Genomic DNA, 112,195 nt, shown 5'->3' with positions numbered 1-112,195 from the left:
ACTCGGCGACGAGGCGGGCATTCGAGTTGGCCCGCTCCATCCGGATCGCCAGCGTCTCCAGGGAGCGGCCCAGCATCCAGCAGGAATGCGGATCGAGTTGGCTGCCGACGCTGCCGCGCAGCGCCTTGATCGGCCGCATGATTTCCTTGGTCCCCAGCGCCGCGCCGGCGATCAGGTCGGAATGGCCGCCGACATACTTGGTGAGCGAATAGAGCGAGACGTCGGCGCCGTGGTCCAGCGGATGCTGGAACACCGGCCCGAGCAGGGTGTTGTCGCAGGCGATGATCGGCCGGAAGCCCTGCGCCGTGCCGATCTCGTCCGCGATCCGCCGCAGCAGGGCGATGTCGACCAGCGTGTTGGTCGGGTTGGCGGGCGTCTCGACCAGGATCATCGAGACCCGGCCCTTGGCGCGTGCCGCGGTGGCGGCGTCCCGGATGGCGGTCTCGTCGACGCCATCGATGAAGCCCACGGCGCCGATTCCGAAGTTCACCAGGGTGTTGGACAGCAAGGTCTCGGTTCCGCCGTAAAGCGGCTGCGAATGCAGGATGACGTCACCCGGCCGCACAAAGGCGAGAATGGTCGTGGTGATCGCGGCCATGCCCGAGGCGAACACGCCACAGGACTCTGCGCCTTCGTAGACCGCGAGCCGGTCCTCGACGATCTCGCTGTTGGGATGATTGAAGCGGGAATAGACAAGCCCGGCGGTGCTCCCGGCCGGCGGCTGCCGTCGCCCCGACGTGTAGTCGAAGAAGTCGCGGCCTTCCTCGGCCGTGCGGAACACGAAGGTGGAGGTCAGGAAGACCGGCGGCTTGACTGCACCCTCCGACAAAGCCGGGTCGTAGCCGTAACCCAGCATCAGGGTCTCCGGCTTCAGGACGTGATTGCCGATGCGGGTCTTGGAAGGTCGGGGCGCGGGCATGGTGGTCTCCTGTCACTGGGATGAGGAGACAGGATAACGCCTGTCACGACCTCGCGATCATCTCCAGATGTTCGGCGAGTTCCTCGGGGGCGCTGTAGAACGGTGTGTGACCGCACTCCATCGTGATCACTTTGCACGGGACCGCCTTGACCATGGCGCGCTGGCGCGCGACGCGGAGCGCGTTGTCGTGCGTGCATTCGATGTACCAGCGCGGCACCGAGCCGTAGCGCTCTTCGGTGAGCGTCACCGGCGTGGTCGAGATCGAGATCGGTTGCGGGCGCAGCCGCTCCATGGCGCGGTAGAGGTCTTCCGGCGAGACGTCCTCGTAGAACAGGGCCGGCAGCTGGCTGCGCGCGAACGTGTAGGTGAGGCCGTCGGGGCTGACCTCGCGCGATCGGCGGAACAGCATGTCGGGGTCGCCCGCCGTCATCTCGCGGCTCGCCTTGCCCGAGGGCGGCATCAGCCCGCAGACATAGACGAGCGCCTTGATCTTGCGCCGCCGTGCCTCGGCGGTCTGGCTGATCGTAACGCCACCCAGCGCGTGGCCGACAAGCACGACCGGCTCCTCCATCCTGTCGAGCAGGCGCGAGATCTTTTCGACATTGTCGGCCAGGGTCACGTTGGCCGGCGGCATCGGATCCTTGCCGAGGCCCGGAAGGTCGGGCGCGCAGACCTTGTGACCGTGGCTCTCGAGGATCGGCTGCACCTTCTCCCAGCACCAGCCGCCGTGGCACGCGCCGTGGACCAGGATGAAAATCGCCATGAGACGGTCAGCCCCGGCCGACGACGGTGCGCGCGCCGGGGGAAGGCACGAAGAAGTCGGGCATCAACGGTGTTCCGGGCGAGACGGCGTACCGGTCGAGGTCGGTGACGCCCTCGGCCGCCAGCACCTCGTCGTCGATGAAAAAGTTGCCGGTGCAGTCCTTGGCCGGCCGGCTAAGGATGGCGTAAGCCGCGTCGGCCATGATCTCGGGCTTGCGGCAGCGCTTCATGCCTTCGTCCCCGCCCAGCACGTTGGCGATCGCCGCGGTCGCGATGCCGGTGCGCGGCCACAGGCAGTTGAAAGCGATCTGGCCCTTGAATTCCTCGGCCATTGCCCAGGCGTAAACCGACATCGAGTATTTCGCGAGCGTGTAGGCCGGATGGTTGGCGAACCACTTCACGTCGAAGTCGAGCGGCGGCGAAAGGTTCAGCACATGCGGGTTGCCCGCCTTCAGCAGGTGCGGGATGCATTTCTGCGACACCATGAAGGTGCCGCGCGCATTGATCTGGTTCATCAGGTCGAAGCGCTTCATCGGCGTCTGCAAGGTGCCGGTGAGGCTGATGGCGCTGGCGTTGTTGACCAGGACATCGATGCCGCCGAAACGGGCAACGGTCTCGGCCACCGACGTCTCGACGCTCTGCTCGTCGCGGATGTCGCAGGGTAGCGGCAACGCCTTGCCGCCGGCCTTCTCGATCTCCTCGGCGGCGCTGAAGATCGTGCCGGGCAGGCGCGGATCGGGCTTCACCGTCTTGGCGGCGATGGCGATGTTGGCGCCGTCGCGCGCGGCACGCAGCGCGATGGCAAGGCCGATCCCGCGGCTGGCGCCGGTCACGAACAGCGTCTTGCTTGCGAGGCTCATACGGTCCCCTGTTTCCCCACCTATCGGGTCTATAGCCGGGCGCCGCCGGGGCGGCTAGCCTCGGGATGCTGCAGGGGAGACATGCATCCCTGTTTTGAGCCCGTATCCGCGCGCTGCCTGCGCCATACGAAACGGAAAGCTCACGTCTCGTGAGGCAACCGGATCGCACGCCTGAACGGACCGATCAACGCCAGGCGCAGACGAATCGAAAGATTTCTATCGCCATCTCAACAGCCGGCGCTCGAGCGTCCCAAGGCTCCAAGCGATCAACAGGCCGAGTATCGAGAGCATCACCACGCCGGCGAGAAGCTGGTCGGTCTGCATCAGGTTGCCGGCGGTGAGCACGAAAGCGCCGATGCCATATTCGGCGCCGATCATCTCGGCCGCTACGACCAGCAGCAATGCCACCGATGCGGAGATCCGGAAGCCTGCCAGGATTCCCGGCATCGCGCCCGGCAGCAGGACCTTGAGCACGATGTCGACTGGCGGCAGGCCGAAGCTCTGCGCCATGCGGATCAGGTTGCGCGGTACCGAATCGCAGGCGCTGTAGGCGGAGATCGTCGTGGGAAAGAACACGCCGAGCGCGATGGTGGCGATCTTCGACGGCTCGCCGATGCCGAACCACAGGATCAGCAGCGGCAGCAGCGCGATCTTGGGGATCGGGAACAGCGCCGACACGATCGGGATGCCGGCCGCCCGCGCCGCCGAGAAGATTCCCATGGCGAGGCCGACCGCGAGGCCGGCGGCGGTGCCGATGATCCAGCCGGGCACGATCCGCTTCAGCGAGGCGGTCACGTGGACCATGAGCGTGCCGTCGGCCGCCAGGGCTTCCAGCGCTTTCACGACGGCGAGCGGGCTCGGCAGGAAGAGCGCCGGCAGAAGGCCGCTGCTCGAGGCCGCCTGCCAGAGCGCGATCAGCGCCGCGAACACGCCCCACGGTAGCGCGCGGCGCGGCACCGGATTGAAGCCGCCGCCGCGGAAGGGGACAGGGCGGCGCTCAGGCATTTCGCGTCTCGTGATCTGAACCCGAAGCTGGAATTCCGTCGTCCCGACCGGAGCGGAGCGCAGTGCAGCGCAGTGGAGGGACCTGTTCATGCAACGTCCGCCAGGATGAACAGGTCCCTCGACTACGCTTCGCTTCGCTCGGGACGACGGGAAAAATCGCGTCAGACACGCTGCATCTCGCGGTCGGCGGTGGCGGCTTCGTCGCGGATCAGGGACCAGAGCCGGCGATGCATGTTGGCCAGCAGGACGGCGTGCTCGGGACGGCCGCGGTCGGCGACGGGGACGTCGATGCGCAGGACCTCTCTGACCCTGCCAGGGCGGCGCGAGAGGACGACCACCCGGTCGGCGAGCCGTGCGGCCTCCTCGAGATTGTGGGTGACGTAGACGCGCGTGCTCTTTTCGCGCGCCCAGATTTTCAGCAGGTCTTCCATCAGCAGTTCGCGGGTCTGTGCGTCGAGCGCCGACAGCGGTTCATCGAGCAGCAGCACGGCGGGGCGCACGACCAGCGCGCGGGCGATGCCGACCCGTTGGCGCATGCCGCCGGAGAGCTGCTTGGGATAGGCGGTGGCGAAGTCGGTGAGGCCGGTGAGAGTAAGGGCGGCGGCCACACGCTCGCGCCGCTTGGCCGCCGGCAGAGCGCGATGCTCCAGCGCCAACGCGACGTTGGCCTCGACCGAGCGCCACGGCAGCAGGGCGAAATCCTGAAAGACGTAGGTGAACGGGTTGAGCGAATCGGCCGGCGGCGGACCCGACAGCGTCACCCGTCCCGCGGTCGGCTGCAGCAGCCCGCCCAGAATGGCGAGCAGCGTGCTCTTGCCGCAGCCCGACGGGCCGATCAGCGCGACCGTCTCGCCGTCGGCGATATCGAGGTCGATGGCTTCGAGCGCGGCGACGGTGCCGTAGCGATGCGAGACGCCCTCAACGTGCAGCGGCATCGGCCGCCATCGTGACCAGCACGGTGCGGTTGGCGACCTGCTGGCCTTCCTTCACGGCGATCGATTCCACCTCGGCGTCGAGCGCCGCCTTGAGCTGGTGCTGGATCTTCATCGCCTCGAGCACGACCAGCGTTTGGCCGCGCGCGACCTTGTCGCCGGCCGCGACCTTGATGGCCACGATGCGGCCGTCCATCGGGGCGCGCAGCTTGCCGTCGCTGCCGGCCGCCGCCGAGGCCGGCGGCATGTAGGTGCGGTCCTGGAAGCGTACGGTGAAGGCGTCGAGATCGACGACGATCTCGTTGCCGTCAATCACATGAGGCGCGGATGGGGCCGGGGCGTCAGCGACGTGCAGCGTGCGTTCCTTGTCGCCGACAGCGAGGCGGAACGGCGTCGGTTCGGGATTGGAGTTGCGCCAGCCGCGCAGGGTCGCGGGATAGCGCGCCGCCGACTGTTGCCACAGCAGAGAAGCGGCGAGTTTCCAGTGCTCGTCCGTCACCTCGGGACCGGGGAAGGTGTGCTTGCCCAGGAATGCCGTGGTCGCCCTGCCGGCGGCGAACTCGGGATGCTCCAGCAGCCGGATCAGGAAATGCCGGTTTGTGATGGGGCCAAGCACGATGGTGTCGCGCAGCGCCTCGGCCAGCCTCAGCCGGGCCTCTTCGCGCGTCGCGCCCGAGGCGATTACCTTGGCGATCATCGGATCGTAGAAGGGCGAAATCGCAAACCCGTCCTTCATGCCGTGGTCGATGCGCACGCCGGGGCCGGTTGCGGGCCGCCACACGGCGATCCGGCCGGTCTGCGGCAGGAAGCCGGCGTAGGCGTCTTCCGCATAGAGCCGGACCTCGATGGCGTGGCCGGTGAGCCGGACCTGCTCCTGGGTGAGCGGCAGGTTCTCGCCGCGTGCCACGCGGAGCTGCCACTCGACGAGGTCGAGTCCGGTGATCGCCTCCGTCACCGGATGCTCGACCTGCAGGCGCGTGTTCATTTCGAGGAAGTAGAATTCGCCGTCGGCGCCGAGCAGAAACTCGACCGTGCCGGCGCCGCGATAGCCGATCGCTTTGGCTGCGGCGACGGCGGCGGCGCCCATGCGCGCGCGCAGCCCGGTGTCGACCGCGGGCGAGGGTGCTTCCTCGATCACCTTCTGATGGCGGCGCTGGACCGAACAATCGCGCTCGCCGAGATGAATTACGTTGCCGTGGTTGTCGGCGAAGACCTGGATTTCGACATGGCGCGCGTCGATCACCGCCTTTTCGAGGATCAGCTCGCCCGATCCGAAGGCGCTTTCGGCCTCGGTGCGGGCGGTGCGGATCGCCTCCAGCAGGTCGACATCGTGCTCGACGAGGCGCATGCCGCGCCCGCCGCCGCCGGCTGCGGCCTTGACCATCACCGGCAAGCCGATCCTGCGCGCTTCCGTCGCCAAACTGGTGTCGCTCTGGTCGGCGCCCTGGTAGCCGGGCACGCACGGCACTCCGGAATCGATCATACGGCGCTTGGCGGCCGCCTTGTTGCCCATCGCGGCGATCGCGGCAGGCGGCGGCCCGATGAAGACCAGGCCCACCTTGCCGCAGGCCGCGGCGAAGGTCTCGTTCTCCGACAGGAAGCCGTAGCCCGGATGCACCGCGTCGGCGCCGGATTTGTGCGCGGCTTCGAGGATGCGATCGATGCTGAGGTAGCTCTCGCCGACCGGCGGCGGGCCGATGCGCACCGCCTCGTCGGCGAAGGCGACGTGCGGCGCGTCCTTGTCGACGTCGGAATAAACTGCGACGGTGCGATAGCCCATCGCCTTCGCGGTGCGCATCACCCTCCAGGCGATCTCGCCACGATTGGCGACCAGTATCTTGCTGAAGGCCATTATTCGACGGCCCATTTCGGCGGCCGCTTCTCGGCAAAGGCGCGCAGGCCCTCGGCGGCTTCCGGGCTGCGGCGCGCCTCGGCGAACTTGTCGGCGGCGAAGTCGAGCACGGACGAGAGCGGCTCGGTGCCGACCTTCATGACGACGGCTTTGGTCGCCGCGTTGGCGAAGGGCGCGCAGCGGTCGATCTGCTTCAGCACCTCTTCGAGCTTTGCATCGAGCGCCGCCGTATCCTTCACCAGATAGTGGGCGATGCCGAGTCGATAGGCCTCCGGTCCCTTGAAGCGCGCCGCGGTGAGCGCGAGATGCCGCGTCTGCGGCACGCCGATGCGCGCGGCGACGAAGGGCGCGATTTGGGCCGGCACGATGCCGATGGCGGTCTCGCTCATGGCGAAGCCCGCGCCTTCGGTAGAGATCGCCACGTCGGAAACGCAGAGGATGCCGAAGCCGCCGGCGATGGCGTAGCCCTCGACCGCTGCGACCACGACCTGCGGCGTGGTGTTCACCATCTCGAGGAAGGTGCCGTATTCGCGGTTGTTCAGCGCGATCGGGTCGCGTTCGCCGGGCTTGGGTGCCTCGCTGAAGCTTTGCTCCATGTTCTTGAGGTCGGCGCCGGCGCAGAACGTGCCGCCCGCACCGCGCAGGATCACGACCTTGATGTCGCGCCGGCTGCGCAGGATGCCGAACACCTGTTTCAGCTCGCCGATCAGGGTCGGGTTGAGCGCGTTCTTCACCTCGGGGCGGTTCAGCGTCACATGCAGCCGCGACCGCTCGCGGCGCAGGAGGAGGGTTTCGTACGTGTCGGCGAACTCAGTCATTTTCATCGCTCCGCTCAAACTTTCCTCCCCTCGATTTCCTCCCTGCGCGCAGCGCGGGGAGGTGCCCGAAGGGCGGAGGGGTCATGGGCCAGAGGATCGGTGCGGCCCATGACCCCTCCGCCCTCGTAAGACGAGGGCACCTCCCCTTCGCGGAGTCCGCGAAGGGGAGGAAAGTGAAAAACTATCGCTTCTCAACCCTCGGCAATGTCCCCATTCCCTTCGAGATGATCTGCAGCATGACCTCGTCGGCGCCGCCGCCGATCGAGGCGAGGCGCGAATCGCGGAACGCGCGGGCGGTCGGGCTCTCCCAGAGATAGCCCGCGCCGCCCCAGTATTGCAGGCAGCCGTCGGTCACCAGCCGCATCATGCGGCCTGCCTTCAGCTTCGCCATGGAGGCGAGCAGCACGACGTCCTTGCCGTCGAGATACTCCTCGCAGGCGCGATAGCAGAGCGACCGCACCAGCTCGATCTCGGTGCGCAACTCGGCGAGCTTGAAATGGATGATCTGGTTGTCGAGCAGGGGCCGGCCGAACACCTTGCGCTCGCGCGTGTATTCGGCTGTCTCGTCGATCAGCCGCTCCATGCCGACCACCGCGCTGATCGCGCCCCACAGCCGCTCCTCCTGGAACTGCTGCATCTGGTAGATGAAGCCCATGCCCTCCTGGCCGATCAGGTTGCGCACCGGAATCTTCACCTCGTCGAAGAAGATCTGCGCGGTGTCGGAGGAGCGCATGCCGAGCTTGTCGAGCTTCTTCACCACCTGCACGCCTTTGGTCTTCATCGGCAGGGCGATCAGCGACTTGTTCTTGTGCACCGGCCCCTCGCCGGTGTTGGCGAGCAGGCACATCCAGTCGGCCTGCGTGCCGTTCGTCGTCCACATCTTGCCGCCGTTGATGACGTAATCGCCGCCGACCCGGCGCGCGCTCGTCTTGAGCGAGGCGACATCGGAGCCGGCGCCGACCTCGGAGACGCCGAGGCAGGCGACGAAATCGCCGGCGATCGACGGCGCGAGGAATTCGCGGCGCAACTCGTCGCTGCCGTAGCGGGCGAGCGCGGGCGTCGCCATGTCTGTCTGCACGCCGATCGCCATCGGCACCGAGCCGCAATGAATGTGGCCGAGCTCTTCCGCCGCCACCATGGCGTACGAGTAATCGAGCCCCATGCCGCCGAACTCGACCGGTTTGTTGATGCCGAGCAGGCCGGCGTCGCCCAGCTTCTTGAAGACCTCGTGAGCGGGGAAGATGCCGTCTTCCTCCCACTGGTCGACGTGGGGATTGATGTCCTTGTCGATGATCGCGCGCAACGTGCGGCGGATCTCGTCGTGTTCCTGGGTGAATTGCATCTTAGCGGTTCCCCAATCGAGGCATGTTGCCCATCAGCTTGGCGATGATCTGCAGCATCACCTCGTCGGCACCGCCGCCGATCGAGCCCAGCCGTCCGTCGCGGTAGGCGCGGGCGACGGGGCTGTCCCAGAGATACCCGGCGCCGCCCCAATATTGCAGGCAGGCGTCGTTGACCTCGCGGCGCAGCCGGCCTGCCTTCAGCTTGGCCATCGACGCCAGCATCGTGACGTCCTTGCCGGCGAGATAGTCCTCGCAGGCGCGATAGACCAGCGAGCGCAGCGCCTCGACCTCGCTCTTGAGCTCGGCCAGGCGGAAATGGACGACCTGGTTATCGAGCAGCGGCTTGCCGAACACGATCCGCTCGCGTGTGTAGTCGATCGTGGCGTTGATGATGCGGTCGCAGCCCATCAAGGTCCCGGCGCCGGCCCACAGCCGCTCCTCCTGGAATTGCTGCATCTGGTAGATGAAGCCCTGACCTGGCTGGCCGATCGTGTAGCGCACCGGCACCTTCACCTCGTCGAAGAAGGTCTGCACCGTGTCCGAGGCGCGCATGCCGAGCTTGTTCAGCTTCTTCACGATCGAGATTCCCGGGGTCTTCATCGGCACCACGATCAGCGACTTGTTCTTGTGGACCTGGCCGTCGCCGGTGTTGGCGAGCACGCACATCCAGTCGGCCTGCGCGCCGTTGGTTGTCCACATCTTGCCGCCGTTGATCACCCAGTCGCCGCCTACCCGGCGGGCGTTTGTCTTGATCGACGCGACGTCGGAGCCGGCGCCGGTCTCCGACACGCCGAGGCACGCGACATAATCGCCGCTGATCGAGGGCGCGAGAAATTCCCGGCGCAGCTCGTCGCTGCCGTAGCGGGCGAGCGCCGGCGTCGCCATCGAGATCTGCACGCCGGTCGCCATCGGGATCGAGCCGCCGTTCACCAGGCCGAGCGATTCCGAGCACACCATGGCGTAGGAAAAGTCGAGGCCAGAGCCGCCGAACTCGACTGGCTTGTCGACGCCCAGCAGCCCGGCATCGCCCATCTTCTTGAACAGCGCGTGGGCAGGGAAGGCGCCCTCCTTCTCCCACTCGTCGACATGCGGATTGATCTCGCGGTCGATCAGGGTCTTCCACGTCTGGCGAAGCGCCTCGTGCTCGGGCGTGAACTTCATTGCAGGCATTCCTCGGAAGGCTGGGAGCGCGGCTCTCCAGAGCCGCTCATGGAATGAGGCGGGCCAAGATAAGAGCGGCTCTGGAGAGCCGCGCTCCCAGCGAAGCACGATCGGGGTTCCATCGCTCACATCCTCGCGACGCCGAAGGTGATGGGATTGAGCGGACGCACCAACGACTCGCGGGCGATCGAGAGGGTGAAGGCCAGCACGCGGCGCGTGTCGCGCGGGTCGATGATGCCGTCGTCCCATAGATGCGCGGTGCCGTAGAGCGCGGTCGATTCGCGGTCGAACTGGTCGACGATGCTCTTGAACATCTTGTCGATCTGCTCGCGCGGCGGCTCCTTGCCCTCGCGCAGGAACTTCTGCTCGGTCACGGTCTTCATCACCCCGGCCGCCTGCTCGCCGCCCATGACGGCGGTGCGGTTGTTGGGCCAGGCGAAGATGAAGCGCGGATCGTAGGCGCGGCCGCACATGCCGTAATTGCCGGCGCCGAAGCTGCCGCCGATAACAATAGTTATCTGCGGCACGGTCGCGTTGGCCACGGCCTGGATCATCTTCGAGCCGTGCTTGACGATGCCGCCGCGCTCCGCCTCCGTGCCGACCATGTAGCCGGTCGTGTTCTGCAGGTAGACGATCGGCGTGCCCTGCTGGCAGCAGAGCTGGATGAACTGCGCGGCTTTCACCGCGCCCTTGGTCGTGATCGGCCCGTTGTTGCCGATCAGCCCGACCGGTTCGCCCTCGATCTCGGCCCAGCCGCAGATCGTCTGCTGGTCGAACAGGCCCTTGAACTCGAGGAAGTCCGATCCGTCGACCAGCCGCGCGATCACCTCGCGCACGTCGTACGGGTCCTTGTGCGACGGCGGCACGACGCCGCACAGCTCGTCGATATCGTAGAGCGGGTCCTTGAATGGCCGGACGGTCTTGGGCGGCAGCCTGTCGTTCCAGTGCCACTTGGCGATGATCTCGCGCGCCATTCGGATGCCGTCGGCGTCGTTCTCGGCCATCCATTCGGCGACGCCCGAGACGGTGGCGTGCATCTCCGCGCCGCCCAGCTCCTCATCGGTCGCGATCTCGCCGGTCGCGGCCTTCAAAAGCGGCGGGCCGGCGAGGAACACCTTGGCCTGGTTGCGCACCATGATGACGTAGTCGCTGAGGCCCGGCAGATAGGCACCGCCCGCGGTCGACGAGCCGTGCACGACCGTGACCTGCGGGATGCCGCGCGCCGACATGCGCGCCTGGTTGGCGAAGCCGCGACCGCCGGGCACGAAGATCTCGGCCTGGTACAGGAGATTCGCGCCGCCGGACTCCACGAGGTTCACGACCGGCAGCTTGTTCTCCATCACGACCTGCTGGACGCGCTGTCCCTTGCGCTGGCCCGAGGGCGCCACGGTGCCGCCTTTGATCGCCGAGTTCGAGGCCGACACCATACAGCGCACGCCCTCGACATAGCCGATGCCGGCGACCGAGCCGCCACCCGCGCTCGAGCCGTCCCGGTCGTCGTGCATGCGATAGCCGGCGAGCGGCATCAGTTCGAGGAACGGCGCGCCGCGGTCGAGCAGCAGGGCGATGCGCTCGCGCGGCATGAGCTGCTTGCGCTTGGCGAAGCGCTCGCGCGATTTGTCGGACGTCGCCTGAACGCTGGCTTCGGCGTCGCGAAACTCCTGGATCGCGGCGAGCATCTTCTCTCGATTGCGCTTGAACTGGTCGCTGTTGCGATCGACCTGGCTTTCGAGGATCGGCATCGCTCAGCCGCCCAGCACTTTGGGCGTGACGGCGAGATGGAAGCCGTTGAACGCCTGCGACTTGTCCGTGGCGGGCAGGGGCATGGAGCGGTTGCCGAGCGGCACGCCGCCGTCGATCCGGATCTCGGTGCCGGTGATGTAGGCCGACGCGTCGCTCAGCAGGAAGCACACCGCGGCCGACACCTCGCTCTCGGTGCCGAGCCGTCCGAGCGGGCAGTGGTTCTTGAGCTTGGGAATGTTCTCCTTGAACTCGCCGGTGTAGGTGTCCATGCCCGACGACGCGATCCAGCCCGGCGCCACCGAGTTCACCCGCACACCGGACACGGCCCACTCGTAGGCGAGAGTCATGGTGAGGTTGGCCATGCCGGCGCGGGCGGCGCCGGTGTGCACCATGCTGGGGAAGCCGTTGCGATAGTCGGCGGTCATGTTGACGATCGAGCCGCCGTGGTTCTGCATCGATTGCGTGTAAACCTCGCGGCTGACGATGAAGCCGCCGGTGAGGTTGTTGCGCACGACGACGTCGAAGCCCTTGGCGCTGATCGCCGCGGCGGGGGCGGGGAACTGGCCGCCGGCATTGTTGAACAAGCCATGGATGCGGCCGTTCTTCGCCACGATCGCGGCGATCGCTTCCTTGACCTGCGCTTCCTCGCGGATGTCGAAGGCGTGAGTCTCGCAGGTGCCGCCGGCCGCCTCGATCTCGCCCTTAACGACGGTGAGCTTCTCCGGCTTGCGGCCGGTGATGACGACATGGGCGCCCAGCGCGGCGATCTCGTGCGCGGTGCACCGGCCGATGCCGCTGCCGCCGCCGGTCACGATCACGGTCTGCCCGCCAAACAATCCCGGCTTGAAGACCGAGCGATACGACATGTTTCCTCCGCCTGAACGGCCGTTCATCGGCCTGTATTTGACGTTTACGTAAAGGTCAAGTAAGCCCCCATTGCATCGACCGACTGGAGGAAGAACCCGCCATGACCTTGCAGGAAATTACCGAAAAAATGAAGGAAGGCGCGTCGAAGAAGTCGTCCTTCGGCAACACCGTGAAGTTCAGCACCGACCAGGGCGTCGTCTACATCGACGGCAACGCCAATCCGCCGGCCGTCAGCAACGACGATGGCGCCGCCGACTGCACGGTCAAGATGGCGTTCAGCGATTTCACCGACCTGATCGGCGGCAAGCTCGACGGCATGACCGCGTTCATGACCGGCAAGCTCAAGATCGAAGGCGACATGGGCGTCGCGATGAAGCTTCAGAGCATCTTGCGTTAGCAAGTTCCCGCGCGCTGGCGGGCGGCAGCGCATTCACGTGCGGGAGAGAGAGCGGCCGCGGACGGTTGCCACCCGCACAGTTCAGAATAGACAAGAACTCGCCCACGCTGCGCGGTGTCGATCGACACCGCGTTTCTCGGGACATTGCCGGCGACCATCCCCACCGCATCCTTCGGGGTGAGGTCACGCTGTCGTGAAACGGACCCCTCGTTCGCTCCCATTTTGGACACTCACAGGCCTCGGGATGAGGTGGCTCGGTAGCGATTCACACGTCGCCCGAGCCTCCAGGCCGCTCATGGCTCCTTGCTCTTGTGATAGTGCCGGCGCGCCTTGGCGCGGTTGCCGCAGGAAGACATAGAGCACCAGCGCCGCTTGCCGGCACGGCTGTCGTCGAGGAACAGCCAACCGCACTCGGGATTGGCGCAGCGCCGCACCTTGTCGAGCCGCGGACCGGCCAGCAGATCGCCGGCCGACCAGAGGACCGGCGCCAGCAGCGTGAGCGCCGTGCCGGACGTCATGTCCACATTCCACTCATAGCCGTCACGACCGCGCTTCAGGGTCGTGCGGGCAGGGGCCTGCGCCAGCGCGTGGTTCAGCGTCTCAAGGTCGCGCGAGGGCGCCGCCTTGCCCTGGGCCTGCGCGTCCAACAGCCGGTAAACCGCCTCGCGGAGCGCGATCGCCCGATCGAACTCCGTCCCGGGGAGAGGCTTGGTTGCCCTTGCCCAGGCGGCAAGATCGGCAGGCGCCTTCAACGTCTCCGTCGGCACCTCCTGGCCCCGCCAATAGCGGGTATTGGCGAAATCCAGGCACAGGTCGGGACGCGTCATCAACCGCAGATACTAACCGGTTGGCCGGTTGACAAGCGACATGCCCGTGATAACCATATAACCAGTTATATAGTTAAACTGGAGGATGACATGCTCGACCACATTTCGATCGGCGTCGCCGACATCCCGCGCTCGGGACGATTCTATGATGCCGTGCTGAAGCCGCTCGGCTACACGCGGCTGTCGGACGGCGATACGTCGCTGGGCTATGGCGCCAATTCGGTGCAGCTCTGGCTCGGCGCCACTGCGCAGCCCGTGAAACCCGACGGGGAGTCGGGCCTGCATTTCTGCTTCGTGGCGCCCGACCGCAAATCCGTCGACGCCTTCCATGCCGCCGCGCTCGCGGCCGGCGGCACCGACAACGGCAAGCCCGGCGTGCGCACGGACTATGGTCCGAATTACTATGCGGCGTTCGTGGTGGACCCCGACGGTTACCGGCTCGAGTCCTACTGCGGGAAATAGGCGACGCCTGGCTCACGGTGCCGACGATGGCGCTCTCGGGCACTATCGTCACCGGTCTCGCCGGTCAGCGCGAACGCGGCCTCCGGGAGCGACTCGCGACCGGGCTCTTGTTCAAATCGGCGGTGACGTCGAGTTCCGGCGCCGCCAGGCTACGGGCGGCGATCCGACCCAAGTGGTGAACGCGCGCGTGAAGGTCGTCCCGTCGCCGTAGCCGAGGGCGCCGGCAATTTCTTCGGGCGGGAGCTCCGTCGCCGCGAGCAACTGCTGGGCGATCTGCGATTTCACCCTGTCGAGTTCTTTCCGCGCCGTCGTGGCTTCGCCGCGCAGCTTGCGATTCAGGGTGCGGCGCTGAAGCCCTGCCAGCTGCGCGATGCGATCCACCGTGGGAACGCCCTGAATCAAGGCCATGACGCAGGCGCGCCGCACCGCCGAGGCGAGATCGAGCCGGCGCAGGCGGGCGACCTCATCGAGCGAGAGCATCGGCGTCAGCGCCGCTTGCGGCGCCGCGTCGTGGACTTCTCGCTCCAGCCATGACGCGGAGAATGCCAGCGCGGTTCTTTCCGCATCGAACACGACGGGAGCGGAGAACCTGCGCCGGTAGGGCCGCTTGTCGGCCGGAGAGCGGCGCGCCAGCCTGACTTCGACCGGCTTCCATGCCGGGCCGCAAAGGTCGCGCACGATGTTGCTCACGATCGACGCTACGAACTCAGTCACCTCGGGCAAGCCATTGGCGACGGGCCCGAAGTGGGTAACGTAGAGGGTCGCGATGTCACCGTGCCTCACCAGGGCGGGCACCGTCGTGCGATCGTGAAGATGCAGGGCCAGGATCAGTCCCCGCAGGGCGGCGCCGACACTGGCCGCGCCGCGCGCAAGGATGCCGATCGGGCCGAGTGATTCCAAGGAAACCGACTGCGAGGCGACCAGCGGGAAGTGAGCGCAGCCCGTCTTTCGGGCACAGGCGGCAAGCAGGGCCGCGCCGTCCCCGACGGCGATGACTCGCTCGGGATCGCTGATCAGGTCGGGAGGCCGGCCGATCTCGCCGAGAACCGTGTCCAACGACACACCGAAACCCGCAAGTGCGGCAGGCAGTCCGGCGAACGGGTGAGCGCGCACCATGCCTTCCGGAATGACCGGCAGCCCCGTCAATCGGTTCGCGGCGCCTGTCATGGCGGTCATGAATGTCCTCCGCGCCAGCGGATTTGTCGCAAACTGCAAGGACACATTTTCCAAGTCATCTTAAAATACTTCATCGCAGATGAGAAAATTGGGGACAAGATGAAACGCAGATGGACGGCTGCCTTGAGGGCAACGAGTGCATTGGTGGCGTGCCTTGCCCTTTCTCCAACGGCAGGCCAGGCCCAGCAAATGCGCGGAGCGCCGGGCGCGCCGGGGACCGTCGAGTTCCCCGACAGCCGCGTGCTCCCGATCCCCACGCCGCCCTTCACCGGCGCGATCATGCCCAATGCGAAAGACAGCACGAGCGGATGGCCGGCCGCGGTGGCGGCGCCTGCGAACGCGCCGAACGTGTTGTTGATCCTGACCGACGATGTCGGCTTCGGCGCACCGTCGACCTTCGGCGGCGTCATCCCGACACCGGCGCTCGATCAGATTGCCGAGGCAGGCCTGCGCTACACGCAGTTCCATACCACTGCCCTGTGCTCGCCCAGCCGCGCTGCGCTGCTGACCGGCCGCAATCATCACTCCGTCGGCTTCGGTAACATCTCCGAACTGTCGACCGCCTACCCGGGCTACAACGCGATCATCCCGCCGGAAAAGGCGCCGGTCTCGCAGACGCTGAAGCACAATGGCTTCTCGACCGCCTGGTTCGGCAAGAACCATAACGTGCCGCCGTGGGAGGCCAACCCGGTCGGGCCGTTCGGCAACTGGCCGATCGGCATGGGCTTCGACTATTTCTACGGCTTCGTCGGCGGCGACACGAGCCAGTGGCAGCCGGGCAATCTCTTCCGCAACACCACGCCGATTCATCCTTATGTCGGCAAGAAGGACTGGAACCTCGGCACCGCGATGGCGGACGACGCCATCTCCCATATCAGGACTCAGGCCGCGGTCTCGCCCGAACGCCCGTGGTTCATCCATTACGCGCCGGGCGGCACGCACGCGCCGCACCAGCCGCCGAAGGAATGGATCGAGAAATTCAAGGGCAAGTTCGACGCCGGCTGGGAAGTGCTGCGCCAGCAGATCTTCGAGAACCAGCGTAAGCTGGGCGTCATCCCGGCCAACGCCCAGCTGCCGCCGTGGCCCGACGACATGAAGAAGTGGGACAGCCTCACGGCCGACGAGAAGCGCCTGTTCACGCGCCAGGTCGAGGTCTACGCGGCCTTCCTTGCCTACACCGATCACGAGATCGGGCGCGTCATCCAGACGGTCAAGGATCTCGGCCAGTTCGACAACACGCTGATCGTCTATATCAGCGGTGACAACGGCGGCAGCGCCGAAGGCTCGATGAACGGCACGCCGAACGAGGTCGCCTACTTCAACGGCGTGGCCTTCACCGTCGAGCAGCAGCTGCCGCTGATCGACGTTTGGGGCAGCGACCTGACCTACAATCATATGGCCGTGCCGTGGACGATCGCGTTCAACACGCCCTATCGCTGGACCAAGCAGGTCGCCTCGCATCTCGGCGGCACGCGCAACGGCATGGCGATTTCCTGGCCGAAGCGGATCGCCGATCGCGGCGGCATGCGCACGCAGTTCCATCATCTGATCGACATCGTCCCGACGATCCTCGAGGCGGTCGGCGTTCCGCAGGCGAACACGATCAACGGCATCGCGCAGCATCCGATCGAAGGCACCAGCATGGGCTATACGTGGGACAAGGCCGCCGCCGGCCTGCCGTCCCGCCGCCGGACGCAGTATTTCGAGATCATGGGCAATCGTGCCCTCTATCACGACGGCTGGATGGCGAGCACGACGCCGATCGCGACGCCGTGGAACACCGCCGCTGCGGTGCCCGCCGACGTGCTCAACGGTTACAAGTGGGAACTCTACAACCTCGTGCAGGATCCCACCCAGGTGAACGACCTCGCGCAACGCGAGCCGCAGCGCCTGCGCGCCATGCAGGAGGTGTTCCTGATGGAAGCCACGCGCTACCAGGTGCTGCCGCTCGACAACTCGCTGCTCACCCGCATGATCGAGCCGCGGCCCGGGCCGGCCGCCGGCCGCAAGCAGTTCGTCTATACGGCGCCGGTCTCGGCGATTCAGGCGAACGCGGCGCCGGGCATCCTCAACCGCTCCTATCGCATCACCGCCGAGATCGAGGTGCCGCAGGGCGGGGCGAACGGAATGCTGATCACGCAGGGCGGCCGCTTCTCGGGCTGGGGCCTGTATCTGCGCGAGGGCAAGCCGGTCTTCACGATGAACCTGCTGGGCGTCGAGCACGTGAAGTGGGAAGCCCCGGCCGCCTTGCCGCCGGGCCGCCATACGGTCGTCTTCGACTGGCAGATGGACGCCAAGGGTCCTCCGGTCGCGCGCGGCGGCAACGGCACGCTGTCGGTCGATGGCGTCCAGGTCGCGCAGCGCGCGCTGCCCCGGACGCTGCCCTTCACCTGGGCATGGGACGAAACCCTCGACGTCGGCCTCGACACCGGCACGCCGGTCGACGACCGTGACTACCAGGTGCCGTTCGAGTTCACCGGCAAGCTGGGCCGCGTGACTGTCGATCTCGGAGAGTCGAGCGTCACGCCAGAAGCCATGCGTGAGTTCCAGGAGAAGGCAGCGAAGCGCGACTAGGGTGCGGCCCCATGTCCGCTCCGCCGGGAGCCGGCCAGCTGCGAGCCACGGCTCGCGGCGCAACTCGGGCAACAATCGAGAAACGAGATCTGCTTGAAAAGACAAGTACTGCTCGCGGCGACGGCGGGCTTGCTCGGGCTGATGGCGACCATCGCCCGGGCGCAAGAGAATCCTGCGGCGACGGATAGCGTCCACGCCGCGGCGCCCGTCCCGGACAAATCGCCGCCCGGTGACGGGAAGTCCGCCGACGACTGGCGTTTCGGCTTCACGAGTTACGCCTGGTTGAACGGTCTCGCCGGCAACGCCACGGCGCACGGCAACACCGTCGACTTCAATGCCAGTCTCATCGACCTCATCCAGAAGAGCAGTTCGCTGGTCGCCTTCGACGGCTACGCCGAGGCCAGGAAGGGACGCTTGGGCTTCTACGGCGACCTGGTGTGGGCGAAGCTGGGCATTCCGACCTCCGCGGTGTCCTATGCCAATCCGATCCGTGGGGTGACGCTCAGCACGAAGTCGAATGCCGCCGTCACCACGTCGCTCACCATCATCGAGGCAGGCGCCCTGTACGAGGTTGCGCATTGGCCTGGAAGCGAACGGTCCTTCACCGCGCTCGATGCCTATGCAGGCATCCGCTACTGGAACCTCTCGACCCAGATAAACCTCGATCTCACCTGGACGCTCGATTTCTCCGATCCGCGCCTCAGCCGGTTCGACCGCTCGAAGACCGTCGGCGTTGCCGACAGCGGGACGTTGCAATGGGTCGATCCGCTGATCGGCCTGCGGCTGCGCCACCAGTTCACGCCCAGCCAGGAGGCCATGCTCAAGGCCGATATCGGCGGCTTCGGCATTTCCGGCAGCTCGGCATTCTCGTGGCAGGTCGCCGCGCTCTACAGCTACACATGGCAGTTCGACGGGCATGCGATTGCCGCTCTCGGCGGCTACCGCGCGCTGTCGACGAGCATCAGCTTCGGCAGCTGGCCCGACAACTCGGGCGTCAACCTGATCCTGCACGGTCCGCTCATCGGCTTAACCGTCAAGTTCTGATCCAATCCAGGGAGCGAACAATGAAAAGGCTTACCTCGGCGGCGGCGCTGGCGTTGTCCGCCATGGCAATCCTGGCCGGCGGTGCGTAGGCACAAGACCTGTCCGGGCCGCTCATCAAGACCAAGACCTGTCTCGGGTCCCTGAACTGCGGCGTGAGCGGCAGCGTCGGCCTGATCTTGGAAGCGTCTGACGGGTAGAAGGCGCCAGGAAGCTGTGCCCGTCCCTATGCGGCAAGCGCTGTTTGCGCTTTTGATGGTCGTTGCCACCGCGATGCTTCAACTTGCGGCGCAATTGATTCTTGACCGAATTGTCGGGATGCTGCCGAAGCCGCGGGCCGGCGAGCGTCACCACGGTGGGTGCAACGGAGCTTGAGCTTTCGCCTGCTCATCGCCTCTCGGGCGCCATCGAACCCGCGCTCGGCATGCTGATGTTCGGATGGACCGCGCTGCTTTTAGACCTTTTTCCAGCGGGCCGGCCGAGAGGGCGGGGCCTGTGGCCGCGCGAGAGCAGGCCGATCTTCACGATGAACCTGCTCGGCATCGAGCATATGAAGGGGCAAGCCCTGGCTGCCTAGTCGTCGGGGTGCGACAAGGCACTTGACCTGTTCGCGGTCGGTGATGTCTGTCTGGAGCACGGCATTCTTGTAACGCCGGACGAACGGCGTGGGCTGACCGTCCGGCAGACATACGGGGGAGATCGATGAAACTGTTCATGCCACTGCTTGCGGTTCCAGTGCTGGCGCTCGGCCTGCTCGCTTGCGAGCCGGTCACTCCCGCCGCTTACGGGCCGCAGGCCAAGGAGAACCGGCTCACAGCGGCCGGCTTCAAGAAGCGGTCGATCAAGACTGAGGCCCAGTTGACCGACTTCCGCCAATATCCCGCTCACATGATCCGGCCGACCACCTACAAAGGCAGGCCCGTCTACGTGTATGCCGATCCCACGATCTGCGGATGCCTCTACATGGGCGGTCCGACCGCCTACAACAGGTACATCAGCGGCGCCATGACCCTGCAATCGCGCCAGGAGTACAAGTCCGAGAACACGGACACCGGCTACAATCCCTCCTCGCCGGCGATGCTCGACGGCGGCGTGTGGGACGACGCCGACATGTATGGGATGTACGTCGACTGATCCGCGCTCGACAGGAGCGGATCAGCTCCCGGTGATCTCCTTGAGCAACCCGAAGAACGCGCGCTTGCGGCTGGACGAAATCGTCCAGTCGACCGGCAGGGACTGGAAGCCGTCCTCGAAGCGCTCGCGGCTCATGCGATAGTCGAAGAAGCCCCAGCTCGCGCCGCCTTCGACGGCGGCAACGAAATGATTGTCGGGCTTGTCGAACTCGAAATGGTCGTCCTCGTTGTAGACGATCGGCTGCCCCCGATAGGCCGGCGAAGCGCGCCAGCGGGCGAGCTGCAGGCGGATGCCGTGCGGGCTCGGCTGGTAATGGCTATCCGGCCCATGGATGCGATTGCCGTGCGGCAGCAGGAAGTCGGCGGCCGCCACGGTGGCGGCTGGCGGTGCGTCGATCCCGATCAGGCTGGTGCTCACCAGCAGCTTTCCGTTGCCACGCTTCTGCGCCAGCTCGATCAACTCGTGGCAGCGCGGCGCGGCGATGATCGGATGCGCCCAGACATTCTCGAGATCCACCTCGTTGCCGATCTCGACCAGCACGTTGGTCGCATTCGCCGCGAGCAGCCAGTCGACCGTGTTGGTGACGGCGGCTTTCACGGCCGTCTCGTCCACCAGCGTGCCGCTCTGCTTGCCGTAGAACAGGCCGAGGATCACGACCATGCCGAGCCGGTCGCAGGCCTTGATCACGCCGTCGAGGCGCGCGGCCCAGTCGGGCTTGATCGTGCCCTCCGGCCTGAAGCCGCAGATCTTCCACGGCTGGTGCCACGAATAGCCCTGCGGGCTGCCGCCCGAGAGGTTGATGCAGACGGCAAGCAGCCCATGTGCGCGATAGGCGGGCAGGGCGGCGATGAACTCGCGCGTGCTGCGTTCGGCGTCCCAGTCGCCGTCGGCATAGGCCCAGGCGCCACGAGTCGCCGGGTTCTCGTCGTCGGCGACGGCGTTGGCCATGCGGCTGTTGAACAGCCGGCCCTCGATGCGATGGCCTTTCCAGCTGCGGCCGGGATAGGTTGGCCGGCCGTCTATGCGGAAGCCGCCGTCGGCGATCGTGACGGCGGTCATCGGATCAGAATCCGACCGCCGCGCCGTCGCGCCGGCTCTCCGACGCGCCGAGGTAGGGGCCGCCGTCGGGGAACTTCCAGATGATCTGGCTCGAGCCGAAGGCGAAGCTCGGCCACTGGGTGCGGGTGAGCTTGTGGCCGCGCGATTCGAGTCCGGTCGCGGTGTCGGCCGGGAAGTGGTTCTCCGTCCACACCGTGCCGTCGCTCTCGTGCACCCGCCAGCGCGGCGCATCGATGGCCGCCTGCGGGTTCTGGCCGTAGTCGACGATGCGCGAGAAGACCTGCATGTGGCCCTGCGGCTGCATGGCGCCGCCCATCAGGCCGAACGTGGCCACCGGCTGGCCATCCTTGGTGATGAAGGCGGGGATGATGGTGTGGAACGGGCGCTTCTTCGGCCCGACCTGATTGGGATGACCCTTCGTGGTCACGAAGCCGCTCGCCCGGTTGTGCAGGGCGATGCCGGTGCCGGGCACCACGATGCCCGAGCCGAAGCCAGTGTAGTTCGATTGGATCAGCGAGACCATCATGCCGGACTCGTCGGCGGTGCCGAGGTAGATCGTGCCGCCGTCCTTCGGCACGCCCGGGCCGAAATCCTGTGCCTTCTTCGGATCGATCAGCTTGGCGCGGCTCTTGAGATAGCCCTTGTCGAGCATTTGCTTCGGCGTCACCTCCATGAAGCGCGGATCGGCGACGTAGCGATAGATGTCGGCGAAGGCGAGCTTCATCGCCTCGATCCTGAGATGCGCCATCTCGGGGCTGTCGGGTTCGTGTCCGGCGACATCGAAATTCTCGAGGATGCCGAGCGCCATGCAGGCGGCGATGCCCTGGCCGTTCGGCGGGATCTCGTGCAGGGTCGTGCCGCGATAGGTGAGCCCGATCGGATCGACCCAGTCCGGCGCGTGGCTCTCGAGGTCGTTGCGGCGCAGCGCGCCCCCCGTTTCCTTGGCGTACTTGTCGATCGCCTCGGCAAGCTCGCCGCGATAGAACGCCTCGCCCTTGCTCTCGGCGATCATCCGCAGCGTCTTGGCCTGGTCGGGGAATTTCCAGACCTCGCCCGGAAGCGGCGCACGGCCGTTGGGCAGGAAGGCTTTCACCCAGGCCTCCTGGCCCTTGAGCCGGGCGATCGCGGCGTCCCACTGGCGCGCCACCATGTAGGAGACTCGGAAGCCGTCATGGGCGTACTTGATCGCCGGCTCGAACAGGTCGGCGAAGGGCAGCTTGCCGTAGCGCGCGTGCAGGGTCATCCAGAGCGACACCGCGCCCGGCGTGCTGACGGCGCCCCAGCCGGTGTCGGCGATTTTCGCCTGGCCCTCGTACTTGTCCGGCGTCATCAGCGCGGGCGAGTGGCCCGAGGCGTTGAGGCCAACCAGCTTGGTGCCGTCCCACAGGATGCAGAAGGCGTCCGAGCCGATGCCGTTCATGGTTGGCTCGACCACGGTGATGGCGGCCGCGCTGGCGATCGCGGCATCGACCGCGTTGCCGCCTTTGGCGAGCATGCGCAGGCCCGCCGTCGCCGCCAGATGCTGCGAGGACGCCACCACGTTGGCGGCGAAGACCGGCAGCTTCTTCGAGCCGTACGGGAAATCGTAGTTGAAGGACGGCACCCAAATTCCTTTCTATTTCTTCTTCGTCGCCGCCAGCGTCTCGATGCGCGCCACGAAGCGCGGCACCTGCAGGAACTGGCGGTTGTCGGCATCGCTCTTGCCGAGCAGGTTCGTGAGATCGAACAGGCCCGAGCCGGCGATTTCGCCCAGGCGGCCCGACAGGGTCACCCTTTCGTTGAGCCGGAAGGTTTTTAGCGCCGCAATGGCCGGATCGGAAAGCCCCGGCGGCGGGCTTTCGCGGGATCGTGTGGAGAACAGGTCGGCGACGGCGCCCGCCATGCCCAGCGCCCAGTCGTTGAATGCGTAGAGCGAAACTTGCGGCCCGATCTCGATGGTAATGGCGACCTTCTGGGCGTTGCCCTCGACGGTGCGCAGGATGCCCTGCCAGTCGGTGAAGGCGCCGGTCCTGGCCGCCAGCTCGAGGCTCTTCTTGGTTGCTTCCTCGAGGCGCAACGGATTGTTCGACGCGAGCGCCGGCTTGGCGAGCACCTGCAGCCCGTCGAGGAACGCCTTCTGCTGCGCGTTCTCCTCGTACCACGGCCGGTCGAAGCAGCCGGCGAGGACGAAAGCCGATCCGCCAAGAACAATATTGCGACGAGAAATGATCATGGTCTTCCGGACCGCGAGCCTCTGGCTCGCTCAAGATCATGAGCGAGCCAGAGGCTCGCGGTCCAGAAGAGAATGATCATGCCGCCTTCGCCGTCGCCTTGGCGCGCTCTTCTTCCTTCAGCTCCTTCTTCGACAGTTTGCCGACCGGGGTCTTGGGCAGCTCGGGTCGGATCTCGAGCGCGACCGGCATCTCGTGCTTGCCGATCTTGCCGTCGAGATGCTTCTTCAGCTCCTCGAACGTGAGGTGGGCGCCGGGCTTCAGCTTGACGAAGACCTTGGGCGCTTCCTGGCGGTAGGGATCGGGGATGCCGATGACGATGCATTCGTCGACCGCCGGGTGCTCGTAGACCGCTTCCTCGATCATGCGCGGGTAGACGTTGTAGCCTGACGAGATGATGAGGTCCTTGGAGCGGTCGACGAGATAGAGCCAGCCGGCCTCGTCCATGTAGCCCATGTCGCCGGTGCGCAGGCCCTTCCAGTTGCTTGCCGGATGGCTGAACAAGACCTGCTCCGTCTCGGCCGGCTTCTTCCAGTAGCCCTTCATGACCTGCGGGCCGATGATGCAGACCTCGCCGACATGCTCCTTGCCGGCCGGCAGAACCCGATCGGGATTCTCCATGTCGCGGATCTCGATCACGGTGCCCGGCATGGGCAGGCCGCACGAGCCCGTGCGGCGCACCGACTTGTCGACCGGGCAGATCGCACCGGTGGGCGAGGTCTCGGTCAGGCCGTAGCCCTCGATCAGCGTCGCGCCGGTCAGCTTCTCGAAGCTCTGCTGCACCTCGACCGGCAGGGGCGCGCCGCCCGACATGCAGATCTTGAGCGAGCTGAGGTCGAGGCCCTGCGCCTTGGGATGCTTGTTGATCGCTGTGTAGAGCGTCGGCACGCCGGGCAGGAAGGTCGGCTTCTTCTTCGCGAGGTCGGTGACAATCATGTCGATGTCGGGCCGCGGGTAGAGGATCAGCTGGTTGCCGTTGCGCACCGCGCCCAGCATGATTCCCGACAGCGCATAGATGTGGAACAGCGGCAGCACGCAGACGACCTTTTCGGCGCCGGGCGTAGTATAGGGCGTCGTCCAGGCTTGGCCCTGCGCCATCGCCGACACGACGCAGCCGTGGGTCAGCATCGCCGCCTTGGGCAAGCCAGTGGTGCCGCCGGTGTATTGCAGCAGCGCCACCTCATCCCACAGGTTCTCCGGCGCCGGATGGCTCTTGTACTTGCCGTCGTTGCTCAGCAGATCCTTGAACGACATGTGCCAGTCGTCGCGCGGCCACGGCGAGATATCCTTCTTCTTGGCGATCGGATAGAGCCAGTTCTTGGGCCACGGGAGGTAATCGGCGATCGAGCCGACGATCAGTTTCTTCAGTCGCGTCTTGCCGCGCATCGCCGCCATCTTCGGATAGAGCGCGGTGACGTCGAGCGTGACCAGAATGTCGGTCTCGGAATCGCCGATCTTGAACTCGAGCTCGCGCGCGGCATCGAGCGGGCTGTAGTTCACCACCCGGCCGCCGGCCTTCAGGATGCCGAAGAAGGCGATGATGTAGTGGGGCGTGTTGGGCAGGTAGAGCCCGACATTGACGCCCGGCCCGACGCCCAGCTTCTGGAAGCCGGCGGCGGCATGGTCCGACGCTTCCTTGTAGTCACGGAAGGTCATGACCTTGTCGAGGAAGTCCGTGAACGGCCGGTCGCCGTATTGCGCGCAGCTGTCCTCGAAGATCTGCTGGAGTGTCTTCTTCGGGACATCGAGTTCCCATTTCACGCCCGGCGGATAGCTCTTCTCCCACACATAAGCCGACATTTTTTCCTCCCTTTGCACACACTATGGCACGCGATAGCCGTAGCTGTAGACAGTCTCGAAGCCGAGGGCGGCGTAGAGCGGCAAGGCGGCCCGGTTGGTCGCCACCACCTGCAGGTAGGCGAAGCGCGCGCCATGCGCCTGGCCCCAGGCGCAGACGCTCTCGGTGAGGCGCCGCGCCAACCCTCGGCGGCGCGCCCGCGGCGCGACCAGCACGTCGAACAGGCCGACGTGGCCGCCGTCCACGACACCGAGCGCGAAGGCGACCGGCTCGCCGTCGTCCTCGACCCGGGCGAAGCCGACCGGTGCTTTGATCGACCGGAGCATGCGCTCCATGGTCTCGCGATGGGCAGGGGCGACCGGGCTCAGTTCGGCAAATCCCGCCAGCCAGGCCGCTGACGGGGTCGGGTCGATCCGGACCTCGGGGTCCTGGACGAACCGTCCCTCCAGGGCGCTGCGCTGGACGAGGCTCTCGTCGATCCGGCGGTACCCGGCATCGGCCAGGGCCGCATCGACTTCCGGCGGGGCGAGGGGCGTCAGGCGCCAGATCGGCTGCAGGCCGCGCGCTCGATAAGGGGATTCCAGCGCTATCCTTAAAGATTGGTTGAACTCGATATCTGCTTCCAAGGCATTGATCGAATTGGCTCTTTTCGTATAGCCGCCGGAAAATCGCCGGACCCAGCCGGCGGTCGTATCGGTTTCGAGCGCCGGCCAGGCCCGGAAGGCGCGCCGCTCGAGCGCCCGGATATCTGATTCGCGTGACATGCCTAAAGTTTTGTGTTAAGAAATGAATCAAGCAAGAACAGACAGTTATCATGTTAACTGTAAGTGATGTATGAGCTCCATCGACAGCCCCTTCGTCGATGATCGTGTTTGCTGGCAGCCGCGCTTTCCTCGTTCCTGCCGTTCGACCGGACAGCGGCTGCCAGCACTTCTTTTCCTGACTTTTCTCCTGGTCGGTCTCGCGGGGTGCGGCAGCACGGATGGTAGCCATGGCTACGCCGATCAGCCACCCACCAACCGCACCGCGCTGGTCGCCTGGCAGGAATGGACCCGTTTCGGGCGCTCCACGGTCGTCTACGGCGGGGCGGCCAACGGCTACACCAACCGCCCCGGCATGAACGAGCACAGCGAGCCGCTGAACAGCCGGGTCGGCGACTATTGGGGGAGCTGCGGCCATCCCGAATGGAACGGCCGGACCTCGGGCCGTCCGTGGTCCGGGGCGTTCGTGTCGTGGGTGATGACCAGGTCCGGTGTCAGCCAGAGTGCGTTCCCGCCCGCCGGCCGGCACGGCCAATACCTCATGTCGCTCTATGACCGCGATCACGGCGGCCGCGGCGCGAGCTTCGCGCTGCATGCGCCGAACGAATATGCTCCCAAGGAAGGCGACCTGGTCTGCACAGGCACGGCCGGCCCGACCTGGCGCTACGCCGATTCGCGCACAGCGCGGCGACGGATCGACAACACGGTGAGCCATTGCGACGTCGTCACCGGCGTGCGCGGAGGTTTCGTGCATGCCGTCGGCGGTAACGTGAAGAACAGCGTCACCATGAGCCTCTATCCGGTCGACTCACGGGGCCGCCTTGCCAACACGCCAGGCAAGCTATGGATGATGGTCGTCGAGAACCGGGCGACATAGCGAGCGCTGACGCAGGCGTCAGTTTGCACTCGCGCGGTCGGTTCCCGCTCTCCATAGTGCGAGAAAACGTGGAGAGGGAGGAAACGATGATCTGGCGAGGGATGCTGACGGCCGTTGCCGTCGCGGGGTTGGTCGGCAGTGCGGCTGCGCAGCCACGCGCCAACGGCGAGACCCTGAACATCCAGAACTATGCCGGCACGACGGGCAACATGCATGCCGTCGTCGCGCAGAAAAAGGGCTTCTGCGAGAAGTACAACTTCAAGTGCGAGATAAAGACGCTCAACTCCGGCACGCTCGGCCTGCAGGCACTCGTCGGAAAGTCGATCGACATCGCCCAGACCGGCACGGAGCTTACCGCGGCGACCGGCGAGAGTGGCCTGGTTCTGGTCGGGCTCAGCCTGCCCGCCGTCGTTCTATCGGTGAGCGTGCGCGCCGATGTGCCTTTGCCCAACAAGGACAAGGGCTATCCAGCGATGATGAAGGACTTCAAGGGCCTGAAGATAGGCACCACGGCGCGTGGGTCGGGCGGCGAGGTGATCTTCAATGCGATGCTGCGCGATGCAGGCATGCAGCCCTCGGACGTGACGTACGTCGCCGTCGGCGGCCCCGCGACGGCCTACACCTCGATGGTGGTCGGCAAGCAGGTCGACGCGGCGGTGCTGTTCCAGCCGCTCACCCAGCTCTGCGCCTTCAACAAGACCTGCGCTACCGTGATCGACATGACGGTTGGCGAGGGCCCGGCGGCGGTGAAGGAGATGACCGGCGCGTCGGTCGTGTTCGTCGCCCGGCGCGAGATGGCCGACGGCAATCCCAAGCTGATGGAAGCGTGGTACGCCGCGTTCCGCGATGCCGCCGAGTGGTTCAACGACCCGGCAAACTTCGAGGAGCTGGTCAAGATCTACACGCCGTTGATCAGCTTCGGCGATCTGCCCGGCGCCGATCAACTGCGCCGCGACTGGATCAAGACCGTGATTCCGGCCTACAGCCCCGACCTCAAGGTCGACCGGCGCGCGGTCAAGGCGATCCTCGACTTCTATCGCGAGGCCAAGGTGCTCGACAAACCGGTCGATCCCGCCAAGATCGTCTGGGACAAGGCGCCTTGAGCGGCAACGGAGCCATCGTCCTCGACCACGTCTCCGTCCGGTTCAGCCCCGATATCGTCGCGGTCGCGGACGTTTCCTTAAACGTTCGCGCCGGCGAGTTCGTGTCGATCGTGGGCCCGAGCGGCTGCGGCAAGACGACGTTGCTGAACTTCGCCGCCGGCCTGCTGCCGGGCGGCGTCGGCTCGGGGATCTTCACGGTCGGTGGCAAGCCGCCGGTCGAGGGCAATCGTGACATCGCCTACATGCTGGCGCGCGACGCGCTGGCGCCGTGGCGCACCGCGCTCGGCAACGCCGAGCTGGGCGGCGAGATCCGCGGCGTCCCGGCAGCCGAGCGCCGTGCCCGCGCGATCGACCTGCTGGAGAAGGTTGGGCTGAAGGGCTTCGAGCATGCTTACCCCAAGCAGCTCTCGCAGGGCATGCGGCAGAGGGTGGCGCTCGCGCGCACCTTCGCGCTGGCCTCGCCGGTGCTGCTGATGGACGAGCCGTTCGGAGCGCTCGACGCGCAGACCAAGCTACAGCTCGAGGACGTGCTGCTGTCGCTGTGGCAGCGCGACGGTCGCACCGTGCTGTTCATCACGCATGATCTCAGCGAGGCGGTGACCATGTCCGACCGGGTCATCGTCATGAGCGCGCGGCCCGGCCGGATCGTGGCCGACGTGCCGATCACCCTGCCGCGGCCGCGCTCGGTGCGCGCCTTGCAGAAGGACCCGGCCTTCCACGAGCTTTACGCCCATGTCTGGTCCAAGCTCGAGGAGGGGCTGGGCACATGAACGACGGAACCCTGCCGCGCGGCCCGCTGATCTGGCTCGGCCGCATCGTGATCCTCGCGGCGTTCTTCGCGCTGTGGGAATACGCCGCCACCCATCGATGGATCGATCCGATCCTGATCGGCGCGCCGACCGGCATCGCGAGGTTCCTGTGGGAGGGCATTTTCGTCAATGGCACGCTGATCGACGATCTCGGCTGGACGATGCTGGGCACCTTGCTCGCCTTCGGCCTGGGCAGTGTGGTCGGCATCGCGTTCGGCATGCTGTTCGTCGTCAGCCCGACCGTCGAATCGCTGCTCAACCCGATCCTGATGGCGCTGAACGCCATGCCACGCATCGCGCTGGCGCCGCTGTTCCTGATCTGGTTCGGGCTGGGGCTCGGCTCCAAGGTCGCGGTCGGCTTCAGCCTGACCTTCTTCATCGTGCTGTCGAGCACCGTGGCCGGCGGCCGCGGCGTCAATCCCGACCACATCACGCTCGCGCGCACCCTGGGCGCCAGCGGCGCGCAGATCTTCCGCACCTTCGTGCTGCCCTCGGCCGTGCCCGTGATCTTCAACGGCCTTCGGCTCGGCCTCGTCTACGCGCTGCTCGGCGTGGTCGGCGGCGAGATCATCGCTTCCGAGCACGGGCTTGGCCAGGCGCTGCAGCTGCTCGCCGCCAGCTTCAAGACCAACGGCGTGTTCGCCATCATCATCCTGCTGTCGCTGGTCTCGGTCTGCATCATGTCGGCGATGAACCTGATTGAGAACCGCCTGCTGCGCTGGCGCTGACGCGCTTTGAATTCCTCCCCGCCCGGGCGCGCAGGGAGGAGGGGGATGAGGAGCTAAGCCGCTCCCTGCATCCAGGCCGCGACCCGCTCGGCGATCATGATCGTCGGCGCATTGGTGTTGCCGCCGACCACGGTCGGCATCACCGAGGCGTCGACCACCCGGAGCCCATCGATGCCGCGGACGCGGCATTGGTTGTCGACCACCGCCATCGCATCGTTATCCGGACCCATCTTGCAGGTGCCGACGGGGTGATAGATCGTCTCGCACCGAGCGCGGATCCACTTCTCGAGCTCGGCATCCGTCTTCGCGGCCGGCCCGGGCTCGAGCTCCTCGGCCCGGTAGGGATCGAAGCCGGACTGGGCGAGAATGTCGCGGCCCATCTTCACGCCGGCGATCAGCGTGTCGAGATCGCGGCGCTCGGCGAGGTAGTTGGCGTCGATCAGCGGATGATCGCCGGGTTTCTTGCTCTTCAGCCGGATCGTGCCGGTGCTCTCGGGTCGGAGCGCACAGACATGCAGCGTGTAGCCGTTCTTCTTGAGCCGGGTACGGCCGTGATCGACGACGAGGGCGGGGAGGAAATGGAGCTGCACGTCGGGCGCCGACAGGCCGCTGCGCGTGCTGAGGAACCCGCCTGATTCCGCGATCGGCGATGTTCCGGGGCCTTTCCGGTTCATCTTGTACTGCCACAGCGACCACAGCTTGTTGGCCGCGTCGTAGGTGTCGCGCGTCTTGCAGGCCTGCAGCAGGCCAGCGTCGAGATGGTCCTGCAGATTGCCGCCGACACCGGGGAGGTCGAACAGCGGCCGGATCCCGAGCGAGTTCAGGTGGTCGGCCGGGCCGATGCCCGACAGCATTAGCAGCTGCGGCGAGTTCACCGCGCCGCCGCACAGGATGATCTCGCGCTCGGCGCGCGCCACCTCGTCCCGCCCATTAACGGAGTAGCGCACGCCCATGGCGAGGTTCTTGTCGAGGATGATGCGCTCGACCAGCGCATTGGACACGACATGGACGTTGTTCTTGTTGCGCTCGACCGCGGGCCGCAGGTAGGCGCTGGCGGTGCTCCAGCGTTCCTGGTTCTTCTGCGTGACCTGGTAGAAGCCGACGCCCTCCTGGACGGAGCCGTTGAAGTCGGTGATCCGCTTGTGGCCGGCCTGCTCCGCAGCCTTGACGAAGGCTTCGCTGATCTTCGCCGGATCGGTTTGGTCGGCGACGTTCAGCGGCCCGCCGGTCCCGTGGAAATCGTCGCCGCCGCGCTCGTTGTTCTCGGCCTTCTTGAAGAACGGCAACACGTCGTTGTAGCTCCAGCCCTCGTTGCCGAGTTGGCGCCAGTGGTCGTAGTCCCAGGCGTTGCCGCGGACGTAGAGCATGGCGTTGATCGCCGACGAGCCGCCCAGCGTCTTGCCGCGCGGCCAGTACATGCGCCGGTCGTTGCAATGCTTCTGCGGCGTCGTCTCGTAGCGCCAGTTGTAGGGCGACTTCTCGCCGAGGCTGGCGAACCCCGCCGGCATCTTCAGCATGAAGGACGTATCGGGCGGCCCGGCCTCGATGATCAGGATGCGCAGCCGGTAGTCCTCGCCCAGCCGGTTCGCGATGACGCTGCCGGCCGAGCCGGCGCCGATGATGACGTAGTCGTACGAATCGTAAAGCCGCATCTCTCTTCCTAGGGCAGTCGGTTCTCGATCACGGTGAAGAATCGCCGGGCCGATATGGGCGACAAAAAGCCTGATTCGTCCAGCGGAAAGACGCTGCGGCTGACCGAGTCGGCCACGTTGCCGCCGATGGCGTGCACTTCGCCTGGGCGGACCTCGACGACGATGTCGCAATGTCCGGGCCCGCGATCGAGGTTTTGCAGGGTCGTGCCGCCGCCGTCGCGCGACGCGCACAACAGGTCGCCGACCTGCGGCGCCCGCGCGTTCAGGGGGAGCGGCACGAACGCGGCGCCCGGCCGGCGGGCGCGCTCGACCATGCGCTCGACATAGATCGTGTGGCGCGCGTCGGGGCAGAACAGGTCGCGCGAGACCCCGGCGCTCTCGATGTCCCACGAGATGAAGGCGGCCGACCATGGCACGTCGTTCAGCCCGCTGAGATCGGGCTTGCCGACACTCTGCCAGTAGTCGCGGATGCGCTCCGGTGCGTCACGCTCCTGGACGCCTTGTTGCTCGATGCGTGAAGGACCGCTCGCCGGATAGGTGATCGTCTGGCGCCCGTAGCGCGCCCATTCCCCAACCGCGAGCAGCACCATCGAGGTCCTGGCGCTGGCGGTCGGCGGCGGTGCTTCCGGCGTCCACGCCGAAGCAGGGCAGGGGCCGAGCGGCTTCAGCGGGACAGCGGGCTTCGGTGGCGGTGCGGGTGGCGGGGTCGGGGCGCAGGCGGCAACCAAAAGCAGCATCAACAGCGGCAGGGGTGAGGCAGCCGCGCGGCTCATTTGAAGTGCCAGCGAATTCCCTGAGAAGGAATGACGAAGCGCACGCCGAGATCGTTCTCGGCGGCCAGCTCCTGCGCCATGCGAGCCTGCGGCTGCTCGCGTGTCAGCGCGTACTTGATGTGCGTGATCACTACCGGGAGCTCATTGAGCGCCTTGCCGCCCGCCATCTCATCGAGCTCGTGCAGTGACTTCATGATCCACTTCGGCGTGAGATGGCCGAACAGCTGCGCGTCCGGACGGTCGCTGGTGTAGGACGATTCGATCAGGATCGCCTTCAGCCTGCGCTGCCTGGTCCTCTCGGCCACGGCCGACCAGACCTCGCGCATTTTCGTGCCCTTCTCGACGGCGTCGGGGCCGGTGTCGCCGAAATAGACCACGATGTCGCCGTCGCACTCGACCACGAACGCCGTCGATTCGACGCCACCATGGCTGAGCGGAAAGGCGGTCACGGTCATCCTCGTGCCCTGCAGCGGGACCGTCCCGCCGGGCGTCAGGTCGACGAGCGGGAACTTCTTGAGCTGCGGTGCCTTGCCGCGATCGGTGAAGTTCGGCCAGGCCTGCCAGTTGAAGTAGGTGTCGGTCAGGGCCGCGTTGACCGACGGCAGGGCATAAATCGGCTTACGGCCGTCGTCCGGTGAGGCAATGATCAGACCGGCCACATGGTCGAGATGCGCATGGCTTATCAGGTAGCCCTTGATCCGGTCGGTCAGCACGTAGCCCACGCGGCTGAGAGGGGACTCCGGCGGCAGCGCGACGGCCTCGAATGCGCCCTTTTCGTCGGCCACCCGCAGGCCGTTGACCAGTGTGCCGGCGTCGAACGTTACACCGCGGTCGTCGTCATGCGGATGGACGAGCCAGGCGCTGAGATTGCCGTCCTCGATGCCGCCCAGCGCGCCGAGGCTCACGATGTCGAAGCCGTCGGCCGCATGCCCTGCGCGCACGACGGGAAGATTGCTCGCTACCAGGACAGCGACAAGCAGGACGAGGCGTCTCATCGTTCGCTCCTTGGCAATCACCAGCGGCCGATGCCGCCGATCACGATCGTCGGGACGTTGGCGGTGTGACTCTGCACCGAGAAGACCTGCGAGCCCGAACGGCGCCCGTTGCGCGGCTCGGACACCTCGACGCCCGCCTTCTTCAGCCGCTCGTTACACCGCGCAATGTCGGGCGTGCGCCACGACAGCCCCCAGAGCTGGTCGGGGCCGTCGGACACGCCCTTCTTCAAATCGTGTGCGACCTCGACCACGAGGTCGCCGCAGCGGAAAAACAGCAGCCGCGAGCCCCAGTCCGGATTGCTGCGATCGAGCCGCAGGTCGAGCCCAAGTCGCCCGCCATAGAGCGCGACCGCTCGCTCGGGGTTCGGCGTGCGCACAACGACATGGTCGAGGGCGGTGATCGACGCCGCCTCGCTGCTCTTCAGCAGCGACGAGGGCTCGGGCGCCGCCGCTCGCTCGACCAATGCGATCGGCACCTGATGCGTGGCCTCGGTCGACAGCACCAGCCGGTCGCCATCGCGCTCCGCCGGTACTGCTCGCCGCTCGAGCAGTTGCGCCGCCTTGTCGAGCGACGCCGTGGCGAAGGCCATCGATGCGAGCTGGGCGGTCGATGCGTGGTCCTCGATCGTCAAACCGACGTTGCCGACTCGCAGCCGGCCACTTTCGGCCCGCCGCCCGAGCAGCGTCTCATAGGCTTCGATCGCGCTGTCCCGGAACGAAGCGCGTAACGTCAGATGGTCGAGCGCGTCGATCATTATCGCCGTGCCACGTTCGCGCCGGCTTCCTCAGTCAACGGGGCGACGATGTCGGCAGTATCCTGATCAGCCTCGGGCGAGATCATGATCTTCGCCATCAGCGATCGAGCTTGCCGAACCGCTCCGTCATCCGAACTCGGTGCTCCTCGAGCGTCATGCCTTCGCCCCTGGCAATCGATGCGCGAGCCTCTTCGACCAGTGGCTTGGCCCAGTCGAGGTCGTCGAGGTCAACGTCCATGTGCTCCGCGACGAAGCGCGCTAGCGCATCGTCACCACTTTGATAGACGCCGGCCTTTACCTGCGCCTCGAGCCATTCCTGCTGCTCGCGGGGGAGGGTGATGTTCATGGCGACAGTCTATCCCTTTTCCGAAGCCTACCCAATCCGCTTCAGCTGCTCCTTGAAGAGGCGGCCGCGCTGGACGTAGTTGTCGGCGCTGTAACGCATGCGTGCGATGTTGTCCTCGGTCACCTCGCGGACCGCCTTTGCCGGCGAGCCGAAGATCACCGAGCGGTCGGGGAAGCTCTTGTTTTCGATCACGACGGCACCGGCACCGACCAGGCAGTCCGCGCCGATCACCGCGTTGTTCAGCAGCACGGCGGCGATGCCGATCAGCGAGCCGTCGCCGATGACGCAGCTGTGCAGCATCGCCTGATGGCCGACCGTCACGCCCTTGCCGACCCGGATCGGCATGCCGGGATCGCCGTGCACCACTACGTTCTCCTGGATGTTGCTGTCGTCGCCAATGGTGATCGGTTCGTTGTCGCCGCGCAGCACGGCGCCGGACAGGACGCTGACCCGCTCGCCGAGGGTCACGTCGCCGATGATGACGGCACTCTCGGCAATGTAGCAGGAGGCCGGAATCACGGGTTTCTTGTCGCCGAGCTGGTAGATCGCCATCGATAGTCCTTCTGTTTGTAGACCACGTGACTAACCCAACCCCGGTTGCGCCACCATCGGCAAATCCGACGAACCGGCCGCATCGCACGTCGGAAGGAGGGCCCTTCCGCAACCTTGCCATCGATGCCTAAACTCGCAGCCAACAAAAGATCAATCGGTAAGAGGGGAAACATGAGCGAAATCGACGGCGCTACTCTGATTGCGCGCAGCCTCAAGCAGCAGGGCATCGATCACATGTTCGGGATCGTCGGATTCCCGGTCGGCCCGATCGCGACGGCCGCGCAGAAGGAAGGCATCAACTACATCGGCATGCGCAACGAGCAGTCTGCGGCCTACGCGGCCCAAGCGTACGGCTACATGACCGGTCGCCCCGGCGTCTGCCTCACCGTGACCGGCCCCGGCGTGGTGCACGGCCTCGCGGGTCTCGCCAATGCCCAGCAGAACTGCTGGCCCATGATCCTGATCGGCGGCGCCTCGGAAACCTTTCGCGGCGGGATGGGCGCCTTCCAGGAAGAGCGCCAGGTGCTGATCGCCACGCCGTTCTGCAAGTTCGCGCACGGCATCGAAAGCGTGGCGCGCATTCCCTACTATGTCGAGATGGCGACCCGTCACGCGATTTACGGTCGCCCCGGTGCGACTTACCTGGACATGCCGGATGACATCATCCAAGGCAAATGCGAACTCGACAAGGCCACCCAGGTCCAGCGCGTGCCCGAGCCGCCGCGCAGCGTGGCGCCTGCCGAGAATGTCGAGGCGGCGCTCGACGTGCTCGAAAAGGCCCAGCGGCCGCTGGTCATCGTCGGCAAGGGCATGGCGTGGTCCCGCGCCGAGGACGAGGTGCGTGCCTTTGTCGAGCGCACCCAGATCCCGTTCGTGCGTTCGCCGATGGGCAAGGGCGTGATGCCGGACGACCATCCGCTGGCGGTCTCGGCTGCGCGCACGCTGGCGCTGCAGCAGGCCGACGTCGTCTTCCTGATGGGCGCGCGCTTCAACTGGATCTTCCACTTCGGGTTGGCGCCGCGCTTCGCCAAGGATGTCAAGGTCATCCAGCTCGACATCGCGCCGGAGGAGATCGGGCACAACAAGCCGACGGAAGTGGCGCTGCTCGGGGACGGCAAGGCAATCGTCGGACAGCTCAACAAGGCGCTCGGCGCCCGCCAGTGGTTCCATCCGACTGATTCGGCTTGGCGCAAGGCGCTCTCCAAGAAGGTTTCGGAGAACGCCGCAACGATCAAGCCGCAGATCGACGACGACGCGGCGCCGGCCAACTACTATCGCGCGTTGCGCGATGTCGCGGCCTGGATGCCGAAGAACGCGATCCTCAGCGCCGAGGGCGCCGGCACGATGGATATCGGCCTGACCCAGCTGCCGAGCTTCGATGCCCGGTCGTGCCTCAATGCCGGGACCTATGGGACGATGGGCGTCGGCCTCGGCCAGGCGATCGCCGCCTGCGTGGCCCAGCCCGGCCGGCCCGTCGTTCACCTCTCGGGCGACTCGGCGATCGGCTTCTCCGGCATGGAGATGGAGACGCTGGTCCGCTATGGCTTCCCGGTCAAGATCGTCGTCCTGAACAACGGCGGTATCGGCCCCGGCATGCCGGCGATCCCGGAAAACCCGATGATGAACCTGAAGCCCAACGCGCTGATCTACGGCGCCCGCTACGACCGGATGATGGAGGCGTTCGGCGGCAAGGGCTTCTTCGTCGAGGAGCCGAAGGACATCCGCGGCGCGCTCGACAAGGCGATGGCCCACGACGGTCCTGCCCTGGTCAACGTCGTGCTGTCGCAGAGTTCTGCCCGCAAGGCGCAGCAGTTCGCCTGGCACAGCTGATCAAATAACAATCGAGGGGCTGGGCCAATCCCGGCGCGGCCCCCTTTCCGGGAGGGATCGCCATGCAGGATCAGGTAATGCAGCCGGAGATCGCGACCGCGACCCAGCCGGCGCTCAAGGGCATCAAGGTGCTCGACCTCACGCAGTTCGAGGCGGGACCGTCGTGCACCGAAGCGCTGGCCTGGCTCGGGGCCGACGTCGTCAAGGTCGAGGAACCCAATCGCGGCGAGCCCGGACGCTGGGGCTCCAGCGATCGGCCCGACGCCGATTCGCACTATTTCATCTACTACAACCTCAACAAGCGCAGCGTCACCTGCAACCTCAAGAGCGAGGAGGGCAAGGCGCTGCTCCGGCGCATGATCGCCCAGGCCGACGTGCTGATCGAGAACATGGCGCCGGGCACCTTCGCGCGCCTGGGCTTCGACTACGAGCGGCTGAGCGAGATCAATCCGCGATTGATCTTCGCCCAGGTGAAGGGCTTCGCGCCGGAGAGCCCGCACGCGAATTATCTGGCGTTCGACATGATCGCGCAGGCGATGGGCGGCACCATGAGCGTGAATGGCCATCCGGGACAGCCGCCGGTCCGGCCGGGCCCGACCATCGGCGACACCGGCACCGGGATGCTGTGCTGCATCGGCATCCTGGGCGCGCTCTACCAGCGGATGGCGACCGGCCGCGGCCAGCACATCCAGATCGCCATGCGCGATGCGATGCTGAACTACTGCCGCACGCCGATGAGCCGGCAGGCCGGCATGACCGACCAGCTTCCGCGCGGCGGCAACACGGTCCCCGGCACCGCGCCGGGCGGCCTCTACAAGTGCGCGCCGGGAGGGCTCGACGACCTGTGCTACATCTTTGCCTCGCGCGGCAACGAGGAGCATTGGCGCCGCCTGGTCAAGGCGATCGGCCGCGAGGACCTGCTCGATGATCCCCGCATGACCGACCCGAACACCCGAGGCCAGAACCGCGAGGCCGTGGATGCGGCGATCAACGAATGGACGTCGCAGCGTACCAAGCAGGAGGTGACCCGGGTCATCGCGGGTGCCGGCGTTCCCTGCGGTGCCGTCATGACCACGCTCGAGCTGCTGCACGACCCGGACCTGCATGCGCGCGGGATGATGCAGAAGATCGAGCATCCGATTCGCGGGACCGTCACCGTGCCAGGTTGGCCGCTGCGGATGTCGGATACCAAGGTCGAGTTGAAATGCGCGCCGGCTCTCGGCGCGGATTGCGAGGCGATCTATGGCGAGTGGCTCGGCTGCTCGCCCGACGAGGTGAGGGACATGCGGCAGGGCAAGGTCATTTGAGGGCGGAGCGATCGCGCGGCGGCGATTATGTCAGGAGTGAGGTTGCGGATGAAACACGGGTCCGCGTAGCATAGGGTTGGACTGGCTATCAGCCGACTGCCAGAACCTCAGGAGGAGTATCATGAAGGCTTTGACTGCAATGGTGGTGTGTGCATCCGTAGCCATGCCCCTTTTCGCCTACGCGCAATCACCGGCCGATGTGGCCTATTGCAACAAGTTGAGCCAGACGTATCGGTCCACCGCCCAGTTGAACTCGACGCCGGACGCCACTGTCCCTACGGCGATGTCCAAGTGTGCGACGGCTCCGGGTGAGGCCATCCCGACCTTGGAAAAGGCGCTGACCGACGGGAAGGTGGCCCTGCCGAAGCGCGACTAGCCTTCAGGCAGTTTGCGTGTTTCGCGCCCGCTGCCCCCTGGGTGGCGGGCGCTTTCTTTTCAGCACTGCAATCCCGAGGGCGCCCGCCGGGATTGACGTTTACGTAAACGTCAACTATGACGCTGGCATGTCAGCCGCCGCCCCCTCGGCCGTCCCGGCCAAAAGCTCAGCGCCGCGCGACACAGCGCGCATCTACAGCATTGCCGAGCTCGCCCGGGAGTTCGCGATCACCGCGCGCACCATTCGCTTCTACGAGGACGAGGGGCTGATCAAGCCGCGCCGCCAGGGCCTGACCCGGCTCTACAGCGTCGGCGACCGCACCCGGCTCGGCTGGATCCTGCGCGGCAAGCGGCTCGGTTTCTCGCTCGCCGAGATCAAGGAGCTGCTCGACCTCTATCATGTCGACCGTACCGGCAATCAGCAGCTGCGCGAATTACTACGCCGCAGCCGCCTGCACATCGATGACCTGGAGCGCAAGAAGCGCGATCTCGATGCCCATATCGGCGAGTTCCGGGAAGTGGAAACCCAGGTCGCCGCCGAGCTGAAGGCGCGCGGAGTCGACCCGGAAGGCGACGACTGAGACTACCGAGACTTCAAGACCGAGGAGGAAACAATGGCCGTCTACAAGGCGCCGGTTAAAGACATTCAATTCGTCCTGAACGAGGTTCTCGACGTCTCCAGCCTGGCCAAGCTGCCGGGCTACGAAGATGCCACGCCCGACACGATCCAGGCGATCGTCGAGGAGGCGGGAAAGCTTTGCGAGAACGTGTTGTTCCCGCTCAATCGCACCGGCGACGAGGAGGGCTGTCATTACGAGAACGGCGTGGTGCGCACGCCCAAGGGCTTCAAGGAAGCCTATGACCAGTTCCGCGAGGGCGGCTGGACGGCCGTGACCTGCGATCCCGAGTACGGCGGGCAGGGTTTGCCGGCGACGGTCGGCTTCGCGCTGCAGGAGATGTTCACCGCCTCCAACCAGGCCTTCTCGATGTATCCGGGCCTGAGCCACGGCGCCTACGAGGCGCTGGCACGGCACGGCTCGGACGAGCTCAAGAAGCGCTACCTGCCGAAGCTGACCGATGGCACCTGGTCGGGCACGATGTGCCTCACCGAGCCCCATTGCGGCACCGACCTCGGCATGCTGCGCACCAAGGCCGAGCAGCAGGCCGACGGCAGCTGGTCGATCACCGGCACCAAGATCTTCATCTCGGCCGGCGAGCACGATCTCACCGAGAACATCCTCCATCTCGTGCTGGCCCGTCCGGAAGGGGCGCCCGGCGGCACCCGCGGCATCTCTCTCTTCCTGGTGCCGAAGTTTCTGCCCAAGGCCGACGGTTCCGTCGGGGAGCGTAACGGCATTCGCTGCGGTGCGATCGAGCACAAGATGGGAATCAAGGCCAACGCGACCTGCGTCATGAACCTCGACAGTGCGACCGGCTGGCTGGTCGGCGAGCTGAACAAGGGCATGAACGCCATGTTCGTGATGATGAACGCCGCCCGCCTCGGCGTCGGAATGCAGGGCCTCGGCATCGCCGAGGTCGCGCGCCAGAGCGCCGTGGCCTACGCCCAGGACCGCATCCAGGGCCGCTCGCTCACCGGGCCTAAGAACGCCTCCGGTCCGGCCGATCCGATCATCGTGCATCCTGACGTGCGCCGCATGCTGCTGACCCAGAAGTCGTTCACCGAGGCCGCCCGTGCCCTGGCACTGTGGGTCGGCATGCTGATCGACGAGGCCCATCGTCACCCCGACAAGGAGAAGCGCGAGGCGGCCGACGATCTGATCCAGATGCTGACGCCGATCATCAAGGCCTACTTCACGGACATGGGCAGCGAGTGCGCCAACCTCGCGGTGCAGACCTATGGCGGCCACGGCTTCATCCGCGAGCACGGCGTGGAGCAGCTCGTGCGCGACGCGCGCATCACCCAGCTCTACGAGGGCACCAACGGCATCCAGGCACTCGACCTGGTCGGCCGCAAGCTGCCGATGAAGGGCGGCGCGGCCGCGCAGCGCCTGCTCGGCCTGATGAGCAGCTTCGTCGCGGCGAACAAGGCCGACGAGAAGCTGAAGGAATTTGTCGAGCCGCTGGAGAAGGCGCTGGGCCGCGTGCAGGACGCTGCGCTGTTCCTGATGCAGAACGCGATGAAGAACCCGGACGAGGCAGGCGCCGCCGCGACCGACCTGCTGCGGCTGATGGCGCTCACGGCCATGGCTTACATGTGGGCGCGCATCGCCATTGCCGCCCACAAGGGTCTCGCCACCGGCAACGACAACGCCTTCTACGAGGCCAAGCTGACGACCGCGCGGTTCTTCGTGACGCGGGTTCTGCCGCAGACCACGTCGCTCAACCACCAGATCAAGGCAGGAGCTGCGACCCTGATGGCAATGCCGGCGGAGGCGTTCTAGTTTCCTCCTGACTGGAGGAAACAATGTCCGCACCGCACGTATTGGCCGAAGTCGAGGACGGCATCGGCTGGATCACGCTCAACCGACCGGAGCAGCTGAACGCGCTCTCGATGGAGATGCGCGATCTGCTGATCGAGCACAGCGCGAAGTTCGAGAAGGATCCGGCCGTGCGCTGCGTGGTGATCCGGGGCGCCGGCACGCATTTCATGGCGGGCGGCGACATCCGCGGCTTCCACAAGTTGCTCACGGAAGAGAAGGAGGCGCATCTCGCGGGCTTCGAGATGCGCGTGGTCAAGGCGCACCAGGCGATCTACCAGATCCGCCGCATGAACAAGCCGGTGCTCGCCTCGGTGCAGGGCGCTGCCGCGGGCTTCGGCCTGTCGCTGATCCTGAATTGCGACCTCGCGATCGCGAGCGACGATGCGTTCTTCACCCTGGCCTATCGTCACATCGGCCTCTCGGCCGACGGCGGCGCGACCTACTTCCTGCCAAGGGTCGTGGGCGAGCGGAAGGCGCTGGAGATCGCGCTGCTCGGCGAGCGCTTCACCGCGCAGGAGGCCAAGGATCAGAACATCCTCAATTGGGTCGTGCCTAAAGAAAAGCTCGTGGAAGAGACCGGGAAGATGGCGCGCAAGCTCGCCGACGGTCCGACCTTCGCGCTCGGCGTCGCCAAGCGGCTGATCCGCACGTCTTTCGACAATTCGTGGGACGAGCATTCGCATCGCGAGGCCGAGGGGCTTGCGGCGTGCGCGGCGACCGAGGACCATTTCGAAGGACTGAGCGCCTTCCTCGAGAAGCGGAAGGCCTCGTTCAAAGGGAGGTGACCATGTCGACCGACCGGCCGGAGTCCAGCTCGCCCGCCTGCCTCGCGCACGAGGTCGACGACGGCTACATGGGCTACGCGACGACGGACGAGATTGCGGCGTTCCTGAACGAGCTGCTCGAAGCCGAGCGCGCAGGCACAGGCGTGGCGCTGAAGAGTGCCGATGCTGCTGCCGGGACGCCGTTCGCCGACCTCCTGCGCGACGTGCATCGCGACGAGGCGCGCTGGTGCGCGATGCTGCTGAAGCAGCTCAAGGCACTCGGCGCACCCGCCTCCACGCGGATCGGCGCCTTCCAGGAGAAGGCGATGGCGATCGAGGGATTGCCCGAGCGCATCGCCTTTCTCAACCGCGGCCAGGGCTGGGTCGTGCGCAAGCTGCGCGAGATGATGCCCAAGGTGCGCGACGACGCCCTGCATCGCAATCTCGCCGACATGCTGCAGAGCCACGAGGTCAACATCGCGCGCGCCAGCGACGCACTGGATGCTTGCGGCCGATGATCAGCAATCGCCGTTCAGGCTGGGCCGGGCGTATCCCGTGCCGAAAATCGCCATGCCGAGATCGTGCGGGCCAGTAAATAGGGGGGAAGGAATGCAAGATCGTCACATCGGAGACATTCGCGTCACGCGCATCGAGGAGCAGATGGGGCCGGGCTTTCCGGCCAAGGACTTTTTTCCGGAGTTCGAGGCCGAGACCTTCGCGGCCGAGCAGCATTGGCTCGCGCCGAATTACTACCAGCCGGAGAGCGGGCGGGTGATCGCGTCGATCCATTCCTGGCTGGTGCGCACCGGCAAGTACACCGTGCTCATCGACTCCTGCAGCGGCAATCACAAGTCGCGGCCGGGCATGCCGCGCTTCGACATGCTCGACACGAAGTATCTCGACCGGTTGCGCGAGGCGGGCGTGCAGCCGGAGGAGATCGACTTCGTGATGTGCACGCACCTCCACGTCGATCACGTCGGCTGGAACACGCAGCGCGAGAACGGCACGTGGGTGCCGACCTTTCCCAACGCCAGGTACGTGATGTCGCGCACCGACCACGACCATTGGGCGGCGCTCTCGAAGAAGCCCGATACGGAGGCCTACCAGGTCAACACCTACAACGACTCCGTCCTGCCGATCGTCGAGGCCAAGAAAGCCGAGTTCGTGTCGGGCGATCATGTATGTGCGGCTGCTTTACGCTCAGGCCCTCGCCCGGCCATTCGCCGGGCCACATGCGAGTCGACCTCGAGTCCCGCGGCAAGCGCGCGATCTTCGCGGGCGACGCCTTGCACAATCCGGTGCAGGTGCCGCTGTGGAAGTGGAACAGCCGCTTCTGTGAGGACCGTGACCTCGCGCGCCAGAGCCGCAATACGCTGCTCGGCGATTGCGCAGAGCAGGGCGCGCTGCTGATGCCGGCCCACTTCGCGCCGCCGCATGCGGCCTACGTAAAGGCCAAGGGCGACCGCTTCGAGCTCGACTGGGATTACGACAATAGCCGCGGACGCTGATGGCCGTCGACTTTCGTCTCGCCCCATCCGCGGAGGACGGGCGGCAGATCCTGCACATGGATCGGATCTGCTTCCCGGTCGACGAGCCGCCCTCGATCGCGGGTGCGGAGTGGGTCATCGGCTGGGACGGTGAGATGCCGGCAGCTTATTGCGCCTGGAAGACAGTCGAGCATGATGGTGTTCCGGTCGGCTTCCATTATCGGGGCGGCGTTCTCCCCGAGTATCGCGGCCATGGACTTCAAAGACAGATGCTGCGACTGCGGGAGGCCAGGATGCGCGAGCAGGGCCTCACGGTCGCTGTAACCTATACCGACGCCGACGGCGCTGCGTCGATGCGCAGCCTGATCGCCGAGGGCTATCGGCCCTACGTGCCGACAGCGACGACAACCCTGTCCGGCCTGGGACGACTCGGCCGGGTAGGGTTCGTTCATTGGAGGAAGTCCCTCCAGATGCCTCCTGCGAAGCCTTGAGTCTTATCGCCCCTTCCAGTTGGGCTTGCGCTTCTCGGCGAAGGCGCGCGGTCCTTCGACCGTGTCCTCGCTCTTGCCCATCGCCACGAAGGCCGGATAATGCTGGTTGTGCATCGCCACTTCGAGCGCGGGCACGTCGAGCGAGCGCATCACGACCTGCTTGGTCGCGCGCACCGACATCGGCGAGCAGGCCAGGATGTCGGCGGCCCATTTCTTCGCGGCGGTCATCAGCTCGGCGTGCGGCACGACCTCGGTGACGAATCCCAGCTCGTAGCCTTCCTTGGCCGGCACATGGCGGCCGGTCAGCATCATGCCCATCGCCTTCTTGAGCGGGATCATGCGCGACAGCCGCTGCATGCCGCCGGCGCCGGCAGCGAGGCCGACCTTCGGCTCGGGCAGGGCAAAGGTCGCCTTGTCCGATGCCACGATGATGTCGCAGGCGAGCGCGATCTCGAAGCCGCCGCCCATGGCGACACCGTTCACGGCGGCGATCACCGGCTTCTCCATGTCGAAGCGGTTGGCGAGGCCGCCGAAGCCTTTCGCCGGGTGGTTCGGGCGCTTGCCGGTCTTGGCCTGGATCTCGGCGTGGTATTTGAGGTCGTTGCCGGCGCAGAACGCCTTGTCGCCGGCTCCGGTGATGATGGCGACCCATAGCTCCGGATTGGCGCTGAACTCGTCGAATGCCTCGACCAGCTCCTGGTTGGCCATCGGGTGACACGCGTTGTAGACCTCGGGGCGGTTGATCGTGACGATCATCAGGCGGCCGTCGGTTTCGACCTTGCTGTACTGACCCATGCGTTCCTCGGTTTCCTTGGTTGGCGAGCGGCGGTTTATCGCAGGTACCGCCACACAAAGGAACCAAATGCGGGGTAGTCGGACAACTGCTCGCGGGGAGAACGGTCAACAGGAATTGTCTCCTCGCATGTCTTTCGTCAGCTTTCCTCGCCTTGTCGCTCTCTTCGCTGCCGCAGCGTCCCTGGCCTGTGCTGGCGGATCGGGTCACGCCGCCGATTCGAATCGGGTGCTGACCGGCGCGGTGCTCCCTTCCCCGGAAGCGATGGCCGGCACCCCGTCGGGTGCTGAGCGTGTGGGCAAGCTGCTGGCCGAGCGGTCCACGTCATCCGACCCCGACGTCCCCCTTCCGCAACGCAATCTGACCGTCCCGGAGCCGGCCTTCGTGCCGCTGACGGGACCAAGGATCTATGGTCGGGGAGAAGAGGGTTCCGTCGTGCTGGGACTGAAGATCCCCATTCCCGCCGATCATCGCGTGTCCCAGAAAAACACAAGATATAGTGGGGCCGATGGCGGGGCTGCGGCCGGAAGCGCTCGCTGAATCCGCGTTGTTGCCTCTCGGCCACAGGGCGGTCGCGAATCGGCCGCGCTCCTTGCACCTCACCAACTGTGGTGTGTATAGTCATCGAGGAGTTGGCGCTCACCCAGCCCCGCGCCGTCAAGGCCCGTCAGGAATCGCGCCGTAAAGCTTGTTGGGAATAGCGAGGGGAAGTTCTTATGAAGAAGGCTTTACTGGCTGCGGTCGCGTTCGTGGCGCTGCCTGTCATGGCCCAGGCGCAGACTGTCGCGCCGGGGTTCTATATCGGTGCTGAAGGCGGTGTGAACTGGCTGCTCAATACGACGATCCTCAATCAGAGTGTTACCCCGCAGACCGGTTTCGCTGCTGGCGGCGTGGTTGGCTATGATTTCGTCGGCCCCAGGGTCGAGCTCGAAGGGGTCTATCGCTACAACCAGACCAACACGGGCTTCCCGGGTCAGGCGCTCAGCAACCAGGTCGGCCAGCTCGGCATTCTTGCCAACCTGCTGTACGACTTCTCCCCGGCATCGACGATCACCCCCTACATCGGCGCTGGCGCGGGCGTAGCCTTCGTGGATAGCACCAGCTCGCTGGGCAGCACGCAGTTCGCCTATCAGGGCATCGTCGGCCTCGGCTGGAATGTCGATACGAATTTCCGCGTCAACCTCGATGGCCGCTACTACGGCACGTCGAACCCCAGCGTGCAGGGCTCGACCTGGAGCAACAACAATTTCAGCATTATGCTCGGCCTGCAGATCAAGTTCGGTTCGGCACCGCCGCCGCCGCCGCCGGTCGCTGCTCCTGCCGCCGCCCCGTCGTACATGGTGTTCTTCGACTGGGATCGCTCGAACCTGTCGGATCAGGCCCTGAACACGATTCGCCAGGCTGCGGGCGCCTACAAGACCAAGGGCAGCGCGCGGATCACGGCGACCGGTCATACCGACACATCGGGTCCGGAAGCATACAACATGGCGCTGTCGCTGCGCCGCGCGAACACGGTCAAGGACGCGCTGGTCCGTGAAGGCGTGCCGGCGACGGCGATCGCCGTGATCGGCCGCGGCGAGCAGGGTCTCTTGGTGCAGACCGCGGACGGTGTGCGCGAGCCGCAGAACCGCCGCGTCGAGATCGTGATCCAGTAAGCCGGATCCGAGAACAGGATTTCGCGGAACGGCCGGGGTGACCCGGCCGTTTCCTTTTTGCATCAGGCGCCTTTTCGGTTGGCGGGGCCGGGACCCGCCTCTATATCCGGGCGCAGGAGAATCAAGTGATGTCGACAGTACTGATGCCCAAGGCGACCGCCGTTTGGTTGGTCGAGAACACGACCCTGACGTTCGATCAGATTTCGGCCTTCACCGGCCTTCATCCGCTCGAAATCCAGGCGATCGCCGATGGCGAAGTCGCGGGCGGGATGACCGGTCTCGATCCGACGACCAACGGCCAGCTCACCAAGGAAGAGATCAAGCGCGCCGAGGCCGATCAGGCGGCTCGCCTGCGGCTCAGCCCTCGCGACATTCCCATGCCGGTCGCCCGTTCCAAGGGCCCGCGCTACACGCCGGTCGCCAAGCGCCAGGACCGGCCGGACGCCATTGCCTGGTTGCTCAAGGTCCATCCGGAACTGAACGACAGCCAGGTCGCCAAGCTGGTCGGCTCGACCAAGAGCACGGTGCAATCGGTACGCGATCGATCCCACTGGAATATGCAGAACGTGCGTCCGCGCGATCCGGTGACGCTCGGCCTGTGTAGCCTGAAAGATCTCAACGACGCGGTCGACAAGGCACGCCGCAAGGCCGCCCGCGACGACGCGGCTCTCAAGAAGGCGAAGGTTGGCGCGGGCGAGCCGGACGAGGCGGATCTGGAGGCCGTCGATCCGGCCGAGGCCGAGCAGCCGGACGCCGATCTCTCGGACGATCATCCCGACGCCGAAAGGCACTGAAAGCGGGATTTGTGGTTCCTCCCTGCGATGCGCGCAGAGAGGAATACTGGCGTCAGACAGTCAGCATTACCTTGCCGACATGGTCGGCCCGTTCCAGCTCGGCATGGGCGCCCGCGGCGTCACGGAGCGGGAAGGTTTTATAGATAATCGGCCGGATCGTGCCGGCTTCGAGCAGCGGCCAGACCTTGTCCTTGAGGCCCTGCGCCATGCGGCCCTTGCTGGCGATGCTCTGCGGCCGCAGCGTCGAGCCTGTCAGGGTGAGGCGGTTCACCATCAGGATGCCGGCGCTGATCGTGGCGGTGGCGCCGCCTTGCAGGGCGATGACCACGCAGCGGCCGTCCTGCTTCAGCAGCTGCAGATTCTTCGGCAGATAGTCGCCCGCCACCATGTCGAGCACGACATCGACACCGCCCGACAGCTTCTTCACTTCGGCCGCCCAGTCGTTGTCCTTGTAGATCACCGCGTGGTCGGCGCCGAGCTTCGTGACCGCCTCGGCCTTCTGCGTGGTGCGCACGGTCGTGAACACCTTGGCGCCGAACACCTTGGCGAGCTGGATCGCGGTCGTGCCGATGCCGCTTGCGCCGCCATGGATCAGGACGCTCTCGCCGGCGGCGAGCTGGCCGCGCTCGAAAAGGTTGTGCCAGACGGTGAAGTAGTTCTCGGGCAGGGCCGCCGCGTGCAGCATGTCGAAGCCCTTGGGCATCGGCAGGCATTGCGGTGCCGGCACGGCGCAGTATTCGGCGTAGGAGCCGCCGGGTGTGAGTGCGCACACTTCATCGCCGACCGTCCAGCCGGTCACGCCTTCTGCGATCGCGGCGACCGTGCCCGCCGCCTCGAGGCCGGGCAGATCCGATGCCCCTTTCGGTGGCGGATAGGAGCCTGAACGCTGTGCGATGTCGGGGCGGTTGACGCCGGTCGCGGCGACCTTGATCAGCAGCTCGCCCGGCTTGAGCGTGGGCAGCGGCCGCGTCGCCGGGACCAGCGCTTCGGGCCCGCCCGGGGTCTTGATTTCGACGCACATCATGGTGGCGGGAAGCGCGCTCATGGTCGGCCTTTCGAAGTGGTGGGAGCGATGGTAGGTCTCAATTAGCCGCTTCCGTGGAGACGCGCCATGGCCTTTGAACTCGACGACCTCGATCCCCGCAACGCGAAGAAGAAGCCCTTGAATCTCGACGACATGAACATCGACGACCTCAAGGAATATGTCGCCGCGATGAAGGCGGAGATCGAACGGGTCGAGGCCAAGATCAAGGCCAAGCAGAGCCACGCGTCGGCGGCCGCGTTGTTCTTCAAGAGGTAGCGTCGATGTCGCTGAAAGGTAAATCCGCCCTCGTCACTGGATCGACGAGCGGCATCGGCCAGGCCATCGCCGAAGCCTTCGCCGGGGCGGGCTGCAACGTCATGCTGAACGGCTTCGGCGACGCTGCCGCGATCGAGACGCAGCGCGCGGACATGGCGAAGAAGTGCGGCGTGAAGGTCGAGTACGACGGCGCCGACATGAGCAAGCCGGCCGAGATCGCCGCTCTCGTGGCCAGGACCAAGGCCACCTTCGGCGGCGTCGACATCCTGGTCAACAACGCCGGCATCCAGTACGTCGCGCCGATCGAATTGTTCCCGACCGAGAGGTGGGACGCGATCATCGCGATCAACCTCAGCGCGACGTTCCATGCGATCCACGAAGCGTTGCCGCTGATGAAGGCCGCCAAGTGGGGCCGCATCATCAACATCGCCAGCACGCACGGGCTGGTCGCGTCCGTGCAGAAGGTCGCCTACGTCGCGGCCAAGCACGGCATCGTCGGCCTGACCAAGGTGGTCGGCATGGAATGCGCCGACACCGGCGTGACCTGCAACGCGATCTGCCCCGGCTGGGTGATGACGCCGCTGGCCCAGAAGCAGGTCGAGGCGCACGCGGCGAAGCAGGGCATCCCCGTCGAGCAGGCGCTCCGCACCCTGATGGCGGAGAAGCAGCCGCAGCTCCAGGCCACGACGACCGGGCAGATCGCGGGGCTGGCCCTGTTCCTCGCCTCGGATACCGCGTCCAACATGCAGGGCACGCAGCTCGTGTCCGACGGCGGCTGGACGGCTCAGTAGCGGACCCTAATGAAATAATGCTTCAATTTGCGAAGTGCGCTTATTCGACAGAGTTGTCATTGCGGGCGCAGCGAGGGATCTATGCTGTGGCCCATGGATCCCTCGCTGCGCTCGGGATGACACAGTCTTTGTCGCGGGCACGATGACAGGGTCTTTGTCGCAGGCGTAACCTGCCAATGACGGCTTAGACGCGCTTCTTTCGTTGCAGGCCCCAAGGAGACCTCGTGGTCGACGCCAAATTCCTCAAGCCCGACACGCTGGCGCTGCATGCGGGCCAGCATCCCGATCCCGTCACCGGGGCCCGGGCGGTGCCGATCTACCAGACGACGTCGTTCGTGTTCCGCGACGTCGACCATGCCGCGAGCCTGTTCAACCTCGAGGTCGGCGGCCATATCTACAGCCGGATCTCGAACCCAACCGTCGCGGTGTTCGAGGAGCGGGTCGCCGCGCTGGAGGAGGGCACCGGCGCGCTCGGCGTGTCGAGCGGGCAGGCGGCGCTGCACATCGCGATCGCCACCCTGATGGGCGCGGGTGGGCACATCGTCGCCTCGACCTCGCTCTACGGCGGCACGCGCAACATGCTGGCGCTCACCCTGCCGCGCTTCGGGATCGAGACGACCTTCGTCGATCCGCGCGACCATGACGGCTTCGCTCGCGCGATCACGCCGGCGACGCGGCTGGTGCTGGGCGAGACGATCGGCAATCCCGGCGGCGAGGTGCTCGACATCCCGACGATCGCGGCGATCGCGCATGACGCGAAGGTGCCACTGATGATCGACAATACCTTTGCTTCGCCCGTGCTGTGCCGGCCGCTGACGCTCGGCGCCGACATCGTCTTCCATTCGGCAACCAAGTTCATCGGCGGCCATGGTGTAGCGATCGGCGGCGTGATCGTCGATGGCGGCCGCTTCGACTGGGAGGCCTCTGGCAAGTTCCCGACCCTGACCGAGCCCTATGCCGGCTATCACGGCATCGACTTCGCCGAGGAGTTCGGCGTCCAGGCCTTCATCATGCGTGCCCGTGCGGAAGGCGTGCGCGATTTCGGCTGCTGCCTCGCGCCGCAGAACGCCTTCTACCTGCTGCAGGGCCTCGAGACGCTGCCGTTGCGCGTCGCGCGGCACGGCGAGAACGCGCGCAAGGTGATCGATTTTCTGAAGGCCAATGCCGCCGTCGAGCGTATCGCCTCACCGGAATTGCCCGATCATCCGGATCATGAGCTCGCCAAGCGCCTGCTGCCAAAGGGCACGGGCTCGATCTTCTCGTTCGACATCAAGGGCGGTCGCGAGGCCGGCCGGCGCTTCATCGAGCGGCTGAAGCTGTTCTCGCACCTCGCCAATGTCGGCGATGCCAAGTCGCTGGTGATCCATCCCGCATCGACGACGCATGCCCAGCTCGGCGCCGCGGCGCTGAAGGCTGCCGGCATCGGCGAAGGCATGATCCGGCTGTCGGTCGGGCTGGAGGATCCGGACGACATTCTGGACGATCTGGGGCAGGCGCTGCGCGCGTCGCAGAGGGGCTGACCATGAAATTGAGCGTGGACGGCCGCGCCGTTTTCGCCACGACCGGTGGTGCCCATTTCGACCCGGCCAAGCCGACAGTGATCTTCCTCCATGGCGCGGGCTTCGACCGCACCGCCTGGCGCCTGCAAACGCGCTGGTTCGCGAATCACGGGCGCAGCGTGCTCGCCGTTGATTTTCCCGGTCACGGCTGGTCGGAAGGTCCGGCGCTCACGAGCATCGGAGCGCTGGCCGACTGGACGGCGGCCCTGATCGACGAAGCCGGCGTGAAGCAGGCTGGCCTGGTCGGCCATTCGATGGGCGCGCTCGTGGCGCTCGATTGCGCTGCGCGTCACGGCGACAAGGTGCGCGCTCTCGGTCTGTGCGGCGTGGCGTCCGAGATGCCGGTGCATCCCGAGATGCTCGAATCGGCCAAGGCGAACACGCTCAAGGTCCAGGAGCTGATGACTTTCTGGGGCCTCGGCAACGCGCTGCACAAGGGCGGCATGGTCTCGCCCGGCCTGTGGTTGCGGCGCGAATCGCTGGCCGTGCTGGCCGGCAACGCACCCGACGTGATCCACACCGATCTCGCCGCCTGCAATGCCTATAAGGATGCTCCGGTGCGCGCCGCCGCCGTGAAGTGCCCGACCGTCCTCGTGCTGGGCGACGGCGACCTCATGACGCCAGCCGCCAAGGCCAGGCCGCTCGCGGCCACCATCGCCGGATCGAAGACCGTCGTCATCTCCAACAGCGGCCACTTCCTGATGATCGAACGTCCGGACGAGGTTCTCGACGCGTTGAAGTCGCATGTTTGAAGAACTACCGCTGCGGGTCGACCTGCCCTCCCACGCAAGCGGGGGAGGGAAAGGACTCTGATGTCTGACAAGGTTGCCCTCATCACTGGATCGACTTCCGGCATCGGCGCCGCCACGGCACGCCGGTTCGCGAAGGATGGCTACACGGTCGCGCTGCATTCCAGCCGCTCGGTGGAGGCGGGCCGGCAGATGGCGGCCGAGCTGGGCGGCCGTGCGAGCTACCACCAGGCCGACCTCGCAGACGACGCATCGGCCCGCACGCTGGTCGCGTCGGTGCTCGACCGGCACGGCCAGCTCGATGTGCTGGTCAACAATGCCGGCCTGTCGATCCGTATCCCCCATGCCGACCTGAAGGCGGCGACGCCGGCGCTCTGGCGCCAGATGCTCGACGTGAACCTGATCTCGCCGTTCGTTCTGGTCACGGAGGCCGAGGCCGCGTTGCGCGAAGCCAAGGGCTGCGTGGTCAACATCGGCACCCATGCCGGTGCCCGGCCCAAGGGATCGTCGATCCCCTATGCCGCTTCCAAGGCGGCGCTCCATCATGTGACCAAGCTGCTGGCCCTGGCCCTTGCGCCCGATATCCGGGTCAATGCCGTGGCGCCGGGCCTGGTCCTGACGCCGATGACGGCCAGCTGGCCGGACATGCTGGAGACCTGGAACACCCGGGCGCCGATGAAGCGGCCGGCGAAGCCGGAGGACATTGCCGACCTTGTGGCCGCGCTCTGCGCCAACGACTACGTTACGGGAGAGATCGTCATCGCCGATGGTGGGTTGAACCTCACCTAGCCAGACTGGAGGAAACAATGAACGTGCAGACCTTGCCGCCGGGCTACAAGACCGCGCCGTGGACGCCGCCCGAGAAGATCGACAGCGCGATGCTGGCCGACGCCTCGGCCAAGCTGATCGACCTGCTGCGCATCCGCACCCAGCCGATCGGCATGCGGCTGTTCGAGGATCCGGCCGACATGGAGAAGATCAAGGGCGTGCGCAAACCGACCGAGGGCTTCAAGTTCACCATGTGCCAAATGGTGACCCAGTCGCGCTGGTACGGTTTCACGCTCGGCATCACCGTCGACAACACGCGCGGCGGCAATTGCGGCGGCGTCGTCGGCCTCAATCACCCGGGCGAGGGCTTCCTCTCGGGCGACCACATGAACGGCGTGTGGTTCGGCAACAAGGAGGCGTCAGCCGCCCACCAGGCGCAGATGCCGCGTGTGCCCGACGGCAAGTACAACGGGCTGGTCGTCTCGCCGCTACGCTCGGCGCGGCTCGATCCGCCGGACATCTGCCTGTTCTACGGCACGCCCGGCCAGATGATCTATTTCATCAACGGCCTGCAGTTCCATCGCTATCGCCGCTACGACTTCACCGTCACCGGTGAGAGTGCCTGTGCCGATTCGTGGGGCAGGGCGCTCGCCACGCGCCAGACCTCGCTGTCGCTGCCCTGCTATGCTGAGCGGCGCTACGGCGGCGTGGCCGACGACGAGCTCCTGATGGCCTGCCCGCCGGACGAGTTCCTGCGCGCCATCGAGGGCATGGGCCATCTCGGCAAGAACGGGCTGCGCTATCCGTTTCCGCCCTATGGCGCGGCGATGGATCCGGCGTTCGGCATGGCCAAGAGCTACAGCTGACGTGCTCTATGTCGTCGCCTGGCCGTTGCTGAGCGAGGCCGACGACACAGCCCTGCGCCGCCTGAGGGCGCAATACCATCCGCGCGAGGCCGAGCTGATCGGCCCGCATTTCACGCTGGTGTTCGGGGTGGCCGTCGATCGCGAGGCCGCGCTACGGGACACGCTGGCCGCCATCGACCGGCGGCCGTTCTGGTTCCTGATCGACCGCATCGCGCGCGTCGATCTCCATCTCTACGCAGAGCCGTCAGACGGCGCGGCCGAGCTGACCGTACTGTATGACGCGTTGAATTCTGTGAAGTGGCACGAGCCGTTCCAGCCGCACATCACGCTCGGTCTCTTCTCGCATGCGAGCGAAGCCGAGCAGGTTGCGCGCATCGTCGGGCGCCAGCATCTTCCGATTCACGGAAGGGTCGAGGAACTTGCGCTGCTGAAGCGTGACGGCGACCGGCTCGACACCCTGGCGACGGTCCGCCTCGGCACATGAGGGTCTTGCGCCGGCTCGCGCTGGTGCTTCTGGGAATTGCCGCGCTTGTCCTTGCCTTCGGCCGCCCGGTGCTCTGGACCGAGGCCGCTCTGATCGTTTGGGACGTCGCGGCCGGCGGAGAGCAGACCCTCTGGCAACATCTCACCGATCGCCCGAGCGATCGGGCGGTGCGCTGGTTCGACGGCGAGGGCGACCTCTACACGCCGGCAACGACGGCACGGGCAGCCATGGTGCTGGTGCCCGGCGCGGCCGTGCTCGGCCGCGATGAGCCGCGCCTTCAGGCGCTCGCGCGGACCCTCGCGCGTGCGGGCTTCGTCGTGCTGGTGCCGGAGCTGCCCGAGGTGCGCCGGCTGGCGCTGTCGTGCGCCGATGCCGACCGGGTCTCCGCGGCCCTGCAGGACGACCTGGCCTTTGTCGTCGGGATCGGCGGATACCATGATTCGGAAGCAGCGATCCGCTTTGTGACCACCGGTGCGTTCCGCCCGCTCGGCGACGCGCGCGAGTTCCGCGTGACACCGAACAACTACGGCCGCTGGGCGTTTCTGCGGGCCAATGCCGACCGCCTCGACGATGCTGGCGACGCATTCATCCTGCAGACGATTGCACACACCCGGTTTCAGCAGCCGGATGCCGACGTTCTTCCCCTGGCGGCGAAGCTCGGCCCCGACGGGCGCGCGGTGCTGGCGCTGGTCGAGAACCGCGATCCCGACACGGTCACGCGCCTTGTCGCGGCCCTGCCCGAGAAGGTGCGGCGCGAGATCGACGGACTGAACCTCGCGCTCCATGACCTTTCCCGACTGCACGGCCACCTGATCCTGGTGCATGGCCGCGGCGATCGCCTGGTGCCCTACAGCGAGAGCCAGGTGCTGGCCGCCGCCGCGTCCAATGCGCGCGTCTCGCTGTTCCTGGTCGACGACATCGGCCATGTCGACTTCAACGCCGTCACCGCCGCCAACGGCTGGAAGCTGTGGAGCGCCGTCGCCACCCTGCTCGGCGAGCGGCGGTAGGGCGGAATGAGTTGGCTCTGCCGGTGAATGCGATAGCCCTCCGTAGGACGGGGGAGGGTTCTATTGCTACTTCCAGAGCGGCGGCAGGGGCGGGAGGCGGACGTTGCCGGGGTGGCCGGCGACGCCGAAGCGGGCGAGGGTTTCGCGGATCTCGCGCGGTGCGCGGATCGTCGGGCCCCGCGCGTCGACGCCGACGAGGCGCATCACGCGGTCGACGATCTTGTGAAAGCGGTCTTCTTCGGCGGGAAAGCGGCGGACCCGGATCGGCCGGGCGTCGTCGAGGCCGGCCTTGGTCTTGGCGATGCTGAGCGCGAGCTGCAGCCCGCCGAGCTCGTCGACCAGGCCGGCATTGCGCGCGTCGACGCCGGTGAAGACACGGCCGCGGGCCGCGGCGTCGAGGCGGCCTGCATCGAGCTTGCGCGCCTCGCCGACCTGGCGCGTGAAATCGGCATAGACGGCGTCGAGCTCGCGGCTGATTGCAAGCCGCTGCGGCGCGCTGGGCGGCTGGAAGGTGGAATACATGCCGGCGTTGGCGCCGGTCCCCAGGCGCTGCATGCGGACGCCGAGCTTGTCGAGCAGCTCCGACGCCACCGGCCAGACGCCGAACACGCCGATCGAGCCGGTGATGGTCGCGGGCTGTGCCACGATCACGTCGGCCCGTACCGCTGCCAGGTAGCCGCCGGACGCCGCGACGTCGCCCATCGACACAATCACCGGCTTGCCGGCGGCGCGCGCGCGGGCGACGCCGTCGGCCATGGCGTCGGCGGCAGGATACGTCCCGCCCGGCGAATCGATGCGCAGCACGATCGCCTTCACGTCCTTGCTTTGCGCCGCCGATTCCAGGGCGTCGACCACGTCCTCCGCGGTGGCCTGGGAGTCGTCGCCCAGCAGGCCGCCATCGCCCGAGCCCGAGGTGATCGTGCCCGTGGCGCGCACCAGGGCGATGACGTCGCCGCTCGAGCGCGGGCGCTTGTCGTCGTTGGCATAGTCCTCAAGGTCGATCAGGTCGTGTGTCGCGCCGGCACGCTGCCAGACGTCGTCCATCGCGTCGGCGCGATAGCCGAGCTTGTCGACGAGTCCCTCCTTGAGGGCGCGGTCGGCTTCGAAGGGCGCGGCGTCGATCAGCTGGCGCAGCCTGGCGGGCGCGATCTTGCGCTCGCGCGCCACATCCTCGATGAACTGGCCATACAGGCCGTCGATGAGCTGCTGAAGGTTCTCGCGGGCGGCCGGCGTGTAGCCGTTCTCGGTAAAGCTGTCGGGCGCGCTCTTGTACTCCCAGCGCTTGCCGCCCTCGATCCTGACGCCGAGCTTGTCGAGCCCGTTGCGCAGGAAGGGCGTTTCCACCGCAAGGCCCAGCACCGTGAAGCCGCCGCTTGGCTGCAGCCAGATCCGGTCGAGCGCCGAGGCGAGGTAGTAATCGGCAAAATGGTCTCCATTGCCGCCCAGCCCTTCGGCGAAGCCGATCGCGAACTTGCCCTTGCCACGGAAGCGCGTGATCGCCTGGCGCAGCTCCTGGACGCGTGCGAGACCGGCGGCGTCGTCGCCGATCTCGACATAGAGTCCGACGACGCGCGGATCCTCCGCGGCCTGCCATAAAAGCTGCAGGGTGTCCGTGAGGTCGCGCTGGTCGCGCCACAGACCGCCGCTCAGCAGGTTGCCCGACGGGTTCTCGGTCGGCAGCTGACGCAGGTCGAGCGAGAGCACCATTGAGGCAGGCAGTTGCCGGGGCGCGAGCGGCCCGGTGACGAGGAAGACGACGACGCCTGTGATCGCCAGCAGTGTCACCGTGCCGACGGTGGCCAGCAGGCCAACGATGAACCGCCGCATGGGCGCTCTACTCCACTCTACGATTTCACGAGATTGGGCCGAAACGACCGAACAGCATCAAGCATGGCCGACGCGCGCGCATCGAGCCCGTTGTCGCGCACCGCGACGGCCGCCGGCGCGCCACGGATCGGCCGCAGCCCGTCGTCCAGGTTCCACATCGAAAGCCGGAGGTCAGTGCGCATGAAGGTTTCGGGGACGAGGCCGATCTGCAGCTGGGGACGGAAGCCGAGCCGGCGCAGTCGGACCCACAGGATTTCATTCCACGCGAAGCGCCGGTTGCGGCCGAAGCCGACCGCGATGCCGTCGTGGTCAATCACCAGCTGGGGCTCGGGGTTCCTCGACCGCGTGAACCCTGCCCAAGCGTAATAGCCCATGGCGGCGACGAGCACGGCATAGAGCACGAAGCGTGGATCGTTGGCGGTCAATGACGGCGCCTGCCCCGCGCCGGTGACGAAGTGCAGGATGGAAATGCCGATCATGCCGGCCGCCAGCACCGTCATGCTGATGTTGTGAAGGCGGCTGTAACGGACTTGCAACGGCCTCACGGGCTCAGCCGCACTGGGCGCGATGGCGCAGCAGATGATCGGCCAGCACGCAGGCGACCATCGCTTCCGCCACCGGCGTGGCGCGGATGCCGACGCAGGGATCGTGCCTGCCCTTGGTGCGGAGCTCGACCTCGTTGCCGAACTTGTCGACGCTGCGCACGGTCGAGAGGATGGAGCTGGTCGGCTTCACCGCCAGTCGGCAGACGATCTCCTGGCCGGTCGAGATGCCGCCCAGGATGCCGCCGGCATGGTTGCTGAGAAAGGCCGCCTCGCCGTCGTGCATGTGCATCTCGTCGGCGTTCTCCTCGCCGCTCATCGCCGCAGTCGCGAAGCCGTCGCCGATTTCGACGCCCTTCACCGCATTGATGCTCATCAGCGCGCGGGCGAGATCGGCATCCAGCTTATCGTAGACCGGCTCGCCCAGTCCGACCGGCACGCCCGAGGCTACGACCTCGATCACCGCGCCGCACGAGCTGCCGCGCTTGCGCACGTCGTCGAGATAGCCCTCCCAGCCCTGGGCCGCCTGGCGGTCGGGACACCAGAACGGGTTGTCGCCCGTGGCATCCCAGTCCCAGCTGGCACGGTCAATCTTCTGGCTGCCGATCTGGACTACCGCGCCGCGGACGGTGACGGTATCACCCAGGATCTTGCGGGCGATCGCCCCGGCGGCGACCCGGACCGCGGTCTCGCGCGCCGACTGGCGGCCGCCGCCGCGATAGTCGCGCACGCCGTATTTCTTGAAATAGGTGTAGTCGGCGTGGCTCGGCCGGAAGCGGTCCTTGATCTCGCCGTAGTCGCGGCTGCGCTGGTCGACGTTGTCGATATGCAGCGCGATCGGCGTGCCGGTCGTGACGCCCTCGAACACGCCCGACAGGATTTTCACCGTGTCGGGCTCCTGGCGCTGAGTGACGAAGCGCGATTGGCCCGGACGGCGCTTTTCCATCCAGACCTGGATGTCGGCCTCGGCCAGGGGGATGCGCGGCGGCGTGCCGTCGACCACGCAGCCGATCGCGGGGCCGTGGCTTTCGCCCCAGCTGGTGAACCGGAAGAGGGACCCGAAGCTATTGCCGGCCATGGTCTGCCGGCCTCCCGTATCTACTCGCCTTCGAAGTTGCCGAGCAGCTCGGCGATTTGCTTCGCAGACGAGGTCTTGACCATGCCGACGACGTGGTAGCCGGCGTCGACGTGCATCACTTCACCGGTCACGCCGGTGCCGAGGTCGGACAGAAGGAAGAGGCCGGCATTGCCGACTTCCTTCGGCTCGACATTGCGCTTCAGCGGCGAATTGAGCTCGTTCCACTTCAGGATATAGCGGCTGTCGCCGATTCCGGCGAAGGCCAGCGTCTTGATCGGGCCGGCCGAGATGGCGTTGACCCGGATGCCCTGCTCGCCCAAGTCCATCGCCAAGTAGCGCACGCTCGCCTCGAGCGCCGCCTTGGCAACGCCCATGACGTTGTAATGCGGGATCACCCGTTCGGCGCCGTAGTAGGTGAGGGTGAGCAGGCTGCCGCCGTTCTTCATCAACGGCACGGCGCGCTGCGCCACCGACGTGAAGGAATAGCAGCTCACGTTCATCGTGAGCGCGAAGTTCTCTGCCGTGGTGTCGAGGTAGCGGCCTTTGAGCTGGTTCTTGTCGGAGAAGGCGATGGCGTGGACCAGGAAATCGAGCCCGCCCCATTCCTTCTCTACCGCGGCGAAGGTGGCGTCGATGCTGGCGGCGTCCGTGACGTCGCATGGGTAGACCATGTTCTCGCGGCCGATCGACTTGGCCAGCGGCCGCACGCGCTTTTCAAGCGCCTCGCCCTGGAAGGTGAAGGCGAGCTCGGCGCCGGCGTCGTGGCAGGCCTTGGAGATGGCCCAGGCGATCGAACGCTCATTGGCGACGCCCATGATCAGGCCTTTTTTACCGGCCATGAGTTGTGCGGCAGATGTCATGGCGTGTTCTTAGCGGGGCCGAGCCACCGGGACAAGATGCCGGTGGTGGAAGGCGTTCCGCCCCTGCATATTGTGGTCATGATCCGCGAGTTAGCCAATCCGCTGGCCCTCTTCGCCGAATGGTTCGCCGAGGCCGAGAAGAGCGAGCCGAACGACCCTTCGGCCCTGACTTTGGCCACCGTCGGGCCGGACGGCACGCCGTCGGCCCGCATGGTGCTACTGAAAGGCTACGACCCGGCCGGCTTCGTCTTCTACACCAACTATGAAAGCCGGAAGGGGCGGCAGCTGATCGCCCACCCCAAGGCAGCGATGCTTTTCCACTGGAAGTCGTTGCGCCGGCAGGTAAGGCTCGAGGGACCGGTCTCCCAAACCGGCGCCGAGGAGGCCGACGCCTATTTCGCCACCCGCGCTCGCGGCAGCCAGATCGGCGCCTGGGCCTCGGACCAGTCGCGGCCGCTGGAGAGCCGGTTTGCGCTGGAGAAGCGCGTCGCGGAGTTCGGCGCCAGGTATCTCATAGGGACGGTTCCGCGGCCGCAGCACTGGTCCGGCTTCCGGCTGCAGCCGCTGCTGATCGAATTTTGGCAGGACCAGGCGTTCCGGCTACATGACCGGCTGGAATACCGCCGTGCCGACGCTGCATCGCCATGGTCGACGCAAACCCTGTACCCCTGACCGCCACGCCCGAGGCGGCGTCGCGCCTGATGCGATGGGCCAGCATCGCGTCGATGACGGTTGCGACCGTGCTGATCGCCGCCAAGACCGTCGCCTGGCTCATCACCGACTCGGTGAGCATGCTGTCGTCGCTGATCGACTCGGCGCTCGACCTGGTGAGCTCCCTCATCACCTTCGTGGCCATCCGCCAGGCGCTTGTCCCGCCGGACGAGGATCATCGCTTCGGCCACGGCAAGGCGGAGGCGCTCGCGGGCGTGGCCCAGGCGGGCTTCATCGCCGCCTCGTCGGGCGGGCTGGTGCTCACCGTGATCGACCGCTTCCTGCATCCCCGGCCTGTCCAGGAGGAACTCGTCGGCGCGGCGGTGAGCGCGCTCGCCATCGTGCTCACCCTGGTCCTGATGCTGTTCCAGAACCACGTGGTGCGGCAGACCGGATCGCTCGCCATCAGCGCGGACCGTGCGCACTACACGACGGACTTCGTCAACAACATCGCCGTCGGGATCGGGATCTATCTGTCCAGCCGGCTTGGCGAGCCGATGATCGACCTCGCGGTCGCGCTCGGCGTGGCGGGCTATCTGGCGGCTGGCGCCTGGTCGATCGGCCGGGTGTCGATCGACGTGCTGATGGACCGCGAATTGCCGGCGCAGGATCGCCAGAAGATCATCGATATCGTCAGTCGCCATCCCGGCGTGCGCAACGTGCACGACCTGCGCACGCGTTCGGCCGGCCTGACGCAGTTCATCCAGCTCCACGTCGTGCTCCATCCCAACATGTCGCTCGGCCGCGCCCATGTCATGGGCGACTCCGTGGAGGCGGCGATTCGCGAAGCCTTCCCGCGCGCCGAGGTCATCCTGCATGTCGACCCCTATGTCGACGACGATCCGTCCGCCGAATGACGACCCGTCCTTCCTTCGTCATCGAAGACCAGTCGGAGGTCATCGCCTTCCTCGAAAAGCGGCTCGCGCCGGCCAAGCGCATCGACACGCATGGTGCCGTGGTCTTCCTGTCGGGGGAGCGCGGCTACAAGCTCAAGCGGGCCGTGAAGTTCCCCTACATGGATTTCTCGACCGTCGAGCGTCGCGCCGCAATGTGCGGGGCCGAGATCGACATCAACCGGCGGCTGGCGCCCGAGATCTATCTCGGCACGGCGCCCGTGCGGCGGACGCCCGAGCTGGTGTTGGGCGAGGTCGGCGAGCATGCCACCGACGCGATCGACTGGCTGGTCGTCATGCGCCGCTTCGACGAGGACGGCTTGCTCGACCGCATGGCCGAGCGCGGCCAGCTCACGCCGGGGCTGATGGCGGCGCTCGGGGAGCGCATCGCTCACTACCACGATGGCCTCGCGCCGATTCGGGACGGGTTCGGCCGGCCCGACGACTATCGCCACTCGGTCGCGGCCGACATCCGCCAGATGCTGGAGCAGGGGGCGCGGCTCGATCCGCCGACCAGCGAGGCCCTTGCCGAGAAGATGCCGGCGGCGCTCGAGCCGTATATCGATCTCGTGGCGCGCCGGGTCGAGGCCGGCGCGATCCGCCGCTGTCACGGCGACCTTCATCTGCGCAACATCGTTCTGCTCGACGGCAATCCGGTCCCGTTCGACGCCATCGAGTTCTCCGAGCGCATTGCCAATATCGACGTCCTCTACGACCTGTCGTTTGCGCTGATGGACCTGTGTGAGCGCACGCTGCGACCGCTGGCCAACCGGCTGCTGAACGAATGGCTGTGGCGCATCGCCGAGATGCCCGATGCCCCGCACGAGGAGGCGCTGGCGCTGCTGCCGATGTTCCTGTCGCGCCGCGCCGCGATCCGCGCCTTCGTCGATGCCCAAGCCGCGTCTCTCGGCGATGGGGACACCGCCCGGGCTCGCGACTACCAGCGAGTTGCGCTGTCGTTTCTGCAGCCCGCGCCGCCGCGTGTGATGGCGGTCGGCGGACTGTCGGGCAGCGGCAAGACGACGACGGCGTTGCGCCTCGCGCCCGAGATCGGCCGCACGCCGGGCGCCGTCGTTGTGCGCAGCGACGTCGAGCGCAAGCGACTCGCCGGGGTTGCGCTCGAAGATCGCATGCCGGCTGGCAGCTATACCCCCGATGCTTCCGCGAAGACCTACACCGCCATGTTCGAGCGAGCCGAGCGCATAATCCGAGCCGGCCAAAGCGTCGTGCTCGACGCGGTCTTCGCCAAGCCCGTAGAGCGCGAAGCCGCCGAAGGGCTGGCCCGAAAGGTCGGCGTGCCGTTCGAGGGCCTGTGGCTCGATGTGCCGAAGGAAGTTGCCCAGTCCCGCGTCGCCGCGCGCAAGGGCGACGCCTCAGACGCCACGCCCTCCGTTGTAGAGCGCCAGTTCAGCTACGAGCTGGGCGAGATCAGGTGGAGACGCCAGAAGTCATAGCTGGGAGCGCGTCTCTGTCGTTTACGTCTACGCCCGCTTCTTCGCCGAGGCGCTGCGCGGCAGCAGGCGGGCGAGGTATTGGCCGGTGTAGCTCTCTGGGACCTTCACGATCTCCTCGGGCGGGCCTTCGGCGACCAGCCGACCGCCGCCGGTGCCGCCGTCAGGGCCCATGTCGAGCACCCAGTCCGCGGTCTTGATGACCTCGAGATTATGCTCGATCACCAGCACCGTGTTGCCGCCCTCGACCAGGCGATGCAGCACCTCGAGCAGCTTGCGCACGTCCTCGAAATGCAGGCCGGTGGTCGGCTCGTCGAGGATGTAGAGCGTGCGCCCGGTGGCGCGGCGCGACAGTTCCTTGGCGAGCTTCACCCGCTGCGCCTCGCCGCCCGACAAAGTCGTCGCCTGCTGGCCGATATGGATGTAGCCCAGCCCGACCTGCTGCAGGGTCACGAGCTTGTCGCGGATCACCGGCACGGCCTTGAAGAACTCGCAGCCTTCGTCGACCGTCATGTCGAGCACGTCGGCGATCGACTTGCCGCGGAAGACGATGTCGAGCGTCTCGCGATTGTAGCGCTTGCCCTTGCAGACGTCGCACTGGACGTAGACGTCCGGCAGGAAGTGCATCTCGATCTTCATCACGCCGTCGCCCTGGCAGGCCTCGCAGCGGCCGCCCTTGACGTTGAACGAGAAGCGGCCGGGCTTGTAGCCGCGCTCGGTCGATTCGGGCAGCTGCGAGAACCAGTCGCGGATCGGCGAGAAGGCGCCGGTATAGGTCGCCGGATTTGAGCGCGGCGTGCGGCCGATCGGCGACTGGTCGATGTCGACGATCTTGTCGAGCTGGCCGACGCCCTCGAGGCTGGCGTGCTCGCCAGGGTATTCGCGCGCATTGTTCAGCTTCTTGGCCAGCGCCTTGTACAGCGTCTCGACGATCAGGGTGCTCTTGCCGCTGCCCGACACGCCGCTGACGCAGGTGAAGGTGCCGAGCGGGATGCTGGCCGTGACGTTCTGCAGGTTGTTGGCCTTGGCGCCCTTGAGCGTCAGCCAGCGGTTGCCGGTGTTCTTCGGCTCGCGGCGCAGCTTGGGGATCGGGATCTGGCGGAAGCCCGACAGGTACTGGCCGGTCAGGCTGGCGCTGTTCTGCATCACCTCGTCGGGCGTGCCCTCGGCGATCACCGTGCCGCCATGCGCGCCGGCGCCAGGGCCCATGTCGACCAGATGGTCGGCCGAGCGGATCGCATCCTCGTCATGCTCCACCACCAGCACCGTGTTGCCGAGGTCGCGCAAGCGCGTCAGCGTCTTCAGCAGCCGGTCGTTGTCGCGCTGATGCAGCCCGATCGACGGTTCGTCCAGCACATAGAGCACGCCGGTCAGTCCCGAGCCGATCTGCGACGCCAGGCGGATGCGCTGGCTCTCGCCGCCCGACAGCGTGCCCGAGGTGCGATTCAGCGTGAGGTAGGAGAGGCCGACATTGTCGAGGAAGCCCAGCCGCTCGTTGATCTCCTTCAGGATGCGGGCGGCGATCTCGCGCTGCTTGGCCGTCAGCTTGGGATCGAGCGCGAGGAACCACTTCACCGCGTCGCCGATCGAGAATTCGGTGGTCTGGCTGATGTTCAGCCCGGCGATCTTCACCGCCAGCGCTTCCGGCCGCAGTCGCGCGCCGTCGCAGGTCTCGCACTTGGCCTCGTGCTGGAAACGCTCCAGTTCCTCGCGCACCCACGAGGAGTCGGTCTCCTTCCAGCGGCGGTCGAGATTGGGGATCACGCCTTCGAACGGCTTGGTGGTCTGGTACTGGCGGATGCCGTCGTCGTAGCGCATGGCGATCGCCTCGCCGCTGCTGCCGTTCAGGATCGTGTCCCGCACCTTCTTCGGAAGCTCCTTCCAGGGCGTCGACATCTTGACCTTGTAGTGCTTGGCGATGCTCTCGAGCGTCTGCAGGTAATATTGGCCCGACGAATCGGCCCACGGCGCGACCGCGCCTTCGGCCAGCGACAAGCGATCGTCCGGCACGACCATGCCCGGATCGAAGAACATCTTCACGCCGAGGCCGTCGCACGCGGGGCAGGCGCCCTGCGGGGCATTGAAGGAGAACAGCCGCGGCTCGATCTCCTCGATGGTGAAACCCGAGACCGGACAGGCGAAGCGCGAGGAGAAGACGGTGCGCTCGCCGGTATCGGCGTTCTCCGCGACCGCCAGGCCTTCGGACAGCGTGAGCGCCGTCTCGATCGAATCGGCAAGCCGGTTGCCGAGGTCGGGCTTCACGACAATGCGGTCCACGACGACGTCGATGTCGTGCTTGTACTTCTTGTCGAGCGCCGGGGCCTCGTTGATCTCGTACAGCTTGCCGTCGATCTTGACCCGCTGGAAACCCTTGCGCTGCAGCTCCTGCAGCTCCTTGCGGTACTCGCCCTTCCGGCCGCGCACGATCGGCGCCATCAGGTAGAGGCGTGTGCCGTCGGGCATCGCCTTCACGCGATCGACCATCTGCGACACGGTCTGGCTCTCGATCGGCAGGCCGGTGGCGGGCGAGTAGGGCACGCCGACCCGCGCGAACAGCAGGCGCAGATAATCGTAGATCTCGGTGACCGTGCCGACCGTCGAGCGCGGATTGCGCGACGTCGTCTTCTGCTCGATCGAGATGGCAGGCGACAGGCCCTCGATCGAATCGACATCGGGCTTCTGCATCAGCTCGAGGAACTGACGGGCGTACGCCGACAGGCTCTCGACGTAGCGGCGCTGACCCTCGGCGTAGATCGTGTCGAAGGCGAGCGACGATTTGCCCGAGCCGGACACGCCGGTGATGACGACCAGCTTGTCGCGCGGCAGGTCGATGTCGACGTTCTTGAGATTGTGCTCGCGCGCTCCGCGGACGGAGATATAGCGATGCGGCTCGGCGGTAGCGGCGGGTAAGCGTGACTTGGCCATGTGGTCCCGACAATAGCGCGCGTTGGGGGAGGCGCGCATATGGCTATCCACATGAGAAATAACCATTTGCCGCGTCAGAAATTGTCTGGCGGCCCCGGCAGGCCCGGATTCCTCCGTTCAGCTGTGGACCCGCGCCAGCATGTCGGCCGCCCGGTTCCTCTGGGCGGCGCACTCGCGGGTCAGGAAGTCCAGCACGGCGCGGACCGACGGCAGCAGGCCGCGGCGCGACGGGAAAACGGCGTGGATGATGCCGGGCCGCGGGCGCCAGCCGGCCAGAAGGTCGACCAGCCGGCCGGCTTCGATGTCCTGCCATGCCGTCATGGTCGGCAGTTGCACGACGCCCAGCCCGGCGATCGCCGCCTCCCGCAGCGCCGACATGTCGTCGGTGACGAGGCGAGGGCGATGGGGAACGGCGGCGGTCGCTCCGTCCTTTCCCTCCAGCCGCCACTGGTGGTCGCGGCGCGGCGGGCCGAGATCGAGGCTCGGCAGGCCATGCAGGTCGGCGGGCGACCCCAGCGCGGCCGGCACCAGGCTCGGGGCCGCCACGAGGCACTGTGTGCTGTCGTCGAGCCTCCGCATCACGAGATCGGTCGGCTCCAGGGGCGCGAAGCGCACCCGGATCGCCACGTCGAACCCCTCGGCGATCACGTCGACGCGGCGGTTGGTGCTCTCCAGATGGACCTCGACGGCCGGGTTCTCGACCATGAACCGGGCGATCAGCGCGCCGATCGGGGACAGGACGAGCGCGGTCGGGCAACTGATCCGGACGATGCCGCGCGGCTCGGCCTGCATCTGGGCGACTACCTGCTCGGCCGCCTCGGCTTCGACCAGCATGGCCACGCAGCGGTCGTGGAACTCCCGGCCTACGTCGGTCACCGAGAAACGGCGCGACGACCGGCTGAGCAGCCGCACGCCCAGCCGCTCCTCGAGCCCCAGGATGCGGCGGCTGAGCCTCGACTTCGGCATGCCCAGGGCCCGGCCGGCGGCGGCGAAGCCCCCATGGTCGACGACCTGGACGAAATAGTAGAGATCGTTGAGGTCCTGCATCGTCCTGTTGGTAGGACGCTGCGTCGAGGATCGCAAACTTCCGGAAGCGGCGCGGGCGCGCCATCTGGGGACGATCACGGAGGACCACATGAACAAGAAGATCCTGGGCCGCTACGGCAACGATCGCGGCCATTGGGTGGGCGACGGCTTTCCGGTGCGCTCGCTGTTTTCCTACAACACGCTCGGTGCTCATATCAGCCCGTTCCTGCTGCTCGACTACGCCGGCCCGCACAACTTCGAGCCGACCAAGACGCGGCGCGGGGTCGGCCAGCACCCCCATCGCGGCTTCGAGACCGTCACCATCGTCTATGACGGCGAGGTCGAGCATCGCGACTCGGCGGGCAACGGCGGCGTTATCGGGCCGGGCGACGTGCAGTGGATGACCGCCGCGGGCGGCATCCTGCATGAGGAGTATCACTCGCCCGGTTTCGCCCGGACGGGCGGTCCGTTCCGTATGGTCCAGCTCTGGGTCAACCTGCCGGCGAAGGACAAGATGGCGCCCGGCGGCTACCAGGCCATCGTGGCGGCGGACATACCGGTGGTGGCGCTGCCGGACGGCGCCGGCAGGGCGCGCGTGATCGCAGGCACCCTGCAGGGCGCGACCGGCCCGGCGCGGACCTTCACGCCGGTCAACGTGTGGGACGTGCGGCTGAACCGCGACGCTGACCTAACGCTCGACCTGCCGGAAGGGCACAACGCCATGCTGGTGGTTCTCGGCGGGCATGTCACCGTGAACGGATCGCAGGAAGCGGGTGAAGCGGAGATGGTGCTGCTCGGCCGCGAGGGCCGGGACGTGTCGATCCACGCAGACGGCGATGCCACGCTGCTCATGCTGACGGGCGAGCCGATTGAGGAGCCGATCGTGGGCTACGGTCCGTTCGTCATGAACAGCGAGGCCGAGATCCGGCAGGCCGTCGACGACTTCAATGCCGGCCGGTTCGCGAATGCCGCCGCCTGACGAGGGGACCCGGCCGCCAGGGACGGCCGGGTCCGACGACCGTCAGGCTGCGGCAGCTTGCTCGGCCATCCGCTCGGTCGGCCTGTCGTTCATCAGAAGCTGCGCGGTGCCCGCGATCAAGCCGATCAGGACCGCTGCCTTCCAGGCGAGGTCGTAGTTGCCCATCAGATCGAAGAGATAGCCGCCGCCCCAGGCGCCGAGGAACGAGCCGGCCTGGTGGCTGAGGAAGGAAATCCCGGTCAGCGTCGACAGGAAGCGCAGGCCGAAGAGCTGCACGACCAACCCGTTGACCAGCGGGATGACGCCCAGCCAGAGGGTGCCCATGGCGGCGCCGAACAACACGATGCTGAGTGGCGTAGGTGGATGGAGGAAGAAGGCGGCGATCGCCGCCGAGCGCAGCAGGTAGATTCCGCCCAGCAGGAAGCGCTTGGGATAGCGGTCGCCCAGCCAGCCGAACAGCCACGAGCTGAGGATGTTGAAGCCGCCGACCAGCATCAGCATCAGCGCGCTGTAGCTCGGGTCGACGCCGCACTGGGCGAGATAGGTCGGCAGATGCGTTGTGATGAAGACGAGCTGCAGGCCGCAGACGAAGAAGGCCAGCGACATCACCACGTAGCCGCTGTGACGGCGCGCCTCGTCCAGGGCGCTCATCAACGTAAGGTTACGATCGGCGACGCGGCTGTTGGGCAACCGGTCGGCCCGGCTGCCGATAAAGGCGGCCGGCAGCATGGCCAGGGCGAGGATTGCGAAGGCCCACATGCCGGCACGCCAGCCGTCGTGATTGAGGAAGTACGCGGCAATCGGTGCGGTGAACATGGTCCCGACCGAACCTGCTGCCGAAACCAGCCCGAACGCCAGGGTCCGGCGATGCGGTGCCACGACACGCGCGGCGATGTTCGCCGTGATGCCCGAACTCGTGCAGGCGAGAGCCACGCCGATCATCACGCCCGAGCCCAGCACGATCGGCCATTGGCTCGTCGCCGTGGCCGTCAGCACGACGCCCGCGATGTAGATCAGCGCCCCGATCAGCGATACCCATCGCGTGCCGTACTTGTCGGCCAGGATGCCGGCGAAAGGCTGGCTCACACCCCACGCGACCTGCTGCACCGAGATGGCGAGCGCGAAGTCGGAGATGGCGATGCCGAGCTCGCGTGCGGCCGGCGCCTGGAAGAGGCCGAGATTCTGCCGGATGCCCATCCCGATGGTCATCATCAGCGCCGCCCCGCCCAGCATGGCGTAGGCCGCGCCCCGCGAGACCTGGGGAACGTGGAAGGAATTGCTCATGGCGGACGAGGTTAAGGAACGTCCTTCCGGGCGACCAATGAATTGTCGGAGGGCGTGCATGAGCTAGTCTCTGCTCCCGACAGGAGGCAAGACCCATGGCAACGACGACGGCCGGTAGCGTTTCGCGGATCTGGTACCAGAGCTTCGTGCACCCGATCGAGCAAGCGCCCTACATCGATCGCCTGCAGGGCATGCTCGACGCGATTGCAAGTCCGGGCATCCGCTTCGAGGTCCGCGGCCTCGATCCGCCGGACTTCGCGTTCCATGCGCTGAGCGAGTTCCGCTGCGCCGGTCAGGTCATCCGCAATGCCCTCCGGGCCGAGGAGGAAGGATACGACGCTTTTGTGCTCGGCCACTTCCAGGAACCGGCCCTGATCGAGCTGCGTGGCGCCGTCGATATCCCGGTGATCAGCTTGGGCGAGGCCAACATGCTCGCCGCCCTGAGCATGGCCCATCGCTTTGGGCTGGTGACCGTCAATCCCGTCTTCCTGCCCTGGCACGACCGACAAGTGCGGCTTCACGGCCTGGCCGAGCGCTGTGCCGGGACGCAATCGCTCGAGATGGACGTCCCGGCATTCATGAAGGCATTTACTGACGAGCAGGCCTATGAGGCGGTCCGCGCGCAGTTCGTGCAGCAAGTGAAGCCGCTGATCGCGGCCGGCGCCGAGATCATCATCCCCGCAGGGGGGCTGCCGATGATGCTGTTCGCCCGCGAAGCGCCTTTCGTGATCGATGGCGCGCCGATCATGAACGGTATCGCCGTAGTGGCCAAGGCTGCCGAAATGGCGCTGGCGCTGCGCGACATCACCAGGGTCGTGGTGAGCCGCCGCGGCACTTACGCCAAGGCGCCACCGGCGGCGATTGCCCAGTTCCTCGCGCACTGACAGCCACAACCCAAAATCGGTGGCTGTTCACAGGCGAGCGGCAGTAGGTTGGCCGCCTGTGAGGTAGGTGCCCGCGTCCCGCGGGCACCGGGAAGGCGAAGGAGGCCCCCATGGCGGGCAGCGTCAACAAAGTCATCCTGGTCGGCAATCTCGGCCGCGATCCCGAAGTGAGGTCGATGCAGGATGGCAGGTCCATGGTGAACATGTCGGTGGCCACGTCGGATACCTGGCGCGATCGCCAGAGCGGCGAGCGGAAAGAGCGCACCGAGTGGCACCGCGTGGTCATTTTCAACGAAAAGCTGGCGGAAGTGGCGCAGAAGTACATCCGCAAGGGCTCGAAAATCTATGTCGAGGGGCAGCTCTCGACCCGCAAATGGACCGACCAGAGCGGCCAGGAACGCTACACGACCGAGGTCGTGATCCCACGCTTCGGCGGCGCCCTCACCATGCTCGACGGCCGTAGCGGAGAAGGCGGCGGCGCCTCGATGGGCGGCGGGGGCATGGATGACGACTACGGCGCGCCGATGGCCGGCAGCGGTGGTGGGGGCGGTGGCCGTCCCGCGACGGCGGCGGCGCGCAGCAAGGCCGAACTCGACGACGACATTCCGTTCTAGGTCGGGCTTGAAACCTGCACTGGCTAGGCGGGTAGCCCCAGCGCCCGCAGTGTTTCGACCGTCTCGGCTGCCGACTGGTGGTGGACCGCGGCCATGCCGGCTGCCCGTGCGCCTTCGACGTTCGTCAGCACGTCGTCGATGAACACAGCCTCATCCGGCTGGAACCCGCCGGTACGGCAGGCGAGGTCATAGATCGCCCGGTCGGGCTTGGAATGGCCGACCAGGCCCGAGACCACGTAGTCGCGGAACAGCCCGAGAAACGGGTGGCGCTGGCGGGCCGGCCCGCGCAGCCACGGGTCAAGCAGGTTCGGGGCGTTGGACAGCAGGTAAAGCGGCGTGCCTGCTGCATGCAGTCTCTCGACCAGCGCTGCCATCTCGGGGAAGGGGTGAGCGCACATCTCGTCGAACCGGCCATAGAAGGCGCCGATCAACGCGTGCTTGTCGGGATGGAGGGCCTGCAGGCGGCGCGTCGCCTCGCCGGGATCGCCGCCACCATCCTGCACCATGTGCCACTCGCGCGTCGTCACCTCGGCAAGGAAACGCTCCATTTCGACCGGGTCGGGAATCAGCTGGCGATAAAGATGGCGCGGGTTCCAGTCGATCAGCACGCCGCCAAGATCGAAGACCGCCACCGAAGGCTTGGATAAGGGCAAAACACGGCCTTTCAGGGGGTGAATCACGGGGCGAATTTAGTCAATAAAATCAGTCGCTTAAAGTGTGTTGCCGGAACCGTTTTTTGTTGGTCTTTCCACGCCCGTTTGCTAGGGTGCAAAATGCCTCGGCGCGCCCGAGAGAACAAACAAAAATCCAGGTTTCCGTGAGCGACGATACGACCCTTCCGCCGGCGCCGCCGCCTCCGGGCGCGCCTGAAACGCCCCCGCCGTCGCCGCACGCGCTGATCACCATCGAAGAGGAGATGAAACGCTCCTACCTCGATTACGCCATGAGCGTGATCGTGGCGCGCGCCCTGCCCGATGCGCGCGATGGATTGAAGCCGGTCCAGCGCCGCATCCTCTACGCGATGAAGGAAGGCGGATACGATTCCTCCCGGCCGTTCCGCAAGTCCGCACGCATCGTCGGCGACGTGATGGGTAAGTATCACCCACACGGCGACTCGGCGATCTACGACGCCATGGTGCGCATGGCGCAAGATTTCTCCATGCGCCTGCCGCTGATCTCGGGACAGGGCAACTTCGGCTCGATGGATGGCGATCCGCCGGCAGCGATGCGTTACACCGAAGCGCGGCTTGCCGTCGTCGCCGAGACGATGCTGGAGGATATCGACAAGGACACCGTCGAGTTCCAGCCCAACTACGATGAGCGCGAGCAGGAGCCGACGGTCCTGCCGGCGGCGTATCCCAATCTGCTGGCCAACGGTGCAGGCGGCATCGCCGTCGGCATGGCGACCAACATCCCGCCGCACAATCTCGGCGAGCTGATCGATGCCTGCTGCGCGCTGATCGACAATCCCGAGCTCACCACCCAGCAGGTGATGGAATACGTTCCCGGGCCGGACTTCCCGACCGGCGCCAGCATCCTTGGCCGCAACGGTATCCGCGCCGCCTACGAGCTCGGCCGGGGCTCGCTGATCATGCGCGCCAGGACGCGAGTCGAGGAGATCCGCGGTGGGCGCGAGGCGATCATCATCTCCGAGGTGCCTTACCAAGAGAACAAGGCGCGCCTGCACGAACGCATCGCCGAGGTGGTGCGCGACAAGAAGGTCGAGGGCGTCTCCGAGGTGCGCGACGAGAGCGACCGCGACGGCGTGCGCCTGGTGGTCGAGCTGAAGCGTGACGCCATGGCTGACGTGGTGCTGAACCAGCTCTATCGCTTCACACCGCTGCAGACGACCTTCAGCGTCAATTCGCTGGCACTCGATGGCGGCCGCCCGCGGCTGATGACGCTCAAGGAGCTGCTCGAGGCGTTCATCCGCTTCCGCGCCGAAGTCCTGACGCGCCGCACGAGGTTCGAGCTCAACCATGCGCGCGATCGCGCCCATGTGCTGGTCGGTCTTGCCATTGCCGTCGCCAATATCGACGAAGTGATCGCCATGATCCGCAGCGCACCGGATCCGGTCGTGGCGCGTGAGCGGTTGATGGCCAAGGCCTGGCCGGCATCGGACGTGGCGCCGCTGATCGCCCTGATCGCCGAGCCCGGCCGCGCCGTGGCCGAGGACGGAACTTACCGGCTGTCCGAGGTGCAGGCCCGCGCCATCCTCGACCTTCGCCTGCAGCGCCTCACCGGGCTGGAGCGCGACAAGATCGCCGAGGAGCTGACCGAGGTCGCCAAGATGATCGAGGGCTATCTCGAGCTGCTGGGCGATCGCGACAAGCTGTTCTTCCTGATGCGGACGGAGCTCCTCGAGATCAAGGGCAAGTTCGCGACGCCGCGCCGCACCGAGATCCTCGACAACGAGTTCGAGCAGGACGTCGAGGACCTGATCCAGCGCGAGGACATGGTCGTGACCGTGACGCACGGCGGCTACGTCAAGCGCGTGCCGGTGTCGGCCTATCGCGCCCAGCGCCGCGGCGGCAAGGGCCGCTCGGGCATGGCCACGCGCGAGGACGATTTCGTGTCTTCGCTGTTCGTCGCCAACACCCATACGCCGGTGCTGTTCTTCTCGAGCCGTGGCATCGTCTACAAGCTCAAGGTCTGGCGTCTTCCGCTCGGCGCGCCGCAGGCGCGCGGCAAGGCGTTCGTGAACCTGCTGCCGCTCTCCGAAGGCGAGACCATCACCAACTTCATGCCGATGCCGGAGGACGAGGCAAGTTGGGCGACGCTCAACGTGATGTTCGCCACGGCGCGCGGCGCCGTGCGTCGCAACGAGCTGAGCGATTTCGTGACCGTCAATCAGAACGGCAAGATCGCCATGAAGTTCGAGGGCGAGGACGCCGGCGACCGGCTGATCGGCGTGGGCGTGTGCAGCGAGGAGCAGGATGTCCTGCTCGCCACCAAGCTCGGCCGCGCCATGCGTTTCCCGGTGTCGACCGTGCGCGTCTTCGCCAGCCGCGCCTCGACCGGCGTGCGCGGCATAGCTCTCGCCGACGGCGACGAGGTGATCTCGATGTCGCTGGTCGACGGCGGCAAGGGCATCACGACGGAAGAGCGCGACGCCTATCTCCGCCAGTCGCGCGCGCTGCGCCAGGCGGAGAATGCCGTGGACAACGGCGAAGAGGAAGCCGTGGCGGCGACCGAGGAGCCTGCGGCACCTGCGACGACCCTGTCGTCGGAGCGGTTCGAGGAGTTGCGGGAGAAGGAGGAGTTCGTCCTCACTGTGGCCTCGTCGGGCTTCGGCAAGCGGACCTCGGCCTACGAGTATCGGGTGACCGGCCGCGGCGGCAAGGGCGTCGAGCTGATGAACCTGGCCAAGGGCGGGCACGTGGTCGCCGCATTTCCGGTGCTACAGAGCGATCAGATCATGCTGGTCACCGACGCCGGCACGCTGATCCGTTGCCCTGTGGATGGAGTCCGCATTGCGGGACGCGGCACGCGCGGCGTGCGTATCGTCAATGTCAGCGAGGGCGAGCGCGTCGTTTCCGCCATTCGGATCGGCGAGGACGACGAGACGAACGGCAACGGAAATGGCGACGACCATTCCGAAACAAACGGTGGATAAGGGTCGTCCGTGTGGCTAAGACTTCGCCGCGCTGCACAATGCGCGAGTCGGGGAACGAGGGGGACACATGGCTGTAGAGCGCACCGGGGTCTATCCGGGCACGTTCGATCCCATCACGAGCGGACACATGGAAGTCATCCGCCGTTCGCTGCGTCTGGTCGACAAACTGGTGATCGGCCCTGCGATCAGCATTGGCAAGGGCCCATTGTTTTCGCTCGAGGAGCGGATCGAGATCATCAAGGACGACATTGCCGATTTCCCCGCGACAGAGCGCACACGCATCGAAATCGTGCCGTTCGAGGGCCTGTTGATACATTTCGCACGCGAGGTGAACGCCTCGGTGATCATCCGCGGCCTGCGTGCGGTGTCGGATTTCGAGTACGAGATCCAGATGGCCAACATGAACGCGCGCATGGAGCCCAACGTCGAGACGATCTTCCTGATGGCCTCCGATCGGCACCAGTTCATCGCCTCGTCGTTGGTCAAGGACATCGCACGGCTGGGGGGCGACACCTCCCAGTTCGTGTCCAAGAAGGTCTACGAACGCCTCAAACGGAAGTTCGGCAAGAGCTGACGGCCGGCTCGGCCGCGTTGACCCCGGCGCTCCCGCATCTTATATGGGCGCCGCGCGGGGTTTCGGCCTGTGACGCGACCCGGGAGCGAGCCCGTAGCTCAACGGTAGAGCATCTGACTTTTAATCAGAGGGTCGTCGGTTCGACACCGACCGGGCTCACCACGGGGTTCAAAGAGGAGAAGCACGGCTCATGCCGTCGGTGAACGTCGTCAACGGCAAGCAGATCGTGGTCGAGGATCTCGGCGCCGCCGAGCGTGCGGTCCGCTTTCTGGCCAAGCCGTTCGCGCAGATGTGGCACCATCAGGACCTCATCCAGGCGATCCTGCGCCGCGAGGTCAGCGAGCGCTTCAAGGGGTCGGCAGCCGGCTGGATCTGGGCCGTGGTGGCGCCCCTGCTGTCGATCGCGGTCTTTACGTTCGCCTTCAGCACCAGCCTGCAGCTTCCGAACGTCTACAGCGCGGCAGGGCCGCGGGTCGGGTATGCGCTGTTCATCTTCAGCGGCATCATCGTCTTCAACTTCTGGTCGGAGATGGCGTTTCGCGCGCCGATGCTGCTGCACGAGTACACCCACTTCATCAAGCAGACGATCTTCCCCAGCGACATGCTGGCGGTGATCTCGACCCTGCGGGCGGCGCTCTACACCCTGATCTCGATCGGTGTGATGCTGCTCTTCCAGTTCGCCATGGTCGGCAGCCTGCCGTGGACGGTGCTGCTGATTCCCTTCACCTTCATTCCGTTCATGGCGTTCCTGGTCGGCATGTCGTGGTTCCTGAGCGCGATCGGCGCGTTCACGCGCGATGCCGGCTACCTGATGATCAATATCGTGCCGCTCTTCATGTTCCTGACACCGGTGTTCTATCCGCACACTGCGCTGCCGCCGCCGGCCGACTTCTGGATCTATGCCAACGCGCTCACCGGCTACGTCGAGGTGATGCGCGACATCGTGCTGCTCGGCAAGCTGCCGAGCCTGCCGGTCTATCTCTGGACGCTGTTCACCTCGGTCTTCACCTTCTACTTCGGTTACTGGTTCTTCGACAGGTATCGGAATGTCATTGTCGACGTCATCTGATATCGTCGTCGAGACGAAGCACCTGGGCAAAGCGTATCAGCTTTACGCGCGGCGCAACGACTGGCTGAAACAGGTGATGCTGGGCTGGTGGAAGTCCTACTTCAAGCCATTCTGGGTGCTGCGCGACATCGACCTGCAGGTGAGGCGCGGCGAGAGCATCGGCATCCTGGGCCGCAACGGCTGCGGCAAGTCCACTCTCCTGCAGGTGATCTGCGGCATGACCCTGCCGAGTCACGGCGAACTGCGAGTCACCGGCCGCATCGCGCCGGTCCTTGCGCTGGGCTCGACCTTCGATCTCGAGCTGTCGGGCCGGGAGAACGTGATGATTGGCGGCGCCGTGCTAGGCTTGAAGCGGTCCGAGGTGCTGCGGAAGTTCAGCTCGATCGCCGAGTTCGCCGGAATCGGCGACTACATGGATCAGCCGGTGAAGCATTATTCGATGGGCATGCGTACGCGGCTCGCCTTCTCGATATGTGCCCATGTCGAAGCCGAGATCCTGGTGGTCGACGAGGCTCTGGCGGTCGGCGACGCCGCCTTCCAGCGCAAATGCCTCGACTGGATCGACAACTTCCGCAAATCCGGCACGCTGCTGTTCGTCTCGCATTCGATGGCGGAGGTCCGGCGCCTCTGCACGCGCGCCATCTGGATCGAGGAAGGCCGGATCCGCGAGGAGGGCGATCCGAGCGAGGTCATCCGCAACTATCACCGCGCGCTGATGGTGGAGAAGGACGACGTCCACCGCTTCTCGGCGAGCGGGTGATGGGTGATGGAATCGGGCCTCCTGTCGTGCATCGGCCTGGGCTGGTGGGCAACCGCCTCGATGGTGCAATGGGCAAGCGCCGCGCTGGCGCGCGCTCCCAGGCCTGAGGGTACGGTGCAACATCGGCCGGCCGACTTCAGCATCGTGGCGCCGATGAAAGGTACTGCGGACGCGTCGGCGGCTTACGTCGGGGCCCTGCGGGAACTGGCCCGGCAAGGCGCCGAGGTCCTGATCTGCGTGAGCCACGCCGACGACGGTGCCGTCGCAGCAACGCGGGCACTCTGGCACGATGCGCCGATCCTGGTCGGCAGCGACACCACCTTCAATCCAAAGATGAACAACGTGCGCAAGGGGCTCGAGGCGGCGTGCCGTCCGGTCGTAGCCCTCTGCGACGCCGGCATCATCCTCGATGCCGGGACACTGTGCCGCGCCGCGGCGCCGCTGTCTGATACGGTGGGCCTCGTGCTGGCACTCAAGGCCGGCGAGGCGCCCGGGAATTTCGCGGCCGACCTCGAGGGCGCCTACATCAACGGCCACCAGGCGCGCTTCCTCATCGCGGCCGATCGGCTCGGCATCGCGGTCGCGTCCGGCGGCGTCACCTTGATGGCGCACGAAACCCTGCAGCGGATCGGCAACTGGCGCGGCTTCAATCGCTGGATCGCGGACGATTACTCCGTCACGCGCTCGGTGCGTGAACTGGGCCTGCAGACCCGGCTGGGCGGCGTCATGCTGCGGCTGCCGCTCGGCCGGCGTGACTGGCCAGTGGTGTGGTCGCGGCAGGTCCGCTGGGCGCGGACTCGGCTGCGTCTGCCGGTATGGCCGCTGGTCGTATGGGAACCGGCGATCGGCTGGGCCGCCTCGGCGGTGGCTGGCTCGGTTGGCCTCGCGGCGGCCGGTTTCGGCAGCGAAGTGCTTCTCGCCGGTCTCATCCTGCATACTGTGGCGTGGCTCGCTGCCGAGGCGTGGTTCCTGACTGGGCAGGGCCTGGCGTTCGGTCCACGCGCTGCGTCGGCGGCCATCGTGCGCGAGGCGCTTGCCCCTGTGCTCATGCTGCGTGCGCTGAGCGGACGCCGCATCGACTGGCGCGGCACCGATCTCGGCGGGCAATGGCGCGGAGATTCGCGAGGGGATAGCTCGCAGGGGACGTCCGTATGACCGTGGTGCCGAAAGACATCACGACAATCACACTCCCCGAGCGTATGGACTCGGTGACGGCCTCTTCCGTCGAACAAACGTTGCAGGCGGCCTTGACGCGTGGCGCGAAGATCATCGTCGACGGCAGCGCGGTCGTTTACATGAGTGCCGCGGGAGTCCGTGCGCTCGCCAGTGTCCTGCATGGCGCCGAGGAGGCAGGTGCGCGCGTGGTGTTCTGCCGGTTCAGCGGACCGGCGGCCGATTGCCTGGACGTCAGCGGTTTCTCGCAACTTCTCGACGTCGCCGAGAACTTAGAGGATGCCACGGCGCGGTTGGAACCGCGGTTCGGGACAAGTGCCTCCCGGCGCTTGCACCCGCGCGGCGCAGCAGGGTAATTAAACGTCAGGCTGAGACTGACCAAGGACTCGGAGCGGGGGAAGATGCTGGCCGTTCCGGACGGAGATCGGATTTGACAATCTGGACCTGGCTACGCGCCGCAGCGCGACCTCCTGCCATTGTCCTCGGCTTGGGCATTTGGCTCGCAGGCTGTCAGGTGGTGCCGGGCGACGGTCCCTGGATGGGGGGAGCACAGGCGAGCAGCACCGAGGCTCTGCCTTTCGACGTCATCGACCTGACGCCGACCAGCGTTGTCGCCTTCAAGCCGGCGGCGAGCGTGGATCGGTCATCGGTCACCAGCAGGCTGTCTGCTGGCGGTCGTGTTTCCGTCGCTCCCGGCGATGTCCTCAAGGTGCGGATATTCGAGCCCTATGAGGGCAGCATCTTTCCGACCATCCAGCGACCCGGAGCGGATCTCGGCACGCAAAGGGTCACGGACGAGGGCACGATCAACATTCCTTATGTGGGCTCGGTGGCCGTCGCCGGCCTCGACCTCAGCCAGATCGAGCAGCGTATCGCCGGCCAGTTGAAGGGCAAGGCGCAGGATCCGCAGGTGATCGTCGAACTCGTTGCCGACCGCACCCACACGGTGATGGTGTCCGGCGACGTGAAGAATCCCGGCCGTGTCTCCATCCTGGATGGGACGCGGTCGGTCGTCGATGCCATCAATCGCGCCGGTGGACCGTTCAATGCAGCCAACGCAGCGGCAGCCCAGGTCGAGGTCGTGGTGCGGCGCCAGGGGCAGGTCATCCTGACGGCGCAGTATTCCGATCTGCTTGCCGGTAGCGATATCTCCATCCAGAAGAACGACGAGATCGTCGTGCGGCCCAACTCGCGCACCTTCACGGTGCTCGGCGCGGTGCAGAAATCGGGCAATGTCGACCTCACCAAGCCCAACCTAACCCTGCTCGAGGCCCTGGGGCAGGTCGGCGGGCTGTCGGACGAGCGGGCCAACAAGACCGGCGTCTTCGTGTTCCGGCTTGGGGATATCCAGAACATTCCGGGCGCACGGGCCCGTGTTTTTCGGTTGGACCTTGGCCAGCCGGTGTCTATCTTTGTTGCCCAGCAATTCGGGATGCAGGCCCGAGACGTGGTGTATGTCACGAATGCGCCACTTTACGAGTACAATAAGATTCTGTCGGCCGTCTATCGGACGTTCTCGGTGGTGGGTGTCGGAACAGGCTCCGTGATACCGGCGACGTCGTTCTGACCGCGGAGGTACGGGACTGACGGCCCGCTCAACGGCCAATTGGAAATGAGTTCGGATGGCGCGACAGCAAAGATTCAGGTGGGGTGCAACAGGGATTGCGATTCTCTTTGTCATCGCGGCCCTCATGTTGTGGATCGCTCCGAGCCGCCAGACCAGCAGCGCGCAGGACGGGATCAGGCCGACCGGGCCACTGATCTCGCGCGGCTACACCGATGCGCCGGCCGGCACTGCCGTGATCGCCGGCGATCCCACTGGTGGCGGCGTTCTGCAGGAGTTGCGCATCATCGATGGCCAGAAGGTCAAGCGGGACGAGGTAATTGCCGTCCTGTCGAATTACTCGCGAGCCGATGTCACCGTCCGTACGACCGAGGCGGAACTGGAGAAGGCCAAGCGGCAGCGCGAGGCGATGGTCTCGGGTTACCGGACGGCCGAAATCGCCATGCAGGAGGTCGTGGTCCGCTCGGCGGCGGAGGAACTGAAGCTCAAGAACCTGGAAGTGGCGCGTTCCGGCAAGCCGCCGGATATGAAGCAGCTCGAGCTCAACATCTCCCAGCAGAGCCTCGAACGCGAGCAGGCCAAGCTGCGCGTCATGAAGGAAACCCTGGCAACCGACCTCGCCCAGATCGATACCGACATCAGCATCACGGGCGCAAGGCTCGACAATGCGCGCACCAGCCGGGAGCAGGCGCTGGTCCGCTCGCCGCTTGACGGCGTGGTGGTGCAGATCTACACGCGCCAAGCCGAGCGCATATCCGGCAGCGGCATCGCCAAGATCGTCGACATGAGCCAGCTGCGCGTCTTGGCCGACGTCGACGAATTGCACCTCGGCCGCGTCGTGACCGGCGGCAAGGTCGAGGTCACGTTCCGCGGTAGCCCGACCGTCTACAAGGGCAAGATCTCCCGTATCGCGCCGACCGTGAAGCGCATGCAGCGTATCGAGCCCGACGGCGGCTCCTCGACGGATGCCCGTGTCGTCCAGGTTGAGATCGAGCTCGCTGACCCGTCCAGCATGCCGCAGGTGCTCGGCCGCGAGACTCGCGTCACTTTCCTCTGATGGCCCTCGCGTTGCCCGCCGCTCCGTCGCCGCAGCCGCGCCGGTGGTGGAAGCGCATTTCGTTCGCGCACTTGCGCGCGGCCGCGAAGACGGCTGCGGCGATGCCGCTGGGCTCGCAGCAGCTCCGCCGCCAACGCACCAGCACGCTGCTGTCGCTCGCCGGTGTGACTGCGAGCCTGTTGGTCGTCTTCGCCCAGCTCGGCATCGAGCGTGCGGTCTACGATTCGGCGATCCGTTTGCATCGTGCGGTCGTGGCCGACCTCGTGCTGGTGCCGCCCGGTTTCAAATCGCTGCAGCTCCATGCAGAAGTGCCGGTCGCCATGACCGACATCGTGGCGAGCAATGCCTCGGTTGCCAATACGGCCCCCCTCTGGTTCGGCATCATGCCGATCAGCCATTCCGGCATGCCGGCCGCCCGGCGGCTGGCGTGGTACGCCATCGACGTCGAACGCCCGGCGATCGACGTGCCGGGCTTGAGGGACAACCTCTACAAGCTCCGCGTCACGCGCCGCATCCTGTTCGACCGCGACTCGCGGCCGTATTTCGGCGATCTGGCCGAGGTCGTCGAGCGCGGGGAGGAAGTGCCGGTCTTGGGGCCGCCCGACATGCGTCAGCTCTTGCGCGAGATGTTCGTGGTCGGGACGGTCGCGATCGGGCCGAACGTCGTGAACGACGGCGCGGTCGTGATGTCCGAAGGGACCATGGCCGAGGTGTTCGGCTCCTGGTATGCGGACCGTCCGGCCTTCATCGGCATCCAGCTCACGCCGGGGGCCGACCCGATCGCCACGCGCGACGAGCTGAACAAGGCGCTGGCCGGACGCGGCGAGGTGATCACCCGCGACGACTTCGAGGCGCGTGAGAAGACTTATTGGTCGCGCGAGACTCCGGTTGGCTACATCACCGACCTGGGCTTCGTCATGGGCCTGATGATCGGCATGGTGTTCATCTATTACGCTCAATACCAGATCATTCGCTTCTACCTGCCCGAATATGCGATCCTGAAGAGCCTGGGCTACGACTGGTGGTTCTTCCTGTGCATGATCGGCCAGATCGGCGCCGCCATCATCACGCCGGCCTTCCTGGTGGCCTTCACCCTGGCCCGGATCGTCTACGGCGTCGCCGAGGCGACGATCCATCTCGGCATGATCATGGGCCTGCGCGAGATGGTCGTGGCGCTGCTCGCCTCGATCATCATGACGGCGGTGTCGAGCATGTTCGCGATCCGGCGCCTGTGGAAGGTCGACCCGATCATGCTGTTCGAGTGACCATGGTGGATCTCCAGATCTTTGGCCCGCCGGTCGTCGAGGCCGTCGACATCCATCACCACTACGGCGAGGGCGCTCAGCGGGTCGACGTGTTGTTCGACATCAACATGCAGGTCCGCGAGGGTGAGCTGGTGATCGTCACCGGACCCTCAGGCTCGGGCAAGACGACCCTGCTCACCATCCTCGGCACGATGCGACGGCCGTCGGAAGGCAAGCTCCGCCTGCTCGGGACCGATATCGTCGGCCTGTCGGGCGGTCCCGAGCTCGATGCCCTGCGCAACCGCGTGCGGTTCCTGTTCCAGAAGCGCAACCTCCTGTCGTCGCTCACGGCGCTGCAGAACGTCATCGCCGGGGTGTCGACCACGCCGCTCGCCGACCCGGCGTGGGACGAGAAGCGGGCGCGCCATCTGCTCGGCCTGCTCGGTCTGGCCGACAAGGGAGACGCCTGGCCCGACGAGCTGTCCGGCGGCCAGCAGCAGCGCGTTGCTATCGCGCGCGTCATGATCGGCCTGCCTGACCTGATCATTGCCGACGAGCCGACCTCCGCGCTCGACCGCGTATCGGGCCGCGTTGTCGTCGATCAGCTCAAGGACCTCGCCCTGCGCGCCAAGTGCGCGGTGGTCCTGTCGACGCACGACGAGCGCATCTTCGACGTGGCCTCGCGCCGCCTCCATATCGAGGACGGCCGCTGCTTCGAAGTCCCGATCCACTACCACTGAGCGGCGGCGGACGTGCTGCTCTCGGCCATCGACCTCGTCGTGGCGCTGTGCTTCGCCGTGCAATTCGCGCTCGCCGGCTATTTTTTCTATCTGCTGTACTGGCTCGCCGGGCTGCCTGCCGCGGCCGACGTTCCGGCATCGCTTCCGCCGGATGGGCAACTGCCGCGCGTGCTGGTCCAGATCCCGGTCTACAACGAGGCGATGGTCGTGGACCGGGCGGTCGCGATGGCCGGCCGGCTCGACTGGCCGCGCGATCGCCTGAAGATCCAGCTGCTCGACGACAGCACCGATCTCACCTCCGACATCGCCGCTCATGCCATCGCCCGCCTGCGCAAGGAGGGCATCGACGCCGAGCACGTCCGGCGGGCCGACCGCGGCGGCTTCAAGGCCGGCGCCCTGGCGGCCGGCATGGCGCTGTGCGACGCGCCCTACGTCGCGGTGTTCGACGCCGACTTCGTGGCGCCGCCCGACTGGCTTCGACGGACGATGGCCGCGATGCTGGCCAGCCCACGCGCGGCCTTCGTCCAGACCCGCATCGAATGGGGCAACGGCGAGAAGAACTGGCTGACGCGTGCGCAGCGGCTGATGCAGGACGCCCACTTCGCCGTCGAGCAGGACGTCCGGGCGCGGCGCGGCGTGCCGTTCCAGTTCAACGGCACCGGCGGGATCTGGCGCCGCGCCGCGGTGGAAGAGGCGGGCGGCTGGTCGCACGACACGCTGTCGGAGGATCTCGACCTCGTGCTGCGCACGCACCTCGAGGGCTGGGGTGGGGTGTTTCTGATGGAGCCCCATGTGATCGGCGAGCTGCCGCAGCGGCTGGAGGATTTCAGCGCCCAGCAGAGCCGCTGGTCGAAGGGCTTCGTGCAGGTCGCGCGCAAGCTGATGCCGAAGGTCTGGAACGCCGGCTGGCCGGGAGAGGCCAAGTTCACGACGATGGTGGCGCTCGGCCAGCAGCTCGTCTTTCCGGCGCTTGCTGTCGGCGTCGTTGCGCTGGTCGTGTCGATCGTCGGCCACGGCCACCTGGTCGGCTTCTTCCGCTTCCTTCTGTGGGTCTGGCTGCTGGGCATGCTGGCAGTGCTGTTCGGCATGACCTGGGGGGCCTATCGCCGGCTGAATCGCGGCGGGCTGGCCCGCTATCTCGTCATCGCCGCGAGCGTGCCGGCGCTCATCGTGTATCTTGCGGCGGCCAACGCTGGCGCCATCCTGGGCGCGGGCTTCGGCAAGAAGTCCGAATTCAATCGCACGCCCAAGACTGGAACATGACACCGGAACAGAGGACCGGCCCCAGATCGTGATCGCATCCGTCGCCTGCTTCCTTGCCGTCGTGTTCGGTGCCTGCTGCGTGCTGCTTGCCGCCTTCATCGGCAGCCTGCTCTATATGGTGGTGTTGCATCATCGGCTGAAGCAGCAGGGCCTCGCCCGCGAGCGCGCCCTGCTGGCAACGCCGTTGCCGCCCGACGCGGAGCTGCCGCACGTCGTGGTGCAGATCCCGTCGTTTAACGAAGGGCCGGTCGTGCGCCGTGGCGTCGAGGCCGCGGCACGGCTCGACTGGCCGCGCGAGAAGCTGCACATCCAGATCCTCGACGATAGCACCGACGCGACGGCCGAGATCGCGCGCACCGTCGCTGCCGAGCTGCGTGCGCAGGACTTCGATATCGTAGCGCTGCAGCGGACCGACCGGTCGGGTTACAAGGGCGGCGCCCTGCACGAGGCGATGCAGCAGACGCCATACGATTTCTTCGCGATCTTCGACGTCGACTACGTGCCGCCGGCCGACTTCCTGCGCCGCTGCATGCGCGTGTTCGTGGCAGAGCCGAAGGCCGCCTTCGTGCAGGCGCGCTTCGACTTCCTCAATCCGCACGAGAACGCCCTCACCGAGATGCAGATGGTGACGCTCGACGCCCATCTCGGCATCGAGCAGGCGACGCGCTGGTGGGCGGGGCACCCGTTGCCGTTCAACGGCACCTGCGGCATCTGGCAGCGTGCCGCTGTCGAGGCCGGCGGCGGCTGGAAGGGTGACACGGTCACCGAGGACCTCGACCTCACCTATCGCGGCTGGGTCAAGGGCTGGCGCTCGGTGTTCCTGACCAGCGTTGCCGTGCCCGGCGAGCTGCCGGCCGACACCCAGACCTGGCTGCGCCAGCAGCAGCGATGGCAGGACGGCTTCCGCCATGTCTCGTTGCGCATGTTCCCGGTCATCCTGAGGAGCCGCGACATCGGCCCGGCGGCCAAGGGCGCCGCGCTCCTGCATCTTTGCATGTCGCTCAATCAGCCGGTGCTGCTGGTCGGCGTCGTCTCCGGCATGCTCGCCGGGCTGCTTGCTCCGTCGCTGGTGCCGGCCTTGCTGACGGCGTTCGCGGTGACTGTGGCCTGGGTGATCTTCTGCGCCACGACGTTCCTGCGCGCCGGGCACAATTTCATCCGCAACGGCGAGATGCCGCCCGGCCGCTTCGCCGTCGTGCTCTTGCGCTTCGTCGGCGGACAGGTGGCGATGGTGGTCCGCAGCCTGTTCGTGCACCTGAAGAAAGCCGCCGCGCCGCCCAAGCCGGTCGTCTTCGACCGCACGCCGAAGAAGGGCGGGTAGGATTTCTCCTTGAGGCTTCCTCCGCCAAACACGGAGGGAGGGAGGTCAATGGGCGAGAGGGGCATTCATCGTGCTTCACGCCGGCATGCTATGGCGCAGCAGCGGATGGTGGGCGGAGCGCAGGCCGCCGCCGAGGCTGATCGGGCCGTCGAACGGCACCGGGATCACGTCGATTCCGCGTCGCTTCAGCTCGCCGATCACGCGCTCGTTGCCGGCATCGATGACGACGTGTCCCTCCTCGAGGACCAGGCCGTTGGTCGCGAACAGGCTGGCCTCCTCGACTGCGACCTCGATCTTGTCCCAGTCGCGCAGCGCGGTGGGCAGGCCGTCGATCAGACTGGGCGGGCACCAGACCAACAGGCCGGGCTTGATCAGGGCCAACGCGCGATCGAGGTGCCGCACGTTCGACCGCAACGCCACCGGAATCACGCGATAATCGCCGCCCAGCAGCGCCGACAACCAGTCGATGCCCGCCATGTCCGAGGCGCAGCCCGACATGCCGACATAGATCTGACGACCGTTCAGCAATACGTCGCCGCCCTCGAGGAACGGGCCGTCGACCGCCGCCGGTGAGCCGAACGGCACGCTCGACCAGCGCGCGCCGCGTTGGGCGACCATGCGCTGGATGACCGGCCGCAGGCCGAAGCGCTCGCGCTGGCGGCAGCGCAGCCGCAGCGAGGCGTCGATGGCGCGGTCGTCGACGACGATCATGCCGTCGCGGGGGAAGAGCTGGCCGCCTTCGCCGTTGGGCGCCATGAAGCGACGTTCCTCGCCCTTCAACCGTTCGGGGCGGTGAACCGTCACGCCTTCCCGGGCGATCAGCTCGGCGAGAGCGTCGACCTGCCGCTCGATACGCTTCGCCAACTCGGCGTCGATGTCGATCAAGCGGCGGCCCGAATGTCTGCGTGCGAACTCGGCGCCTTCTGGTGTGAGCCAGCGTTGTGATTCCTCGTGGAAGACGACGAAATCCTCTGCGGGCGCGATGCCGATCACGACCTCGCGCAGCTTGCCCCACTCGTGATGCGCGCCGAACGCCGCCATCAGACGCGGGCGTAGATGTCTTCGTAGCGCACGATGTCGTCTTCCTCGACGTAGTCGCCGGTCTGGACCTCGACGACTTCCAGCAACTCGGTGCCCGGATTGGCGAGCCGGTGGACGCCGCCGATCGGGATGTACGTCGATTCGTTCTCACGCAGGGTCACCACCGTGCCGTCGAGCGTGACCTCGGCGACGCCCCTGACGACGACCCAATGCTCGGCGCGGCGGCTGTGGCTCTGAAGGCTGAGCTTGGCGCCCGGCTTGACGGTCAGGCGCTTGGCGCGGAAGCGCTCGCCCCGGTCGATGTCCTGGTAGCTGCCCCATGGCCGGTGCATCACCGCGTGCTCGGTGGCGGCGCGATGCTTGCCGTCCGACATGCGCTGCACCACGTCCTTCAGGCGCGGGAGGTTGTCGCGATGACCGACCAGAACGGCATCGTTCATCGCCACGACCACCACCTCGTCGACGCCGATCACGGCGGTCAGCGGTCCGTCCGAGCGGACGTAGGAATTGCGCACGTGGTCGATCTCGACCGGCCCCTCGACGACATTGCCCTCCGAGTCGGCATTGCCGACATCGAGCAGTGCGTCCCAGGTGCCGAGGTCGGACCAGCGGAACCGCGCCGGCACGACCCAGCACTTGTCGGTGCGCTCCATGACGGCGTAGTCGATCGACTTGGCCGGCGCCTTGCCGAAGGCTTCGGCGTCGAGGAACACCGCGGCACCTGACCTCTTTGCCTTCGCCACGGCTTCCTCGGCGGCGGCGGCCATGGCGGGCTCGAAGCGCGCCATCTCCGCCAGCAGCAGGGCAGGCGGGAAGAGGAAGTTGCCGCTGTTCCACAGCAGGCCCTCGGAGATGTAGCGCAGCGCGGTCTTGGCATCCGGCTTCTCGACGAAGGCGGCGACTTTCTGCACGGCGCCGATATGCTCGCTGCCGGGACGGATGTAACCGTAGTCCGTCTTGGGTTCCGTGGGCGGAATGCCGAAGGTCACGATGCCGCCCTGCTCGACGGCGACCAGCCCTTCGCGGCAGGCCGACCGGAACGCCTCGTCGCCGATCACCAGATGGTCGGAGGCCAGTGCCAGCACGGCCTCCGCGCCGAGGCTCCTGCAGTATGCTGCCGCGGCGGCCATTGCCGGACCGGAATCGCGGCGCGCCGGCTCGATCAGGATGTCGATCTCGATCCCGATCTCCCTGGCCTGCTGCTCGGCCATGAAGCGGTAGGCGTCGTTGGTCGCGATCACCGGCTTGCCGAACAGGCTGCGGTCGCCGACGCGCAGCAGCGTCTGCTGGAAGGTCGACTGCTTGCCGAGAAGCGGCACGAACTGCTTGGGCATGCTCTCGCGCGACAACGGCCACAGGCGCTTGCCGGAACCTCCGACCAGGATCACGGGGATGATGAGTGACATCTTCAAAGCCTTTCAGCGGCCCGGTACGGCCGCCTGACAAGCCGCGATATAGCCGACGCTGGGGATCGGGCCAATGGCGATCCCCGATGCCCTTCAGCCCCTTCGGGGTACCTTCGCCCGCATATGGGGGAAGACATGGCTCTCTTTTTCTTCCCTCGTCTGCGGGGAAGGTGCCCGCAGGGCGGAAGGGGGGTGGATTCCCCTCAGGTCGCTTCAGCCTTTGCCGCGTCGCCCTGGTTCTCCGCGCGCCGCCGTCGCGCCTCGCGTTCCACGGCCTCGACCAGCGCGGGGATGTGCGAGGCGATTTCGTAGAAGTCGCTGGCATAGAGGACCAGCAGGGTGGCCGGCCCGGTGGTGACGACCGTCGCGCTGCGCGGCAACCGGTCGAGCAGCGCCATCTCGCCGAAGAAGGCGCCCTGGCCGAGCGCGATCCCACCGCGCGGCAGCCGTACCTCGACCTCGCCTTCGGAGATGAAGAACATCGAATCGCCGGGCTCGCCGCGGCGCACCACGACGATACGCGGCGGATAGTGGCGCACGCGCAGCTTGCCGACGATCTCCGACAGCGTGACCGTGCCCAGGTCGGCGAACAGCGGCACCCTGGTCACCTGATCCCAGACGCGCAGATATTCGCGGCGCCGCTCTTCCTCGGCAAAACCGGTGGCGAGGATACCGGTCATCAGCGCCAGCACCAGGATGCCGCTCACCATGACCACCGAACCGATCATCCTGCCGCCGACCGTGAGGGGAACGACATCACCGTAGCCCGTCGTAGTGAGCGTCACCACCGCCCACCACAGCGCGTCCGGAAGAGTGCCGAACAGCTTGGGCTGTCCGTTGCGCTCCATGAGGTGCACCGCGGTCGCCGCGACGATCAGGACCATGACGAAAATGACGGCCACGCTGGTGAGCGTCGCACGCTCGTTGGAGATTACACGGGCCAGCGTTCCCATTGCCGGCGCATGCCTCGTCAGGCCGAGCACCCAAAGGATGCAGATAACCGGTGCGTGCTCGTTGTCGGCATGCATCGATCCCAGTGTGATGACGAAGAGGGGCAGCGCGGCGAGCAGGCACGTCACGCCGTTTGCCGAGACTGCCCAGCGTAGCCGCGCCATGCCATCGGAGAGGCCGCCGAAGCGGGGGGACTCCGGGGCCGACCACAGGCGCATGCCATATTCGGCCGTGAAGACCATCGCGACGCCGATGACGGCGATCGTCAGCAGATCCGTGAGCCAGTTTGGCAGCCCGTCGGTCGACGAGATCGCGATCGCCAGAAGCCCCACGCCGACTACGAACAGATGGACGCTGCGCCACCGCCTGCTGGCATGGCTGGTGTCCGAATAGCGCAGAAGCGCATGCACCCGGGCGCGGGTTGAAGGGGCCGTTGACGCCACGCCGAACCATAGGCGGCTTGGCCTGCGAATTGCAACGCGGCGGGGGGCGCTCTACGGTCGACGGAACGACATAGCGTAATGGAGGCTTCCATGAAAATGGGACGCAGGACAGCATTGAAGGCGGGTGCGGGCGCCCTGGCGATGGCGCCGGCGGTCGTACGCGCACAGGCGACGATGAAGCTGCCGCTCGCAACGGTCTGGCCGGATGCCAATTTTCATGTGGTCAACTGCCGGCGCTTCGCTGACGAGGTGAAGAAGGCGACCGGCGGCGCGATCGAGATCGACGTCAAGTCCGGCGGCCAGCTCGGCTTCAAGGGGCCGGAGTGCCTGCGCGCGGTGCGCGACGGTCTGGTGCCGATGGCCGATTACCTCGACACCCAGCAGATCGGCGACGAGCCCTTCCTGGGCCTGGAAGGCATTCCGTTCCTCGCCGGCTCGGCCGATGAGCTGAAGCTCCTGTACAAGCACCTTCGGCCGGAGTGGGAGAAGATCACGGCCAAGAATAATCAAACGCTCCTTTATGCCGTGCCGTGGCCCAACCAGTATCTCCATCTCAAGGTGAAGGTGGAGACGGTCGACGCGCTGAAGGGCATTAAGATTCGTGTCGCCGACAAGGGCACTCAGGAGCTCTGGGCCTCCGCCGGCGTGGCGCCGGTCGTGATCCCGTGGGGCGAGCTGCTTCCCGCCCTGTCGTCGGGCGCCGTGTCCGGCGTGTCGACCTCGGCCGTGTCGGGCGTCGACGGCAAGTTCTGGGAGTTCCTCAAGTTCTTCCATGAGACCAACCAGACCTGGGCGTCGGACTTCGTGACGATCAACAACGACGTCTGGAAGAAAATCAAGCCGGAGCACCAGAAGGCGATCACCGACCTCGCCAAGAAGCTCGAGCCGGAATTCTGGGACAGCTCCTTTGCCGCCGACAAGGACTGCGCCAAAAAGATGATCGATGGCGGCATGCAGCTCGTTAAGCCGTCGACGGCGATGATGGCGGAGCTCCGAAAGCGCTCCGCACATCTGATGGATGAGTTCCTGAAGAAGGTCCCGTCCTCCCAGGCGCCGGTCAAGGCCTTCCTCGCCGAGGTCAAGCGCGGCTGATGCACGGCGGGCCGAACGCCAACGCCGGCGCGCCGGCGGGTCTACGGCAGTTGCTCGATGGCATCGACATGCTGAGCCGGATCGACGGCTGGCTCGGTGTGATCTGTCTCGTGTCGCTGACCGCACTGATGATCGCTGAGGTCGTCGTCCGCGCTTTATCGAACGTCATCCCTTGGGTGCCGGCGGACATCCCGGTCGCCTGGGAATACAGCTCCTATCTGATGGCGGCGTGCTTCACGTTTGGCGCGGCGATGACCCTGCGGGCCGGTGGGCACATCCGGGTGACGCTGGTGCTGGCGCGGGTCTCGCCGGCCGTTCGGCGCTGGATGGAGACTGTGCTCGCGGCGCTCGGAACCTTCTTTTGCGGCTTTCTCACGTGGGCAATGGCCTATTTCACCTGGCGCAGTTTCGATGCCGGGCAAACCTCCGTCTCCTCGGGGACGCTCGTCTGGATTCCGCAAGTCTTCATCACCTTCGGGATTCTTCTGCTGACAATCCAGTTCGCTGCCCGGTTCCTGCAGGCGATGTTTGGCCTGCCTCTCGAGGATGTCAGCATGCGTGCCGGCGCCGTCGCCGAATAGAGCGCGAGAAAGCCCAGCACACCATGCTGCCTGGTCCGTCATGCTGATCGTTGTCGTTACCATGTTCGTGGTGCTGTTCGCCTTCCTGGCGGGTGGCATGTGGATCGGCTGGACTTTGGCGGTCACGGGCACGATCCTGCTGGCGCTGTTCCGCGACATTCCGCTCGACAAGCTGGTCGCGCAATATGCCTGGAACATCCTGACCACGCAGGAGCTGCTGGCCCTTCCGCTGTTCATCCTGATGGGCGAGATCCTGTTCCGCACGCGCCTGTCGCAATCATTGTTCAACGGGCTGGCGCCGTGGGCCGCGCTGCTCCCGGGCCGGCTGCTGCACGTCAACGTCATCGGCTGCTCGATCTTCGCCGCGATCTCCGGATCGTCGGCGGCGACCACACAGGTGGTCGGCCGCATCTCGATCGCCGAGCTGACAAAGCGTGGCTACTCCAAGGATGTCGCGGTCGGGTCGCTCGCCGGCTCGGGAACGCTCGGGTTCTTGATCCCGCCGTCGAACATCATGATCATCTATGGCGTGCTGGGCGACGTATCGGTCGCCAAGCTGTTTACCGCCGGCTTCATTCCGGGCTTCCTGCTGGCCGCCTGCTTCATGGCCTGGATCATGATCCACACCGCGCTCGAGCCGTCACTCGTTCCGGAAAGTGAGCGACGGATGAGGATCGCCAGCGCAGCGGAATACCTGCAGTCGATCAAGGAGCTCGGGCCTGCGGTCTTCCTGATCCTTTGCGTCCTCGGCTCGATGTACGGCGGCCTCGCAACGCCTTCGGAAGCGGCGGGCGTCGGCGTGCTCGGCGCGCTGATCGTGGCTCGCCTGCAGGGCGAGATGACATGGCCGGCCCTCAAGGCGATCGGCATCGGCGCGGTGCAGACCTGTGCGATGATCGCCCTGATCGTGCTCGGCGCCTCGATCCTGGGCAGCGCGGCGGCCTTCCTCAGCATTCCGTCGGCGGTGGCCGAGTTCGTCACCAGCCTGCAGCTGTCGCCAGTGATGCTGATCGTGGCGCTGATCGTCTTCTACCTGATCCTGGGCTGCTTCCTCGACGGCTTCAGCATGATCGTCATGACCCTGCCGGTGGTCATGCCGATCATCAAGACCGCAGGCTTCGACGTGATCTGGTTCGGCATCTTCCTGGTGCTGGTCGTCGAGATGGCCCAGATCACGCCGCCGGTCGGCTTCAACCTGTTCGTGATCCAGGGCCTCACCGACGACGGGCTGGGCTACGTCGCCCGGGTCACGCTGCCCTACCTCATCATCATGATCCTGTTCACCATCGTGATCGCGCTCGTGCCGGACATTGCCCTCTGGCTTCCGAGGTACCTCGCCAGCTAGTCTCCCCTCCGCCAGCAGGGGAGAGCGATGGAACCGCGTCAGGTCAAGACCGCCGCCGATGCCTTGAAGATCGTGGAGGAGCGCGGCCTGACACACGTCAAGGTTGGCGTGCACGACATCGACGGCGTGCTGCGCGGCAAGTACATCCATCTCGACAAGCTCAAGTCGGTGCTCGAGGGCGGCATGGGCTTCTGCGACGTCGTGCTGGGCTGGGACGTGAACGACCAGATCTACGACAACGTCGCCTATACCGGCTGGCACACCGCCTATCCCGACGCCAACGTCCGCATCCTGCCGGACACCTGCCGCGAGATCGCGACCGAGCCCGGCAACCTGCTGTTCCTGTGCGAGTTCGTCGACAAGGCCGAGGAGATCTGCCCGCGCGGCACGCTGCGGCGGGTGCTCGACCGGGCGAAGGCGATGGGTTTCGAGGTCAAGGTCGGCTTCGAGTACGAGTTCTTCGTCTTCGCCGAAACGGCTTTCTCGATTCGCGAGAAGGGCTACAGGAACCTGAAGCCGATCTCACCCGGCTTCTTCGGCTATTCGGTGCTGCGCAACTCCGTCCTGTCCGACTTCTACAAGGACCTGCTCGCGATGTGCGAGGCGATGGACATGGGCATCGAGGGCCTGCACACCGAGACCGGCGCCGGCGTCCTCGAAGCGGCGCTGCGTGTTTCCGACGGGCTCGACGCTGCCGACAAGGCGGTGCTTTTCAAGCTCTTCACCAAGGTGCTGGCGCAGAAGCGCGACTGGCTCGCGACCTTCATGGCCAAGTGGTCGAAGGACTGGCCGGGCTGCGGTGGCCACATGCACATGTCATTGTGGAAGGACGGCAAGCCGGTCTTCTACGATGAGAACGCACAGCATCGCATGAGCGCCACGATGCGCCAGTTCGTGGGCGGCCAGCAGGCGCTGATGCCGGAGCTGCTCGGTATGGTCGCCCCGACGATCAATTCCTACCGCCGGCTGATCCCGGGCTTCTGGGCGCCGACCGTTTCCGCCTGGGGCGTCGAGAACCGGACCTGCGCGCTGCGCGTGATTCCAGGCTCGGCAAAATCGACGCGGGTCGAATATCGCGTCGCCGCTGCCGATGCGAATCCGTACCTTGCGCTCGCGGCGGCCGTCGGCTCCGGTCTGTGGGGCATCGAGAACGGGATCGATCCGGGCGAGCCGATCAAGGGCAACAGCTACGAGAAGAAGCACCCCGCGAAATCTCAGCTGCCGCGCACGCTGATGGAGGCAGCCGGCCGCCTCAAGGCCTCGAAGCCGGCGCGCGATCTGTTCGGCGACGCGTTCATCGAGCACTATTCCGCAACGCGCGAATGGGAAGAGCGGGAGTTCCGCAAGGCCATCACGGACTGGGAACTCGATCGCTACATGGAGATCATCTGAGAGCTTGAGAGTCCTTTAGACTGCTGGGAGCGCGGCTCTCCAGAGCCGCTCATGGAGTTTTGCACCGACATGGATGAGCGGCTTTGGAGAGCTACGCTCCCGGCAGGGCATGACCCTGAAATGGCTTGCGCGAACAAGTATCCGGAAATTCTGATGCGTGGCCCCCCGGCTCACGCCGGAGCATTCAGCAACACCCAAAGCCGTGCAATCCGGCCGTCTACGATCTCGGCCGCGTCGGCGCCGGTCACTGCCGCAGGGCCGCTCTCCGGGCCTGCCTTCCAGGGCAAGTGCGCCAGACCATGGTGGCCGACGGCCTTGCCGGTCGGGACGAACGCGAAGTCCGAACCGAACTGCTCGAGAAGCTGGCCGGCAACCCGCGAGATTTCTGCTCGTCCGCGGACGATGTTGGTGGATTCGAACATCACCGGTTCGGCCACGAAGAGCTCGGCAATGGCTGCCATCCTCTCGGCTTCGTTGCGCTCGTTGAAGACCCGCTCGAGGTTTGAGCGGAGCAAGTGATCGTAATCTGGTTCGAGGTTCGGCATGGCCCTTCCTTGAGAGGTCGCGCAGCGTGTTGTGATGCTGGACGTGCCTACCATACAGCCTGTCCCCGGCAGGTATCATGGAGTATCCACACGCAGCAGAGCGGCACGAATGTTCGTACAGCTTCCGAAGCATTAGGATGCGAGGCTGCAGGCAATCAGCATGGCGGACGACTATGAACGAACGTAGGAATAGGGTGGCGATCTGATGGCTCTGACGGGCAATTGGAATTACCCGACGTCGATCCGCTTCGGCGCCGGGCGCATCAAGGAGCTGGCCGATGCCTGCAAGGCGGTGGGCTTCCAGCGCCCGCTGCTGGTCACCGATCCCGGGCTCGCCCGGCTGCCGATGATCGCCGATGCAGTGAATACCCTGCGTCGCGCCGGGATCGATGTCGGCCTGTTCAGCGAGGTGCGGCCAAATCCGGTGGCGAGTAATGTCGAGGCCGGGCTGAGGACGCTGCGTGCCGGAAAGTGCGATGGCGTGATCGCTTGGGGCGGCGGCTCAGGCATCGACACCGCCAAGGCGATCGCCTTCATGGCGGGCCAGACGCGGCCGCTGTGGGACTTCGAGGATATCGGCGACTGGTGGACGCGCGCCAATGCTGCCGGGATCCTGCCGTCGATCGCGGTGCCGACGACCGCGGGCACCGGATCGGAGACCGGCCGCGCGTCGGTCATCACCGACGAGACGACGCACACCAAGAAGGTGATCTTCCATCCCAAGATGATGCCCTCGATCGTGATCGCCGATCCCGAGCTGACGGTCGGCCTGCCGGCAAAGCTCACGGCAGGCACCGGCCTGGATGCGTTCATCCACTGCTTCGAGGCGTATTGCGCGCCGGGTTACCATCCTTATGCCGAGGGCATTGCCGTCGAGGGCATGCGGCTGGTGAAGGAAAACCTGGTGCGCGCGGTGAGGAATGGCCACGACCTCGAGGCGCGTGGCCACATGCTGGCGGCCTCGCAGATGGGCTCGACCGCCTTCCAGAAGGGACTGGGCGCGATCCATTCGCTGTCGCATCCGGTCGGCGCGGTGTTCGACACTCATCATGGCCTGACCAACGCCGTGGCAATGCCCTACGTCGTGAAGTTCAATCGCGAGGCGATCGAGGACAAGGTGGTGCGGCTGGCGCGCTGGCTCGACCTGCGCACCTCGACCTTCGACGGCTTCATGCAGTGGACGCTCGACCTGCGCCGCGAAGTCGGCATCCCGCATAGCCTGGCCGAGCTCGGCGTGAAGATCGAGCATCTCGACAAGCTGTCGGAAATGGCCGCTGTCGATCCGACGGCCGGCGGCAACCCGATCAAGGTGGGCGTGGCCGAGATGCGCACGATGTACGAAGCCGCCGTGAGCGGGAGGTTGTGATGCATAGTCCGTCGTCCCGAGCGGAGCGAAGCGAAGTCGAGGGAGCCCCCCATATGGTCGCTGCCGGCAAGAGGAGGTCCCTCCACTACGCCTTGCTACGCTCGGCTCTGGTCTGGACGACGTGGTCATGACCGTCCCCACCCACGCCCGCGTCGTCATCATCGGCGGCGGCATCATGGGCTGCTCGACGGCCTATCATCTCGCGAAGAACGGCTGGACCGACGTCGTGTTGCTGGAGCAGGGGAGGCTGAGCGGCGGCACGACCTGGCACGCGGCGGGGCTGGTCGGCCAGCTGCGCGGCTTCCAGAATCTGACGCGGCTCATCCAGTACAGCACCAGGCTCTACGCTGGGCTCGAGGCCGAAACCGGGCTGGCGACGGGCTGGAAGCAGTGCGGCTCGCTGTCCGTCGCGCGCACGCCCGAGCGCATGACCTACCTGCGCCGCTCGGCGGCGACGGCCAACAAGCAGGGCGTCGTCTGCGAGGAGCTGACGCCCGCCCAGGCCGGCGAGAAATATCCGATCATGCGGACCGACGACCTGGTCGGCGCCGTCTGGCTGCCAGGCGACGGCAAGGCCAACCCGGCCGACATCACCCAGGCATTGGCCAAGGGCGCCCGCAACAACGGCGTGCGCATCTTCGAAAAGACGCGGGTCACCGCGATCGACACGAAGGATGGCCCCAAGGGACCGATAGTCACCGGCGTGCAGACGACGGACGGGCCGATCGCGGCCGAGATCGTCGTCAACTGCGGTGGGCAATGGGCGCGCCAGGTCGGCCGCATGGTCGGCGTGACGGTGCCGCTCTATTCCTGCGAGCACATGTACATCGTCACCGAGAAGATGGAGGGCGTACCGCGCGACCTGCCGGTGATGCGCGATCCCGACGGCTACATCTACTTCAAGGAGGAGGTCGGCGGCCTGCTGATGGGCGGCTTCGAGCCCGACGCCAAGCCATGGAACAAGGACGTCATTCCCGACGACTTCGAGTTCGGCATGTTGCCGGACGACTGGGACCAGTTCCAGATCCTGATGGACAACGCGCTGATCCGCGTCCCGGCGCTCGAGAAGACCGGCATCAAGACCTTCATGAACGGCCCGGAAAGCTTCACGCCCGACCTGAGCTACATTCTCGGCGAGGCGCCACAGGTGAAAGGCTTCTTTGTCGGCGCCGGCTTCAACTCGATGGGCATCGCGAGCTCGGGCGGCGCGGGCATGGCGCTGGCCGAATGGATCATCGCCGGCGAGCCGACGCTCGATCTCTGGCCGGTCGACATCCGCCGCTTCGCGAACTTCCACGGCAACGATGCCTGGCTGCGCGACCGGGTCGCCGAGACCCTGGGCCTGCACTACAAGATGCCCTGGCCGCAACGCGAGAACGAGAGCGGCCGACCGTTCCGCCGCTCGCCGCTCTACGATCGCCTGAAGGCGCGCGGTGCGTGGTTCGGCAACAAGATGGGCTGGGACCGGCCGAACTGGTTCGCCGGACCCGGCAAGACGCCCGACATGCAGTACGGCTGGGGGCGCGGCGCCTGGTTCGACGCGGTTGCGGCCGAGCACACGGCGACGCGCGAGACGGTGACGGTCGTCGACGAGACGTCGTTCGGAAAATTCCTCGTGCAGGGGCGCGATGCGGAGCAGGTCCTGCAGCGTCTTTGCACCAACGACATTGCCGTGCCGATCGGGCGGACCGTCTATACCGGCCTGCTCAACGCGCGCGGCACTTACGAGAGCGATCTGACGATCGCCCGGCTGGCGCGCGACAAGTTCATGATCGTCACCGGCTCGGCGCAGGTGACACGCGACGCCGACTGGATCGGCCGCAACGTCGCCGGGGACGCGCATGTCACGCTGACCGACGTGACGGGCGCCTGGACCGTGCTGTCGGTCATGGGGCCGAACAGCCGTGCGTTGCTCCAGAAGGTCAGCAAGGCCGATTTCTCCAACGAAGCGTTTCCGTTCGCGTCGATCCGCGAGATCGGCGTCGGCTACGCGACGGTGCTGGCCTCGCGCCGCACCTACATGGGCGAGCTGGGCTGGGAACTGTACGTGCCGGTCGAGTTCGCGGTCACGGTGTTCGAGACGCTGCATGCCGCCGGTGACGATGTCGGCCTGCGCGACGCCGGCTACTACGCCGTCGAATCGCTGCGGTTGGAGAAGGCCTATCGCGCCTGGGGCCGCGAGCTGACCCCCGACGACACGCCGTGGCAGGCCGGGCTCGGCTGGGCGGTCAAGCTCGATAAGCCGGGCGGATTCATCGGCCGCGAGGCTCTTGTCGAAGCAAAGGCGAAGCCGTTGGCGCGCCGCCTCGTCTCCGTCGTGCTCGCTGATCGCGAGCCCCTGCTGTGGGGCGGCGAGGCGCTGCTGCGCGACGGCCGGCCGGTTGGCGATCTCACTTCCGCCGGTTACGGCCATACGGTCGGCGCGTCGGTCGGCTTGGGATACGTTAAGCGCGACGACGGCGAGGCGATCGACGCCGCTTGGCTCGAGTCGGCCAGGTTCGAAATCGACCTCGCCGGCGTGCGGCTCACGGCGAAGGTCGGGCTGAACGCCCCCTACGATCCGGCCGGCGCGCGCATCAAAGGCTAGCAACCCTTGTGCTCGCTTTCATTTCCCTCCCCGGCGCACGCTATCGTATTCACACATCGTAGTTGCGCGGGAGGCAGAACGTCGATTCCCTGAAGCCGTTTTGGCGATGGGAGAAGTCGATGTCTGTTGTGGAGTACGGACTGGGGCGGTTTGGCGACCGCCGCCTGGAAAAAGGGGGGCCTGCCTGCACGCGGCTCTGGTTGGCGATCCTGGGTCTTGCATCCGTCGGCTTGGCGGCACGCGGGCCCGTGAGATTCAGTTCACCCGCTTTCTGCGCAACCGGTCGGTGACGGCCGGGGCGATGTCGCGGCACGCCGGTGCGCTGACGGCGCAGCGCGTCGCAGGGCGCGATGTTGTCGCGATCCAGGATACCAGCGAACTGGTGCTGGGCGGCCGTCGGGCCCGGCAGGCGGGCTATGGCGCGGTCGGCAAGGGCGGTGTGCTGAGCGGTTTGCTGCTTCATCCGGTGCTGGCAGTGGAAGCGGGGAGCGGCGGACTGCTCGGCCTGGTGTCGATGCAGGTGTGGAACCGCGGCCGGGCCGAGTTGGCGCCGCGGCGCCGACGGACGACGGCGGCCAAGGAGTCGCGTCGCTGGATCGAGGGAGCGCAGCAGGCCGGCGAGGTTCTGGCCGAGGCGCGCTGCATCACGGTGGTATCGGACCGCGAGAGCGACTTTTACGAGCTGTTCGCGCGCCGGCCGGCGAACGTGCATCTGATCGTGCGCGCCTGCCAGAACCGGCGGATCGAACGGCTGACCGAAGAGCCGGCGGACGGCTTGCTGTTCGGGATGATTGACGGCCAACCCGAGCAGGGCCGCTTCGCCACGACCATCCCGGCCGCCCCCGGACGAGCAAAGCGTCACGCTGAACTGGCCCTGCGCTTTGCGCCGGTGGCTCTGCGCCGGCCATTGCATGGCGCCGATCCGGCATTGCCTGCGACAGTCGGCCTGACGCTGGTCGATGTCCGCGAGATCTCGACACCGCCCGACGGCAAGCCGATACATTGGCGACTGCTGACGACCCATCCGGTCGCAGAGTGCGGCCAGGTACGGCGCGTCATTGACCTGTATCGCCAGCGCTGGACCATCGAGGAGTTCTTCCGCACCCTCAAGACCGCTGGCTTCGACATCGAAGACGCCGACATCGGCGAGCCGCAGGCCATGATCAACTTCGTCGCCGCCGCCACGATTGCCTCCGTAACAATCAAGCAACTCGTGCAGGCCCGCGACGGCAACACCGATCGACAGCTTGGCGATGCCTTCGATCCCGACGACCGGCCCATCCTCGAGGCCGTCTCGGCAAGGCTCGAAGGCAAGACTGCGCGCCAACGCAATCCCCATCCCACAGGCAGCTTGGCCTTCGCTGCTTGGGTCATCGCCCGCCTCGGCGGCTGGACCGGCTACTACGGTAAGCCCGGGCCAAAGCTCATGCGCATCGGTCTCGCAAAGTTCAACGACATCAAATACGGCACCACCCTCGGGCTTCGAAATGTGTGAATCCAACAGCCGGCGCACGAGGGGGAGACTGTCCAGGCGGACAAATCCTGGAGGTGACGGTCCGAGGTTTGCCGACAGTGAAATTCGAGCCAAGTCTTAGGTTGCTACGGACCTTTGAAGTCGTCACCGGTTAGCGTGGCAGAAGGCCCGCCGCCCGATAGCCTTCTATCAAGGTGTCATAGACGGCGATGTCCGCGCGGCTCCTCGCGATGAGCTGGGCTCCGGCGATAGCGGCGAAGATGGCGCGAGCCCGCTGGTCGACTGCCTTGTCCTCTACCGCTCCACCAGCTGCCAGCATTCGGCTCAGCCACGCTACATTGACGTCGGCGAAGGTCTTAATTTCTGCCCTCACCTGTTCGGGTAGGTCGTCATATTCGGCAGCCATGAAACTGCAGAGACAGATGCGATTACTGTTTTTGAGCGCTTGACGAAACGTATCGGGATAAAGGCGCAGACAGTCGAGCGGGTCCGAGATGTCAGCCGATATTGCATCGAGCGCAGCTGCCGTATCCTCCCAATAGCGCCGCGCCACCGCCGCGCCGAGATCGGCTTTGGTCGGAAAATGGTAATAGATGCTCGCGTGCTTGATGCCCACGTCTAGCGCGAGATCACGAAAGTTCAGGCCGCCATAGCCATGCGCCTGGGCCATTCGTCTACCCGCCGCCAGTATTTCTTCTTTCGCGTTCGAATTCATCGTCTCCCCCCACCTCAAGACGTCGCGATCCAAGCTACCTACCTACCACATGGCAGATTTCTATTGACCGACAAGTTCAGGCTTCTTAAACGCAATCCTACCAAGTGGTTGGTAGGATTGAGGCGATCATGAAAATCTACGATTGGCACACGGGACCCTACCCGGCGCGCGTTCGCATCGCCCTGGCGGAGAAGGGCCTGGGATCATGCGTCCGGTTCGAGTCCGTCGATCTCAGGAAGGGCGAGCACAAGACTGCCGGATTCCGGGCCAAGAACTATTCCGGGACGCTGCCGGTGCTTGAACTCGACGACGGGACTTTCATCGCCGAGTGCACGGCGATCACCGAATATCTCGACGCTCTGGATGGTACGCCCATACTGACCGGCGGCACGCCCCGCGAGAGGGGCGTGATCCACATGATGAGCAAGCGCGCTGAGCTGGAACTGCTCGACGCCGTCAGCGTCTATTTCCACCATGCCACGCCGGGGCTCGGTCCAGACGTCGAGATTTATCAGAACGCCGACTGGGGGCTGCGCCAGCGCGACAAGGCCATCAGCGGCATGCGCTATTTTGACGGCGTCTTGAGACTGCAGGAGTTTGTTGCCGGCGACAGCTTTTCTATGGCTGACATCACCGTCATCGGCGGTCTGATCTTTGCTGAACTCGTGAAACTGCCGGTTCCTGCGGACTGTAACGCCCTCCTGGCTTGGTACACGCGGATGCAGGAGCGTCCTAGCGTCCGTAACCGGGTGACGATGTCGAACGTGGTCGAAGCATCCACTTGAAAGGTTGCCTCGCTGCCATGGCACCCGCCGAGCAGCGCGCCATGGCCTGTGGATGCGAAAGCCTGCTTCCCACCCCGAGCAGACTATCGACATGTCCACTGTCGGCGCGAGCGACCGCGCTTGCCGACGCACTTCATCCTCGCCAGTTCAGGCGAAGAGTTGAGGCTTCCCCCGTGTGACGCAGGGCTATCCGGGAAAAATCGGAGAGAGGCATCGATTCCCCATTTGCCATGGGGAGGAGAAAGGCGGTGAAGGGGCGCGCTGCAGAGCTGTCCTACGATTCGGCGGGCGCGCGCAGCAGGGGTTGGGCTTCCTTCAGGCGGGTGTCGGCGAGTTCGCCGGCGGCTTCGAGGATTGGGTAGGCCACTGACGTGAGGTGGCCGTTGATGCGCTTGAGGTCGCGGATCACGTCGATGTGGATGGTGCTGGTCTCCATCGATTCCGGCCGACCCTCGCGCAGCCGCGCGAAATGGCTGTCGGCGGCCTTGGCCTCGATCTCACGGATCGCCGCCTTCTCTGCCGCCAGCCGGCGCGCGAGAGTGAGATCGCGCGTGGTGAAGACGTTGAGCGCCAGCCGCAGGTTCTCCAGCACGCGGGCATGAAAGGCCTTCAGGTCGGCCAGGCCCTCGGCCGAGAAGGTCAGCCTGTTCTTGGCCTTCTTGGCGGCGAGCTCCATCAGGTTCTTGTCGATGATGTCGCCGATATGCTCGAGGTTGGTCGTGAAGCTCAGGATCTCGATGTAGCGTCGGCCTTCGTCCTCGCTGAGCTCGGTTCTCGAGACTTGGACCAGATAGAGCTTGATCGCCTCGTAGAGGTGATCGACGACATTGTCGGCGGCCTCGATCGCGCGCGCGCCTTTCTGGTCGTTCTTCTCGAAGACCTCCATGGTCTGGTGCAGCATGTCGGAGACCCGATCGCCGAGATATAGCGTCTCGCGCGTCGCGCAGCCCAGCGCCTCGGCCGGCGTGTCGAGCACGTTCGGGTCGAGATGGCGCGGCTGGCTGAGGTCGTCCGTCGCGGGCTTGTCCGGCAGCAGCCGGCGGGCGAGAGCGGCCATCGGATCGATCAGCGGCAGGAAGACGACCGCTGCCACGAGGCTGAACAGCGAATGGAAGTTGACTGCGAGCCGCGCCGGAGCCGGATCGATCAGCGACAGCCAGTGCACCACGGGTCCGAGGAGCGGCAGGAAGGCAAGGCCGATCGCCACGCGCGTGATGAGGTTGGCGAGCGGCACGCGCCGCGCCGGCGGATTGGTCGACGACTGGTCCATGTAGGGTGCCAGCGCGCCACCGATATTGGCGCCGATCACCAGCGACAAAGCGAGCGGCGGATGGACGATGCCGCTGGCGGCAAACGACATCACCAGCAGGACAGTCGACAGGCTGGAATGGACGACCCAGGTCGCGAGCGCACCGAACAGCACGGCGATCACGTACTCATCCTGCAAGCCGGCGAGAGCGGCGATGAAAGACGGCGCGGTGCGCAGCGGCTCGGTGCCTGCCGTCAACAGCTGGAGCGACAGCAGCATCAGGCCGAGGCCGATCGCGACCCTGCCAAGGTGGCGCGGCTTGTCTTGATCGGTCGACAGGAACGAGATCACGCCAACGGCGATCATCAGCGGCGAGAGCCAGCTCAGGTCGAAAGACAGCACCTGTGAGGTGAGCGTCGTGCCGACATTGGCGCCCAGCATGACCGCGAGCGCGATCGGCAGCGCAATCAGGCCGCGGCCGGCGAAGGAGGCGAGGAGGAGGGCCGTTGCAGTACTCGACTGGAGCAGGCCCGTGAGGCCGAGCCCGCCGGCGAACGCGGTGAACCGGTTCTTCGAGCAGGCGCCGATCGCCCGCCGCAACGACGCGCCGAAGGCGCGCGTCAGCCCGGTGCGGACCATGCGCACACCCCACAGCAGCAGGGCAACGCTGCCGACGACGTTCAGGATGGTGTCGACGCCATGCATGCCCGGAACCTACGCCTCACCGTTGTGAGTGAGAATGTTTTTTACGATTTTGTTACAGTGCCGCGCGGGCGGCCTCATCCATGAACGCCCGCACCAGCGCGGTGCGTCGCCGCTCCTGCAGGCATACGGCATACTCTGCCACGGCGAGGTCTGCATCCGACACGGCAACCGGCCGGAAGCGCCGGTCGTCGCCCAGTTCGCTCGCAAAGATCGCGCCGACGCCGAAGCCTGCCGCCACCGCCTCGCGCACACCCTCGCGGGTCTGCACGTCGACGATCGAGCGTGGTCGGATATCGGCGGCCGCCATCGCTTGTTCAAGGACTTCGCGCGTGATCGAGCCGCGTTCGCGCAGTACCAGCTCCTGATCGGCGAGCGCTGCGAGCGGCGCGCTGCGCCGCTTCGCCAGCGCATGCCCGGCCGGCACGAACAGTACGAGGCGATCGGCCCGCAGGCGAATGGCATGGAGCCGCGGATCGGAGATCGACTTGGCCATCACTGCGACGTCGGCCTCGTGACGTAGCAGGCGCTCGAGCACGATGGCGGAGTTGTCGATCGACAAGGCGAAGGTGAGGGAGACAGAGCGCTTCCGCAGCGCCGCCATGATCGACACCACGTGGTGCGCGGAGTCGGCGGCGATCCGCAGATGGCCGCGCGTCAGGCTCTGCTCGCCCTCAAGCAGGGCCTGCGCCTCGTCCTGAACAGCGAACAGGCGGCTGGTGATGCCTTGCAGCTGACGGCCGGTCTCGGTCGGCACCACAGAGCGGCCGCGCCGGTCGAACAGGCGGATGCCGTAGGCTTTCTCCAGCGCCGTGACCTGACCCGAAAGATTGGGCTGGCTCAAGCCGGAGTCGCGCGCAGCCGCGGAGAACGAGCCGGACTCGGCGACGAGGTGAAAGGCGCGGAGCTGGCTGGGTGTCATATAATCTAAACCGATACTTAACATCTAGATTATATACTGGACGGATAGCCGAGGCGAGCCGATCATTCACCCATGCCTATTGCAAGTATTGCCGCCTCCGAAACCGGCGATCCGCTGCTGCTGACGCCCGGCCCGCTCACCACCTCGGCCAGCGTGAAGCAGGCCATGGTCCATGACTGGGGCTCGCGTGACGCGGGCTTCGTCGCCATCAACAGGATGGTTCTGGAGAAGATCGTCGAGCTCGCCGGCGGGGAGGGCACGCACGTCACCGTGCCGGTGCAGGGCTCGGGCACCTTCGCCGTCGAGGCGATGATCACGACCTTCGTGCCGAAGAGCGGCAAGCTTCTCGTGCTGATCAACGGCGCCTACGGCCAGCGCGCCAGGAAGATTGCCGAGATTGCCGGTCGCGCCGTCGTCGTCCACGAGACGCCGGAGGACCGGCCGCCGGATATTGCCGCCCTCGATGCGCTGCTGTCGGCCGATCCGGACATCACACACGTCTTCGCCGTCCATTGCGAGACGACGTCGGGCATACTGAACCCGATCGAGGATGTCGCGCGTCTTGCGGCGGGGCATGGGCGCCGGCTGCTGGTCGATTCCATGAGTGCCTTCGGGGCACTCGAGATCGACGCGCGCAAGGTGCAGTACGATGCGCTCGCGGCCTCCTCGAACAAGTGCCTCGAGGGCGTTCCGGGGCTGGGTTTCGTGGTCTGCCGCAAGACGGCGCTGGCCGAATGCAAAGGCAACGCGACGACGCTCGTGCTCGACCTCTTCGACCAGGCCGAGGGCTTCGCGAAGACCGGCCAGTATCGCTTCACGCCGCCGATCCACGTCATCGTGGCGCTTGGAAAGGCGATCGAGGAGCATGCCGCCGAGGGCGGTGTGGCCGGACGCGGCAGGCGCTATCGGGAGAACGCGAAGGTTCTGATCGACGGCATGCGCGCCCTCGGTTTTCGCACCCTGCTCGGCGAGAAGCTCCAGGCGCCGATCATCGTCACCTTCCACATGCCGAGCGATCCGAAATTCGTCTTCCAGCGTTTCTATGACGGGCTCAAGGATCGCGGTTACGTGATCTACCCGGGAAAGCTCACGGTGGCGGATTCTTTCCGAATGGGCTGCATCGGCCGGCTCTATCCCAAGGACATGAGGGGCGCGCTCGCCGCGGTACGCGACGTCCTGGAAGAAATGCGGGTCAACAATGGCGGCCCCGCCCTAGCAGCGGAGTAGCAACATGGCGCCCGACAGCATCAATGCCATCGGTCGAGAAATCGAGGTGAACGGACGGTCCTACAGGCTGCCGCGGCAGCCGACCGTCGTGGTCTGCATCGACGGTTCGGAGCCTGGCTACATCGAGGCCGCCGTCGACGCCGGCCGTGCGCCGTGGTTCTCCAGGGTGCTGAAGAGCGGTACCAACCTGATCGCTGACTGCGTCGTGCCGTCCTTTACCAACCCCAACAACCTCTCGATCGTCACCGGCCGGCCGCCAGCGGTGCATGGCATCAGCGGTAACTACTTTCTCGATCCCGATACGGGCAGGGAAGTGATGATGAACGATCCGAAGTTCTTGCGGGTCGAGACACTGTTCCCGGCATTCCAGCGGGCCGGCTGCCGCATCGCCGTCGTGACCGCCAAGGACAAGCTGCGCGGCCTGCTGGGCAAAGGGCTCGAGCTGGCGCCGGACAAGGCCTGTAGCTTCTCGTCGGAGAAGTCGGACAAGGCGAGCCTCGCCGAGAACGGCATCGAGGACGTGAACGCGCTGGTCGGCATGCCGGTGCCGGAGGTCTACAGCGCCGGGCTGTCGGAGTTCGTCTTCGCCGCGGGCGTCAGGCTGATGGAACGCGACCGGCCGGAGATCATGTATCTCTCGACTACGGACTACATCCAGCACAAGCACGCGCCCGGCACGCCGGTCGCCAACGACTTCTACGCCATGATGGACGGCTACATGGCGAAGCTCGATGCGATGGGCTGCACCATCGTGCTCACCGCCGACCATGGCATGAACGCCAAGTTCGATGCCAACAGCCAGCCCGACGTGATCTACCTGCAGGACCTGTTCGACGGCTGGGTCGGCAAGGACAAGGCACGGGTCATCCTGCCAATCACCGATCCCTATGTCGTGCACCATGGCGCGCTCGGCTCCTACGCGGTCGTCTATTGCGACCGGCCGGGGGAGTGGGCGGCCAGGCTGAAGGCAATGCCGGGGATCGAGGTGGCGCTCACCAAGGAGGAGGCGGCGAAGCGCTTCGAGCTGCCGGCCGATCGCCTCGGCGATCTCGTCGTCGTCTCGACCAAGCACAAGGTGCTGGGCACCTCGGCGGCGCGGCACGATCTGTCGGGCCTGACCGAGCCGCTGCGCAGCCACGGCGGCATCTCCGAGCAGCACGTGCCGCTGATCTGCAATCGCACGCTCTCGGCGCCGGCCAATGGCCGGCATTGGCGCAACTTCGACGCCTTCGACCTCGCCCTCAACCTCGTCGCCTAGAAAGACCGTCTCATGGACACGATGATCCGGACCGAGGTGCGCCACGAGCATCTGCGCATCGCCAGCAGGAAGGTCGAAACCGGTGCGCGGCTGGAAGTGCGCTATCCCTGGGATAACCGGCTGGTCGGCACCGTGCCGCGCGCCACACCGGAGCTGGTCGCCGAGGCGTTCCAGATTGCGCACGCCTACAAGCCCAAGCTGACGCGCTATCAACGCCAGAAGATCCTGCTGAAGACCGCCGAACTGCTGGTTTCGTGCAAGGACGAGCTGTCGCGCCTGATCACGCTGGAGTCCGGCCTCTGCCTGAAGGATTCGCTCTATGAGGTCGGCCGCGCCTACGACGTCTTCACCTTCGCGGGCCAGCTCTGCCTGATGGATGACGGCCAGACCTTCTCGTGCGACCTCACCCCGCACGGCAAGCCGCGCAAGATCTTCACCCTGCGCCAGCCGTTGAACGCCATCTCGGCGATCACGCCGTTCAACCATCCGCTCAACATGGTGGCGCACAAGCTGGCGCCCGCCATCGCCACCAACAACTGCGTCGTGCTGAAGCCGACCGAGCTCACGCCGCTCACCGCGCTTTTCCTGGCCGACACGCTGTACGAGGCCGGCCTGCCGCCGCAGATGCTGTCGGTGATCACCGGCAATCCGTCCGACATCGGCGACGCGATGATCGTCGATCCGCGCGCCGACCTGATCACCTTCACCGGCTCGGTGCGGGTCGGCAAGTACATCGCCGAGAAGGCGGGATACAAGCGCATCGTGCTCGAGCTCGGCGGCAACGATCCGCTGATCGTCATGGAGGACGCCGATCTCGACAAGGCAGCGGACCTCGCCGTCGCCGGCGCCACCAAGAACTCCGGCCAGCGCTGCACGGCGGTGAAGCGCATCATCGTCGTCGACAAGGTCGCCGATGCCTTCGTCGAGCGGGTGCTCGCCAAGGCGAAGACGCTGAAGGCGGGCGATCCGCTCGATCCCGAGACCGATGTTGGCACCGTGATCCACGAGCGCGCGGCGACGCTGTTCCAGAACCGCGTCAGCGAGGCGGTCGCCAGGCACGGGGCGAAGCTGCTGCACGGCAACGACCGGCAGGGCGCGCTGTTTCCCCCTACCGTCGTCGACCATGTCGATCCTTCCTGTGAGCTGGTGCGCGAGGAGACCTTCGGTCCGGCGATCCCGATCATCCGCGTGAAGGACATCGCCCACGCCATCCAGGTATCGAACGGCACGGCCTACGGCCTGTCGTCCGGCGTCTGCACGGACCGTCTCGACTACATCACCCGCTTCGTCGACGAGCTGCAGGTCGGCACCGTCAATATTTGGGAAGTGCCGGGCTACCGCATCGAGATGTCGCCGTTCGGCGGGATCAAGGATTCCGGCCTCGGCTACAAGGAAGGCGTGCTGGAGGCGATGAAGAGCTTCACCAACGTCAAGACCTGGTCGTTGCCCTGGCCGGGGTAGGCCGTGTTGTTTAGCCGGCCGTTGAAAAGCGCGGTACGGGTGAGGTCGCGAACTGTCTCGTTTTGGCATCGACTGCCGGTCGCTCCAGCGCAGGCGCGCGACGCTCCGGCTGGGCGAGGTCGACGGCGCTGTCGATGAGAGGACACGAAACCTTGTGGAGCTTGCAATGGCTCCTTGCAAAAGGCGTGTGAAGCGCCCACATACCAATCGTCGATAGACGGACTGATGATATGGCCGCGCCGCGCATCTCGCGCACTACAAAGTGTCCGCCAGCGACTTGATCCCGAAAATCAATGCGAGTTCGACCGTTGCCCTTCGCCCAAAGCGAATAGCGGCAGCGTGCATATCTACATCTGATTAATGAAAGGGTTCTCCTCATGTCTATGGGAACCGTGAAGTGGTTTAACTCCGCCAAGGGCTTCGGCTTCATTCAGCCGGATGATGGCGGCAAGGACGCGTTCGTCCATATCAGCGCGGTGGAGCGCGCCGGCCTCGCTCACCTGGTCGAAGGCCAGAAGATCGAGTTTGAAATCGTATCGGACCGGCGCACCGGCAAGATGTCCGCCGACAATCTGAAGACGGTCGGCTGATTTAGGCGCCTTGCTCTCGTTTCGAGCTGACCACGGATGTACTGGCAGCCGAACGAAGACAAGGCCTCGCATCTTCAAGATGGCAAGTGCGGGGCTTTTCGCCGGATTGCTCATTGTCCGGCGGCAGAAGTGACGGCACCGGAACCTGCTCTGTGCAGATTCCGGTCGCCGGTCCTGCGGCTGACAGTCTCGCCTTCGTGAGTTCAGCATCATTTCCTTCATGTCTTAATGAACGCCGCGAAATATCGCGGCAAACACCCTTCTCGTTCTTCGCCGATCGAGATATCGCCATTCTGCGATACCGGAGTGGGATGTGAGCAGGCACGCTCCTCCGACCTCCGCTCTCTCATCTATCCACGACTCGTGATCTGCTGCAGTTGGTCTCATCTGGACCTGGAAGAGGCGGATAAAGATGGGGCGGCGAGCCAAGCTCGAGAATTCATCAGATAGCTCGCCTCGACTCCTCGACGTCGCTCGGCTCGGTGCACTTCAATTCATTCGGTACCCGACCACGCGCGGAAGTGTTGCTCCAGCGGGAGGTGAACCATGGCGACACGGATGAACGGAAGCTCGGCGTTCGGGCCCGGGGCGAAGTTCATGCTCACCAGGGGCGACGGCAGGCTGGGCGACCACCAGTTCAACAAGCACGTTCTGCATCACCGCTTCTGCCCGAGGTGCGGCATCGAGAGCTATGCCGAAGGCAAGGGGCCTGACGGCTCTGAGATGGTCGGCGTAAACCTGCGTTGTGTCGAAGGCGTCGATGTCGCTAAGCTCTCCCCCAAGCAGATCGACGGTCGCAGCCGATAGCGACCGGGCCAAGGGGGAAACAGCATGAGCGTCAGTCAGGCCGACAAGGCGAAGAAGTTACGCGCGCTGCACGAGGCGCCGGGCGCGTTCGTCATCGCCAATCCGTGGGATGCGGGCTCGGCGCGCCTGTTGGCCGGGCTCGGCTTCCAGGCGCTCGCCACGTCGAGCGGCGCCAAGGCAGGTGTGCTGGGCAAGCGCGACGGCAAGGTGACGCGCGAGGAGGCGCTGGCCAATGCGCGCGCCATCGCCGAAGCGGTCGACCTGCCGGTGATCGGCGATCTCGAGAAGGGCTTCGGCGATTCGCCCGACGCGGCGGCCGAGACCATCCGGCAGGCAGCAGTCGTCGGCCTTGTCGGCGGCTCGATCGAGGACGCCACCGGCAACAAGGATGCGCCGCTGTTCGATCTCGAGACGGCGGCCGTGCGAGTCAAGGCGGCGGTTCACGCCGCCCATGCGCTCTCGTTCCCGTTCGTGCTGACGGCGCGCGCGGAAGGCTTCCTGCGCGGCAAGCCCGATCTCGACGACGTGATCCGGCGCCTGCAGGCGTTCGAAGCGGCCGGCGCCGACGTGCTGATGGCGCCCGGCCTGCCCGATCTCGCGGCGGTGAAGAAGGTCACGAGCGCGCTGAAGAAGCCGTTCAACTTCATGGTCGGCATCAAGGGCAGGTCGTTCAGCAAGGCAGAACTCGAGGCCGCCGGCGTTAAGCGCATCAGCCTCGCCACGTCGCTCTACCGCGCCGCCATGACGGGGCTGCTCGAGGCTGCGAAGGAGGTGCACGACCACGGCACTTTCGGCTATCTCGACCGTTCGATGCCGACGCCGGAGCTGAATGCCTTCATGAAGGAATAGCCGATGTTCCATGGCTGGCGGGTGGTGGCGGCGTGCTTCGTCATCGCCGCCGTCGCCTGGGGCCTGGGGACTTTCGGCGCGAGCGTCTATCTGCAGGCGGTGACCGCTGCACACGGCTGGCCGATCGCCGACGTGGCCTTCGCCGTCACGCTGTTCTACCTCGTCAGCGCGCTGGTGCAGCGCTCGGTCGGCCGCGGCATCGATCGCTGGGGGCCGCGCCCGGTGCTCCTGTCGGGTGCGATCTCGATGGCGCTGGGCGTCTCGGCGATTGGGCTCATCGAGGCGCGATGGCAGCTCTACCCGTGCTTCGTGCTGATCGGGCTGGGTTGGGCCGCGCTGTCGACCACCGGCATTGCTGCGACCGTCGCGCCGTGGTTCGAGCGCCATCAGGGCCGGTCGATGGCGCTGGCCATAATGGGTGCGAGCGTCGGAGCGATCGTCGGCGTCCCGGCCCTCCAGCTCGCGATCCGGCGGTTCGGGCTCGAGCAGGGGCTACTGATCGTCGGTGCCGTCGCGGCGGTGCTGCTTCTGCCGCTGATCGCGCGCGTCCTGCGCTTCCGCCGGCCGGAGGAGATCGGGCTGCAACGCGATGGTCATGCCTCGCTCGACGAGCCGACGCCGGCTCCCGTCTCGCCCCCGATCGCAACCGCCGCCAACCGGCCAGTCCTGCTATGGAGCGCTGCTGCGGCCTTCGCCCTCGGGCTGGCGATGCAGATCGGCTTCATCACACATCATGTGACCTTGGCCCAGCCGCTGCTAGGGGTCGAGGGCGCGGGCTTCCTGGTCAGCGCCACCGGCGGCTCGGCCTTCATCGGCCGGCTTATCCTGGCACGCATCGTCGACGGCGTTTCGGTGCGCAAGCTCGCCTGCGTGGTGATGATCGCACAGGCGGCCGCGCTCCTGTCGCTCGCGCTCTGGCCGACGGCGCCGGTGCTGGTCGGCGCGTCGCTGGTCTACGGCTACGGCATCGGCCACATCACCACGCTTGGTCCGATCGTCGTGCGGCGCGAGTTCGGCGCCGCTGCATTCGGAGCGACCTACGGAGTCGCCGCGAGCGCGATCCAACTCGTCTCGGCCTTCGGCCCGGCCGCGATCGGCGTGCTGCGCGACAGCCTCGGCGGCTACCGGCCCGGCCTGGCCATCGCTTCCGCCGTCACGCTCATCGCCTGCGCCATCCTGTTCACGGGGGGACGCCTCGCGGCACGAAGCTGAGCCCTTTTTGCGCGTCACCTGCTAAAATCACGCTGTGGGTCGTATTGTCGGCCCTCTTGTGCAGTGCGAAAGGCGAGTTGCATCCGCCACCGGGTTCGGTCATCAACCCGTCATGGATACTCTCGTTCGTCCCACGGCCGCGGCGCAGGAAGCGGTCGAGCATTTCGATGTGCTGATCGTCGGCGCCGGGCTGTCCGGAATCGGCGCCGCGTGGCATTTGCAGGATCGCTGCCGCAGCAAGAGCTACGCCATCTTCGAAGGTCGCGAGGCGAGCGGCGGGACCTGGGATTTGTTCCGCTATCCCGGCGTCCGCTCGGATTCCGACATGTACACGCTGGGCTACCGCTTCCGGCCGTGGAAGGAAGCCAAGGCGATCGCCGACGGGCCGTCGATTCTGAAGTACATCCGCGAGGTCGCGAGTGATCACCGCATCGACGGCAATATCCGCTATCGCCATCGCGTCGTCGCCGCCTCGTGGTCGACGCCCGAGGCGCGCTGGACGGTCGAGGTCGAGCGCGGCGAGGCGCGCCAGCCGGCGCGCTTCACCTGCAATTTCCTGTGGATGTGCAGCGGCTACTACCGCACCGAGCAGGGCTACCTGCCGGAGTTCGCCGGCGTCGAGCGCTTCAAGGGCAGGATCGTCCATCCGCAGAAATGGACCGACGACATCGACTACGCCGGCAAGAAGGTCGTGGTGATCGGCAGTGGCGCCACGGCGGTGACCCTGGTGCCGGCGATGGCCGACAGCGGTGCCGCGCACGTCACCATGCTGCAGCGCTCGCCGACCTACATGGCGGTGCGGCCGTCGCAAGATCCGTTCGCGACCAGGATGCGCAAGCGCCTTCCGCTGAAGCTCGCCTATGCCGTCACGCGCTGGAAGAATGTGCTGTACGGCATGTACGTCTACCAGCTCTGCCGGCGCCAGCCGGAGAAGGTGAAGAGCGCGCTAGTGGGCTACGTGCGCCAGATGCTGGGGCCGGACTACGATGTCGGCAAGCATTTCACGCCGCGCTACAATCCATGGGATCAGCGGCTCTGCCTCGTGCCCGATGCCGATTTCTTCCGTGCGATCCGGCAGGGCAAGGTCTCGGTCGTCACCGACCACATCGATACCTTCACCGAGACCGGGATCCGGCTGAAGTCCGGCGAGGAACTCGAGGCCGACCTGGTCGTCACCGCGACCGGCCTCGTGCTGGTGCCGGTCGGCGGCGCGACGCTCACGGTCGACGGCGAGCCGGTCGATCTCGCCAAGCGATTCCTCTACAAGGGCATGATGTATTCCGACGTGCCGAACCTCGCGTCGGTGTTCGGCTACACCAATGCGTCGTGGACGCTGAAGGCCGATCTCGTATGCGAATACGTCTGCCGCCTGCTGAACCACATGGACCGCAAGGGGTTCCGCCAGTGCACGCCGCACAATAGCGATCCGTCGCTGCAGGAGGAGCCGTGGGTCAGCTTCTCCTCCGGCTACATCCAGCGCGCGCTGGCGCAGCAGCCGCGCCAAGGCTCGAAGCGGCCGTGGAAGCTGTACCAGAACTACGCGCTCGACCTGCTCAGCCTGCGCTTCGGCAAGCTGCGCGACCGGGCGATGACCTTCTCGCGCTAGGCGAGCGAACCGGCCGCGCCTTCCTTCTCGATTCGCGCTCGAGCGTGCGCGCCACGCCGGGGAACCTGGGCTCCGGTCGTGTTGTGCTGCTGTCTGGGGTTCCTACGGTCTTGCCATTGACGGGCCTGTGCGGACTTTCTAGCGTGGTCGAAAAGGGAGAAAGGGATGGCAAACGACCCGCAAAAGACCGTCAAGACGATCCTGGCCGCCTGGATCGCGCGCCAATATGAAAAGATCATACCCTACCTCACGGAGGACGTGGTTTATGTCATTGGCGAGGGTGCGGCCAAGTCGATCTGCCATACGCCGGGCACTTTCGGCGGCAGAGACAAGGTCAAGCTCTGGTACGATTCGCATACATGGCTGATCTCGGTGTACGGCGAGAGTATCATCACCCCGCTGTGTGGGATCGTCGCTCCCCCTCAGGTCGTGACCTATTATGACGAGTCGCAGAGCACCGTGATCGCGACAGGGACGGTCGGGCTCGGGGTACCCCAGGAACTGCCGTGCCTGTGGATGTCGACGTGGCTGTTCAAGGGCGACCTTGTCGGCAAGATGACGCTGGTTGCCGATTCGGTGGGCGGCGTCGAGCAGTTCGCGGAAGCACGCCGCAAGCAGATGGCGAGCATCCAGGCGTCCTTCCACCAGAAGTTTGGCTAGAGACCGCAGGCGTTGCGCTCTGGCGGCTAGTAAGGCCTATTCCTCCGCGGCGGTGGCGGCCGCTTCCGATGCCCATTCGGCATTGTCGAATTTCCACGAGAGGCCGGCGAGATGGGACAGCCGGCGGGCACGGCGCGCCACGGCAATCCGGTTCGGAGCGTGGGAGCGGTGCGCAATGTCGGCCAGCATGCTGTAGGCCCATGCGCTGATGCCGCGGTAATGATTGGCACGGACCATCGGCAAGATCTCGCCTATGATGCGCGATGCCTGATCGAGAAAACCTGCGTGGTGGGCCGCCATCGCGCAGAGGAGCCTGCTCCAGCACCAGATGTGCGGCATTTCGACTGCATTCCGGCAAGCTTCCTCCGGGCGCGCGACGCTGAGGGGTTCGCCGCCCACAACGGCTTTGAGGTAGCGCAACCGGCAATCGATCATCGACTCGAGCAAGCCGAGACGCTGATCACGGACATGCTCGGCAGCCAGCTCGAAGCAGGGCATTGCCCCCGTGAGATCATCGCCGATCATGCGCGCCCAGCCTTGCCCAAAGTAGGCCACCCCCTTGTCGAATGGGCGATCGGTTTCCTCGGCGATCTGAACCGCCAGCGCACCGAAGCGCCCTGCCTCGGCGGGCCGATTGCGATAGGCTAGGGAGTGCGCGAGCAGGCTCGCGAACAGCACGGATGCCGTGCCGGTGAGTTGGAAACGCTCATGCCGCGCCGAGG

The 112,195-nt window shown here is 66.3% G+C and carries 106 protein-coding genes, 1 tRNA gene and 1 pseudogene (2 of these 108 cut by a window edge); 66 read left to right on the top strand and 42 right to left on the bottom strand.

The genetic code is table 11. The annotated features are described in order from the left end of the window. The 11 genes from ACQY8M_RS31730 to ACQY8M_RS31680 all read right to left on the bottom strand — a co-directional run. Nucleotides 1–919, bottom strand: the 5' portion of a protein-coding gene (locus tag ACQY8M_RS31730; protein ID WP_428664662.1) for a cystathionine gamma-synthase family protein. The gene continues 368 nt to the left of window position 1, outside the view; the window shows 919 of its 1,287 coding nt (coding positions 1–919); its start codon is at nucleotides 917–919; the stop codon falls past the left edge of the window. A 43-nt stretch (nucleotides 920–962) separates the two neighbouring features. Beyond that, a complete protein-coding gene (locus ACQY8M_RS31725; protein WP_428664659.1) occupies nucleotides 963–1,682 on the bottom strand; it encodes an alpha/beta fold hydrolase in 720 nt (239 codons plus the stop codon). A 7-nt stretch (nucleotides 1,683–1,689) separates the two neighbouring features. Then, nucleotides 1,690–2,541 (bottom strand): SDR family oxidoreductase, encoded by an 852-nt coding sequence (locus ACQY8M_RS31720; protein ID WP_428664656.1) that lies wholly within the window; start codon nucleotides 2,539–2,541, stop codon nucleotides 1,690–1,692. Nucleotides 2,542–2,757: 216 nt separating this feature from the next. Then, nucleotides 2,758–3,546: an ABC transporter permease gene (locus tag ACQY8M_RS31715; protein WP_428664653.1), complete on the bottom strand. Its 789-nt coding sequence runs from the start codon at nucleotides 3,544–3,546 to the stop codon at nucleotides 2,758–2,760. A 161-nt stretch (nucleotides 3,547–3,707) separates the two neighbouring features. After that, the gene (locus tag ACQY8M_RS31710) at nucleotides 3,708–4,481 is read right to left on the bottom strand and encodes an ABC transporter ATP-binding protein (RefSeq protein WP_428664651.1); all 774 of its coding nucleotides are present in this window, start codon (nucleotides 4,479–4,481) and stop codon (nucleotides 3,708–3,710) included. Next, entirely contained in the window at nucleotides 4,465–6,345 is a 1,881-nt protein-coding gene (locus ACQY8M_RS31705; RefSeq protein WP_428664648.1) for an acetyl/propionyl/methylcrotonyl-CoA carboxylase subunit alpha, read from the bottom strand. Before ACQY8M_RS31705 ends, ACQY8M_RS31710 begins: the two co-directional genes overlap by 17 nt. Continuing rightward, entirely contained in the window at nucleotides 6,330–7,148 is an 819-nt protein-coding gene (locus tag ACQY8M_RS31700) for an enoyl-CoA hydratase/isomerase family protein (RefSeq protein ID WP_428664645.1), read from the bottom strand. Before ACQY8M_RS31700 ends, ACQY8M_RS31705 begins: the two co-directional genes overlap by 16 nt. 181 nt (nucleotides 7,149–7,329) lie before the next feature. After that, on the bottom strand, nucleotides 7,330–8,490 hold the full coding sequence (locus tag ACQY8M_RS31695; RefSeq protein WP_428664643.1) for an acyl-CoA dehydrogenase family protein: 1,161 nt from the start codon (nucleotides 8,488–8,490) through the stop codon (nucleotides 7,330–7,332). 1 nt (nucleotide 8,491) lies between these two features. Then, entirely contained in the window at nucleotides 8,492–9,652 is a 1,161-nt protein-coding gene (locus ACQY8M_RS31690) for an acyl-CoA dehydrogenase family protein (protein ID WP_428664640.1), read from the bottom strand. Between the two features lie 125 nt (nucleotides 9,653–9,777). After that, nucleotides 9,778–11,394, bottom strand: a complete 1,617-nt coding sequence (locus ACQY8M_RS31685; protein ID WP_428664637.1) for an acyl-CoA carboxylase subunit beta — start codon at nucleotides 11,392–11,394, stop codon at nucleotides 9,778–9,780. 3 nt (nucleotides 11,395–11,397) lie between these two features. Continuing rightward, complete coding sequence (locus tag ACQY8M_RS31680; RefSeq protein ID WP_428664634.1) at nucleotides 11,398–12,261, bottom strand: SDR family oxidoreductase; 864 nt, start codon at nucleotides 12,259–12,261, stop codon at nucleotides 11,398–11,400. Nucleotides 12,262–12,362: 101 nt separating this feature from the next. On the opposite strand from ACQY8M_RS31680, the gene ACQY8M_RS31675 reads away from it, so the two are divergent. Continuing rightward, nucleotides 12,363–12,659: an SCP2 sterol-binding domain-containing protein gene (locus tag ACQY8M_RS31675; protein ID WP_428664631.1), complete on the top strand. Its 297-nt coding sequence runs from the start codon at nucleotides 12,363–12,365 to the stop codon at nucleotides 12,657–12,659. Between the two features lie 293 nt (nucleotides 12,660–12,952). On the opposite strand, the gene ACQY8M_RS31670 is transcribed toward ACQY8M_RS31675, so the two are convergent. Beyond that, complete coding sequence (locus tag ACQY8M_RS31670; protein ID WP_428664628.1) at nucleotides 12,953–13,486, bottom strand: CGNR zinc finger domain-containing protein; 534 nt, start codon at nucleotides 13,484–13,486, stop codon at nucleotides 12,953–12,955. A 90-nt stretch (nucleotides 13,487–13,576) separates the two neighbouring features. Here ACQY8M_RS31670 and ACQY8M_RS31665 point away from each other — a divergent pair, with 90 nt between their 5' ends. Then, nucleotides 13,577–13,948 carry a VOC family protein gene (locus tag ACQY8M_RS31665; RefSeq protein ID WP_428664625.1) on the top strand — a complete coding sequence of 124 codons (372 nt, stop codon included), beginning with the start codon at nucleotides 13,577–13,579 and terminating at the stop codon, nucleotides 13,946–13,948. 111 nt (nucleotides 13,949–14,059) lie between these two features. Here the strand turns inward: ACQY8M_RS31665 and ACQY8M_RS31660 are convergent, their stop codons facing one another. Continuing rightward, nucleotides 14,060–15,124, bottom strand: a complete 1,065-nt coding sequence (locus ACQY8M_RS31660) for an AraC family transcriptional regulator ligand-binding domain-containing protein (protein ID WP_428664622.1) — start codon at nucleotides 15,122–15,124, stop codon at nucleotides 14,060–14,062. Nucleotides 15,125–15,313: 189 nt separating this feature from the next. On the opposite strand from ACQY8M_RS31660, the gene ACQY8M_RS31655 reads away from it, so the two are divergent. The 4 genes from ACQY8M_RS31655 (at nucleotide 15,314) to ACQY8M_RS31640 (ending at nucleotide 19,873) form a co-directional block, all read left to right on the top strand. Next, nucleotides 15,314–17,698, top strand: a complete 2,385-nt coding sequence (locus tag ACQY8M_RS31655; RefSeq protein ID WP_428664619.1) for an arylsulfatase — start codon at nucleotides 15,314–15,316, stop codon at nucleotides 17,696–17,698. A gap of 93 nt (nucleotides 17,699–17,791) precedes the next feature. Next, nucleotides 17,792–18,742: a hypothetical protein gene (locus ACQY8M_RS31650; RefSeq protein ID WP_428664616.1), complete on the top strand. Its 951-nt coding sequence runs from the start codon at nucleotides 17,792–17,794 to the stop codon at nucleotides 18,740–18,742. Between the two features lie 298 nt (nucleotides 18,743–19,040). Beyond that, nucleotides 19,041–19,316, top strand: coding sequence for a hypothetical protein (locus tag ACQY8M_RS31645; RefSeq protein ID WP_428664613.1), 276 nt, complete (start codon nucleotides 19,041–19,043; stop codon nucleotides 19,314–19,316). A gap of 125 nt (nucleotides 19,317–19,441) precedes the next feature. Further along, entirely contained in the window at nucleotides 19,442–19,873 is a 432-nt protein-coding gene (locus tag ACQY8M_RS31640; protein ID WP_428664610.1) for a hypothetical protein, read from the top strand. Nucleotides 19,874–19,894: 21 nt separating this feature from the next. Here the strand turns inward: ACQY8M_RS31640 and ACQY8M_RS31635 are convergent, their stop codons facing one another. The 5 genes from ACQY8M_RS31635 to ACQY8M_RS31615 form a co-directional block, all read right to left on the bottom strand. Beyond that, nucleotides 19,895–20,932 (bottom strand): hypothetical protein, encoded by a 1,038-nt coding sequence (locus ACQY8M_RS31635; RefSeq protein WP_428664607.1) that lies wholly within the window; start codon nucleotides 20,930–20,932, stop codon nucleotides 19,895–19,897. A 4-nt stretch (nucleotides 20,933–20,936) separates the two neighbouring features. Next, nucleotides 20,937–22,535 carry a gamma-glutamyltransferase gene (gene ggt, locus ACQY8M_RS31630; RefSeq protein ID WP_428664604.1) on the bottom strand — a complete coding sequence of 533 codons (1,599 nt, stop codon included), beginning with the start codon at nucleotides 22,533–22,535 and terminating at the stop codon, nucleotides 20,937–20,939. A gap of 12 nt (nucleotides 22,536–22,547) precedes the next feature. After that, on the bottom strand, nucleotides 22,548–23,144 hold the full coding sequence (locus ACQY8M_RS31625) for a hypothetical protein (protein WP_428664601.1): 597 nt from the start codon (nucleotides 23,142–23,144) through the stop codon (nucleotides 22,548–22,550). A gap of 76 nt (nucleotides 23,145–23,220) precedes the next feature. After that, nucleotides 23,221–24,942, bottom strand: a complete 1,722-nt coding sequence (locus ACQY8M_RS31620; protein ID WP_428664598.1) for a long-chain-fatty-acid--CoA ligase — start codon at nucleotides 24,940–24,942, stop codon at nucleotides 23,221–23,223. Nucleotides 24,943–24,963: 21 nt separating this feature from the next. Further along, nucleotides 24,964–25,704, bottom strand: coding sequence for a GNAT family N-acetyltransferase (locus ACQY8M_RS31615; RefSeq protein ID WP_428664595.1), 741 nt, complete (start codon nucleotides 25,702–25,704; stop codon nucleotides 24,964–24,966). Nucleotides 25,705–25,774: 70 nt separating this feature from the next. On the opposite strand from ACQY8M_RS31615, the gene ACQY8M_RS31610 reads away from it, so the two are divergent. From ACQY8M_RS31610 to ACQY8M_RS31595, 4 genes are all read left to right on the top strand, one after another. Beyond that, nucleotides 25,775–26,578, top strand: coding sequence for a DUF2272 domain-containing protein (locus ACQY8M_RS31610; protein WP_428664592.1), 804 nt, complete (start codon nucleotides 25,775–25,777; stop codon nucleotides 26,576–26,578). A gap of 86 nt (nucleotides 26,579–26,664) precedes the next feature. Next, nucleotides 26,665–27,681 (top strand): ABC transporter substrate-binding protein, encoded by a 1,017-nt coding sequence (locus tag ACQY8M_RS31605; RefSeq protein ID WP_428664589.1) that lies wholly within the window; start codon nucleotides 26,665–26,667, stop codon nucleotides 27,679–27,681. Then, on the top strand, nucleotides 27,678–28,451 hold the full coding sequence (locus ACQY8M_RS31600; protein WP_428664586.1) for an ABC transporter ATP-binding protein: 774 nt from the start codon (nucleotides 27,678–27,680) through the stop codon (nucleotides 28,449–28,451). The genes ACQY8M_RS31605 and ACQY8M_RS31600 overlap by 4 nt, the downstream gene beginning before the upstream one ends. Next, the gene (locus ACQY8M_RS31595; RefSeq protein ID WP_428664584.1) at nucleotides 28,448–29,218 is read left to right on the top strand and encodes an ABC transporter permease; all 771 of its coding nucleotides are present in this window, start codon (nucleotides 28,448–28,450) and stop codon (nucleotides 29,216–29,218) included. The genes ACQY8M_RS31600 and ACQY8M_RS31595 overlap by 4 nt, the downstream gene beginning before the upstream one ends. Before the next feature lie 53 nt (nucleotides 29,219–29,271). Here ACQY8M_RS31595 and ACQY8M_RS31590 read toward each other — a convergent pair whose 3' ends face one another. The 6 genes from ACQY8M_RS31590 to ACQY8M_RS31565 form a co-directional block, all read right to left on the bottom strand. Next, entirely contained in the window at nucleotides 29,272–30,870 is a 1,599-nt protein-coding gene (locus ACQY8M_RS31590) for a GMC family oxidoreductase (protein WP_428664581.1), read from the bottom strand. A gap of 8 nt (nucleotides 30,871–30,878) precedes the next feature. Beyond that, nucleotides 30,879–31,643: a DUF2272 domain-containing protein gene (locus ACQY8M_RS31585; protein WP_428664578.1), complete on the bottom strand. Its 765-nt coding sequence runs from the start codon at nucleotides 31,641–31,643 to the stop codon at nucleotides 30,879–30,881. Further along, nucleotides 31,640–32,638: an MBL fold metallo-hydrolase gene (locus ACQY8M_RS31580; RefSeq protein WP_428664575.1), complete on the bottom strand. Its 999-nt coding sequence runs from the start codon at nucleotides 32,636–32,638 to the stop codon at nucleotides 31,640–31,642. The genes ACQY8M_RS31585 and ACQY8M_RS31580 overlap by 4 nt, the downstream gene beginning before the upstream one ends. A gap of 17 nt (nucleotides 32,639–32,655) precedes the next feature. Then, nucleotides 32,656–33,393: a VOC family protein gene (locus ACQY8M_RS31575; protein ID WP_428664572.1), complete on the bottom strand. Its 738-nt coding sequence runs from the start codon at nucleotides 33,391–33,393 to the stop codon at nucleotides 32,656–32,658. Nucleotides 33,394–33,490: 97 nt separating this feature from the next. Then, nucleotides 33,491–33,739, bottom strand: coding sequence for a hypothetical protein (locus tag ACQY8M_RS31570; protein ID WP_428664569.1), 249 nt, complete (start codon nucleotides 33,737–33,739; stop codon nucleotides 33,491–33,493). Between the two features lie 27 nt (nucleotides 33,740–33,766). Next, nucleotides 33,767–34,291: a gamma carbonic anhydrase family protein gene (locus ACQY8M_RS31565; protein WP_428664566.1), complete on the bottom strand. Its 525-nt coding sequence runs from the start codon at nucleotides 34,289–34,291 to the stop codon at nucleotides 33,767–33,769. 171 nt (nucleotides 34,292–34,462) lie between these two features. Between ACQY8M_RS31565 and ACQY8M_RS31560 the strand changes: the two genes are divergently transcribed. The 9 genes and pseudogenes from ACQY8M_RS31560 to ACQY8M_RS31520 all read left to right on the top strand — a co-directional run bounded on the left by ACQY8M_RS31560 (nucleotide 34,463) and on the right by ACQY8M_RS31520 (nucleotide 42,986). Next, a complete protein-coding gene (locus ACQY8M_RS31560; protein ID WP_428664563.1) occupies nucleotides 34,463–36,121 on the top strand; it encodes a thiamine pyrophosphate-binding protein in 1,659 nt (552 codons plus the stop codon). A gap of 62 nt (nucleotides 36,122–36,183) precedes the next feature. Beyond that, the gene (locus tag ACQY8M_RS31555; RefSeq protein ID WP_428664560.1) at nucleotides 36,184–37,428 is read left to right on the top strand and encodes a CaiB/BaiF CoA transferase family protein; all 1,245 of its coding nucleotides are present in this window, start codon (nucleotides 36,184–36,186) and stop codon (nucleotides 37,426–37,428) included. 121 nt (nucleotides 37,429–37,549) lie between these two features. After that, nucleotides 37,550–37,804, top strand: a complete 255-nt coding sequence (locus ACQY8M_RS31550) for a hypothetical protein (RefSeq protein WP_428664557.1) — start codon at nucleotides 37,550–37,552, stop codon at nucleotides 37,802–37,804. A gap of 127 nt (nucleotides 37,805–37,931) precedes the next feature. Continuing rightward, a complete protein-coding gene (locus ACQY8M_RS31545; RefSeq protein WP_428664555.1) occupies nucleotides 37,932–38,384 on the top strand; it encodes a MerR family transcriptional regulator in 453 nt (150 codons plus the stop codon). A 33-nt stretch (nucleotides 38,385–38,417) separates the two neighbouring features. Continuing rightward, nucleotides 38,418–40,205, top strand: a complete 1,788-nt coding sequence (locus ACQY8M_RS31540) for an acyl-CoA dehydrogenase C-terminal domain-containing protein (protein WP_428664552.1) — start codon at nucleotides 38,418–38,420, stop codon at nucleotides 40,203–40,205. 23 nt (nucleotides 40,206–40,228) lie between these two features. Then, a complete protein-coding gene (locus ACQY8M_RS31535; protein ID WP_428664549.1) occupies nucleotides 40,229–41,029 on the top strand; it encodes an enoyl-CoA hydratase/isomerase family protein in 801 nt (266 codons plus the stop codon). A gap of 2 nt (nucleotides 41,030–41,031) precedes the next feature. After that, nucleotides 41,032–41,526, top strand: coding sequence for a DUF6306 domain-containing protein (locus ACQY8M_RS31530; RefSeq protein ID WP_428664547.1), 495 nt, complete (start codon nucleotides 41,032–41,034; stop codon nucleotides 41,524–41,526). Continuing rightward, a pseudogene (locus ACQY8M_RS31525) lies at nucleotides 41,510–42,279 on the top strand (MBL fold metallo-hydrolase); the annotation flags it as partial. The gene ACQY8M_RS31530 and the pseudogene ACQY8M_RS31525, both read left to right, overlap by 17 nt. A gap of 236 nt (nucleotides 42,280–42,515) precedes the next feature. Further along, nucleotides 42,516–42,986 carry an N-acetyltransferase family protein gene (locus ACQY8M_RS31520; RefSeq protein ID WP_428664544.1) on the top strand — a complete coding sequence of 157 codons (471 nt, stop codon included), beginning with the start codon at nucleotides 42,516–42,518 and terminating at the stop codon, nucleotides 42,984–42,986. A 3-nt stretch (nucleotides 42,987–42,989) separates the two neighbouring features. Here ACQY8M_RS31520 and ACQY8M_RS31515 read toward each other — a convergent pair whose 3' ends face one another. After that, on the bottom strand, nucleotides 42,990–43,781 hold the full coding sequence (locus tag ACQY8M_RS31515; RefSeq protein ID WP_428664541.1) for an enoyl-CoA hydratase-related protein: 792 nt from the start codon (nucleotides 43,779–43,781) through the stop codon (nucleotides 42,990–42,992). A gap of 127 nt (nucleotides 43,782–43,908) precedes the next feature. On the opposite strand from ACQY8M_RS31515, the gene ACQY8M_RS31510 reads away from it, so the two are divergent. From ACQY8M_RS31510 to ACQY8M_RS31500, 3 genes are all read left to right on the top strand, one after another. Continuing rightward, nucleotides 43,909–44,319 (top strand): hypothetical protein, encoded by a 411-nt coding sequence (locus tag ACQY8M_RS31510; protein WP_428664538.1) that lies wholly within the window; start codon nucleotides 43,909–43,911, stop codon nucleotides 44,317–44,319. A gap of 224 nt (nucleotides 44,320–44,543) precedes the next feature. Beyond that, a complete protein-coding gene (locus tag ACQY8M_RS31505; protein WP_428664535.1) occupies nucleotides 44,544–45,434 on the top strand; it encodes an OmpA family protein in 891 nt (296 codons plus the stop codon). A 128-nt stretch (nucleotides 45,435–45,562) separates the two neighbouring features. Further along, nucleotides 45,563–46,228: a DUF1013 domain-containing protein gene (locus ACQY8M_RS31500; RefSeq protein ID WP_428664532.1), complete on the top strand. Its 666-nt coding sequence runs from the start codon at nucleotides 45,563–45,565 to the stop codon at nucleotides 46,226–46,228. A 52-nt stretch (nucleotides 46,229–46,280) separates the two neighbouring features. Here ACQY8M_RS31500 and ACQY8M_RS31495 read toward each other — a convergent pair whose 3' ends face one another. Then, the gene (locus tag ACQY8M_RS31495; protein WP_428664529.1) at nucleotides 46,281–47,273 is read right to left on the bottom strand and encodes an NAD(P)H-quinone oxidoreductase; all 993 of its coding nucleotides are present in this window, start codon (nucleotides 47,271–47,273) and stop codon (nucleotides 46,281–46,283) included. Between the two features lie 66 nt (nucleotides 47,274–47,339). Here ACQY8M_RS31495 and ACQY8M_RS31490 point away from each other — a divergent pair, with 66 nt between their 5' ends. The 8 genes from ACQY8M_RS31490 (at nucleotide 47,340) to ACQY8M_RS31455 (ending at nucleotide 53,752) form a co-directional block, all read left to right on the top strand. Beyond that, nucleotides 47,340–47,528, top strand: a complete 189-nt coding sequence (locus tag ACQY8M_RS31490; RefSeq protein WP_428664526.1) for a DUF1192 family protein — start codon at nucleotides 47,340–47,342, stop codon at nucleotides 47,526–47,528. Nucleotides 47,529–47,533: 5 nt separating this feature from the next. Then, nucleotides 47,534–48,319, top strand: a complete 786-nt coding sequence (locus ACQY8M_RS31485; RefSeq protein ID WP_428664524.1) for a 3-hydroxybutyrate dehydrogenase — start codon at nucleotides 47,534–47,536, stop codon at nucleotides 48,317–48,319. 224 nt (nucleotides 48,320–48,543) lie between these two features. After that, nucleotides 48,544–49,839 carry an O-acetylhomoserine aminocarboxypropyltransferase gene (locus ACQY8M_RS31480; RefSeq protein ID WP_428664522.1) on the top strand — a complete coding sequence of 432 codons (1,296 nt, stop codon included), beginning with the start codon at nucleotides 48,544–48,546 and terminating at the stop codon, nucleotides 49,837–49,839. Nucleotides 49,840–49,841: 2 nt separating this feature from the next. Further along, nucleotides 49,842–50,630 (top strand): alpha/beta fold hydrolase, encoded by a 789-nt coding sequence (locus ACQY8M_RS31475; RefSeq protein WP_428664519.1) that lies wholly within the window; start codon nucleotides 49,842–49,844, stop codon nucleotides 50,628–50,630. 60 nt (nucleotides 50,631–50,690) lie between these two features. Beyond that, nucleotides 50,691–51,416, top strand: coding sequence for an SDR family NAD(P)-dependent oxidoreductase (locus tag ACQY8M_RS31470; protein WP_428664517.1), 726 nt, complete (start codon nucleotides 50,691–50,693; stop codon nucleotides 51,414–51,416). A gap of 17 nt (nucleotides 51,417–51,433) precedes the next feature. Beyond that, nucleotides 51,434–52,261, top strand: coding sequence for a DUF169 domain-containing protein (locus tag ACQY8M_RS31465; RefSeq protein ID WP_428664514.1), 828 nt, complete (start codon nucleotides 51,434–51,436; stop codon nucleotides 52,259–52,261). Nucleotide 52,262: 1 nt separating this feature from the next. Beyond that, nucleotides 52,263–52,745 carry a 2'-5' RNA ligase family protein gene (locus ACQY8M_RS31460; RefSeq protein ID WP_428664512.1) on the top strand — a complete coding sequence of 161 codons (483 nt, stop codon included), beginning with the start codon at nucleotides 52,263–52,265 and terminating at the stop codon, nucleotides 52,743–52,745. Between the two features lie 5 nt (nucleotides 52,746–52,750). Beyond that, entirely contained in the window at nucleotides 52,751–53,752 is a 1,002-nt protein-coding gene (locus ACQY8M_RS31455) for a hypothetical protein (RefSeq protein WP_428664509.1), read from the top strand. A gap of 66 nt (nucleotides 53,753–53,818) precedes the next feature. Here ACQY8M_RS31455 and sppA read toward each other — a convergent pair whose 3' ends face one another. The 4 genes from sppA to fabI are packed head-to-tail and all read right to left on the bottom strand — an operon-like array spanning nucleotide 53,819 to nucleotide 58,059. Further along, a complete protein-coding gene (gene sppA / locus ACQY8M_RS31450; RefSeq protein ID WP_428664506.1) occupies nucleotides 53,819–55,579 on the bottom strand; it encodes a signal peptide peptidase SppA in 1,761 nt (586 codons plus the stop codon). 17 nt (nucleotides 55,580–55,596) lie between these two features. Beyond that, nucleotides 55,597–56,079: a hypothetical protein gene (locus ACQY8M_RS31445; RefSeq protein ID WP_428664503.1), complete on the bottom strand. Its 483-nt coding sequence runs from the start codon at nucleotides 56,077–56,079 to the stop codon at nucleotides 55,597–55,599. Nucleotides 56,080–56,128: 49 nt separating this feature from the next. Beyond that, nucleotides 56,129–57,199: a chorismate synthase gene (gene aroC / locus ACQY8M_RS31440; RefSeq protein WP_428664500.1), complete on the bottom strand. Its 1,071-nt coding sequence runs from the start codon at nucleotides 57,197–57,199 to the stop codon at nucleotides 56,129–56,131. Nucleotides 57,200–57,219: 20 nt separating this feature from the next. After that, complete coding sequence (gene fabI / locus ACQY8M_RS31435) at nucleotides 57,220–58,059, bottom strand: enoyl-ACP reductase FabI (protein WP_428664497.1); 840 nt, start codon at nucleotides 58,057–58,059, stop codon at nucleotides 57,220–57,222. Nucleotides 58,060–58,137: 78 nt separating this feature from the next. On the opposite strand from fabI, the gene pdxH reads away from it, so the two are divergent. From pdxH to ACQY8M_RS31420, 3 genes are read left to right on the top strand one after another with little or no spacing between them, the layout of a single operon-like run. Then, complete coding sequence (pdxH, locus tag ACQY8M_RS31430; RefSeq protein ID WP_428675555.1) at nucleotides 58,138–58,731, top strand: pyridoxamine 5'-phosphate oxidase; 594 nt, start codon at nucleotides 58,138–58,140, stop codon at nucleotides 58,729–58,731. Further along, nucleotides 58,704–59,627, top strand: a complete 924-nt coding sequence (locus tag ACQY8M_RS31425) for a cation diffusion facilitator family transporter (protein WP_428664494.1) — start codon at nucleotides 58,704–58,706, stop codon at nucleotides 59,625–59,627. The genes pdxH and ACQY8M_RS31425 overlap by 28 nt, the downstream gene beginning before the upstream one ends. Next, nucleotides 59,624–61,117, top strand: coding sequence for an AAA family ATPase (locus tag ACQY8M_RS31420; protein WP_428664492.1), 1,494 nt, complete (start codon nucleotides 59,624–59,626; stop codon nucleotides 61,115–61,117). Before ACQY8M_RS31425 ends, ACQY8M_RS31420 begins: the two co-directional genes overlap by 4 nt. 27 nt (nucleotides 61,118–61,144) lie before the next feature. Here the strand turns inward: ACQY8M_RS31420 and uvrA are convergent, their stop codons facing one another. After that, complete coding sequence (gene uvrA, locus ACQY8M_RS31415; protein ID WP_428664489.1) at nucleotides 61,145–64,039, bottom strand: excinuclease ABC subunit UvrA; 2,895 nt, start codon at nucleotides 64,037–64,039, stop codon at nucleotides 61,145–61,147. A gap of 117 nt (nucleotides 64,040–64,156) precedes the next feature. Further along, on the bottom strand, nucleotides 64,157–65,086 hold the full coding sequence (locus ACQY8M_RS31410; protein ID WP_428664487.1) for a LysR substrate-binding domain-containing protein: 930 nt from the start codon (nucleotides 65,084–65,086) through the stop codon (nucleotides 64,157–64,159). 88 nt (nucleotides 65,087–65,174) lie between these two features. Here ACQY8M_RS31410 and ACQY8M_RS31405 point away from each other — a divergent pair, with 88 nt between their 5' ends. Further along, nucleotides 65,175–66,044, top strand: coding sequence for a pirin family protein (locus ACQY8M_RS31405; protein ID WP_428664485.1), 870 nt, complete (start codon nucleotides 65,175–65,177; stop codon nucleotides 66,042–66,044). 42 nt (nucleotides 66,045–66,086) lie between these two features. On the opposite strand, the gene ACQY8M_RS31400 is transcribed toward ACQY8M_RS31405, so the two are convergent. After that, the gene (locus ACQY8M_RS31400) at nucleotides 66,087–67,328 is read right to left on the bottom strand and encodes an MFS transporter (protein WP_428664482.1); all 1,242 of its coding nucleotides are present in this window, start codon (nucleotides 67,326–67,328) and stop codon (nucleotides 66,087–66,089) included. Nucleotides 67,329–67,423: 95 nt separating this feature from the next. On the opposite strand from ACQY8M_RS31400, the gene ACQY8M_RS31395 reads away from it, so the two are divergent. Together ACQY8M_RS31395 and ssb are read left to right on the top strand one after the other, a co-directional pair. After that, the gene (locus tag ACQY8M_RS31395; protein ID WP_428664479.1) at nucleotides 67,424–68,212 is read left to right on the top strand and encodes an aspartate/glutamate racemase family protein; all 789 of its coding nucleotides are present in this window, start codon (nucleotides 67,424–67,426) and stop codon (nucleotides 68,210–68,212) included. A gap of 110 nt (nucleotides 68,213–68,322) precedes the next feature. Then, the gene (ssb, locus tag ACQY8M_RS31390; RefSeq protein ID WP_428664476.1) at nucleotides 68,323–68,826 is read left to right on the top strand and encodes a single-stranded DNA-binding protein; all 504 of its coding nucleotides are present in this window, start codon (nucleotides 68,323–68,325) and stop codon (nucleotides 68,824–68,826) included. Between the two features lie 23 nt (nucleotides 68,827–68,849). On the opposite strand, the gene ACQY8M_RS31385 is transcribed toward ssb, so the two are convergent. Then, nucleotides 68,850–69,458 carry an HAD family hydrolase gene (locus ACQY8M_RS31385; protein ID WP_428664473.1) on the bottom strand — a complete coding sequence of 203 codons (609 nt, stop codon included), beginning with the start codon at nucleotides 69,456–69,458 and terminating at the stop codon, nucleotides 68,850–68,852. A 284-nt stretch (nucleotides 69,459–69,742) separates the two neighbouring features. Here ACQY8M_RS31385 and gyrA point away from each other — a divergent pair, with 284 nt between their 5' ends. From gyrA to ACQY8M_RS31320, 13 genes are all read left to right on the top strand, one after another. Continuing rightward, nucleotides 69,743–72,442: a DNA gyrase subunit A gene (gyrA, locus tag ACQY8M_RS31380; protein WP_428675554.1), complete on the top strand. Its 2,700-nt coding sequence runs from the start codon at nucleotides 69,743–69,745 to the stop codon at nucleotides 72,440–72,442. A gap of 67 nt (nucleotides 72,443–72,509) precedes the next feature. Then, nucleotides 72,510–73,016, top strand: a complete 507-nt coding sequence (gene coaD, locus ACQY8M_RS31375) for a pantetheine-phosphate adenylyltransferase (protein WP_428664470.1) — start codon at nucleotides 72,510–72,512, stop codon at nucleotides 73,014–73,016. A gap of 87 nt (nucleotides 73,017–73,103) precedes the next feature. Continuing rightward, nucleotides 73,104–73,178, top strand: a tRNA-Lys gene (locus ACQY8M_RS31370). Between the two features lie 28 nt (nucleotides 73,179–73,206). Further along, nucleotides 73,207–74,085 (top strand): ABC transporter permease, encoded by an 879-nt coding sequence (locus tag ACQY8M_RS31365; protein ID WP_428664467.1) that lies wholly within the window; start codon nucleotides 73,207–73,209, stop codon nucleotides 74,083–74,085. After that, nucleotides 74,069–74,845 carry an ABC transporter ATP-binding protein gene (locus ACQY8M_RS31360; RefSeq protein ID WP_428664464.1) on the top strand — a complete coding sequence of 259 codons (777 nt, stop codon included), beginning with the start codon at nucleotides 74,069–74,071 and terminating at the stop codon, nucleotides 74,843–74,845. The genes ACQY8M_RS31365 and ACQY8M_RS31360 overlap by 17 nt, the downstream gene beginning before the upstream one ends. Before the next feature lie 6 nt (nucleotides 74,846–74,851). Next, the gene (locus ACQY8M_RS31355) at nucleotides 74,852–76,000 is read left to right on the top strand and encodes a glycosyltransferase family 2 protein (RefSeq protein WP_428664461.1); all 1,149 of its coding nucleotides are present in this window, start codon (nucleotides 74,852–74,854) and stop codon (nucleotides 75,998–76,000) included. Further along, complete coding sequence (locus tag ACQY8M_RS31350) at nucleotides 75,997–76,374, top strand: STAS domain-containing protein (protein ID WP_428664459.1); 378 nt, start codon at nucleotides 75,997–75,999, stop codon at nucleotides 76,372–76,374. Before ACQY8M_RS31355 ends, ACQY8M_RS31350 begins: the two co-directional genes overlap by 4 nt. A 158-nt stretch (nucleotides 76,375–76,532) precedes the next feature. Next, nucleotides 76,533–77,585, top strand: coding sequence for a polysaccharide biosynthesis/export family protein (locus tag ACQY8M_RS31345; protein ID WP_428664456.1), 1,053 nt, complete (start codon nucleotides 76,533–76,535; stop codon nucleotides 77,583–77,585). Between the two features lie 124 nt (nucleotides 77,586–77,709). After that, nucleotides 77,710–78,639, top strand: coding sequence for an HlyD family secretion protein (locus ACQY8M_RS31340; protein WP_428664453.1), 930 nt, complete (start codon nucleotides 77,710–77,712; stop codon nucleotides 78,637–78,639). After that, nucleotides 78,639–79,904, top strand: coding sequence for a hypothetical protein (locus tag ACQY8M_RS31335; protein ID WP_428664450.1), 1,266 nt, complete (start codon nucleotides 78,639–78,641; stop codon nucleotides 79,902–79,904). Before ACQY8M_RS31340 ends, ACQY8M_RS31335 begins: the two co-directional genes overlap by 1 nt. Before the next feature lie 2 nt (nucleotides 79,905–79,906). After that, nucleotides 79,907–80,623: an ABC transporter ATP-binding protein gene (locus ACQY8M_RS31330; protein ID WP_428664447.1), complete on the top strand. Its 717-nt coding sequence runs from the start codon at nucleotides 79,907–79,909 to the stop codon at nucleotides 80,621–80,623. 12 nt (nucleotides 80,624–80,635) lie between these two features. Further along, complete coding sequence (locus tag ACQY8M_RS31325) at nucleotides 80,636–81,886, top strand: glycosyltransferase family 2 protein (RefSeq protein WP_428664444.1); 1,251 nt, start codon at nucleotides 80,636–80,638, stop codon at nucleotides 81,884–81,886. Nucleotides 81,887–81,914: 28 nt separating this feature from the next. Next, nucleotides 81,915–83,207 (top strand): glycosyltransferase, encoded by a 1,293-nt coding sequence (locus tag ACQY8M_RS31320; protein WP_428664442.1) that lies wholly within the window; start codon nucleotides 81,915–81,917, stop codon nucleotides 83,205–83,207. Nucleotides 83,208–83,282: 75 nt separating this feature from the next. On the opposite strand, the gene ACQY8M_RS31315 is transcribed toward ACQY8M_RS31320, so the two are convergent. From ACQY8M_RS31315 to ACQY8M_RS31305, 3 genes are all read right to left on the bottom strand, one after another. Beyond that, nucleotides 83,283–84,248, bottom strand: a complete 966-nt coding sequence (locus tag ACQY8M_RS31315; RefSeq protein ID WP_428664439.1) for a hypothetical protein — start codon at nucleotides 84,246–84,248, stop codon at nucleotides 83,283–83,285. Further along, nucleotides 84,248–85,654, bottom strand: a complete 1,407-nt coding sequence (locus tag ACQY8M_RS31310; RefSeq protein ID WP_428664436.1) for a mannose-1-phosphate guanylyltransferase/mannose-6-phosphate isomerase — start codon at nucleotides 85,652–85,654, stop codon at nucleotides 84,248–84,250. The genes ACQY8M_RS31315 and ACQY8M_RS31310 overlap by 1 nt, the downstream gene beginning before the upstream one ends. Before the next feature lie 203 nt (nucleotides 85,655–85,857). Further along, on the bottom strand, nucleotides 85,858–87,048 hold the full coding sequence (locus ACQY8M_RS31305) for a cyclic nucleotide-gated ion channel (protein WP_428664433.1): 1,191 nt from the start codon (nucleotides 87,046–87,048) through the stop codon (nucleotides 85,858–85,860). Nucleotides 87,049–87,138: 90 nt separating this feature from the next. Here ACQY8M_RS31305 and ACQY8M_RS31300 point away from each other — a divergent pair, with 90 nt between their 5' ends. Genes ACQY8M_RS31300 through ACQY8M_RS31285 form a run of 4 tightly spaced genes read left to right on the top strand, consistent with a single transcriptional unit; the run spans nucleotide 87,139 to nucleotide 91,458 of the window. Next, nucleotides 87,139–88,140 (top strand): TRAP transporter substrate-binding protein, encoded by a 1,002-nt coding sequence (locus ACQY8M_RS31300; protein ID WP_428664430.1) that lies wholly within the window; start codon nucleotides 87,139–87,141, stop codon nucleotides 88,138–88,140. Then, nucleotides 88,140–88,721, top strand: coding sequence for a TRAP transporter small permease subunit (locus ACQY8M_RS31295; protein ID WP_428664428.1), 582 nt, complete (start codon nucleotides 88,140–88,142; stop codon nucleotides 88,719–88,721). Before ACQY8M_RS31300 ends, ACQY8M_RS31295 begins: the two co-directional genes overlap by 1 nt. A 40-nt stretch (nucleotides 88,722–88,761) precedes the next feature. Next, the gene (locus ACQY8M_RS31290) at nucleotides 88,762–90,066 is read left to right on the top strand and encodes a TRAP transporter large permease (RefSeq protein WP_428664425.1); all 1,305 of its coding nucleotides are present in this window, start codon (nucleotides 88,762–88,764) and stop codon (nucleotides 90,064–90,066) included. A gap of 27 nt (nucleotides 90,067–90,093) precedes the next feature. Continuing rightward, entirely contained in the window at nucleotides 90,094–91,458 is a 1,365-nt protein-coding gene (locus tag ACQY8M_RS31285) for a glutamine synthetase family protein (protein ID WP_428664422.1), read from the top strand. A 170-nt stretch (nucleotides 91,459–91,628) separates the two neighbouring features. On the opposite strand, the gene ACQY8M_RS31280 is transcribed toward ACQY8M_RS31285, so the two are convergent. Further along, on the bottom strand, nucleotides 91,629–92,003 hold the full coding sequence (locus ACQY8M_RS31280) for a nuclear transport factor 2 family protein (RefSeq protein ID WP_428664419.1): 375 nt from the start codon (nucleotides 92,001–92,003) through the stop codon (nucleotides 91,629–91,631). Nucleotides 92,004–92,205: 202 nt separating this feature from the next. On the opposite strand from ACQY8M_RS31280, the gene ACQY8M_RS31275 reads away from it, so the two are divergent. The 3 genes from ACQY8M_RS31275 to ACQY8M_RS31265 all read left to right on the top strand — a co-directional run bounded on the left by ACQY8M_RS31275 (nucleotide 92,206) and on the right by ACQY8M_RS31265 (nucleotide 97,451). Then, the gene (locus ACQY8M_RS31275) at nucleotides 92,206–93,369 is read left to right on the top strand and encodes an iron-containing alcohol dehydrogenase (protein ID WP_428675552.1); all 1,164 of its coding nucleotides are present in this window, start codon (nucleotides 92,206–92,208) and stop codon (nucleotides 93,367–93,369) included. Nucleotides 93,370–93,490: 121 nt separating this feature from the next. Next, on the top strand, nucleotides 93,491–95,956 hold the full coding sequence (locus tag ACQY8M_RS31270) for a GcvT family protein (protein ID WP_428664416.1): 2,466 nt from the start codon (nucleotides 93,491–93,493) through the stop codon (nucleotides 95,954–95,956). 301 nt (nucleotides 95,957–96,257) lie between these two features. Continuing rightward, nucleotides 96,258–97,451 (top strand): IS4 family transposase, encoded by a 1,194-nt coding sequence (locus tag ACQY8M_RS31265; RefSeq protein ID WP_428659174.1) that lies wholly within the window; start codon nucleotides 96,258–96,260, stop codon nucleotides 97,449–97,451. A 130-nt stretch (nucleotides 97,452–97,581) separates the two neighbouring features. Here the strand turns inward: ACQY8M_RS31265 and ACQY8M_RS31260 are convergent, their stop codons facing one another. After that, nucleotides 97,582–98,145, bottom strand: coding sequence for a TetR/AcrR family transcriptional regulator (locus tag ACQY8M_RS31260; protein ID WP_428664414.1), 564 nt, complete (start codon nucleotides 98,143–98,145; stop codon nucleotides 97,582–97,584). 128 nt (nucleotides 98,146–98,273) lie between these two features. Here ACQY8M_RS31260 and ACQY8M_RS31255 point away from each other — a divergent pair, with 128 nt between their 5' ends. Further along, nucleotides 98,274–98,930, top strand: coding sequence for a glutathione S-transferase (locus tag ACQY8M_RS31255; protein WP_428664412.1), 657 nt, complete (start codon nucleotides 98,274–98,276; stop codon nucleotides 98,928–98,930). Nucleotides 98,931–99,204: 274 nt separating this feature from the next. Here ACQY8M_RS31255 and ACQY8M_RS31250 read toward each other — a convergent pair whose 3' ends face one another. Together ACQY8M_RS31250 and ACQY8M_RS31245 are read right to left on the bottom strand one after the other, a co-directional pair. Further along, entirely contained in the window at nucleotides 99,205–100,884 is a 1,680-nt protein-coding gene (locus ACQY8M_RS31250) for a Na/Pi cotransporter family protein (RefSeq protein ID WP_428664409.1), read from the bottom strand. 52 nt (nucleotides 100,885–100,936) lie between these two features. After that, the gene (locus tag ACQY8M_RS31245; protein ID WP_428664406.1) at nucleotides 100,937–101,803 is read right to left on the bottom strand and encodes a LysR substrate-binding domain-containing protein; all 867 of its coding nucleotides are present in this window, start codon (nucleotides 101,801–101,803) and stop codon (nucleotides 100,937–100,939) included. Nucleotides 101,804–101,875: 72 nt separating this feature from the next. Between ACQY8M_RS31245 and ACQY8M_RS31240 the strand changes: the two genes are divergently transcribed. The 9 genes from ACQY8M_RS31240 (at nucleotide 101,876) to ACQY8M_RS31200 (ending at nucleotide 111,473) form a co-directional block, all read left to right on the top strand. Then, on the top strand, nucleotides 101,876–103,030 hold the full coding sequence (locus tag ACQY8M_RS31240; protein ID WP_428664403.1) for a 2-aminoethylphosphonate--pyruvate transaminase: 1,155 nt from the start codon (nucleotides 101,876–101,878) through the stop codon (nucleotides 103,028–103,030). Nucleotides 103,031–103,049: 19 nt separating this feature from the next. Further along, a complete protein-coding gene (gene phnA / locus ACQY8M_RS31235; protein WP_428675550.1) occupies nucleotides 103,050–104,288 on the top strand; it encodes a phosphonoacetate hydrolase in 1,239 nt (412 codons plus the stop codon). Between the two features lie 12 nt (nucleotides 104,289–104,300). Next, nucleotides 104,301–105,749: a phosphonoacetaldehyde dehydrogenase gene (gene phnY, locus ACQY8M_RS31230; RefSeq protein WP_428664400.1), complete on the top strand. Its 1,449-nt coding sequence runs from the start codon at nucleotides 104,301–104,303 to the stop codon at nucleotides 105,747–105,749. Between the two features lie 377 nt (nucleotides 105,750–106,126). After that, complete coding sequence (locus ACQY8M_RS31225) at nucleotides 106,127–106,339, top strand: cold-shock protein (RefSeq protein ID WP_428664397.1); 213 nt, start codon at nucleotides 106,127–106,129, stop codon at nucleotides 106,337–106,339. 546 nt (nucleotides 106,340–106,885) lie between these two features. Further along, nucleotides 106,886–107,146 (top strand): GFA family protein, encoded by a 261-nt coding sequence (locus ACQY8M_RS31220; RefSeq protein ID WP_428664393.1) that lies wholly within the window; start codon nucleotides 106,886–106,888, stop codon nucleotides 107,144–107,146. Nucleotides 107,147–107,170: 24 nt separating this feature from the next. After that, nucleotides 107,171–107,995 (top strand): isocitrate lyase/PEP mutase family protein, encoded by an 825-nt coding sequence (locus tag ACQY8M_RS31215; protein ID WP_428664391.1) that lies wholly within the window; start codon nucleotides 107,171–107,173, stop codon nucleotides 107,993–107,995. Nucleotides 107,996–107,998: 3 nt separating this feature from the next. After that, the gene (locus ACQY8M_RS31210; RefSeq protein ID WP_428664388.1) at nucleotides 107,999–109,207 is read left to right on the top strand and encodes an MFS transporter; all 1,209 of its coding nucleotides are present in this window, start codon (nucleotides 107,999–108,001) and stop codon (nucleotides 109,205–109,207) included. 112 nt (nucleotides 109,208–109,319) lie between these two features. After that, a complete protein-coding gene (locus ACQY8M_RS31205; protein WP_428664386.1) occupies nucleotides 109,320–110,813 on the top strand; it encodes a flavin-containing monooxygenase in 1,494 nt (497 codons plus the stop codon). A 165-nt stretch (nucleotides 110,814–110,978) separates the two neighbouring features. Next, a complete protein-coding gene (locus tag ACQY8M_RS31200; protein ID WP_428664384.1) occupies nucleotides 110,979–111,473 on the top strand; it encodes a hypothetical protein in 495 nt (164 codons plus the stop codon). A 36-nt stretch (nucleotides 111,474–111,509) separates the two neighbouring features. Here the strand turns inward: ACQY8M_RS31200 and ACQY8M_RS31195 are convergent, their stop codons facing one another. Beyond that, nucleotides 111,510–112,195, bottom strand: partial view of an AAA family ATPase gene (locus ACQY8M_RS31195; RefSeq protein ID WP_428664381.1) — the 3' portion only. 2,416 nt of this gene lie beyond the right edge of the window; only the last 686 of its 3,102 coding nucleotides appear in the window; its start codon lies beyond the right edge, outside the window — the gene reads right to left on this strand; its stop codon occupies nucleotides 111,510–111,512.

Origin of the sequence: Reyranella sp., from assembly GCF_965279465.1 — a bacterium.
GTDB lineage: Bacteria > Pseudomonadota > Alphaproteobacteria > Reyranellales > Reyranellaceae > Reyranella.
The sequence above is the reverse complement of the archived record's forward strand: the minus strand, read 5'-3'. Positions and strand labels throughout refer to the sequence as shown.

Bases quoted from the DNA above. Each gene is read 5' to 3' on its own strand.
- ACQY8M_RS31725 (WP_428664659.1), bottom strand. From the start codon at position 1,682: ATGGCGATTTTCATCCTGGTCCACGGCGCGTGCCACGGCGGCTGGTGC.
- ACQY8M_RS31720 (WP_428664656.1), bottom strand. From the start codon at position 2,541: ATGAGCCTCGCAAGCAAGACGCTGTTCGTGACCGGCGCCAGCCGCGGG.
- ACQY8M_RS31715 (WP_428664653.1), bottom strand. From the start codon at position 3,546: ATGCCTGAGCGCCGCCCTGTCCCCTTCCGCGGCGGCGGCTTCAATCCG.
- ACQY8M_RS31710 (WP_428664651.1), bottom strand. From the start codon at position 4,481: ATGCCGCTGCACGTTGAGGGCGTCTCGCATCGCTACGGCACCGTCGCC.
- ACQY8M_RS31705 (WP_428664648.1), bottom strand. From the start codon at position 6,345: ATGGGCCGTCGAATAATGGCCTTCAGCAAGATACTGGTCGCCAATCGT.
- ACQY8M_RS31700 (WP_428664645.1), bottom strand. From the start codon at position 7,148: ATGACTGAGTTCGCCGACACGTACGAAACCCTCCTCCTGCGCCGCGAG.
- ACQY8M_RS31695 (WP_428664643.1), bottom strand. From the start codon at position 8,490: ATGCAATTCACCCAGGAACACGACGAGATCCGCCGCACGTTGCGCGCG.
- ACQY8M_RS31690 (WP_428664640.1), bottom strand. From the start codon at position 9,652: ATGAAGTTCACGCCCGAGCACGAGGCGCTTCGCCAGACGTGGAAGACC.
- ACQY8M_RS31685 (WP_428664637.1), bottom strand. From the start codon at position 11,394: ATGCCGATCCTCGAAAGCCAGGTCGATCGCAACAGCGACCAGTTCAAG.
- ACQY8M_RS31680 (WP_428664634.1), bottom strand. From the start codon at position 12,261: ATGTCGTATCGCTCGGTCTTCAAGCCGGGATTGTTTGGCGGGCAGACC.
- ACQY8M_RS31675 (WP_428664631.1), top strand. From the start codon at position 12,363: ATGACCTTGCAGGAAATTACCGAAAAAATGAAGGAAGGCGCGTCGAAG.
- ACQY8M_RS31670 (WP_428664628.1), bottom strand. From the start codon at position 13,486: ATGACGCGTCCCGACCTGTGCCTGGATTTCGCCAATACCCGCTATTGG.
- ACQY8M_RS31665 (WP_428664625.1), top strand. From the start codon at position 13,577: ATGCTCGACCACATTTCGATCGGCGTCGCCGACATCCCGCGCTCGGGA.
- ACQY8M_RS31660 (WP_428664622.1), bottom strand. From the start codon at position 15,124: ATGACCGCCATGACAGGCGCCGCGAACCGATTGACGGGGCTGCCGGTC.
- ACQY8M_RS31655 (WP_428664619.1), top strand. From the start codon at position 15,314: ATGCGCGGAGCGCCGGGCGCGCCGGGGACCGTCGAGTTCCCCGACAGC.
- ACQY8M_RS31640 (WP_428664610.1), top strand. From the start codon at position 19,442: ATGAAACTGTTCATGCCACTGCTTGCGGTTCCAGTGCTGGCGCTCGGC.
- ACQY8M_RS31635 (WP_428664607.1), bottom strand. From the start codon at position 20,932: ATGACCGCCGTCACGATCGCCGACGGCGGCTTCCGCATAGACGGCCGG.
- ACQY8M_RS31625 (WP_428664601.1), bottom strand. From the start codon at position 23,144: ATGATCATTTCTCGTCGCAATATTGTTCTTGGCGGATCGGCTTTCGTC.
- ACQY8M_RS31620 (WP_428664598.1), bottom strand. From the start codon at position 24,942: ATGTCGGCTTATGTGTGGGAGAAGAGCTATCCGCCGGGCGTGAAATGG.
- ACQY8M_RS31615 (WP_428664595.1), bottom strand. From the start codon at position 25,704: ATGTCACGCGAATCAGATATCCGGGCGCTCGAGCGGCGCGCCTTCCGG.
- ACQY8M_RS31610 (WP_428664592.1), top strand. From the start codon at position 25,775: ATGAGCTCCATCGACAGCCCCTTCGTCGATGATCGTGTTTGCTGGCAG.
- ACQY8M_RS31605 (WP_428664589.1), top strand. From the start codon at position 26,665: ATGATCTGGCGAGGGATGCTGACGGCCGTTGCCGTCGCGGGGTTGGTC.
- ACQY8M_RS31595 (WP_428664584.1), top strand. From the start codon at position 28,448: ATGAACGACGGAACCCTGCCGCGCGGCCCGCTGATCTGGCTCGGCCGC.
- ACQY8M_RS31590 (WP_428664581.1), bottom strand. From the start codon at position 30,870: ATGCGGCTTTACGATTCGTACGACTACGTCATCATCGGCGCCGGCTCG.
- ACQY8M_RS31585 (WP_428664578.1), bottom strand. From the start codon at position 31,643: ATGAGCCGCGCGGCTGCCTCACCCCTGCCGCTGTTGATGCTGCTTTTG.
- ACQY8M_RS31580 (WP_428664575.1), bottom strand. From the start codon at position 32,638: ATGAGACGCCTCGTCCTGCTTGTCGCTGTCCTGGTAGCGAGCAATCTT.
- ACQY8M_RS31575 (WP_428664572.1), bottom strand. From the start codon at position 33,393: ATGATCGACGCGCTCGACCATCTGACGTTACGCGCTTCGTTCCGGGAC.
- ACQY8M_RS31570 (WP_428664569.1), bottom strand. From the start codon at position 33,739: ATGAACATCACCCTCCCCCGCGAGCAGCAGGAATGGCTCGAGGCGCAG.
- ACQY8M_RS31565 (WP_428664566.1), bottom strand. From the start codon at position 34,291: ATGGCGATCTACCAGCTCGGCGACAAGAAACCCGTGATTCCGGCCTCC.
- ACQY8M_RS31560 (WP_428664563.1), top strand. From the start codon at position 34,463: ATGAGCGAAATCGACGGCGCTACTCTGATTGCGCGCAGCCTCAAGCAG.
- ACQY8M_RS31555 (WP_428664560.1), top strand. From the start codon at position 36,184: ATGCAGGATCAGGTAATGCAGCCGGAGATCGCGACCGCGACCCAGCCG.
- ACQY8M_RS31550 (WP_428664557.1), top strand. From the start codon at position 37,550: ATGAAGGCTTTGACTGCAATGGTGGTGTGTGCATCCGTAGCCATGCCC.
- ACQY8M_RS31545 (WP_428664555.1), top strand. From the start codon at position 37,932: ATGTCAGCCGCCGCCCCCTCGGCCGTCCCGGCCAAAAGCTCAGCGCCG.
- ACQY8M_RS31540 (WP_428664552.1), top strand. From the start codon at position 38,418: ATGGCCGTCTACAAGGCGCCGGTTAAAGACATTCAATTCGTCCTGAAC.
- ACQY8M_RS31535 (WP_428664549.1), top strand. From the start codon at position 40,229: ATGTCCGCACCGCACGTATTGGCCGAAGTCGAGGACGGCATCGGCTGG.
- ACQY8M_RS31530 (WP_428664547.1), top strand. From the start codon at position 41,032: ATGTCGACCGACCGGCCGGAGTCCAGCTCGCCCGCCTGCCTCGCGCAC.
- ACQY8M_RS31520 (WP_428664544.1), top strand. From the start codon at position 42,516: ATGGCCGTCGACTTTCGTCTCGCCCCATCCGCGGAGGACGGGCGGCAG.
- ACQY8M_RS31515 (WP_428664541.1), bottom strand. From the start codon at position 43,781: ATGGGTCAGTACAGCAAGGTCGAAACCGACGGCCGCCTGATGATCGTC.
- ACQY8M_RS31510 (WP_428664538.1), top strand. From the start codon at position 43,909: ATGTCTTTCGTCAGCTTTCCTCGCCTTGTCGCTCTCTTCGCTGCCGCA.
- ACQY8M_RS31505 (WP_428664535.1), top strand. From the start codon at position 44,544: ATGGCCCAGGCGCAGACTGTCGCGCCGGGGTTCTATATCGGTGCTGAA.
- ACQY8M_RS31500 (WP_428664532.1), top strand. From the start codon at position 45,563: ATGTCGACAGTACTGATGCCCAAGGCGACCGCCGTTTGGTTGGTCGAG.
- ACQY8M_RS31495 (WP_428664529.1), bottom strand. From the start codon at position 47,273: ATGAGCGCGCTTCCCGCCACCATGATGTGCGTCGAAATCAAGACCCCG.
- ACQY8M_RS31490 (WP_428664526.1), top strand. From the start codon at position 47,340: ATGGCCTTTGAACTCGACGACCTCGATCCCCGCAACGCGAAGAAGAAG.
- ACQY8M_RS31485 (WP_428664524.1), top strand. From the start codon at position 47,534: ATGTCGCTGAAAGGTAAATCCGCCCTCGTCACTGGATCGACGAGCGGC.
- ACQY8M_RS31475 (WP_428664519.1), top strand. From the start codon at position 49,842: ATGAAATTGAGCGTGGACGGCCGCGCCGTTTTCGCCACGACCGGTGGT.
- ACQY8M_RS31470 (WP_428664517.1), top strand. From the start codon at position 50,691: ATGTCTGACAAGGTTGCCCTCATCACTGGATCGACTTCCGGCATCGGC.
- ACQY8M_RS31465 (WP_428664514.1), top strand. From the start codon at position 51,434: ATGAACGTGCAGACCTTGCCGCCGGGCTACAAGACCGCGCCGTGGACG.
- sppA (WP_428664506.1), bottom strand. From the start codon at position 55,579: ATGCGGCGGTTCATCGTTGGCCTGCTGGCCACCGTCGGCACGGTGACA.
- ACQY8M_RS31445 (WP_428664503.1), bottom strand. From the start codon at position 56,079: ATGACGGTGCTGGCGGCCGGCATGATCGGCATTTCCATCCTGCACTTC.
- aroC (WP_428664500.1), bottom strand. From the start codon at position 57,199: ATGGCCGGCAATAGCTTCGGGTCCCTCTTCCGGTTCACCAGCTGGGGC.
- fabI (WP_428664497.1), bottom strand. From the start codon at position 58,059: ATGACATCTGCCGCACAACTCATGGCCGGTAAAAAAGGCCTGATCATG.
- pdxH (WP_428675555.1), top strand. From the start codon at position 58,138: ATGATCCGCGAGTTAGCCAATCCGCTGGCCCTCTTCGCCGAATGGTTC.
- ACQY8M_RS31425 (WP_428664494.1), top strand. From the start codon at position 58,704: ATGGTCGACGCAAACCCTGTACCCCTGACCGCCACGCCCGAGGCGGCG.
- ACQY8M_RS31420 (WP_428664492.1), top strand. From the start codon at position 59,624: ATGACGACCCGTCCTTCCTTCGTCATCGAAGACCAGTCGGAGGTCATC.
- uvrA (WP_428664489.1), bottom strand. From the start codon at position 64,039: ATGGCCAAGTCACGCTTACCCGCCGCTACCGCCGAGCCGCATCGCTAT.
- ACQY8M_RS31410 (WP_428664487.1), bottom strand. From the start codon at position 65,086: ATGCAGGACCTCAACGATCTCTACTATTTCGTCCAGGTCGTCGACCAT.
- ACQY8M_RS31405 (WP_428664485.1), top strand. From the start codon at position 65,175: ATGAACAAGAAGATCCTGGGCCGCTACGGCAACGATCGCGGCCATTGG.
- ACQY8M_RS31400 (WP_428664482.1), bottom strand. From the start codon at position 67,328: ATGAGCAATTCCTTCCACGTTCCCCAGGTCTCGCGGGGCGCGGCCTAC.
- ACQY8M_RS31395 (WP_428664479.1), top strand. From the start codon at position 67,424: ATGGCAACGACGACGGCCGGTAGCGTTTCGCGGATCTGGTACCAGAGC.
- ssb (WP_428664476.1), top strand. From the start codon at position 68,323: ATGGCGGGCAGCGTCAACAAAGTCATCCTGGTCGGCAATCTCGGCCGC.
- gyrA (WP_428675554.1), top strand. From the start codon at position 69,743: ATGAAACGCTCCTACCTCGATTACGCCATGAGCGTGATCGTGGCGCGC.
- coaD (WP_428664470.1), top strand. From the start codon at position 72,510: ATGGCTGTAGAGCGCACCGGGGTCTATCCGGGCACGTTCGATCCCATC.
- ACQY8M_RS31365 (WP_428664467.1), top strand. From the start codon at position 73,207: ATGCCGTCGGTGAACGTCGTCAACGGCAAGCAGATCGTGGTCGAGGAT.
- ACQY8M_RS31355 (WP_428664461.1), top strand. From the start codon at position 74,852: ATGGAATCGGGCCTCCTGTCGTGCATCGGCCTGGGCTGGTGGGCAACC.
- ACQY8M_RS31350 (WP_428664459.1), top strand. From the start codon at position 75,997: ATGACCGTGGTGCCGAAAGACATCACGACAATCACACTCCCCGAGCGT.
- ACQY8M_RS31340 (WP_428664453.1), top strand. From the start codon at position 77,710: ATGTTGTGGATCGCTCCGAGCCGCCAGACCAGCAGCGCGCAGGACGGG.
- ACQY8M_RS31335 (WP_428664450.1), top strand. From the start codon at position 78,639: ATGGCCCTCGCGTTGCCCGCCGCTCCGTCGCCGCAGCCGCGCCGGTGG.
- ACQY8M_RS31330 (WP_428664447.1), top strand. From the start codon at position 79,907: ATGGTGGATCTCCAGATCTTTGGCCCGCCGGTCGTCGAGGCCGTCGAC.
- ACQY8M_RS31315 (WP_428664439.1), bottom strand. From the start codon at position 84,248: ATGGCGGCGTTCGGCGCGCATCACGAGTGGGGCAAGCTGCGCGAGGTC.
- ACQY8M_RS31310 (WP_428664436.1), bottom strand. From the start codon at position 85,654: ATGTCACTCATCATCCCCGTGATCCTGGTCGGAGGTTCCGGCAAGCGC.
- ACQY8M_RS31300 (WP_428664430.1), top strand. From the start codon at position 87,139: ATGAAAATGGGACGCAGGACAGCATTGAAGGCGGGTGCGGGCGCCCTG.
- ACQY8M_RS31295 (WP_428664428.1), top strand. From the start codon at position 88,140: ATGCACGGCGGGCCGAACGCCAACGCCGGCGCGCCGGCGGGTCTACGG.
- ACQY8M_RS31290 (WP_428664425.1), top strand. From the start codon at position 88,762: ATGCTGATCGTTGTCGTTACCATGTTCGTGGTGCTGTTCGCCTTCCTG.
- ACQY8M_RS31285 (WP_428664422.1), top strand. From the start codon at position 90,094: ATGGAACCGCGTCAGGTCAAGACCGCCGCCGATGCCTTGAAGATCGTG.
- ACQY8M_RS31280 (WP_428664419.1), bottom strand. From the start codon at position 92,003: ATGCCGAACCTCGAACCAGATTACGATCACTTGCTCCGCTCAAACCTC.
- ACQY8M_RS31265 (WP_428659174.1), top strand. From the start codon at position 96,258: ATGTCGCGGCACGCCGGTGCGCTGACGGCGCAGCGCGTCGCAGGGCGC.
- ACQY8M_RS31260 (WP_428664414.1), bottom strand. From the start codon at position 98,145: ATGAATTCGAACGCGAAAGAAGAAATACTGGCGGCGGGTAGACGAATG.
- ACQY8M_RS31255 (WP_428664412.1), top strand. From the start codon at position 98,274: ATGAAAATCTACGATTGGCACACGGGACCCTACCCGGCGCGCGTTCGC.
- ACQY8M_RS31250 (WP_428664409.1), bottom strand. From the start codon at position 100,884: ATGCATGGCGTCGACACCATCCTGAACGTCGTCGGCAGCGTTGCCCTG.
- ACQY8M_RS31245 (WP_428664406.1), bottom strand. From the start codon at position 101,803: ATGACACCCAGCCAGCTCCGCGCCTTTCACCTCGTCGCCGAGTCCGGC.
- ACQY8M_RS31240 (WP_428664403.1), top strand. From the start codon at position 101,876: ATGCCTATTGCAAGTATTGCCGCCTCCGAAACCGGCGATCCGCTGCTG.
- phnY (WP_428664400.1), top strand. From the start codon at position 104,301: ATGGACACGATGATCCGGACCGAGGTGCGCCACGAGCATCTGCGCATC.
- ACQY8M_RS31225 (WP_428664397.1), top strand. From the start codon at position 106,127: ATGTCTATGGGAACCGTGAAGTGGTTTAACTCCGCCAAGGGCTTCGGC.
- ACQY8M_RS31220 (WP_428664393.1), top strand. From the start codon at position 106,886: ATGGCGACACGGATGAACGGAAGCTCGGCGTTCGGGCCCGGGGCGAAG.
- ACQY8M_RS31215 (WP_428664391.1), top strand. From the start codon at position 107,171: ATGAGCGTCAGTCAGGCCGACAAGGCGAAGAAGTTACGCGCGCTGCAC.
- ACQY8M_RS31210 (WP_428664388.1), top strand. From the start codon at position 107,999: ATGTTCCATGGCTGGCGGGTGGTGGCGGCGTGCTTCGTCATCGCCGCC.
- ACQY8M_RS31205 (WP_428664386.1), top strand. From the start codon at position 109,320: ATGGATACTCTCGTTCGTCCCACGGCCGCGGCGCAGGAAGCGGTCGAG.
- ACQY8M_RS31200 (WP_428664384.1), top strand. From the start codon at position 110,979: ATGGCAAACGACCCGCAAAAGACCGTCAAGACGATCCTGGCCGCCTGG.